General features: G+C 56.5%; 90 protein-coding genes, 1 tRNA gene and 1 pseudogene (2 of these 92 running past the window's edge). 55 read left to right on the forward strand and 37 right to left on the reverse strand.

The window, feature by feature from the left end:
• The 3 genes from RSE16_00570 to RSE16_00580 form a co-directional block, all read left to right on the forward strand.
• Positions 1 to 693, forward strand: the 3' portion of a protein-coding gene (locus RSE16_00570) for a DUF262 domain-containing protein (GenBank protein WRH76005.1). Its footprint begins 363 nt before the window's first position; the window shows 693 of its 1,056 coding nt (coding positions 364–1,056); its start codon lies off the left edge, out of view; its stop codon occupies positions 691 to 693.
• A 74-nt stretch (positions 694 to 767) separates the two neighbouring features.
• Positions 768 to 932, forward strand: coding sequence for a hypothetical protein (locus RSE16_00575; protein ID WRH76006.1), 165 nt, complete (start codon positions 768 to 770; stop codon positions 930 to 932).
• Complete coding sequence (locus RSE16_00580; protein WRH76007.1) at positions 929 to 1,246, forward strand: DUF952 domain-containing protein; 318 nt, start codon at positions 929 to 931, stop codon at positions 1,244 to 1,246. The genes RSE16_00575 and RSE16_00580 overlap by 4 nt, the downstream gene beginning before the upstream one ends.
• Positions 1,247 to 1,266: 20 nt before the next feature.
• Here the strand turns inward: RSE16_00580 and RSE16_00585 are convergent, their stop codons facing one another.
• From RSE16_00585 to RSE16_00610, 6 genes are all read right to left on the reverse strand, one after another.
• Positions 1,267 to 1,788, reverse strand: coding sequence for a thermonuclease family protein (locus tag RSE16_00585; GenBank protein ID WRH76008.1), 522 nt, complete (start codon positions 1,786 to 1,788; stop codon positions 1,267 to 1,269).
• 199 nt (positions 1,789 to 1,987) lie between these two features.
• Positions 1,988 to 2,695, reverse strand: coding sequence for an NRDE family protein (locus RSE16_00590; GenBank protein WRH76009.1), 708 nt, complete (start codon positions 2,693 to 2,695; stop codon positions 1,988 to 1,990).
• 22 nt (positions 2,696 to 2,717) lie between these two features.
• Positions 2,718 to 3,365: a hypothetical protein gene (locus tag RSE16_00595; protein WRH76010.1), complete on the reverse strand. Its 648-nt coding sequence runs from the start codon at positions 3,363 to 3,365 to the stop codon at positions 2,718 to 2,720.
• Positions 3,366 to 3,405: 40 nt separating this feature from the next.
• The gene (locus RSE16_00600; GenBank protein WRH76011.1) at positions 3,406 to 3,567 is read right to left on the reverse strand and encodes a hypothetical protein; all 162 of its coding nucleotides are present in this window, start codon (positions 3,565 to 3,567) and stop codon (positions 3,406 to 3,408) included.
• A gap of 275 nt (positions 3,568 to 3,842) precedes the next feature.
• Entirely contained in the window at positions 3,843 to 4,163 is a 321-nt protein-coding gene (locus RSE16_00605) for a DUF1905 domain-containing protein (protein ID WRH76012.1), read from the reverse strand.
• A 27-nt stretch (positions 4,164 to 4,190) separates the two neighbouring features.
• A complete protein-coding gene (locus tag RSE16_00610) occupies positions 4,191 to 5,075 on the reverse strand; it encodes a peptidylprolyl isomerase (protein WRH77381.1) in 885 nt (294 codons plus the stop codon).
• 110 nt (positions 5,076 to 5,185) lie between these two features.
• Between RSE16_00610 and RSE16_00615 the strand changes: the two genes are divergently transcribed.
• The 6 genes from RSE16_00615 to RSE16_00640 all read left to right on the forward strand — a co-directional run bounded on the left by RSE16_00615 (position 5,186) and on the right by RSE16_00640 (position 9,948).
• A tRNA-Ser gene (locus tag RSE16_00615) sits at positions 5,186 to 5,276 on the forward strand.
• A gap of 54 nt (positions 5,277 to 5,330) precedes the next feature.
• The gene (locus tag RSE16_00620) at positions 5,331 to 7,364 is read left to right on the forward strand and encodes an alpha-galactosidase (protein ID WRH76013.1); all 2,034 of its coding nucleotides are present in this window, start codon (positions 5,331 to 5,333) and stop codon (positions 7,362 to 7,364) included.
• 80 nt (positions 7,365 to 7,444) lie between these two features.
• A complete protein-coding gene (locus tag RSE16_00625; GenBank protein ID WRH76014.1) occupies positions 7,445 to 8,557 on the forward strand; it encodes an S-(hydroxymethyl)glutathione dehydrogenase/class III alcohol dehydrogenase in 1,113 nt (370 codons plus the stop codon).
• A gap of 20 nt (positions 8,558 to 8,577) precedes the next feature.
• Positions 8,578 to 8,955 carry a VOC family protein gene (locus RSE16_00630; GenBank protein ID WRH76015.1) on the forward strand — a complete coding sequence of 126 codons (378 nt, stop codon included), beginning with the start codon at positions 8,578 to 8,580 and terminating at the stop codon, positions 8,953 to 8,955.
• Between the two features lie 10 nt (positions 8,956 to 8,965).
• Positions 8,966 to 9,460 (forward strand): prolyl-tRNA synthetase associated domain-containing protein, encoded by a 495-nt coding sequence (locus tag RSE16_00635; protein ID WRH76016.1) that lies wholly within the window; start codon positions 8,966 to 8,968, stop codon positions 9,458 to 9,460.
• Between the two features lie 26 nt (positions 9,461 to 9,486).
• On the forward strand, positions 9,487 to 9,948 hold the full coding sequence (locus RSE16_00640) for an NAD(P)H-dependent oxidoreductase (GenBank protein ID WRH76017.1): 462 nt from the start codon (positions 9,487 to 9,489) through the stop codon (positions 9,946 to 9,948).
• A gap of 33 nt (positions 9,949 to 9,981) precedes the next feature.
• Here RSE16_00640 and glpX read toward each other — a convergent pair whose 3' ends face one another.
• Together glpX and RSE16_00650 are read right to left on the reverse strand one after the other, a co-directional pair.
• Complete coding sequence (glpX, locus tag RSE16_00645; GenBank protein WRH76018.1) at positions 9,982 to 10,932, reverse strand: class II fructose-bisphosphatase; 951 nt, start codon at positions 10,930 to 10,932, stop codon at positions 9,982 to 9,984.
• Positions 10,933 to 10,968: 36 nt separating this feature from the next.
• Positions 10,969 to 12,270, reverse strand: a complete 1,302-nt coding sequence (locus RSE16_00650) for a homoserine dehydrogenase (protein WRH76019.1) — start codon at positions 12,268 to 12,270, stop codon at positions 10,969 to 10,971.
• A 104-nt stretch (positions 12,271 to 12,374) separates the two neighbouring features.
• Here RSE16_00650 and RSE16_00655 point away from each other — a divergent pair, with 104 nt between their 5' ends.
• A complete protein-coding gene (locus RSE16_00655; GenBank protein ID WRH76020.1) occupies positions 12,375 to 13,178 on the forward strand; it encodes a nucleotidyltransferase family protein in 804 nt (267 codons plus the stop codon).
• An 8-nt stretch (positions 13,179 to 13,186) separates the two neighbouring features.
• Here the strand turns inward: RSE16_00655 and RSE16_00660 are convergent, their stop codons facing one another.
• Positions 13,187 to 14,242 carry a DUF1176 domain-containing protein gene (locus RSE16_00660; GenBank protein WRH76021.1) on the reverse strand — a complete coding sequence of 352 codons (1,056 nt, stop codon included), beginning with the start codon at positions 14,240 to 14,242 and terminating at the stop codon, positions 13,187 to 13,189.
• 94 nt (positions 14,243 to 14,336) lie between these two features.
• Here RSE16_00660 and RSE16_00665 point away from each other — a divergent pair, with 94 nt between their 5' ends.
• The gene (locus tag RSE16_00665; protein WRH76022.1) at positions 14,337 to 15,206 is read left to right on the forward strand and encodes a 3-hydroxyacyl-CoA dehydrogenase NAD-binding domain-containing protein; all 870 of its coding nucleotides are present in this window, start codon (positions 14,337 to 14,339) and stop codon (positions 15,204 to 15,206) included.
• A 72-nt stretch (positions 15,207 to 15,278) separates the two neighbouring features.
• Here RSE16_00665 and RSE16_00670 read toward each other — a convergent pair whose 3' ends face one another.
• Positions 15,279 to 16,097, reverse strand: a complete 819-nt coding sequence (locus RSE16_00670; GenBank protein WRH76023.1) for a cold-shock protein — start codon at positions 16,095 to 16,097, stop codon at positions 15,279 to 15,281.
• 234 nt (positions 16,098 to 16,331) lie between these two features.
• Between RSE16_00670 and RSE16_00675 the strand changes: the two genes are divergently transcribed.
• The 5 genes from RSE16_00675 (at position 16,332) to rpoN (ending at position 20,686) form a co-directional block, all read left to right on the forward strand.
• Complete coding sequence (locus RSE16_00675) at positions 16,332 to 16,952, forward strand: ribonuclease D (GenBank protein ID WRH77382.1); 621 nt, start codon at positions 16,332 to 16,334, stop codon at positions 16,950 to 16,952.
• 36 nt (positions 16,953 to 16,988) lie between these two features.
• Positions 16,989 to 17,636 carry an LPS export ABC transporter periplasmic protein LptC gene (locus RSE16_00680; protein WRH76024.1) on the forward strand — a complete coding sequence of 216 codons (648 nt, stop codon included), beginning with the start codon at positions 16,989 to 16,991 and terminating at the stop codon, positions 17,634 to 17,636.
• Positions 17,636 to 18,166 (forward strand): LptA/OstA family protein, encoded by a 531-nt coding sequence (locus RSE16_00685; protein WRH77383.1) that lies wholly within the window; start codon positions 17,636 to 17,638, stop codon positions 18,164 to 18,166. The genes RSE16_00680 and RSE16_00685 overlap by 1 nt, the downstream gene beginning before the upstream one ends.
• Positions 18,167 to 18,276: 110 nt before the next feature.
• Entirely contained in the window at positions 18,277 to 19,077 is an 801-nt protein-coding gene (lptB, locus tag RSE16_00690; GenBank protein ID WRH76025.1) for an LPS export ABC transporter ATP-binding protein, read from the forward strand.
• A gap of 106 nt (positions 19,078 to 19,183) precedes the next feature.
• Positions 19,184 to 20,686, forward strand: coding sequence for an RNA polymerase factor sigma-54 (gene rpoN / locus RSE16_00695; protein WRH76026.1), 1,503 nt, complete (start codon positions 19,184 to 19,186; stop codon positions 20,684 to 20,686).
• Here the strand turns inward: rpoN and glpK are convergent.
• On the reverse strand, positions 20,683 to 22,152 hold the full coding sequence (gene glpK / locus RSE16_00700) for a glycerol kinase GlpK (protein WRH76027.1): 1,470 nt from the start codon (positions 22,150 to 22,152) through the stop codon (positions 20,683 to 20,685). The two genes, rpoN and glpK, sit on opposite strands and share 4 nt — an antisense overlap.
• 208 nt (positions 22,153 to 22,360) lie before the next feature.
• On the opposite strand from glpK, the gene RSE16_00705 reads away from it, so the two are divergent.
• Entirely contained in the window at positions 22,361 to 24,424 is a 2,064-nt protein-coding gene (locus RSE16_00705) for a molybdopterin oxidoreductase family protein (protein WRH76028.1), read from the forward strand.
• On the opposite strand, the gene RSE16_00710 is transcribed toward RSE16_00705, so the two are convergent.
• Positions 24,421 to 25,995 carry a peptide chain release factor 3 gene (locus tag RSE16_00710; GenBank protein ID WRH76029.1) on the reverse strand — a complete coding sequence of 525 codons (1,575 nt, stop codon included), beginning with the start codon at positions 25,993 to 25,995 and terminating at the stop codon, positions 24,421 to 24,423. The genes RSE16_00705 and RSE16_00710 overlap by 4 nt on opposite strands.
• 34 nt (positions 25,996 to 26,029) lie before the next feature.
• Positions 26,030 to 26,662, reverse strand: coding sequence for a TetR/AcrR family transcriptional regulator (locus RSE16_00715; GenBank protein ID WRH76030.1), 633 nt, complete (start codon positions 26,660 to 26,662; stop codon positions 26,030 to 26,032).
• Positions 26,663 to 26,869: 207 nt separating this feature from the next.
• Here RSE16_00715 and RSE16_00720 point away from each other — a divergent pair, with 207 nt between their 5' ends.
• Entirely contained in the window at positions 26,870 to 29,110 is a 2,241-nt protein-coding gene (locus RSE16_00720; GenBank protein WRH77384.1) for a TonB-dependent receptor, read from the forward strand.
• A 111-nt stretch (positions 29,111 to 29,221) separates the two neighbouring features.
• On the opposite strand, the gene pheT is transcribed toward RSE16_00720, so the two are convergent.
• The 7 genes from pheT to RSE16_00755 form a co-directional block, all read right to left on the reverse strand.
• Positions 29,222 to 31,603 carry a phenylalanine--tRNA ligase subunit beta gene (pheT, locus tag RSE16_00725; GenBank protein WRH76031.1) on the reverse strand — a complete coding sequence of 794 codons (2,382 nt, stop codon included), beginning with the start codon at positions 31,601 to 31,603 and terminating at the stop codon, positions 29,222 to 29,224.
• The gene (pheS, locus tag RSE16_00730; GenBank protein WRH76032.1) at positions 31,600 to 32,682 is read right to left on the reverse strand and encodes a phenylalanine--tRNA ligase subunit alpha; all 1,083 of its coding nucleotides are present in this window, start codon (positions 32,680 to 32,682) and stop codon (positions 31,600 to 31,602) included. Before pheS ends, pheT begins: the two co-directional genes overlap by 4 nt.
• 80 nt (positions 32,683 to 32,762) lie before the next feature.
• A complete protein-coding gene (gene rplT / locus RSE16_00735) occupies positions 32,763 to 33,128 on the reverse strand; it encodes a 50S ribosomal protein L20 (GenBank protein WRH76033.1) in 366 nt (121 codons plus the stop codon).
• Between the two features lie 13 nt (positions 33,129 to 33,141).
• On the reverse strand, positions 33,142 to 33,345 hold the full coding sequence (gene rpmI / locus RSE16_00740; protein ID WRH76034.1) for a 50S ribosomal protein L35: 204 nt from the start codon (positions 33,343 to 33,345) through the stop codon (positions 33,142 to 33,144).
• A 110-nt stretch (positions 33,346 to 33,455) separates the two neighbouring features.
• The gene (locus tag RSE16_00745) at positions 33,456 to 34,343 is read right to left on the reverse strand and encodes a helix-turn-helix domain-containing protein (protein WRH76035.1); all 888 of its coding nucleotides are present in this window, start codon (positions 34,341 to 34,343) and stop codon (positions 33,456 to 33,458) included.
• Positions 34,331 to 35,113: an inositol monophosphatase family protein gene (locus RSE16_00750; GenBank protein ID WRH77385.1), complete on the reverse strand. Its 783-nt coding sequence runs from the start codon at positions 35,111 to 35,113 to the stop codon at positions 34,331 to 34,333. Before RSE16_00750 ends, RSE16_00745 begins: the two co-directional genes overlap by 13 nt.
• 86 nt (positions 35,114 to 35,199) lie before the next feature.
• The gene (locus tag RSE16_00755) at positions 35,200 to 36,135 is read right to left on the reverse strand and encodes a ribose-phosphate pyrophosphokinase (GenBank protein ID WRH76036.1); all 936 of its coding nucleotides are present in this window, start codon (positions 36,133 to 36,135) and stop codon (positions 35,200 to 35,202) included.
• Between the two features lie 112 nt (positions 36,136 to 36,247).
• Between RSE16_00755 and RSE16_00760 the strand changes: the two genes are divergently transcribed.
• On the forward strand, positions 36,248 to 37,912 hold the full coding sequence (locus RSE16_00760; protein WRH76037.1) for an NAD+ synthase: 1,665 nt from the start codon (positions 36,248 to 36,250) through the stop codon (positions 37,910 to 37,912).
• On the opposite strand, the gene sppA is transcribed toward RSE16_00760, so the two are convergent.
• Together sppA and RSE16_00770 are read right to left on the reverse strand one after the other, a co-directional pair.
• Positions 37,909 to 39,789, reverse strand: coding sequence for a signal peptide peptidase SppA (sppA, locus tag RSE16_00765; GenBank protein ID WRH76038.1), 1,881 nt, complete (start codon positions 39,787 to 39,789; stop codon positions 37,909 to 37,911). The genes RSE16_00760 and sppA overlap by 4 nt on opposite strands.
• 372 nt (positions 39,790 to 40,161) lie before the next feature.
• On the reverse strand, positions 40,162 to 40,698 hold the full coding sequence (locus tag RSE16_00770; protein WRH76039.1) for a hypothetical protein: 537 nt from the start codon (positions 40,696 to 40,698) through the stop codon (positions 40,162 to 40,164).
• Between the two features lie 48 nt (positions 40,699 to 40,746).
• Here RSE16_00770 and RSE16_00775 point away from each other — a divergent pair, with 48 nt between their 5' ends.
• A complete protein-coding gene (locus RSE16_00775) occupies positions 40,747 to 41,505 on the forward strand; it encodes a TlyA family RNA methyltransferase (protein WRH76040.1) in 759 nt (252 codons plus the stop codon).
• On the opposite strand, the gene RSE16_00780 is transcribed toward RSE16_00775, so the two are convergent.
• A complete protein-coding gene (locus RSE16_00780) occupies positions 41,502 to 42,176 on the reverse strand; it encodes a nitroreductase (protein ID WRH76041.1) in 675 nt (224 codons plus the stop codon). The two genes, RSE16_00775 and RSE16_00780, sit on opposite strands and share 4 nt — an antisense overlap.
• Positions 42,177 to 42,412: 236 nt before the next feature.
• Here RSE16_00780 and RSE16_00785 point away from each other — a divergent pair, with 236 nt between their 5' ends.
• Positions 42,413 to 43,225 carry a universal stress protein gene (locus RSE16_00785; protein ID WRH76042.1) on the forward strand — a complete coding sequence of 271 codons (813 nt, stop codon included), beginning with the start codon at positions 42,413 to 42,415 and terminating at the stop codon, positions 43,223 to 43,225.
• Here the strand turns inward: RSE16_00785 and RSE16_00790 are convergent.
• A complete protein-coding gene (locus RSE16_00790; protein WRH76043.1) occupies positions 43,222 to 43,923 on the reverse strand; it encodes a Crp/Fnr family transcriptional regulator in 702 nt (233 codons plus the stop codon). The genes RSE16_00785 and RSE16_00790 overlap by 4 nt on opposite strands.
• 544 nt (positions 43,924 to 44,467) lie before the next feature.
• Between RSE16_00790 and RSE16_00795 the strand changes: the two genes are divergently transcribed.
• From RSE16_00795 to RSE16_00935, 29 genes are all read left to right on the forward strand, one after another.
• Positions 44,468 to 44,983: a DUF3489 domain-containing protein gene (locus RSE16_00795; GenBank protein ID WRH76044.1), complete on the forward strand. Its 516-nt coding sequence runs from the start codon at positions 44,468 to 44,470 to the stop codon at positions 44,981 to 44,983.
• 205 nt (positions 44,984 to 45,188) lie between these two features.
• Positions 45,189 to 46,346 carry a site-specific integrase gene (locus RSE16_00800; GenBank protein ID WRH76045.1) on the forward strand — a complete coding sequence of 386 codons (1,158 nt, stop codon included), beginning with the start codon at positions 45,189 to 45,191 and terminating at the stop codon, positions 46,344 to 46,346.
• Positions 46,347 to 46,506: 160 nt separating this feature from the next.
• Positions 46,507 to 46,740 (forward strand): hypothetical protein, encoded by a 234-nt coding sequence (locus RSE16_00805; GenBank protein ID WRH76046.1) that lies wholly within the window; start codon positions 46,507 to 46,509, stop codon positions 46,738 to 46,740.
• A gap of 52 nt (positions 46,741 to 46,792) precedes the next feature.
• Entirely contained in the window at positions 46,793 to 51,160 is a 4,368-nt protein-coding gene (locus RSE16_00810; protein ID WRH76047.1) for an RHS repeat-associated core domain-containing protein, read from the forward strand.
• A gap of 2 nt (positions 51,161 to 51,162) precedes the next feature.
• A complete protein-coding gene (locus tag RSE16_00815; GenBank protein ID WRH76048.1) occupies positions 51,163 to 51,549 on the forward strand; it encodes a hypothetical protein in 387 nt (128 codons plus the stop codon).
• Between the two features lie 534 nt (positions 51,550 to 52,083).
• On the forward strand, positions 52,084 to 52,305 hold the full coding sequence (locus tag RSE16_00820) for a TrbC/VirB2 family protein (protein WRH76049.1): 222 nt from the start codon (positions 52,084 to 52,086) through the stop codon (positions 52,303 to 52,305).
• A 59-nt stretch (positions 52,306 to 52,364) separates the two neighbouring features.
• Entirely contained in the window at positions 52,365 to 52,568 is a 204-nt protein-coding gene (locus tag RSE16_00825; protein ID WRH77386.1) for a tyrosine-type recombinase/integrase, read from the forward strand.
• Between the two features lie 160 nt (positions 52,569 to 52,728).
• Positions 52,729 to 52,962 (forward strand): hypothetical protein, encoded by a 234-nt coding sequence (locus RSE16_00830; GenBank protein WRH76050.1) that lies wholly within the window; start codon positions 52,729 to 52,731, stop codon positions 52,960 to 52,962.
• A 44-nt stretch (positions 52,963 to 53,006) separates the two neighbouring features.
• Complete coding sequence (locus RSE16_00835) at positions 53,007 to 57,458, forward strand: RHS repeat-associated core domain-containing protein (protein ID WRH76051.1); 4,452 nt, start codon at positions 53,007 to 53,009, stop codon at positions 57,456 to 57,458.
• Positions 57,451 to 57,840: a hypothetical protein gene (locus RSE16_00840; protein ID WRH76052.1), complete on the forward strand. Its 390-nt coding sequence runs from the start codon at positions 57,451 to 57,453 to the stop codon at positions 57,838 to 57,840. The genes RSE16_00835 and RSE16_00840 overlap by 8 nt, the downstream gene beginning before the upstream one ends.
• Positions 57,841 to 58,046: 206 nt before the next feature.
• Positions 58,047 to 59,381, forward strand: a complete 1,335-nt coding sequence (locus RSE16_00845; GenBank protein WRH76053.1) for an RHS repeat-associated core domain-containing protein — start codon at positions 58,047 to 58,049, stop codon at positions 59,379 to 59,381.
• Positions 59,378 to 59,704, forward strand: a complete 327-nt coding sequence (locus RSE16_00850) for a hypothetical protein (protein ID WRH76054.1) — start codon at positions 59,378 to 59,380, stop codon at positions 59,702 to 59,704. The genes RSE16_00845 and RSE16_00850 overlap by 4 nt, the downstream gene beginning before the upstream one ends.
• Positions 59,705 to 60,196: 492 nt before the next feature.
• A complete protein-coding gene (locus RSE16_00855; protein WRH76055.1) occupies positions 60,197 to 60,577 on the forward strand; it encodes a S24 family peptidase in 381 nt (126 codons plus the stop codon).
• Between the two features lie 330 nt (positions 60,578 to 60,907).
• Positions 60,908 to 62,164 (forward strand): ATP-binding protein, encoded by a 1,257-nt coding sequence (locus tag RSE16_00860; protein WRH76056.1) that lies wholly within the window; start codon positions 60,908 to 60,910, stop codon positions 62,162 to 62,164.
• Entirely contained in the window at positions 62,164 to 62,811 is a 648-nt protein-coding gene (locus RSE16_00865; protein ID WRH76057.1) for an RloB family protein, read from the forward strand. Before RSE16_00860 ends, RSE16_00865 begins: the two co-directional genes overlap by 1 nt.
• A 181-nt stretch (positions 62,812 to 62,992) precedes the next feature.
• A complete protein-coding gene (locus tag RSE16_00870) occupies positions 62,993 to 63,301 on the forward strand; it encodes a hypothetical protein (GenBank protein ID WRH76058.1) in 309 nt (102 codons plus the stop codon).
• 77 nt (positions 63,302 to 63,378) lie between these two features.
• Positions 63,379 to 63,612: a hypothetical protein gene (locus RSE16_00875; GenBank protein WRH76059.1), complete on the forward strand. Its 234-nt coding sequence runs from the start codon at positions 63,379 to 63,381 to the stop codon at positions 63,610 to 63,612.
• A gap of 52 nt (positions 63,613 to 63,664) precedes the next feature.
• Positions 63,665 to 68,077: an RHS repeat-associated core domain-containing protein gene (locus RSE16_00880; GenBank protein ID WRH76060.1), complete on the forward strand. Its 4,413-nt coding sequence runs from the start codon at positions 63,665 to 63,667 to the stop codon at positions 68,075 to 68,077.
• Positions 68,068 to 68,421, forward strand: a complete 354-nt coding sequence (locus tag RSE16_00885) for a hypothetical protein (protein ID WRH76061.1) — start codon at positions 68,068 to 68,070, stop codon at positions 68,419 to 68,421. Before RSE16_00880 ends, RSE16_00885 begins: the two co-directional genes overlap by 10 nt.
• A 128-nt stretch (positions 68,422 to 68,549) precedes the next feature.
• Positions 68,550 to 69,539, forward strand: coding sequence for a hypothetical protein (locus RSE16_00890; GenBank protein ID WRH76062.1), 990 nt, complete (start codon positions 68,550 to 68,552; stop codon positions 69,537 to 69,539).
• 170 nt (positions 69,540 to 69,709) lie between these two features.
• On the forward strand, positions 69,710 to 70,039 hold the full coding sequence (locus tag RSE16_00895) for a TrbC/VirB2 family protein (GenBank protein ID WRH76063.1): 330 nt from the start codon (positions 69,710 to 69,712) through the stop codon (positions 70,037 to 70,039).
• A 4-nt stretch (positions 70,040 to 70,043) separates the two neighbouring features.
• On the forward strand, positions 70,044 to 70,328 hold the full coding sequence (locus RSE16_00900; protein WRH76064.1) for a VirB3 family type IV secretion system protein: 285 nt from the start codon (positions 70,044 to 70,046) through the stop codon (positions 70,326 to 70,328).
• Positions 70,307 to 72,676 carry a VirB4 family type IV secretion system protein gene (locus RSE16_00905; protein WRH76065.1) on the forward strand — a complete coding sequence of 790 codons (2,370 nt, stop codon included), beginning with the start codon at positions 70,307 to 70,309 and terminating at the stop codon, positions 72,674 to 72,676. The genes RSE16_00900 and RSE16_00905 overlap by 22 nt, the downstream gene beginning before the upstream one ends.
• Before the next feature lie 32 nt (positions 72,677 to 72,708).
• Complete coding sequence (locus RSE16_00910) at positions 72,709 to 73,875, forward strand: type IV secretion system protein (GenBank protein WRH76066.1); 1,167 nt, start codon at positions 72,709 to 72,711, stop codon at positions 73,873 to 73,875.
• On the forward strand, positions 73,872 to 74,660 hold the full coding sequence (locus RSE16_00915) for a type IV secretion system protein (protein ID WRH76067.1): 789 nt from the start codon (positions 73,872 to 73,874) through the stop codon (positions 74,658 to 74,660). The genes RSE16_00910 and RSE16_00915 overlap by 4 nt, the downstream gene beginning before the upstream one ends.
• Positions 74,657 to 75,355: a TrbG/VirB9 family P-type conjugative transfer protein gene (locus RSE16_00920; GenBank protein WRH76068.1), complete on the forward strand. Its 699-nt coding sequence runs from the start codon at positions 74,657 to 74,659 to the stop codon at positions 75,353 to 75,355. Before RSE16_00915 ends, RSE16_00920 begins: the two co-directional genes overlap by 4 nt.
• Positions 75,348 to 76,442: a TrbI/VirB10 family protein gene (locus tag RSE16_00925; protein ID WRH76069.1), complete on the forward strand. Its 1,095-nt coding sequence runs from the start codon at positions 75,348 to 75,350 to the stop codon at positions 76,440 to 76,442. Before RSE16_00920 ends, RSE16_00925 begins: the two co-directional genes overlap by 8 nt.
• A 5-nt stretch (positions 76,443 to 76,447) precedes the next feature.
• Entirely contained in the window at positions 76,448 to 77,419 is a 972-nt protein-coding gene (virB11, locus tag RSE16_00930) for a P-type DNA transfer ATPase VirB11 (GenBank protein ID WRH76070.1), read from the forward strand.
• Positions 77,416 to 77,817: a TrbC/VirB2 family protein gene (locus tag RSE16_00935; GenBank protein WRH76071.1), complete on the forward strand. Its 402-nt coding sequence runs from the start codon at positions 77,416 to 77,418 to the stop codon at positions 77,815 to 77,817. Before virB11 ends, RSE16_00935 begins: the two co-directional genes overlap by 4 nt.
• Positions 77,818 to 77,906: 89 nt before the next feature.
• On the opposite strand, the gene RSE16_00940 is transcribed toward RSE16_00935, so the two are convergent.
• The 5 genes from RSE16_00940 to RSE16_00960 form a co-directional block, all read right to left on the reverse strand.
• Positions 77,907 to 78,323 (reverse strand): hypothetical protein, encoded by a 417-nt coding sequence (locus RSE16_00940; protein ID WRH76072.1) that lies wholly within the window; start codon positions 78,321 to 78,323, stop codon positions 77,907 to 77,909.
• Between the two features lie 68 nt (positions 78,324 to 78,391).
• Entirely contained in the window at positions 78,392 to 78,931 is a 540-nt protein-coding gene (locus tag RSE16_00945; GenBank protein WRH76073.1) for a hypothetical protein, read from the reverse strand.
• A 2-nt stretch (positions 78,932 to 78,933) separates the two neighbouring features.
• Positions 78,934 to 81,543: an RHS repeat-associated core domain-containing protein gene (locus tag RSE16_00950; protein WRH76074.1), complete on the reverse strand. Its 2,610-nt coding sequence runs from the start codon at positions 81,541 to 81,543 to the stop codon at positions 78,934 to 78,936.
• Positions 81,540 to 83,192: a hypothetical protein gene (locus RSE16_00955; protein ID WRH76075.1), complete on the reverse strand. Its 1,653-nt coding sequence runs from the start codon at positions 83,190 to 83,192 to the stop codon at positions 81,540 to 81,542. The genes RSE16_00950 and RSE16_00955 overlap by 4 nt, the downstream gene beginning before the upstream one ends.
• Before the next feature lie 206 nt (positions 83,193 to 83,398).
• Positions 83,399 to 83,968, reverse strand: a complete 570-nt coding sequence (locus RSE16_00960) for a hypothetical protein (protein WRH76076.1) — start codon at positions 83,966 to 83,968, stop codon at positions 83,399 to 83,401.
• Positions 83,969 to 84,314: 346 nt separating this feature from the next.
• Between RSE16_00960 and RSE16_00965 the strand changes: the two genes are divergently transcribed.
• Positions 84,315 to 84,572: a hypothetical protein gene (locus RSE16_00965; protein WRH76077.1), complete on the forward strand. Its 258-nt coding sequence runs from the start codon at positions 84,315 to 84,317 to the stop codon at positions 84,570 to 84,572.
• A gap of 7 nt (positions 84,573 to 84,579) precedes the next feature.
• On the opposite strand, the gene RSE16_00970 is transcribed toward RSE16_00965, so the two are convergent.
• The 7 genes from RSE16_00970 to RSE16_01000 all read right to left on the reverse strand — a co-directional run bounded on the left by RSE16_00970 (position 84,580) and on the right by RSE16_01000 (position 90,584).
• Positions 84,580 to 86,295 (reverse strand): hypothetical protein, encoded by a 1,716-nt coding sequence (locus RSE16_00970; GenBank protein ID WRH76078.1) that lies wholly within the window; start codon positions 86,293 to 86,295, stop codon positions 84,580 to 84,582.
• A 232-nt stretch (positions 86,296 to 86,527) separates the two neighbouring features.
• Complete coding sequence (locus RSE16_00975) at positions 86,528 to 87,697, reverse strand: tail fiber domain-containing protein (protein WRH76079.1); 1,170 nt, start codon at positions 87,695 to 87,697, stop codon at positions 86,528 to 86,530.
• A complete protein-coding gene (locus RSE16_00980) occupies positions 87,697 to 89,238 on the reverse strand; it encodes a hypothetical protein (GenBank protein WRH76080.1) in 1,542 nt (513 codons plus the stop codon). The genes RSE16_00975 and RSE16_00980 overlap by 1 nt, the downstream gene beginning before the upstream one ends.
• Positions 89,238 to 89,498 carry a collagen-like protein gene (locus RSE16_00985; GenBank protein WRH76081.1) on the reverse strand — a complete coding sequence of 87 codons (261 nt, stop codon included), beginning with the start codon at positions 89,496 to 89,498 and terminating at the stop codon, positions 89,238 to 89,240. Before RSE16_00985 ends, RSE16_00980 begins: the two co-directional genes overlap by 1 nt.
• Positions 89,495 to 89,806 (reverse strand): hypothetical protein, encoded by a 312-nt coding sequence (locus RSE16_00990; GenBank protein ID WRH76082.1) that lies wholly within the window; start codon positions 89,804 to 89,806, stop codon positions 89,495 to 89,497. Before RSE16_00990 ends, RSE16_00985 begins: the two co-directional genes overlap by 4 nt.
• Before the next feature lie 68 nt (positions 89,807 to 89,874).
• Positions 89,875 to 90,069 carry a hypothetical protein gene (locus RSE16_00995; protein ID WRH76083.1) on the reverse strand — a complete coding sequence of 65 codons (195 nt, stop codon included), beginning with the start codon at positions 90,067 to 90,069 and terminating at the stop codon, positions 89,875 to 89,877.
• Positions 90,070 to 90,152: 83 nt separating this feature from the next.
• On the reverse strand, positions 90,153 to 90,584 hold the full coding sequence (locus RSE16_01000) for a TIGR02594 family protein (GenBank protein WRH76084.1): 432 nt from the start codon (positions 90,582 to 90,584) through the stop codon (positions 90,153 to 90,155).
• A 75-nt stretch (positions 90,585 to 90,659) separates the two neighbouring features.
• Here RSE16_01000 and istA point away from each other — a divergent pair, with 75 nt between their 5' ends.
• From istA to RSE16_01020, 4 genes and pseudogenes are all read left to right on the forward strand, one after another.
• Positions 90,660 to 92,198 carry an IS21 family transposase gene (istA, locus tag RSE16_01005; protein ID WRH76085.1) on the forward strand — a complete coding sequence of 513 codons (1,539 nt, stop codon included), beginning with the start codon at positions 90,660 to 90,662 and terminating at the stop codon, positions 92,196 to 92,198.
• Entirely contained in the window at positions 92,188 to 92,967 is a 780-nt protein-coding gene (istB, locus tag RSE16_01010; protein ID WRH76086.1) for an IS21-like element helper ATPase IstB, read from the forward strand. The genes istA and istB overlap by 11 nt, the downstream gene beginning before the upstream one ends.
• A 127-nt stretch (positions 92,968 to 93,094) precedes the next feature.
• Positions 93,095 to 93,382, forward strand: a pseudogene (locus RSE16_01015) (Y-family DNA polymerase).
• Positions 93,383 to 93,454: 72 nt separating this feature from the next.
• On the forward strand, positions 93,455 to 93,610 hold the full coding sequence (locus RSE16_01020) for a DUF4113 domain-containing protein (protein ID WRH77387.1): 156 nt from the start codon (positions 93,455 to 93,457) through the stop codon (positions 93,608 to 93,610).
• A 2-nt stretch (positions 93,611 to 93,612) separates the two neighbouring features.
• Here RSE16_01020 and RSE16_01025 read toward each other — a convergent pair whose 3' ends face one another.
• Positions 93,613 to 94,257 carry the 3' end of a hypothetical protein gene (locus tag RSE16_01025; GenBank protein ID WRH76087.1) on the reverse strand. 1,221 nt of this gene lie beyond the right edge of the window, so 645 of the gene's 1,866 nt are visible here — the last part of the coding sequence; its start codon lies beyond the right edge, outside the window — the gene reads right to left on this strand; it ends in the stop codon at positions 93,613 to 93,615.

Consider the following 94,257-nt stretch of genomic DNA (forward strand, 5'->3'; position numbering starts at 1 on the left):
AGAGATCTAGGAAATCTAGAAGCAAAAGAAGTAGTTGAAATATTTGAAAGAATTAATTCAACATCATACTCCCTTAATGCAATTGAAATTTCTAATGCTAGATATGACAATGAATTGAAAGATCTTGCAGAAGATATTTCTTCGTTAAAATTTTGGGACGATAGAGGAGTATTTCGGATCAATGAAATTAAGAGAATGCAAGATATAAATTTTATTCTTACAATAATTATTACAATTATTAGCGACTATTTTAATAGAGACGATAGAATTGAAGAGTTTCTTATAAGATTTAATGATACATTTGAATCTAAATCAAAAGTACAATATGAATTGCAGTCAACTATTGGATTCATCGACGATCTATCGCTATCATATTCTAGTCGAGCATGGCAGATAGCAGATCTTTTTACATTAATTGTTGAGACTCATCGAGTATTATTTAAAGAAAAGAAGAAGCTTGATCAAAAAAATTCTAAATCTCTTATTGAATCTTTTTATATTTTTGTTGATGACCAAAAAAGATCTTCTCATGATCAAGCAGCTCTCGAGCTTGATGGCATCGAAAAGCACAAGAATTTTGATCAGAGAAAGATTGAGCGATACTATTCATTAACTGTTTCGGGAACGAATAATCGAGCGAACCGCATCGAACGTGGATATATATTTCACGATTGTGCATTGGTGCCGGATTAAATCGAATCCAAAGATGCCGCGTAAATAGGACGGAGGGCTATCCCCCACCGCCATAACCGGCTAGGTCGGCGGGCATGGCCGATCTTTACCTCAAAGCACTGGAATCCGAACGCCGCAGCCTGTGGGCGACCGCCCGGCTAAAGGGGCTGCCCAAGGATTCGCCCGAACGGGTGCGGATCGCGCAGATCGACGCTGATATCGCCGCGCACAAGGCCAAGGCAAAGGCGCCCAAGCCATGACCGATATGCCTCACCCCACTACCGCCTATAAAATCCTGACTGCGTCCCAATGGGCGCATTTTCGCCGCCATGGGGTGTTTCACGGCGCGCCGGTCGATCTGGACGATGGCTACATCCATTTGTCCGCCGCCGACCAGTTGCAGGGCACGTTGGACAAGCATTTTGCCGGACAAAGCGATCTGGTTATTGCCGAGGTTGATCTGGCCGCGCTGAGCGAAAGCGTGAAGTGGGAGGTTTCGCGCGGCGGTGCGCTTTTCCCCCATATCTATGGCCCGCTGCCCATGGAGGCGGTGCGGGGCGTGCGCGGCGCCTGACCGCAAGGCCCCTTCCCCGATCAGCACCAGGGGCGGCGACCGCCTTGATACCAACGGGCCAGCCCTTCATTGACCAGCACCCCGCCCAGGCTTTGCCCGCCGCGCGTCAATATGCGCAGCTTGCGGCCGAACCGGTCTTCATCGCGGTCGATGCGGGCCAGGCTGAACGGACCATTATTGACCAGCGCGTGCAGCCGGCGGGTCGCCTGTGCGCCCAATTGTGCCTCTGCCGGGCAGCGCGGCTGGCTGACCTCGGGCGTGTCGATATCGGCGATGCGGATCTTGGTGCCGCGATAATAGATCGTATCCCCATCGACGACGCAATTGGTGCGCGGGCCCGATGCGCACAGGGTGAAGCGCGCGCTTTCCCGATCTTTGGCGACGGCGCCACGGGCCATGGCGGGGGCTTCCCCCATGGCGCCGATACTTAACGGCGCGAGGATCGCGGCCGCGATTGCCGCAATGACATAGCTTGGGATAAAGCGGTACGGCGCGCGCAAGGTCGCACGCCGCGCCCGCAAAAAGCGCGTTATTCGGTTCAATTTCCACCACCCTTGCCGCGTAGGGGCGGCAATAACGCCGGCTGGATAACCGACGGTGCCGACCTGCTATGCCGATGGTAAAGGCAGGTCAACCGCCTGCCAAAAAGGGACGGGTCCGTTTCGAACAGGGCGGGGCCAAATCCGCGCGGTTATGGAGGGAAATGCAGCGGCTGGCCTTCACAGCCGCGGGCGGGGCTGCCTAGCCGGGCCAGGAAAAGGCGAAGCGGTTCGTTCCCGAAACCGCGGCGCCGGCATCAAAGCGGCGCTCGATAATGCGGCCGCGCCCCGCGCCGTCGACCAGCACCAAGGTGCTGCACCTCGTGCCATAAACCGGCGCGTTGATGAAGATCGGCGCACCCAAATCATCGCGCAGCTGCTCGTCACGCAGCATAGCGAAAAGTGCGTCTTCGCCTTCACCGGCAGCAATCCAATCGGCCAGCGCGCGCTCGGCCGCCGTCCGCCGCGGCCAGGGCTCAGCAGGATGGCCGTTCGAAAGACCGTGGATGCCGGGCGACAATGGCGTGCATTGCGGCTCCGGCCGGTTCGACAAGAGCAGCGTGCCATCCGGCCCGTGGAGGAGGAGATTGAAGGGATTATAATGCGCCAGCCCATCCCCTTCCGGCATAATGCCATCGATCAGCCATTCGCCCACCAGCGCACCGCGCGACCGCTTTTCAGGATCGGGGCCGTCGGGATCGCGAATATTGGTCACCACGGCAAGGCGGCCAGCCTCACTAATGCCCAGCCAGCCGCCGCCCGCCTGCAGATCACGCCCGGCCAGCACATGCGGTGCGTCCGTCCAGCGATCTAGCGGCGCTGCGGGCCGCGCATGGAATTCATCGCGATTGGCGGCGAGCACCAGCTTCCAATCCGGGTGGCAATCAAGGGCGATGGCGACAACACACATGGCAAGGCGCTATGGCGAAAGCTTAGCGGCTTGGCGAGCGAAAGTCCGGACCTGCGCCGGACAGCTCCTCGACAGCAAGTTCCGTGCCTGCGATCGGCCGGATCAACTGCTGCGCCTCTTTCCAGTCCGCACAAAGCCAGCGCTCTTCACTGCCTGCGGGCAAGATTGCCGGCATGCTCACCGGCGCTTTGCCCCCTTCCACCGGGATCAGCGCCGATGACGGTTCGGTCACCAGCATCGCGAACACCGGCATGTCGGTCAGGTCACGCCAGATTCCAGCAACGGCAAAGATCGGACGGTCGGGCAGCGTGCAGTTGAGCATCGGCGCGCCGTGGCGGCGCGAGCGATAATGGAACGATGTCATCGGAATGAGGCAGCGCAGCCCCGCATGACGCAAATTGCCGATCCAAAAGGGGCTGTCGAAATTGCGCACATGGAACACCCAGCGCAAACCGCCCGGCGGGGTGAGTTCGGTCGATTGGCCGGCCGCCGGATAGCCCCAATGCATCGGCCGGATGAAGCGGCGTCCGCTGGAACCTGAACGCACCACGACAGGGCCGAAGCGCTGCTCGATCAGCGCGCCGCCTTCCCATGGATCGGGCCCGGAATCAGCGTTGAATGCAGCCGCAATAGCGGCCGAACGACTATCGAGATGGCACTGCAACGACATGGTGCCACCTCTGACAGCTTTGCACTTTCGCGCAAGCGCTTCAGGAGAGGCGGCGGCGCGGCTCCTTACGCCGTTCCTTGCCCGAACGGCGTTCGACCCCTGAGCGTTTTTCTGCGCCGTCAAAGTTGGCCGCGGCGTCCTGCCGCCGCTCTACACCGCTGCGGCGGACACCGCACCGATTGTCTTCGCCAATTTCCTGCATAAGCAACTCCTGTGCCTGCGCCATTTGAAGCGCAGAGATTATCGAGGGAAGGTCACCAAATTCCTAACTGTAAAAGAGTGACGGAAATTGATCGATATCAAGGAAAAGCCGGCGTTGCTGCCGCACAAGGACTGCACTGTTACACAATCAGGAGGCAGACATGTCCGATTTCTCAATTCTTCCCGTGGCCTTGTTCAGCGGTATGGTCGCTGCGTTCATGCTGGTGATGCTGTTCGCCGTTTTCACCGACCACGACGCGCGCCAAGGCTGAGCCCTCAAAAGCAGAGTGTCATGGTAGCGCTGTCGCCGGGGGCCAGCCCTTCGGCCTTTCGCACCGCTGCCTTAATCGGCAACAGCCATTCGGCCCCGCTTTTTTGCGGGAATACCGACGTATCCCAATGGGTGTCACCGATGGTGACACGCACCTTGATCGCGCCCCAACCGCGCCTGCGCCCGCTTTCCAGACGCCGCATCAAGGCTGTCGCCTGAAGCGCCTCAGCGGCCTCGGCTTCGATCGTCACGAAGTGCCATTGGGTGGCCGACGCGCCGCCGCTCCAAAGCCATATTGGAGCGGTGAAGGTGAGCGTTTCAGTCAAGTCCGGTCCGCCACTTTATTGACAGTCTTATCCTGCCTTCCGTCGCACTGGCACCGGGATATTGCAGATATCTGCCCCGCCGGCCGGCTTGATGAAAAAGGCGTCGCGCCGGTTGGCACGGGCATCGGCATAGGCCGAGAAACTTGCATTCTCAGTGGAGAGATATTCATAAGCCGGCAGGCCCTCGATTTCGTTGCCCAGCCGCACCGAAAGGATCGGTACCCGCTCTTCTTCCTTCTCGTAGAAACCCAACGCTCCGGTACCGCGCGGCAGGCTGGACAGATGCTCGATCCCCTCAATCACCCGCCCAACAAGCGCGATGTTACGGTCGAGGTGGCGCGGCGCATGACCGATAACGGTGTAAAGCTCCGCCCCGGTTCCGGTATCGGGCGACAGGTTGCGACCGACGCCGACCATGCCGTAGCAGTGGACAGGCCAATAACCTTCCTTGCCGAATGCGATCGGCCAGCCACGATAAAAACCCGTGTCATGTGAATAAGAGTCACGCCAACTGCCTTCAAGCGAGTAAAATGGCCTGCCGACAAAATCTTCTGTTACATACTCACTCTCCGGCACAGTCGCCAAACCCTCCGGCAGCGCTTTTTTCTCGGTCGCATCGCCCCATTGCGCGACATAATTGTCCTGCACGCGGTTGATGCTGGTGCCATCCCACCATTTGGCGGCGGCAAGCTTGCGGATATTGCCGACCCAGGCCTGACTGAACGGCGCGGGGACCAACTGGATCACCACGCGGCGGACTTTGCCGTTCAGCGACGCCAGATCCATCACCAACAGGTCAGACGGCGCGATTGCCGCCCATTCCGTGACATTTGCCTTGGCGACGATTTCCGACGGTGCCGGAAATTCGGGCTGCGCGGGCACTTGGGCAGAGAGCGGAAGCGCAGCGAGCATCGCGGCGCAGGTGAACAGGAACGGCTTTTTGATCATCACCGGCTTATGCCCCATCATCGGCGCTTGCGAAAGCGGCTTTGGCCCTATAGGGGCTTCGGCTTCCAGAGCGCGGAGACGTGGCCGAGTGGTCGAAGGCGCTCGCCTGGAAAGTGAGTATGGGTCAAAAGCTCATCGAGGGTTCGAATCCCTCCGTCTCCGCCACTATATGGGGCTGCGCAATGCGCGCCCCGTCGCCGTTTTAAGGGGAACAGGCGATTGCCCGATAACCAGTGGATCATCCTGAACGGCCGAACGACTACGGTGGTTCTGGAACATATTGCCGGAGAGGCACCGCTCTGGCGCTATTGGGGGGCGAGGTTGGCAGATGGAGCGACGCCGGCAACCCCGCTGCGGAGCACCCGGCCCGAACCCACCTTCTCCGCCGCGTTTGACCAACCCTTGTCGGTATTTCCGGGAGCAGGCATTGGGTGGTTCGGCGCCCCTGCCCTTTTGGCGCATCGCGCAGGGCGTGATTGGAGCTTTCAGGCAAATACCGTCGAAGTGGAATGCGACGGCCATTGCGCCACGATAAAATTGATCGATACTGTAGCCGCACTCCAAGTCGAAATACGGATCACGCTTGATCCGCAAAGCGATGTGCTGACCCTATCTTCGCGCCTTGAGAATCGCGGCACGGAAACGCTCGATGTGCAATGGCTCGCCTCGGGCGTGCTACCGCTGCCCTGCGGCGCACAGGCCGTGCACAGTTTTTCGGGCCGACACAATGGCGAGTTTATTGCCGTCACAGACCCGCTTACGCGCAGCATCTGGCGGCGCGAAAACAGACGCGGGCTAAGCTCGCATGATTGCTTTCCTGGCGCGACCGTCAGCGCCGATGGTACATTCTATGGCGCGCAGCTTGCCTGGTCTGGCAACCATGTGCAGATGATCGAGTGGCTCGATGACGGGCGCCATCAATGGCAAATGGGTGAGGGATTTGCGCCGGGCGAAGTGCGGCTGGCCCCAGGCGAGGCGATCGAGACCGCAGAAATGCTCGCCACCTGCGCCCCAGACGCCAATGGCGTCGCACAGAATTTCCATGGCGCAATCCGCAGCCTGATGGATTGGCCGGGCGGAGCAATGCGCCCGCGACCCGTGCATATCAATACTTGGGAAGGCTTCTATTTTGATCATGATGAGTCGGCGCTAAAGGATCTCGCCAATCATGCCGCAGCGATCGGGATAGAGCGTTTCGTGCTCGACGACGGCTGGTTCCATGGCCGCGATAACGACCGCAGTTCGCTGGGGGATTGGTGGGCCGATGCTCGCAAATACCCGCAAGGCCTGGCGCCGCTGGCCCACCATGTCACAGAATTGGGCATGGAATTCGGGCTATGGGTAGAGCCCGAAATGGTCAATCCCGACAGCGACCTTTATCGGACGCATCCCGAATGGGCTCTGGCTATTTCAGGAAGGCCGCAGATCACGGCCCGCAACCAGCTGGTGCTCGACATGCGTCGCCAAGATGTTCGCGACTATCTGTTCGATTGCATCGCCCGACTGCTAAGCGATTTGCCCATCGGCTATTTGAAATGGGATCATAACCGCGAATTGATCGCCGCCGGAAATAGGGCGGCCTTTCGCGCACAAATCCATGGCACCTACGCATTGTTGGCGCGGTTGCGGGAAGCATTTCCATCCGTCGAGATAGAGGCCTGCGCCGCTGGCGGGGGACGGATCGACGCTGGCATCATCCGTCATACCCATCGTTTCTGGACCAGCGACAATATCGATGCCGTCAGTCGCCTGTCGATTCAGCGCGGCTATCTGCAATTTCTGCCGCCCGAACTGATGGGCGCACATGTCGGCGCATCGCCTGCTCATGCAACAGGTCGAAAGCAGTCGATGGATTTCCGCGCCGGCGTCGCATTGCCCGGCCATTTCGGGGTCGAGCTTGACGTCCGCAAGCTGGACGATGGCGATCGCGAAAAGCTGGCCCAGTGGGTCGCCACATACAAGACGCATCGTGACCGGCTGCATCTTGGCAAGGTCTGGTTGGGTGACGCGGGCGATGGACTTTACTGGCAGGCACATGGCGATGGCGACGGGCTGTTGGTGTTCGTTTACCGCACGGAACCGCAAAGCTGGAAACATGCACCGCAGTTGCAGCTACCGATGCTCGATGTCGGGCGTCGTTACCGCGTTGGCGGCACCGACTATCATGGCGGCTGGCTGTCCGCTGTCGGGCTGCCCCTCGCGCCCATGAAGGCCGAGCGTTTCCAACTTGTCGAAATCGAGGCGCTGACCTGAACGCTCACCCGCGATTTCGGGTGTTGCGCCATCGGGCTGCGCGCCATAAGGCCTGACGATCAATTTGTAGAGGATCGCCGATGAAGACCCGCGCTGCTGTTGCGTTTGAAGCCAAGAAACCGCTTGAGATTGTCGAGCTTGATCTGGAAGGCCCGAAGGCGGGCGAAGTGCTGGTTGAGATCAAGGCGACCGGCATTTGCCACACCGACGCCTATACGCTGGACGGGTTTGACAGCGAAGGCATCTTCCCGAGTGTGCTTGGCCATGAAGGTGCAGGGATTGTGCGCGAGGTTGGCGCAGGCGTGACCAGTGTCGTTCCCGGCGACCATGTGATCCCGCTCTACACGCCCGAATGCGGCAAGTGCAAAACCTGCCTGTCGGGCAAGTCCAACCTGTGCACCGCGATCCGCGCGACGCAGGGCAAGGGCTTGATGCCTGATGGCACCACGCGCTTTTCCTATAAGGGCCAGCCAATCTACCATTATATGGGCTGTTCGACTTTCTCGAACTTCACCGTGCTGCCCGAAATTGCCGTTGCCAAGATCCGCACCGACGCGCCGTTCCAGACGAGCTGCTATATCGGCTGCGGTGTGACCACCGGCGTCGGCGCTGTCACCAAGACCGCCAATGTGCAACCGGGCGACAATGTCGTCGTCTTCGGCCTTGGCGGCATCGGGCTCAATGTGATCCAGGGCGCAAAGCTCGCCGGCGCAAAGATGATTGTCGGCATCGACATCAACTCCGATCGCGAAGAGTGGGGCCGCCAGTTCGGCATGACCCACTTCCTCAACACCAAGGGGATGAGCCGCGAGGATATTGTCGCCAAAATCGTTGAACTGACCGATGGCGGCGCAGATTATAGCTTTGACGCCACCGGCAATACCGAAGTGATGCGCACCGCGCTTGAATGCTGCCACCGCGGCTGGGGCACCAGCATCATCATCGGCGTTGCCGAAGCCGGCAAGGAAATCGCCACCCGCCCGTTCCAGCTCGTCACCGGACGCAACTGGCGCGGCACCGCCTTTGGCGGCGCCAAAGGCCGTACCGACGTCCCCAAAATCGTCGACATGTACATGGACGGACACATCCAGATCGATCCCATGATCACCCATGTCCTCACACTCGATGAAATCAACAAGGGTTTCGACCTGATGCATGCAGGCGAAAGCATCAGAAGCGTTGTCGTTTTCTGATAAGTAAGGAGAGAAAGCAGATGTTCAGCCATATGATGGTCGGCAGCAATGATATTGCCCGATCAAAGACATTTTACGACGCGACCTTTGCAACAATGGGCGGCAATCCCGGGATCGAAGATCCCAAGGGTCGCCTCATCTATATGCACAATGGTTCGATGTTCCTCGTAACACCGCCGATAAACGGCGAACCCGCCACGCATGGCAATGGCTGCACCATCGGTTTTGCCATGACGCCTGAACAGGCTGATGCTTGGCACGCAGCCGGCGTCGCCAATGGCGGCACGGCGATCGAAGATCCGCCGGGCGTGCGCGAAGGCGGCGGTATGAAGCTGTACCTGGCCTATCTGCGCGATCCGGATGGCAACAAGCTGTGCGCACTGCACCGCATGCCGTGATCTTTCAGCGTTGAGCGAAGAAACCAAACTCTATGCCGACCTTGATCTTCTCGGCTGCAGCTATGCAGTCGAGGAGCATCAGGCGGTATTTACCGTAGAAGAGAGCAGCGCACTGCATGACCGGCTTCCCGGCGTGCACAGCAAGAACCTTTTTCTGAAAGACAATGACGGCCGTTACTGGCTTGTCACGGTTCCCGCGGAAATCCGGGTCGACCTGAAAGCATTGCCCGCTGCAATGGGTTCGAAGCGGCTCAGCTTTGCCAAGGCTGAGGATTTGCTCCGTCTTCTGGGCCTTATCCCCGGTTCGGTGACGCCACTCGGCGCGATCAATGATAGCGATGATACGGTAACCGTGGTGCTGGACCATGAAATTGCCAATGCCATGACCGTCTGGGTACATCCGCTGCGCAATACGGCCTCATTGGGCATTGCGGGTGAGGGCCTGATCCGCGCATTGCGCCATTGGAACCATGACCCGGTGATCGCATCGGTCCCGCGGCTGTGAAACGCCTCGCCATTATCTGGCACAGCATGACAGGTGGGTCGCACGCCCTAGCACAAGCAGCAGCACAAGGTGCACATCAAGTTGGAGAGGCAGAGGTAATCCTGCGTCACGCAGAGGCGGCAGATAGCCAAACAATGCTCGATGCCGATGGCTATATCTTCGCTTTTCCGGAAAATCTGGCGGCGATCAGCGGCGTAATGAAAGCATTTTTCGACCGCGCCTATTACCCCTGTCTCGGCCGAATTGAGGGGCGCCCTTATGCTCTGCTTATATGTGCGGGTTCGGACGGAGCCAATGCCGTGCGCCAAGCAGAACGCATCGCCACCGGATGGCGGCTACGCAAAATCGCCAACAGCCAAATCATTCTCACCGCTGCGCAGACGCCCGAAGCAATATTAGCGCCAAAGACGATAGCCGAACCGGAACTTGCGCAAGCGCGCGAATTGGGGACGGCCATGGCCGAAGGATTGGCTCAGGGGATATTCTGACGTCGCTTCACAATTTGGTCGATAACGCAGGAATCAGCCGCGCCGATGCTCGCTTTTCACCCAGCGCACGGTTCCCGATGAAGCGCGCATAACAACACTTTCGGTCGTGATCTTGCCGTCGCGGGTGCGCTTCACGCCTTCGAGCAAAGAGCCGCTGGTCACGCCGGTCGCGGCAAAGATGCAGTCGCCCTTCGCCAACTCTTCCAGATCGTAAATCTTGTCCAGATCTTCGATTCCCCATTTGCGCGCGCGCAGACGTTCATCGTCGTTACGGAACAGCAGCCGCCCCTTGAACTGGCCGCCGACACAGCGCAGCGCAGCTGCCGCCAGCACACCCTCCGGCGCACCACCTGAACCCATATACAGGTCGATGGTGGTGTCGGGATTGGTCACTGCGATCACGCCGGCAACGTCGCCATCGGGAATCAGCATGATGCCGCAGCCGAGCGCACGCAGCTCTGCAATTATCTTTTCGTGGCGCGGGCGATCCAGCACGCAGACGATGATCTCTGACGGCGGGACGCCCTTTTCCTTTGCGACCGCCATCACATTTTCGCTCGGGCTTTTATTGAGGTCGATGATGCCTGGCGAATAGCCGGGGCCAACGGCAATCTTGTCCATATAGACGTCGGGGGCGTTGAGGAGATTGCCCTCTTCGGCAACCGCAAGCACGGCCAGCGCATTGGGGCCGGCCTTGGCGGTGATCGTGGTACCTTCGAGCGGATCAAGCGCAATGTCGATCTTCGGGCCAGTGCCCGGAGCCATGCCGACCTTTTCACCGATGTAGAGCATTGGCGCTTCATCGCGCTCGCCTTCACCGATAACGACAGTGCCATCCATATACAGCGAATTGAGCGCAGCACGCATTGCTTCGACCGCAGCGGCGTCGGCCGCCTTTTCATCGCCGCGCCCGATCATGCTGGCAGCGGCCATGGCGGCAGCCTCGGTAACGCGAACCATTTCGAGGACCAGGACTCGGTCCATAGCGTTGCCGCTGGCGTTAGTGGAGTGGGTCATCATTCAATCTCCCAAAATGTGCATAACCATCGGTTCGCCCTGCAGGCTGTCTGAGCCGGCAAGCGTCGCGAGTGTGTCTGTAATGGCTTGTTCGCGGGCCTCGTGCGTCACCATCGCGATCAGCGCGCTGCCATCGGCAACCTCGCGCTGGATCAGGCTTTCGATCGAGAGGCCAGCATCGCGCATTGCGGCGGCGATTTCGGCAAGTACGCCCGGCCGGTCGGCAACGAGCATGCGAAGATAGGTCTTGTTGATCCGGTGCGCGGCAGCGGCGCGGGGCAGCTCTTCAAGTTCGGCGGTCGGCACCGAAAAAGCGGGACCAGTTTCCTTGCGCGCAATATCAACAAGATCAGCAACGACCGCCGACGCCGTCGGTCGATCGCCCGCGCCGGCGCCCTGAAAGAGAAGCCGCCCCGAAAAATTGCCTTCCGCCACCACTGCATTAGTCGCGCCCATCACATTGGCGAGCGGATGGTCAAGCGAGACAAGGCAAGGCTGAACGCGCTGAAAAAGGGAGAACTCACCATTTCCGCCATCAACCTCAGCCAGCCCGATCAGACGGATGCGGTAACCCAGCGCTTTGGCCTGGGCGATATCGGCTGCGATGATCTTGCGAATACCGCGGATATCCACGCCATCAAAGTCGATCCGGCTGCCAAAGCTTAAAGATGCAAGGATGGAGAGCTTGTGCGCGGCATCGACGCCATCAATATCAAAACTGGGATCAGCCTCGGCAAAGCCCTTTGCCTGCGCATCGGCAAGGACGTCGGCAAAATCGCGCCCTTCGCGTTCCATTGCCGACAGGATGAAATTGCAGGTACCGTTGAGAATGCCATACACCCGGTCAATCCGGTTCGCCGCCGCGCCATCGCGCAGCCCCTGAATCACAGGAATGCCGCCGGCCACTGCTGCTTCAAATTTCAGCGGTGCATTTTTCGCCTCCGCCAACGCGCCAAGTTCGGCACCGTGGTGCGCGATCATTGCCTTGTTGGCGGTGACAAGCGCGCGCCCGACGCCGAGGGTTTCACGCGCCAAAGTCAGGGCGGGACCGTCTGAACCGCCCACCAGTTCGACAACAACGTCGACATCGACAGCCGTTGCCAGTTCACCCATATCGTCAACCCAGCGATAAGCTGAAAGATCGACACCACGATCTTTTGAGCGCTCGCGCGCGGTGACAGCGGTGATTTCGATGGGTCGGCCGGCGCGGCGCGCAATCAAGGCACGGTTTTCTTCGACTAACTGGATCACCCCGGTTCCGACAGTGCCGAGCCCAGCCAATCCGATACGAAGCGCCTTAGCCATAATTCCCCAAAAGTCGACTTGATGCCGCAGCGCCTAGGGCAAATAGCGTCACTTGACCAGCCTTAGCTTGCCCCAAAATGCGACCAACCCTATAGGCGCGTGGCATGACAGACCAACCCACCGTCCTCATCCTTGCCGGCAAACGCGACGGCACGCTCGATCCACTCGCTGAACGCGCCGGCGTCAGCCACAAATGCCGCGTGCCGATCAACGGCAAACCGCTGCTCGAATGGGTGGTCGAGGCAGTCGGCCCGGCCTTCCCCGATGCAAAGGTGCTGATTTCGATCCATGATCCCGAAGTGATCGCTGATCTGCCGTCAGTTGTAGCGTTGAAAGCAGCAGGTCGGTTGACGCTGTGCGCGGCACAAGCGGGAATCGTCGAAAGTGTCGAACATGCAATCGAGCAGGCGGGCGGCGACAGTGCGTTTCCGCTTCTGATCACCACGGCCGACAATGTCCTCGCAGAGAGCGACTATCTGCGCGATGTGCATCAGGCGGCACTGGCAGGCGATGGCGATGCTGTGGTCGTTCTTTCAACGCGCGAAGCAATTCGAGCGGCCCACCCGGATGGCCAGCGCCGATTTTATGAATTTAGCGATGCAGCGATTTCGAACTGCAATGTCTTCTGGCTGCGCAGCCCCAAGGCGCTTCGTGCGACTGAGGCATTTCGCGAAGGCGGCCAATTTGCAAAGAACCGCGCACGCATTGCCAAGGCGTTCGGAATCATCAACCTGCTGCGCTTCCGGCTCGGCTGGTGGACGCTGGAAAGCGCCTTCAAGGCGATCTCGCGCCGCTTTGGCGTCAAGGTGACACCGCATATCACCACCAATGGTGCGTTCGCGATCGATGTCGACAATGAACGTACCTATGGCGTTGCAGAGTTATTGCTAAAGGCGCGAAAGGGCTAACGTCCGCCTCAATCGCGAAACTCGACCCGCGCGCGCCAGACCACCGGCCATTCGGCAACCCCTCGGCATTCGTCCATCGCCCGGGCTTCGATGAGGCGAAACATCGCGCCATCCCAGACATAGCTTTGCGCTTGCCCGCAATCGCCGAGCCCACGCCCCTTGTGAAAGGCGTCAAGCTGTTGACGCGATGCGTCCCAAGCGACATTCGACAAAAGTGTCGCGCCATCCATCCCCTCGTCGGGCTTTTCCGGATAGTCAAAGCGGGCGGGAACAAAATCCCATCTCTTGCCGTCGACGGATGTTCCGAAATAAATGGCGGACGCAGCATTATAGGCACCCGAACCGCAACTGACGAGAAGCAAAGCCCTTCGCTGGCCATCGGCCCGGCCCAGGCTAACCGCGCTGTTCTCGGTCACTGCAGAAGGTTCCGTTGCGCATTTCGATCCTTCAACCACGCCCACGATCGTTGCGGCATCGGGCAGCGGGCCCTGTTTGCCAATGCGCTTGGCCTCAACTACCGGCAATGGGACTAGCTTTAAAGGCTTCACGCGACGGCCCATTGCAGACAATGCCTGCCGCGTACCGGCGCGATTCTGTATTGCATCAATGCGGTTTAAGGCGGCAGCCGACCCGGCAAGCTCACGCTTTCCAAGCAGCACTCCATTGCCATCCTCGATCGATAGCGTGCGTCCCCGCGCGATTGCACGCACCAGTTTGAGCGCAGCATCGCCATCGACCATGATTGGCCAGTCGCCTGCCGCTTGCGTTCCATTTGCCGCCACACGTCCGCCGACAAGCACACGGTACCGTCCGCCCGTCGGTTCGGCGAATTGGATGCGCACGCTGACTCCCGCGTCGCCACTGCCGCGACGGATGATAATTTGCGGACCTTCCCCGCCGTCACCATCGGGCATCAGCGAAATGGCCTCGCAGGCAAGGCTGTTGTCGCACACGGCCGACCAGTCCTTGTGAAAAAACTGCTCCCCCAGCTTGACTGGCGATGCAGCGAGGGGGACGGAAATCACCATGGCTGCCAATGCGGCGCGTACGAAGGACAGGCTCATGGCAAACAGTCTATCCTCATCCGTTCTGCTCCGCTAGGGGCCTGACATGCTTTGCCCCCAAAGGGCGTGGGTTATTCGAAAAGGTACAACGGAAATGCGCACAGTTGCAGTTATCGGTGCAGGTCAAATGGGGTCCGGAATCGCCCAAGTGAGTGCTGCCGCCGGCTATCAGGTGCTTCTGTCGGACATCGATCTCGGCCGTGCCAGCGCCGGCAAGGATGTGATTGCGGCGGCGCTGCGCAAATTGGTCGACCGCGAAAAAATCGGCGCGAGCGAGGCCGAACAGACGCTCGCACGGATCACCCCTGTCGCCGATTACGCGCCGATGGCTGAAGCCGGACTGGTCATCGAGGCCGCGACAGAACGTGAAGAAATCAAGCGCCGTATTTTTGACGAGGTTGGCAAGGTGCTTGGTTCGACGGCAATCCTTGCCACCAACACCTCTTCAATCCCGATCACTCGCATGGCACAAAATTCGCCTGATCCGAGTCGCTTCATCGGCGTCCATTTCTTTAACCCCGTGCCGATCATGGGATTGATTGAGGTGATTCGCGGACTCGCCACATCGCAGGAGACGGTCGAGAAGGTGAAGCTGTTCGGCGAGACATTGGGCAAGTCGCTGGTATTCGCCGAAGACGTACCCGGGTTCATCGTCAACCGCATCCTTATGCCGATGCTGAACGAAGCCTGCTTCTCGCTGGGTGAAGGCGTCGCATCGATCAGGGATATCGACATGGCCTGCCAGATCGGTCTCAATCATCCAATGGGGCCTTTGACGCTTGCCGATTTTGTCGGGCTGGATACCTGTTTCGAAATCATCAAGGTGCTGCACGAAACGACCGGTGACCCGAAATATCGCCCGGCACCGCTGCTCGTGAAATATGTCGAGGCCGGCTGGCTTGGCCGCAAGACCAAGCGCGGCTTTTACGACTATAGCGGCGCCGTGCCCGTGCCGACGCGATAAAAAGCCGCAGCATGACACAAATAAAAAAGGGCCCCGCAAGAGGCCCTTTTTTCTTATCGTACAGAAGCGATGTTACTCGCTGATGCGCTGAACATTCGTTGCCGAATATTTGCCACGACGATCGACTTCAATGTCGAAAGCCAGACGGTCATTCTGGGTTACGGTACCAACGCCCGAACGCTCAAGCGCGGAAATGTGAACGAACACATCTTCACCGCCATCATCGCGCTGAACGAAACCGAATCCCTTCATGTCGTTGAAGAACTTCACCGTGCCATTGGCGCGTTCGCCGGTCGATTCGCGCATCGGGGCACGATCAAAACCACCACGCTCACCGCCACGCTCACCGCCACGCTGGAAACCACCGCGGTCACCGCGATCACCACGGTCAAAACCAGGGCGCTCCGGACGGGGTGCGCGCTCGGGAACCGGCATCGGTTCACCGTCGATCACAAGATCGGTCGCCGACACCTTGCCGCCACGATCAACCAGCGTAAATTCCAGTGGCTGACCCTCGGCCAGACCGGTGAGGCCAGCCTGTTCGACAGCGCTGATATGAACGAACACATCGTCGGGACGGTCATCAACCTGGATGAAGCCGAAGCCCTTCTGATTGTTGAAGAATTTAACGACACCCTTGCCGTTTCCAACGACCTGAGCAGGCATTGCGGGGCCACGCGGAGCGCCACCACCGAAGCCGCCACCACCGCCGCCGCCGCCGCGCGGGCCGCCGAAGCCGCCTCCACGTGGACCGCCGCTGTTATAGCCGCCAGAGCGTTCTCCGCCTCTCAATTCACCCGGAAATGAGGGGGCCTCGAAGCCAAAATTATCGTCGCCGAAACGATCGCGCTTGTCACGGCCACGGCCACGACGCTTGTCATTAAAACTCATGTTCGAACAGTTACTTTCTCGTCGCCCGTCAAGCTAATTCCATGCGAAACAGGGCGAATATCCCGCATTTGCCGCGTTTGGGCACAGCCGCCACGCCTTTCAACTATACTCCATACGCGGCAACCGCGATAGCAAATAATGCAGGAGCCTTTACGGGTGGTAAAACTTGCCTTGCGCCGCCTGCTGGGGCAGAGGAAGGCTCATTCAATTGCCGCACAGAAAGTCATGACGCGCATGAGCGTATTCCTGCACGAAGAAGATTTACCCGATGGCGTCCTGCAAGGCAGCACTATTGTCGCCGTGGACACCGAAACAATGGGTTTGCATACCCTACGGGATCGACTGTGCCTGTTGCAGATTTCCGACGGCAATGGCGATGAACATCTGGTGCGTTTCGCACCCGGCAGCAATTATGCCGCGCCCAATCTGCGCGCGATCCTGGCGGATCCCGCACGGTTGAAGCTTTTCCATTTCGCCCGCTTCGATCTCGCAGCGATCGAACATTATCTTAAGGTGACAGCCGCGCCGCTGTTCTGCACGAAAATTGCCTCGCGGCTGACGCGCACCTTCACCGATCGCCACGGCCTGAAAGAATTGGTGAAGGAACTGCTCGGCGCGGATATCTCCAAGCAGCAGCAATCGAGCGACTGGGGCGGTCCGGTTCTGAGCGAGGCGCAAAAGGATTATGCCGCCAGCGACGTTCGCTTTCTGCACCGGCTCCATGCCGAATTCCTTATCCGTCTAGAACGGGAAGGCCGGATGGACATGGCCCAGGCCTGTTTCGATTTCCTGCCCCACCGGGCGCGACTCGATCTGATGGGTTGGCCTGACGACGACATTTTCGCGCACAGCTAAGCGCGCATTCATCAGCAGGAGCGCAGGAAAGAGCGCATGTCAGAACAGGCAGACAAGGAACGCACATCGCGGCAGCAACTCGCCGCGCCAGGCGGCCGGCGTGACCGGCTCGTGCGCCTGCTTCGCGTCGTACTGCCCAGCATCATCGGAGTGCTGCTGGCGCTGCTGGTCGTTGCGCCCTTTTCCAACCGCGAGGAACTGAGCTTCGTTCTGGCCAAGGATGAGGTCAACATGGCCACCGAGCGCATGCGGCTGACCAACGCAATGTACCGCGGTGAAGACAGCAAGGGCAGGCCGTTTGTGCTGCGCGGCGGCAGCGCCGTTCAGAAAAGCAGCGCCGAGCCCATCATCCGCCTTTCCGACCTGTCGGCCCAGATGCTGATGGATAATGGGCCCGCCCGACTCGTCGCCGGTCAGGGCTGGTATAATCTGGACACCGAAAAAGTCCGGGTGGAAGGGCCATTGTCCTACACCGCCGGCGACGGTTTCAGCCTGACGGCGAACAATGTCGAATTTGCAATGAAGACGCGTCAGCTGGAAAGTTTCGGCCCAGTCAGCGGCACAACGCGCGTCGGCACCTTCCGCGCGACAAAATTGCGGGCAGACATTGACGCACGAATCGTCCGCCTTGAAGGCGGCGCGCATTTGCGCATCGACCAGAATGCCATTAGAGGAGGCCGATGATGTCCAAATCCTTCTTTGCGATCATGCTGACCAGCGCCATTGGCACTGCAGCCCTGCTTTCGGTTGCAGCGCCGGCACAGGTATTGCGTAACCATGATAGCAATGCACCCGTCGATTTTGACGCAGGCGCTATCGAATTGCAGGATCGTGCCGACCGCGTGATATTGACCGGCGGGGTTACCGCCACTCAGGCAGGGCTGACCATGCGAGCTGCGCGACTGACGGCCGCCTATACCAGCAATGGCGGTATCGACGTCGATCGGCTTGATGCGGTTGGCGGCGTGGTAATTTCGAAGGATGATCTGCGCGCAACAAGCGATGCTGCAATCTATGATCTGAACGCAAATCTGATCACACTGCTCGGCAATGTGCACCTCACTCAGGGTGCGAACAAACTTAACGGCGCGCGGATCGTGATCGATCTCCAGGCCGGCCGATCAACGATCACCGGCGGAGCATCCGCACCGGGCACGACGGGCAGCAATGGCCGCGTCACCGGCACCTTTACCGTTCCGCAGCGCAAAAACTGACCCGTTTCGGACAAGTCGCGCGGAGCTTCCATGCACAAATCCTGCCAATCGGCTTTTCTTGGCCCGGATTGCGCGGTAAGCAGGCTCGAACTTGAAAGGACTTTGAGGGCATGAGCCTTGAACAGCCATTGGCCGATGATGCACAGCGCCCCGAAACTAAGGGTAGCGCGGTAACGGAGGAAGGGCTCACCTCCGGCCTGGCAGTGGTGTCGATCGCCAAAAGCTATGACAAGCGGGCAGTGCTGACCGATGTGTCGCTGTCGGTGGCAAAGGGCGAAGTCGTTGGGCTTTTGGGTCCCAATGGCGCGGGCAAGACCACCTGCTTTTATTCGGTCATGGGCCTTGTAAAGCCCGATTCGGGCCGGATCATGCTCAATGGAGAGGATATCACAAGGCTGCCCATGTATCGCCGGGCGATCCTTGGCCTGGGTTACCTTCCGCAGGAAACCTCGATCTTTCGCGGGCTGTCGGTCGAGCAGAACATCATGGCCGTCCTCGAACTTGCCGAACCAGACACCGCGACGCGCGAAGCCCGACTTGAACAATTGCTCGATGAATTCGGGCTGGCCCGATTGCGCAGCGCATCGGCAATGGCTTTGTCGGGCGGCGAACGGCGGCGTTGCGAGATTGCGCGCGCGCTTGCCGCCAACCCGTCGATCATCCTGCTTGATGAACCCTTTGCCGGCATCGATCCAATTTCGATCAACGATATTCGCGACCTTGTCAGAGACCTGAAGAAACGCGGTATCGGCGTGTTGATCACCGACCATAATGTTCGCGAAACGCTCGACATCGTTGACCGGGCCTGCATCATTTATGGTGGGCAGGTGCTGTTCGCAGGTTCGCCGGAAGATTTGGTAAAGGATGCCAATGTGCGCCGCCTTTACCTTGGCGAAGGGTTTGAAATGTGAGGATCGACGGATGGCCATTTATCCGTTCGCTTCGAGCCTAGGCCAAACACCAACCGGCATTGCGCGTCTCGACCTCGATCGAAACGAGAAGTCGTAAAATCCAAGCATGGCCCTCACCCCGCGCCTTGATCTTCGGCAGACCCAATCACTGGTGATGACGCCGCAGCTTCAGCAGGCAATCAAGCTGCTGGCGCTCTCCTCGCTCGAAATCGAAAGCTTCGTTGCCGAAGAGCTGGAACGCAATCCCCTGCTGGATATTGCACCGGCGGACAGTGGCGGAGAAAGCGACAGCCCCGAAACCGCTGACGCTCCGCCGCAGCCTGAAAATCTCGGCAGTGACGAACTGATGAATGACGGCGATTTTGCCACAGGAAGCGCGGCGCTCGATACGGATTTCGCAGCGGAGGCTTTCGGATCTGACGCGGAGGGCGGCGGTGCGGGCGCGGACGGGATGCTGGGCATGAACGGCATCGATATGCGCGGCGGCGATTTTGCCGATGGCCCGGATTTTGACAGTTTTGCCGCGCATCCCGTGTCATTGCGCGATCATCTGCTCGGACAGGCAGGCTCGGCAGCATCGGGGCGTAAACTGCTTCTGATCGAAAAACTGATCGATCATGTCGAGCCATCGGGCTGGCTCGGCGTCGATCTTTCTGCGCTCGCCTATCGGCTGGGCGTGCCGCAGTCTGAAATGGAGGAAGCACTGAAAACGCTGCAAAGCTTTGACCCGACCGGGGTCGGCGCGCGCGATCTTGCCGAATGCATCGCGCTGCAGGCGATCGAAGCCGACCGTTATGACCCCTGCATGGCCAGACTGATCGACAATCTCGATCTTGTGGCGCGCGGCAGCTTTGACCAGTTGATGCGGCTATGCCGGGTCGATGAAGAAGATATGCGCGACATGCTGTCCGAACTGCGCAGCTATGATCCGAAACCGGGTTTGCGTTTCGATAGCGCGGACGCCGCCATTGCCGTCACTCCGGATATCTTCGTCACGCCGCAGGGCAAGGGCTGGGCGATCGAGTTGAACAGCGCCAATCTTCCCCGCCTGCTCGTCAATCGCAGCTATTATCTCGAAATGGGCGGCGGTGGCAGTAACAAGGCCACGAATGCCTGGCTGAATGAAGCGCTGGCCGATGCCAATTGGTTGATCAAAGCAATGGACCAGCGGCAGCGCACGATCATGAAGGTCGCGACCGAATTGGTAAAGCAGCAGGAAGCATTTTTCCGCGAAGGCGTATCACGATTGAAGCCACTGACGCTGCGGCAGGTGGCAGAGGCAATCGACATGCATGAATCGACCGTCAGCCGCGTGACCAGCAACAAATATCTCCATTGTTCGCGTGGACTGTTCGATCTGAAATATTTCTTCTCTAGCGGGGTCGGCTCCGCAGACGGCGACGGCGCCTCAGCCGAAGCGGTGAAAGCCGCGATCAAGGCGCTAATCGACGCCGAAGCAGCGAACGACATTCTATCGGACGACACTTTGGTCGATCTGCTGAAAGCCAAAGGCTTCGATATCGCCCGCCGCACCGTCGCCAAATATCGCGAGGCAATGGGGATAGGTTCAAGCGTGCAGAGAAGGCGCGCAAAGAAGATGGGGCGTTAGGCGAGCACCCGCCCCAACGCATCCTTCCATCCGGCAAGTCGCGCGTCCCGCGCCGATGCCTCCATGGCAGGAGTGAAGCGACCAACATTTCCGCGCATCACCGCCGCTTCGGCCAGTGAACCGTAAAGCCCCGCGCCGACTGCTGCGAGCATTGCTGCGCCCAGCGCTGTGGTTTCGGCAAAGTCGGGACGCTCCACCTCAATCGCCAATATGTCGGCCAGATCCTGCACCATCCAACCGTTCGAAACCATGCCGCCGTCAACGCGCAACTCTGCCCAGTCGGCACCGTCGGCGGCAAAAGCGGTTTTCAGGTCATGGGTCTGGTGCGCCATTGCTTCCAATGCGGCGCGCGCGACATGGGCTTTCTTTGCCGCGAAGGTCAGGCCGTGGATCGCAGCGCGGGCGTGCGGCTGCCAGTGCGGCGCGCCGAGGCCCGACAAGGCAGGAACAAGATAGACGCCGCCATTATCATCAACGCTGCGCGCCAGCGGCTCGGTATCGGGCGATGCATCAATAAGGCCGAGATCGTCACGAAGCCATTGGATCAGGCTGCCTGCGACAAAAACCGATCCTTCAAGCGCATAATGCCGTTCCCCGCCCAATTGCCACGCCACCGTGGCCAACAGCCTGTTCGTCGATTTGGGTAGCGTTCGCCCCGTTTGCGTCAGCACAAATGCGCCGGTGCCGAAGGTCGCCTTGGTCTGACCGGGTTCGAGACAGCCCTGCCCGATCAACGCCGCCTGCTGGTCACCCGCCATGCCGGTAATCGCGATCGGCGCACCGAAAAGGTCGGGATCAGTCATGCCCAATTGCCCGGCGCTGTCGCAAATCTCTGGAAGGATAGCGCCCGGAACATTGAAGAGGGCAAGCAGGCCATCATCCCAATCGCCGCTGCCGATCGCCATCAAGGCGGTGCGGCTGGCGTTGCTGGCATCGGAGACATGCACCTTGCCTCCGGTCAGGCGATAGACAAGATAGCTTTCAACCGTTCCGACCGCGAGATGCTCACCCGCCGCATTCAATTGCGGCCAGTTTTCAAGCGCCCAGCCGATTTTCGATCCCGAAAAATAGGGATCAAGCAAAAGGCCTGTCTTAGCCTGCAAATCGCTTTCGCTACCGGCCGCCTTCAACGCCTCGCACATCTCCGCCGTGCGCCGGTCCTGCCAGACGATCGCGCGTGCCAGTGGTTCACCCGTGCGGCGATCCCAGAAGACCACCGTTTCGCGCTGATTGGTGATACCAATGCCGGCAATGGCCTGCGCGCCGCCCGCTTGCTGCACCATTTCGCGTACGCATTCGAGTGTCAGCGTCCAGATTTCCCCCGCATCATGTTCGACAAGGCCCGGCGCCGGATAATATTGCGTCAGCGGCCGCTGCGCGCTGCCAAGGCAGCTGCCATCCTTGGCAAACAGCATGGCGCGCGTCGATGTGGTGCCTTCGTCGATGACGAGGATATGGTCGGTCATTTGGTTCTCTCCTCCCGCGTGCGGCAGGGGCCGGGGGAGAGCCAGACATCGGCGCTCCTTCTCAGGCCCTTCCCTAACCCCTCCCGCATGCGGGAGGGGGACGGTATATTCTGCACTGGAAATGCTGCAACCCAAGCGGCTGGTCAAGCTGCCAAAACCTTGCATCCCCCCACAAACCCTATAGCCTGCCAGCTAAGGAGAGTCGCACATGCCCATTCAGCACCATCGCACCTGCAGTATCTGCGAGGCCAATTGCGGGATCATCGTTACCGCCGAGGGGCGCGATATCCTCTCAATCAAGGGCGATCCCGACAATGCGCTGTCGCGCGGGCATATCTGCCCCAAGGCAACCGCGCTCGCCGACCTGCAAAATGATCCGGACCGGTTGCGCAAACCGCTAAAACGCAATGGCGAGAACTGGGAAGAGATTGGTTGGGAACAGGCCTTTACCGAAATCGGCGAACGCACCCGCGACATATTGGCGCGCGATGGCGACGGCGCGGCGATGTATGTCGGCAACCCCAATGCGCACAGTTATTCCAATTCATTTGTGTCGGGCGAACTCAAAAAAGCACTCGGCCTCAAGAACATCTATTCGGCGAGCACCGTTGACCAGATGCCGCACATGGTCGCCAATCTGGCGCTGTTTGGACATTCGGGACTTTGGAGCGTGCCCGATATCGACCGCACCGAAACGATGATTATCTTGGGCGGCAACCCGATGGCATCGAACGGGAGCGTCTGGACGGTTCCCGATTTCCGCAACCGGACAAAGGCCTTGCAAAAACGGGGCGGGCAATTGGTGGTGATCGATCCACGGCGGACCGAGACCGCAAAAATCGCCGACCGGCACCTGTTTATTCGTCCGGCCACTGACGGGATGCTGTTGGTCGCCTTGTTGCAGGCTGTGCTCGCGCATCCGGAGCGGCCAACTCTGCCCGATTATGTCGACGATCTGGAAGCGGTCGCATCCGCCCTCGCCAAGTTCGACAGCGCCGACTGTGCAGCGCAATGCGGCGTGGCCCTGTCTGATATCGAATGGCTTGCGCACCGGATGGTGACGGGGCCGGCCGCGCTGTACGGACGTATGGGGGCCGCGACACAAAGTTTCGGTACATTGAACGCTTGGCTGATCGCGCTGATCAACATTGCGGCGGGCCAATTGGACCGCGAAGGTGGGCTGCTCTTCCCGACTCCTCTGGTCGATACGGTCGCGATGGCGGGGCCGGGGTCGATCGGCCGCAGCCGTTCCCGGGTTTCGGGCCATCCGCTGGTAATGGGCGAATATCCTGCAGCGGCCTTGGCCGAGGAAATTGAGACGCGGGGCGATGGCCAGATAAAGGCACTGTTCGTGGTCGCGGGCAATCCGGTGCTGTCGACGCCCAATGGCCGCCGGCTTGACGCTGCGCTGGAAAGCCTCGAACTCATGGTCTCGGTCGACATGTACCGCAACGCAACCAGCCGCCGCGCGCATTACATCCTGCCGCCTGTCGGGCCGCTGGAACGCGAGCATTATGGGCTTTTCCTGCTGCCCATCGCAATTCGCAATTTTGGCAAATTCTCCAAACCGCTGTTCGAGGCAGAAGAGGGATCACTGCAGGACTGGCAGATTTTGCGCAAACTGGCTGAGGCGATTTCCGGCAGGCCGATCGAACGGGCGACGCCGCGCGAGGCGCTCGATAATCTGCTTAAGGCTGGGCCCTATGGCATTTCGCTGGCGGAGGTGGAGGCTGAGCCGAGCGGCAAGGATTTCGGGCCGTTGCAGGCTGGACGGCTGCCCGAGCGGCTGCGGACACCCACAAAGCGGATCGACTGCGCACCTGCCAACCTGATCGCTGATCTCGAACGGCTGCATGCGACTCTGGCGCAAGATGTAGACGGCCGATTGCGTCTAATCGGGAGGCGGCATGTCCGTTCGAACAACAGCTGGCTGCACAACAGTCCACGCCTCGTAAAGGGACCCGAACGCTGCACGCTGATGATCCACCCAGACGATGCCCGTGCGCGCAATCTGGGTGACGGCTCGGTAGCGGAAGTTTCCTCAAAAAGTGGGGCCATCCGGTTACCTGTCGAGGTGACCGACGACATGATGCCCGGTACGGTTTCAATCCCGCATGGCTGGGGTCACAACCTGCCCGGCGTGTCGATGGCCGTGGCGCAAGCGCATGCCGGGGCTAGCATTAACGACCTGACCGAGGAGGACGCTCTAGACCCGTTGTCCGGCAATGCCGCCTTTTCGGGCGTGCCGGTGGAAGTTCGGCCGGCGGCCTAACGCTCCTTGGTCGCGCTGAACACGATATCGGGATTTTTTTCCTGCTGATAACCGACGTCCCAAGACGAGCGCGCCATGAAGACAGGATTTCCGTCGCGGTCCTTCGCCATATTGCCGCCGTTGAACTGAGCGAATGTTTTTAGCGCGGCGTCGTTGCCGTTGAGCCAGCGCGCAGTATCATAGGGCGCCGGTTCCAGGAAGGCATCGACCTTATACTCGGCCTCAAGCCGGGAGATCAGCACGTCCAGCTGCAACTGGCCGACCACGCCGACCACCCAGTTGGAACCAATTTCAGGGTAGAAAACCTGAATAACGCCTTCTTCCGAGAGATCGTCGAGCGCCTTTCGCAGTTGCTTGGTCTTGGTGGGATCGCGCAGCACCACACGGCGCAGGATTTCCGGCGCGAAATTGGGGAGGCCGGTGAAACGAACGCTATTCTTTTCAGATAGCGTATCGCCGACGCGAAGCGTGCCATGGTTCGGAATGCCGATGATGTCACCGGGCTCGGCGCTGTCTGCAATCTCGCGATCCTGCGCAAAAAACAGGATTGGCGAGTGGATGGCCACGGGCTTGCCCAAACCCGACGGCGTCAGTTTCATGCCGCGTTTGAATGTCCCCGAACAGAGCCGCATGAAGGCGATCCGGTCCCGGTGCTGCGGGTCCATATTGGCCTGGACTTTGAAAATGAAACCGGTCACCTCTTTGTTATCAGGGGTGATTGTGCCCTCGCTCGACGGCTGCGGTCGCGGCGGCGGAGCATAAGCGGCAAGCGCCGTTATCATTTCGACGATGCCGAATTCTTTGAGCGCGGAACCGAAATAAACAGGCGTCAAGTCGCCGTGGCGGTAAGCCTCAAGATCGAAACTCGCATAGCCAGCTTGCGCCAGCTCGGCCTCTTCGCGGAATTTTGCAAGGCCGCGTTCGGACAGCAATTCGGCCAGTTTGGGGTCAGCCAACCCGCTATACTGGCTGACTTGTCCTTCAAATTCCTTCGACGCGCCGGACGGCTGCATCAACTGGTTTGATGCAAAATCATAAATGCCTTCAAACTCGCCGCCCATGCCGACAGGCCAGCTCATCGGGCAAACGTCGAGCGCCAGCTTGTCAGCCACCTCGTCCAAAATTTCGAAACATTCACGGCCTTCACGGTCGACCTTGTTCACAAAGGTGATGATCGGCACGCTGCGCAAACGGCAGACCTCAAACAGCTTCAGTGTCTGCGGCTCGATACCCTTTGCAGCGTCGATCACCATGATCGCCGAATCGACAGCGGTCAGCGTACGATAGGTATCCTCGCTGAAATCCTCGTGCCCCGGCGTATCCAGCAGGTTGAAGACGATACCATTCTTCTCGAACGTCATGACCGAGCTGGTCACCGAAATGCCGCGCTGCTGTTCGATCTTCATCCAGTCGGACCGCGCACGCCGCGCCGCGCCGCGCGCCTTGACCTCGCCGGCAAGATGGATCGCGCCGCCCTGCAACAGCAGTTTTTCGGTCAGTGTGGTCTTACCCGCGTCAGGGTGCGAAATGATCGCAAAGGTGCGGCGGGAGGCCCAGGGTGCATTGCTCATGGGCGCGGCGCATAGCCGCTCTGCGCGAACGGGTCTAGCCCGACGCCTTCCCCAATCCGGTACGGAGCATCTGATTGACGATGTCAGCAACCTCGTTGACATCGCGGGCTTCGTCATTGACGCCGTAACGCAGGCCCAAAAACACATTCATCCCCATGATCGCCCATGCATGTGCCTCATCGACCGGGCCGTTGATTTCGCCTCGAGCTTCGGCCAATTTCAGGCGTTCAAGGATGCGGTTGGCGGTGGTGCCATAATGGGCATTCCAGGCATCGGGGGCGACAAATTCAGCCTCATCGATGATCCGGTAGATTTCCTTATGCTTGCGGGCAAAGCCCAGAAACGCAGATAGGGCGCGGCCTTCGGCATCAATCTGGTCGCCCTGACCGGGCAGCACAGGCGCCACATGATCGCGAACCTTGCCAGACATGTCCTTTACAAGCGCGCGGAACAGCGATTCCTTTGAATCGAAATAGGTATAAAAACTGCCGAGCGCGACACCGGCACGCCCAGTGATGCTGACGACGGAGCTTTCATGAAAGCCCTTTTCGCCAAACTCCGCAGCCGCTGCGTCGAGCAATGCGCGCAGCGTTCGTCGGCCGCGCTCGGTGCGCGGCGCCTTGTCTTCCCCCGTCATTGTTGCAGCCATGCCACGCCCGGCAACCATTTGCAAAATCCCTATTCCTTAAGTTGAAAGATGGTTCAACTTTCATTATACGGCAAGCAGAAAATAGCGGTAAGTCCGCAATTTCGCTGGGATGGAAGAGAGGATATCATGAAATTCAAGGCACTTACGCGTAGCGTTCTGCTGTCCGGGATCGCATTGGGAAGCATTGCAACCCTTCCGGTGGCCGCCTTTGCCCAAGATCAGGCAATGGTCGATGAGGGCGAAGAGGGTGAAATCATTGTCACTGCGCGCCGCCGCGAGGAAAGCCTGCAGGATGTTCCCGTCGCCGTTACCGCCTATTCGGGCGCTGCACTCGAGGCGCAGGGCGCGCTCGACATCACTGACATCGGCGACACCACACCCAATGTCACCCTCGAAAACTCGCGCGGCACCAATTCGACGCTGACCGCATTCATCCGCGGCGTGGGCCAGCAAGATCCGGTTTCCGGCTTTGAAGCCGGCGTCGGCATCTATCTCGACGATGTCTATCTCAACCGCCCTCAGGGGGCAGTTCTGGACATTTACGATGTCGAGCGGATCGAAGTGCTGCGTGGTCCGCAGGGCACACTTTATGGCCGCAACACCATCGGCGGTGCCGTCAAATATGTCACAAAACGTTTGCCGGAGGAATTCGCCCTCAAGGCGCGCGCCACATACGGCACGTACAATCAAGCCGAGGGCGTGGTGACGGCGTCGGCGCCGATCCATGATATCGTCCGCATAGGCGGCTCGGTCGCGCGGCTCTCGCGCGGTGGATTTGGTGACAATCTGACACTGCCGGGCGTCGAAAACTATAACAAAGATGTCTGGGCTGGACGCGCCAGTCTCGAACTGGGCGGTTATGGCGAACCCGTGTTCATCCGCATTTCGGGGGACTATACCCGTGACAAATCGGATCCACGCAACGGCCACCGCCTGGTCCCCAGCCTGCTCACCGCCGCGCCGGTATTGGCGGATGAATTCGACACCCGCGCCGGCCTTGCCAATCCGAAACAGGATGTGAAGGCTTATGGATTTGCGATCAACGCCAGTGCGCAACTGAGCGATACAATCACGCTGAAATCAATCAGTGCATGGCGCAAGGACCGCAGCTTCACGCCGATCGATTTCGACTCGCTTGTCTCGGTCGATGTCGACGTCCCCGCTTTATATCGTAACCAGCAAACCAGCCAGGAATTCCAACTGCTCTATGAGGGTGAAAAGCTGAACGGACTTGTCGGTTTCTATTATCTTGACGCGAAAAGCTCGACGCAGTTCGACGTGATCCTTGGCACCACGGGCCCGCTGCTCGGCCTGCCGGGCCTGAATGCCTATACAGAGGGGGATGTCCGCACCAAAACCTGGTCGGTGTTCGGCGACTTTACCTATGATCTGACCGATCAGTTCGCAGTGTCGGTTGGCGGTCGCTACACAAAGGACATCCGTCGTTCGCGTATCTTGCGCCAGACGAAAATTGGCGGCGCATCGCCAATCTTTGGAGGCACAGCGATCCCGATTGCCACGGCAACCGATTTCACTGGCAAAGCTAGCTTTAGCGATTTCAACCCGCGCGCCTCACTCAGCTTCAAGCCCAATGACGACCATCTGCTTTATGCAAGCTATGCACAGGGCTTCAAGGGCGGCAGCTTCGATCCACGCGGCGACGCGCGGATTGCGCCCGATACCGACCGCAACGGCGTACGCAGCTATCAGGAAATCTATGATTTCTTCCTGTTCGATCCGGAAACCGTCGATAGTTATGAACTGGGCTGGAAGGGTAATCTGGGCGGTGCGCGCTTTGCTGTCACGGGCTTCTATGGCGATTACAAGAATGTCCAGATCCCCGGCTCGGTCGGCGTCGATGCCAATAATGACGGCATCTTCGAAAGCTTTGCAGGCGTAACCACCAACGCCGCCAAGGCGACCTTTAAGGGCGTCGAGGTCGAAACCTTCGCCCGCTTTGCCCGCGACTTTGCGGGCAATGGCAGCGCGATGACCTTTACCGGAACGCTGGGCTATATCGACGGCCAATATGACCGCTTCATCGTCAACAATGTCGATGTATCAAACCTGCGCCGTATCCAGAACACCCCGAAATGGACGGCATCGGCGACCTTGGGCCTTGAACTTGGCAATATGGGTGCGCAGGCGACCTACAGCTATCGCAGCAAGACCAACCAGTTCGAAGTGCCAAGCCCGTTCCTCGACCAGAAGGGCTATGGTCTGCTTGATGCCAGCCTGACCTGGTCAAGCGACGACGATCGCGTCTCGATTGGCCTGCATGGCAAGAATTTGTTCGACAAGCGGTACATCACCTCGGGCTATCAGTTCCTGTCAGTTGCCCCCAATGGCACCCCACTGCGGACCGCAGGCGGCGCCCTGATCCCGTCACTGGGCCGTGAAGGCGTGGTCACCGCATTCTATGGCAATCCGCGCCAGGTCTTCCTGACCGCTGGGTATAAATTCTGACACCCTCCCGCCCCTCATTTTCTGAGGGCAGGCAAAAAGACAAAGGCCGGGGCGCAAACCCCGGCCTTTTTTGTTCATGACCATAGAGAGACGGCACTCCCACCGTCCCCGTTAGCCGCGTAGCGTAGCGCCCAGCTTGCCTGCAGCCGCAACCACCCGGTCGCTGATCGCTTTCAGCTCTTCGTCCGTATAGCTTTTCTCGTCCGGCTGCAGCGTCACTTCGACGGCCAGGCTCACTTGGCCTTCGGGTACGCCCGTTCCGGAGAAGCGGTCAAACAAACGCGCCACCAAAATATTGGTCTTGTCGCTGCCCCTGATCGTCCGCACCAGATCCCCAGCGGCAAGACTTTCGGGGACGAGGAAGGCAAAATCGCGGGTGACCGCCTGCAAGGCGGGCGGCGTATAGGCTGGGCGCATGAACCCCGTTCCCTTCTTCGCCGGGATCGCATCAAGGTAGATTTCGGCCGCAATCACCGATCCATCCAGATCGAACGCCTTCGCCGTTGCCGGGTGAAGGGTGCCAAAAGCAGCGAGGATGTTCTTGGGGCCCATGCGCAGCGTGGCCGACTGGCCGGGGTGATAATGCGGGCCTGCTTCGTCCATCACCATCAAGTTATCAGTGGCAACGCCCGCCGCCGCCAGCAATGCGAGCACTTCTGCCTTGGCATCATAGGCGTCGAACTTTGCTGCCTTTCCGGAAACCCAGCCGCGCGGAGTCTTTTCGCCCGCCAGCACGATACCGCAAGTCAAGCGCTCGTCACTGCGGCCGTCCTGCGCACAGAGATAGCGCCGACCGATCTCGAATAGCCGCACAGACGATGCACCACGATCCATATTGCGCTGCGCTGCCGACAACAGGCCGGGAAGCAGCGAGGGCCGCATCACCTTCATGTCTTCGGAAATCGGATTGGCAAGGCTCCATGCCCCACCGCCAAAAGCGGTCGCTTCCTTTTCGGGCAGGAAAGACCAGTTGATCGCTTCATTGAGGCTGCGCGCAGCCGCCGAACGGCGCACCTTACGCTCAAGGCTTTGCAACGGCGTTGCCGTTGGCTTGGCGACGCCATCCGCGCGCGGCAATGGCACCGAAACGACATGGTCGAGACCAACAATCCGCACGACTTCCTCAACGAGGTCCGCAGGGCCATCCACGTCGCGCCGCCAAGTGGGAACAGTAACGCTCCAGTCCGCCGCCACGTCAAAACCCAGCGATTCAAGGATCGCTTTCTGCCTGTCGGCAGGAACGTCGATGCCGCCTAGCGCGGCGCAAAGTGCAGTATCATAGCTCAGCTTCTTGCGCTCTGTGGGTGCCATACCTGCACGCACGATTTCGCTCGCTTCGCCGCCGCAGATATCGACGATAAGTCCTGAAATGATTTCGACTGCCTCATCGAGGAAGGCAGGATCGACACCCCGTTCGAAACGGCTGCGCGCGTCCGACGTCAGCGCCAATGCCTGACCGGTCTTTGCTATCCGCTCCGGCGTGAAATAAGCGATTTCAAGGAGCACGTCGGTCGTCGTTTCCGAACAACCCGAATGTTCGCCGCCCATGATCCCGGCGATATCGTGAACGCCGGCATCGTCGGCAATCACTGTCATGTCAGACGTCAGTGCATATTCCTTGCCGTTCAGCGCGGTCACCATCTCACCATTGTTCGCCCGGCGCGCAAAGACTGCGCCGGTCAGCTTGGCAAGGTCATAGGCGTGGCTTGGGCGGCCATGGTCGAGCATCACATAGTTGGTGATATCGACCAGCGCCGAAATCGGCCGTTGTCCTGCGGCTTTGAGGCGCGCCTGCATCCAGTCGGGCGATACGCCGTTTTTCGTTCCGCGAATGACACGGCCGAAAAAGGCAGGGCAGCCATCCGCGTCATACGTGCGGATCTCGGTCGGGCACGCGAAAGTGCCGGACACTGCGGGAACTTCCAGTGGCTTCAATGTGCCAAGGCCGGCCGCTGCAAGATCGCGCGCGATACCGCGCACGCCCATGCAATCCTGCCGGTTAGGGGTAATCGCTACTTCGATCACTGGATCATCGAGGCCGGCCCAATCGGCATAGACCTGCCCTACCGGCGCGTCGGCGGGAAGTTCGATGATGCCATCATGATCGTCGCCCAGTTCGAGTTCAGCGACTGAGCACATCATGCCGTTCGATTCGACCCCGCGGATCGCCGCAACCTTCAGTACCATGCCATTGGCAGGCACGACAGCGCCCGGCATGCCAAAGACGCCCACCAACCCGGCACGGGCATTGGGCGCACCGCAAACAACCTGCATCGGGCCGGCACCGGCGTCGACGGACAGCACCTGCAACTTATCAGCCTGCGGGTGCGGAGCCGCGCTCAAAACACGCGCAATCCGAAAAGCCGACAGGCTCTCTGCGGGATTTTCAATGCCTTCAACTTCCAACCCGATACGGTTGAGGCAATCGGCGACTGCGTGAATATCAGCATCGGTATCGAGATGGCTTTTCAGCCAGCTGAGCGAAAATTTCATGCGCCTACTCCTCCCGACAATGTGGGCACATCGAGCGCGTTGAACCCGTAATGCTGGAGCCAGCGTTTATCGCCGTCGAAGAAGGCGCGCAGATCGTCCATTCCATATTTCAACATGGCAAGGCGATCGACACCGGTACCAAAGGCAAAGCCCTGCCAGACATCAGGATCGAGCCCACACGCCTCGATCACCCGCCGATGGACCATGCCGCTGCCCAATACTTCCATCCAGCCTTCGCTGCCGCCGATCACGCGCTTGCCGTTGACGAGCGTATAGCCGACATCGACCTCGACCGAGGGTTCGGTGAAGGGGAAATAGCTGGGGCGCAGGCGCAGCACGACATCCTCACGCTCGAAAAAGGCCTTGAGGAATGTCTCGAGTGTCCATTTCAGATGGCCCAGATGAATGCCCTTATCGATCACAAGACCTTCAATCTGGTGGAACATCGGCGTGTGCGTCGCGTCGCTATCGCTGCGATAGACCCGGCCCGGCGCGATGATCCGGATCGGCGGCTCCTGGCTGGTCATCGTGCGGATCTGCACCGGCGATGTATGCGTGCGCAGCAACATCTTCTTGCCGTCGACAGCCATCTCTTCCGGAAAATAGAAGGTGTCGTGCATCGCACGCGCGGGATGGGTTTCAGGAATGTTGAGCGCGCTGAAATTATGCCAGTCATCCTCGATCTCGGGCCCTTCGGCAACGGCAAAGCCCATATCGGCGAAGATCTCTGCGAGTTCATCCATCACCTGACTGACGGGATGCACCGTGCCGCGCGCAGCCTCGGGCGCGGGAAGCGTCATATCGAGCCGCTCCGTCGCGAGGCGTTGGTTGAGGATCGCGGTCTCCAGCGCGGTCTTTTTCGCCGCAATGCCATTGGTCACAGCCTCGCGCAGTCCGTTGATCACGGGCCCCTGCACCTGTCGCTCTTCCGGAGACATTTGGCCAAGCGTCTTGAGGAGCGCAGATACGCTGCCTTGCTTGCCTAGCGCATCGATGCGGACAGCCTCAAGCGCGTCCGGCGTGGTCGCCGCGTCAATAGCGGACAGGATCTGGTTCTGGAGTGTGGCTATATCGGTCATTTCGGTTCGCCTGATAAGCAAATGGGCGCGAACGGCAAGTGCCGCCCACGCCCATTTGCGCATTTATCGAAGGTAAAGTCTTACGCTGCTTTCGCGAGCGCGCCCTTCGCCTGCGCGATGATGGCGCTAAACACGGCGCCTTCGTTCATCGCAAGATCAGCGAGCGTCTTGCGGTCGAGTTCGACACCAGCAAGCTTCAGACCATGCATGAACACGCCATAGGTCAAGCCTTCGGCACGGACAGCGGCGTTGATGCGTTGGATCCACAGAGCGCGGAAGTTGCGCTTGTTTACCTTGCGGTCGCGATACGCATATTGGCCGGCCTTTTCGACAGCCTGACGCGCAATGCGAATGGTATTTTTGCGGCGGCCATAATAGCCTTTTGCCTGCTCCAAGATGTTCTTGTGCTTGGCGCGGGTGGTTACACCCCTTTTGACGCGTGCCATGGTTCAGCGCTCCTTATTTCAGGCCATAGGGCGCCCACAGGCGCACATGGGCTACATCGGAATCGCTCAGCACGTCGGTGCCGCGGTTCTGGCGAATATATTTACCGGAGTGGCTGATGAGGCGGTGGCGCTTGCCGGCCACGCCGCACTTTACCTTGCCGGTTGCGGTGAATTTGAAGCGTTTCTTCACACCGCTCTTGGTCTTCATCTTGGGCATTTTGGTCTCCTTTTGGAAATCCGTATCAGACCCGCATGGCAGCCCTTTTGGCCAGCACGTCTCTTCGGAAGGCGCGCGACTAGCGGGATTCGCCCGCAAATGCAAGCACCTTAGCCGTGATTGGGGGCAGGCCCTTGCAACACTTGCAGCGGTTGGCCGAGCGCCTGCTGCCGGGCGCGGATCGCCGCTTTGCTGATCGGACGCGGCATTTTCAGATAATCGCGCGCCGACAGCCCCATGAAATCGCTAAAATCGCGGCTGAAATGCGCCTGATCATGATAGCTGCCATCGAGCACATTTGCCCATTTGAGGCTGGCGTCGAGCAAGCGAGGCGCGAGCGAACGCAAGAAACGCTGCCGCCGCAACAATCGCTTGGGCGGGAAACCAAAAACCCGCCGGCACAGGCGCTCAAGCGATTGGACGCTCAGTTCCGTGCGCCCTGAAAGTTGCGCGACATCGATGATTTCCGGGTCAGTCAGCGCGCTATGCACGCGTTCGATTTCAATCTCGCGATCATTTTGCGGTGTTAGCGCCGCCAGCAGGTGGCGATCCATAATCGCTGCGATAGCCGACGGATCGTCGAGGCCGGCTATCTCGCGCCCGATTTCAGCAAAGACCCGAAAGGCAGGATCAAGCGACAATTCGACATTCCTGTTCGCGAAGCGCGCGGCATCGACGGCGGCGAATTTATACCAACCCAGCGGGAGAATACCGATTCCGGCCAGTCGCACCCGCTGGCAAAGGATGTGCGTTGCCCGGCCAGTCGGTCCCGTCATCGACGCCGTCGGCACGGGAATATGCACCCCGGGCGCGAAACAGGCCTGAGCCGCACCCTCCATAACATAGCGTGAGCTAGCCCATTCGGGGTGCAGGAAATCGTCCAATACGCTGCCATCAGGCGTTTCGATTTCGAAAAAATAGTAGCTTGAAAGATATCGACGCAATTCGGGCGCCGGGAGAATGAACCTATACTCGCCGACCGGGTTCAGTGTGCGCACGCCAGCGCCTCGACAACATCTTCAAGCCGCGCCGGATCACCCAGCGCAATCACATGCCCAGCGGAACCGGCATGGAGCATGTCTCCATTCCAATCGCACATCATGCCCCCGGCCCCTTCGACCACGGGCACCAGTGCCGCGAAATCATGCAGCTTCAATCCGGCCTCGACGACCAGGTCGATATGGCCCGATGCCAGCAAGCCATAATTGTAGCAATCACCGCCAAACAACATCCGTTTGTGCGCGGTCTGCGCGGCAAGCGCCATAAAATGTTCGCCGTCATGCTGACTGAAATATTGCGGTCCGCTGGTGGCAAGTGCGGCTTGGGCGAGCTCCCGGCAAGCGCGCGTCGACGCAGCTTTGCCATTCAATGTCGTAACGAGGCCGGTTGCACCGATCCACCGCTCCTTGTTGATGCACTGGTCGATTAAGCCCAAAACCGGCCAGCCGTCTTCCAACAGCGCAATCAATGTTCCGAAGATTGGCCGTCCGGCCATGAAACTGATCGTCCCGTCAATGGGATCGATAACCCAGGTGCGCCCGGACGTTCCCGGCTTTTCACCATATTCTTCGCCAATGATGGCATCTGTCGGGCATTCACTGTCAAGGATCGCGCGGATCGCGGCTTCAGCGGCACGATCAGCCTCGGTCACCGGCGAATGATCGTCTTTCGACTCATGGTCGAAACGGGCCCGGAAAAAAGGACGGATGACGCCGCCAGCCACATCGGCCAGCCTGCCTGCCAGCTCTATCTCTCTTGCCCCGACCATGATCCAATCCTGCCCTGCTTTGGGTGAAAGGGCAACATGGCCTTCACCATTATCTTTGGCGAATATTGGGTGGCTTGCCGCCAGCCTCAATCAAACAGGCTGGAAACACTGCTTTCATCAGCAATACGCTTGATCGCTTCTCCCAAAAGCGGCGCGATCGGCAAGTAACGGATTTTGTCACTATTCTGCGCGGCCTCTGAAGCGATAATCGAATCGGTTATCACCATCTTGCGCAAGCAGGATGCATTGATGCGGTTCACAGCCTCACCTGACAATACGCCGTGGGTGATATAGGCAACGACATCGGATGCACCAGCAGCCTTAAGAGCCTCGGCTGCATTGCAAAGCGTGCCGGCACTGTCGGCGATGTCATCTATCAGGATGCAGAAACGGTCCTTCACATCACCGATGATATTCATGACCTCGGATACGCCTGCACGTTCGCGGCGCTTATCGACAATGGCAAGCGGGGCATCGTTGATTCGTTTGGAAAGGCCGCGCGCACGAACCACACCGCCGACGTCCGGAGACACCACGGTAATGGGCTTGTCGCCATGCCGCTCCAACAGGTCGAGGCTCATCACAGGACCCGCGAACAGATTGTCGGTCGGAATATCGAAGAAACCCTGGATCTGCCCAGCGTGCAGATCAACCGTTAGCACGCGGTCGGCACCTGCCTCGGTAATCAGATTGGCAACCAGCTTGGCCGAGATCGGCGTGCGCGGGCCGGGTTTCCGATCTTGGCGGGCATAGCCAAAATAGGGCAGGACAGCTGTGATCCGCTTGGCCGAGGCGCGGCGAAGCGCATCGATCATGATCAGCAATTCCATCAGATTGTCGTTCGCCGGGTGGCTGGTCGACTGGATGACGAACATGTCTTCACCGCGGACATTTTCGTGAATCTCGACAAAAATTTCATTGTCGGCGAACCGGCGGACGCTCGCATCGGTTAAAGGCAGGCCAAGATAATCCGCAATGCCTTTGGCCAGAGGAAGATTCGAATTGCCGGTAATCAGTTTCATGCGCAGCCCACCCCTATTTGCCCCGTTGCAGAATCGTGGGCTTGCCCTAGCGAACGGCCCGCAAGCTGACAATCGCCTTGCTCCTGCCAGTTGTGGACAATAGACGGATAAAATGACCGATCGCCTCATCATCGCCATGGCCCAGCTGAACCAGCGCGTGGGCGACCTTGCCGGCAATGCCGATACCATGCTCGCGTGGCGTGCCAAGGCGATGGAGGCAGGCGCAGTGGATCTGGTGCTGTTTCCCGAACAGCAACTCATCGGTTATCCGGCCGAAGACCTTGTTCTGAAACCCGCCTTTCAAAAAGCGGCTGCACAGGAACTTGAACGGTTGGCCGCCGCAACGGCCGATGGTGGCCCGGCAATATTGGTTGGCTCCATCCTCAAGGAAGCGGACGGGCTCTACAATATCGTGGCGCTGCTCGACGGCGGACGGATCGCGGCGATCCGCAAAAAGCATGAGCTTCCCAATTACGGCACCTTTGACGAAAAGCGTATTTTCACCCCCGGCCCTCTGCCTGAGCCAGTCGAATTTCGCGGCGTAAAATTGGGGTTGCCGATCTGCGAGGATGGATGGCTGCCCACGGTCTGCACCCATTTGAAGCAATGCGGCGCCGAACTGCTGATATCAGTCAATGGCAGCCCTTATGAAATCGACAAGGACGACCGGCGGCTTGAACAGGTTTTCGCCGCACGGGTAAATGAAACCGCGCTTCCAATCATCTTCCTCAATCGCATTGGGGGGCAGGATGAACTGGTTTTCGACGGCAGCTCCTTCGTACTCAATGCCAATGGGGGGGCGGCACACCGCCTGCCGGATTGGGAAGAACATCTTCGCCTCACCGAGTGGACGCGTCAGGATGGCATATGGAATTGCGCCCCCGGCGAACTTGCACAGTGGGAGGATCACCCGGCCGATATCTATTCGGCGATGGTGCTTTCGCTGCGTGACTATGTTGATCGCAACCGTTTTCCGGGGGTTGTTCTGGGCCTTTCAGGCGGGATCGACAGCGCGATCTGCGCGGCGATCGCCGCCGATGCGCTGGGCCCAGACCGCGTCTGGTGCGTAATGATGCCCAGCCGTTTCACATCACAGGAAAGCCTTGATCTTGCCAGTGAATGTGCGCGGATGATAGGTTGCAAACTCGATACGATCGCGATCAACCCTGCCGTCATGGCCTTTGACGAGATGTTGAGCGATAGCTTCGCAGACCGCAACATCGACATTACCGAAGAGAATATCCAATCGCGTATCCGCGGAGTCACCTTGATGGCTCTATCCAACAAATTCGGCCACATGCTGCTGACAACCGGAAATAAGAGCGAGATGAGCGTTGGCTATGCCACAATCTACGGCGACATGGCGGGCGGCTATAACCCTCTGAAAGACGCCTATAAGATGACGGTGTTCGCGATCTCGCGCTGGCGCAATGCCCATCATTGCCGCATTGGCCTTGGCCCCGTCGGGCCCGTCATGCCCGACGCGATCATCACCCGACCACCCAGTGCCGAGCTGCGCCCTGACCAGAAAGACAGCGACAGCCTGCCGGAATATCCGGTGCTGGACGATATATTGCTCGGACTGGTCGAACAGGAATTGTCGGTCGATGAGGTCGCCGCACGCGGCCATCCGCGCGAAGTGGTGCAGCGGATCGAACGGCTACTCTACATCGCCGAATATAAACGGCGCCAGGCACCCCCGGGGGTCAAGCTTGGCACACGCAATTTCGGCCGCGACCGTCGCTATCCGATCACCAACGCCTTTCGGAGTGGCTAGAACGACAGGGCGATCAGCCGTTCCAGCCAGTTCGTTCCGGCCGAACCGGCACGCACCGGCATCCCGGCAACTGCGCCACATTCCAGACAGCGCACTTGCGCGCCGCGCACGCCGGCCAGCATTTGCAAATCGGCCGCGATGCGGTCGAACGTCATTTGCTGCTCAAATGCTGCCCTGCCGAACAAATCGCCGGGGATCTGCGCATGTTCCGGTTCAGGCATCATGCCCCCGAAAATCGTGCTGGCAAAGCTGGTCTCGGGCTCGATGAACAGCGGGTGCCATTCGTCCTTGCCGAGCTTCGCCAGCAGCGCAGCCTCGGCAAGCGCATCGTCAAGATCGCCCAGCCGGTCGACCAACCCCAATTGCCGCGCAGTGCCGCCGGCCCAGACACGGCCCTGACCGATGCGATCAACCTGTTCGACCGTCATCTTGCGGGATTGGGCAACACGGGTCAGGAAATCGCGATAGCCCTTTTCGATCGTCGCCTGACCAATCCGGTCGAATTCGGGGCTGATCCCGCCGAGCAGGTCGGGCTCGCCAGACAAAGGCGTTGTGCGCACACCATCGGTGGTGATGCCCCATTTCGCCAGCGCCTCACGGCCCGACGGAAGCACGCCGAAGATTCCGATCGAACCGGTGATGGTTTCGGGTTCTGCAAAGATACGATCAGCCGGCGTCGAGATCCAGTAACCACCACTGGCCGCAAGATTTGCCATCGAAACGACAATTGGCAACTTGCGTTTCTTTGCTTCGACTAGCGCGAGGCGGATCTGTTCAGATGCGGTGACCGACCCACCCGGGCTGTCGACGCGCAGAACCAGCGCCTTTACGTCGTCTTTTTCGGCAGCATCATGGATCAACTGGGCGATGCTTTCGCCAGCCGCAACGCCTGACCCGCCTTCGCCGTCAACAATTTCGCCGGCCACGGTCACCACAGCGATCGCGCTGCCATCGCGTGAAGGGTTGTGCGCGGCAAGCAATGCGTCGGGGCGGGTATGGGCAAAACTGCCAAACACATCGTCCTCACCCTCACCCACCTTGGCAGCGACATGTTTGCCAAAAGCCGTCCGGTCGCCAAGCCGGTCTGCCAGACCGCTGCTGATCGCAAGTTTCGCCAGATCGCCTTGCGCCGTCTCAACTGCGGAAGGCGCATCGGCAAGGATGGCATCAAGGCGCGCCTTGGGGCGTGCCTTTGCGACATCGTTGCGCCATTCGCCCCAAACCTCGTCATAAATCGCCTTGGTCGCCGACTTGGCCTCGGGCGACTGGTCGGCGCGCAGGAAAGGCTCAACCGCGCTTTTGAAGGTGCCGACGCGATAGATATGCGCCTTGATTCCCAATTGGTTGAACAGTCCCTTATAATAGGTTCGCGATCCGCCCGGGCCGGTGGGGATTACGCCACCAAGGGGATCAAGCCAGATTTCGCTGGCATGGGCAGCGAGTTGATAGCCATCATCGCTATAGCCGGTGGCGAAGGCATAAACAGGCTTGCCTGCCTTGCGGACCGCGTCGATCCGTTCGCCGATGGCAGCAAGACTCGCTTGCCCTCCGCCCATGAAGCGATCGAGATCGAGAACCACTGCCTTGATGCGATGATCCTTGACGGCCAGTTCGAGCGCGCGGCTGATGTCGCGCTGGCGATATTCGTGCACCGGTGCCCGCTGCGACAAAAGCGCCTCAATCGGATCAACCGCCGCCGGCTGTTCAGATACAAAGCCATCCAATTCGATCAGCAGAGCGCCGTCGCGTACGGCGCCCGGATTAGGTCCTGAATTCAGAAGGGCATAGATCAGCGCGAAGAAGAGAATCAGGAAAAGCAGCGCGAGCGCATCCTTGATCGCAACCAGAAACCGCCATGCGCCTTTAAGGAATGTCATTTTATGCCCTCTTCTTTCACCGTCGGATGTAGGTGCTGGCGCTGCCTTTTCCAACCACAGATGCGAAAAGGGCCGCCCCCGTGGGAGCGACCCCTTTCTTGCATGGGTCAGCAGCCGGTGCAGCCGCTGCCGGGAGTGGAAGTTATGCTGAAATCAGCAGCCTATCCCCCGAACGGAAATGCCCGACCCCTTAACTGAACCATGAGACATCGGATCACCTCCTTTCGACTGTTGAAACAAGATTGCGTATTGCATCAAATTGCCCTCCGCGATTCAAATTTGAATCAAGCATGAGGGCGAAACAAGTCTTGTTTTCGGATTTTTTTATGGCAAGTATACTGCCTCTCGCGCGGTGCCATCGGGCGCTTTTTTTTATGTGCGACAGTCTTCCACTATCCGGGCAACCTCACCCCAATTGGGCACTGCCATCGCGCGCGTACCCCCGATTTCGATCGCGAAACGCCCACGACTGAACGCCATTGCGTCCAGCAATTGGTCAGCCGGCATGATTTCCGCGGCCACATAAGGCGGCGGCACAGAGCTTGGAATGGCGGCAAAAGTCTTGAGCGTCGAGCTAGTACGCACGGTCAGACTGCCCTCCGCAGTACCAGCGACTGACAGATAGACCCGCCCCCGTCCCTTGTCGCAGCGCAACGTCAGGACGGCATCACCGCCTGCAGGGCCGAAAAGCGCAACGGATCCGCGTGTATCGGTACGATAAACCCATGTTCCAGCTTCGATAGGCCAATCAATCCAGTCAGCTGCTTGCTGCACGGGGGCAACCAGTGGCGGCGCAGCCAAAGGCGCGGATGGCGGCGGCACCGGTTGCGGCGCTGGCGCAGGGGGCGTCGGCACCGAACAGGCGGCCAGTGCCAATGCCGTGATCAAGATCGAAAATCGAAGCTGCATCGATGCACTTATGGCCAAAAGCGATCGGGCGCGCTAGGCCCCTTGGCGATGAAAGCACCCAAAATCCGGATCGATCAACTGCTTGTCGAACGCGGGCTCGCCGAGAGCCGGACGCGGGCGCAAGCCCTGGTGATGGCCGGACAGGTGATGATCGGCGATAAAAAGGCCGATAAGCCGGGGTTGCAGATCGCATCCGATGCCGCAGTCAGCGTCAAGGGACAGGACCATCCCTGGGTGTCGCGTGGCGGTGTAAAACTGGCACATGCGCTCGATCATTTCACCATCGATGTCGACGGGATGACAGCGATTGACGTTGGCTCTTCTACCGGCGGCTTTACCGACGTCATGCTGAGCAAGGGCGCGCTGCGTGTCTATGCCGTCGACAGCGGCACCAATCAGCTTGCATGGAAATTGCGGCAGGACCCGCGTGTTATCGTCCACGAGCAGACCAGCGCACGCATCTTGAACGAAACGCATATCCCCGAAGCGGTCGACCTGATCGTCTGCGACGCAAGCTTCATCAGCCTTGCCAAGGTGCTGGAACGGCCAATGTCCTTTGCCAAACCCGGTGCGCAGTTGGTTGCACTGATCAAGCCGCAATTCGAGGCTGGGCGCGGCGAGGTCGGCAAAGGCGGCGTAGTTCGCGATGGTGCAGTCCACGACCGCGTGTGCGCCGAAGTGCAGGACTGGCTGCACAGCGTTGGGTGGAACGTCAATGGCTTGACAGAGAGCCCGATTACCGGGCCCAAGGGCAATGTCGAGTTTCTCGTTTGGGCGCATCGCCCGGCACTAATCGCCGACGCCTAATCGAAACCCACAAAGGTCGCTGCCTCCGCCACACTTTTGCGCTCGGAAACCACGGCATTGGCGGGAAAGCTCTCATCGGGCCAACCCAGTGCAATGCTTTTCATGATCACCTGATCATCAGCAATGCCGGCATGTTCGCGAACCACCGGCGACTGCATGATGCCTTGGCTGTTAATCACTGCACCCAGACCGCGCGACCATGCCGCATTGACCAGCGCAGTTGCGACCGCACCGCAATCAAAAGGGGTGTCGTCGCTGCCATCAACGACGCGGTCATAAGTGATGATCACGCAGACCGGCGCATCAAACTGACGAAAACCGCGGAGCACCCAGTCCTGCCGTTTTTCGGCATCATCGCGCGCGATTCCCATCGCGCCGAACAATTGTTTGGCGACACCAACCTGCCGTTCCCGGTGCACACCGTCAAAGGCATTTCCGGTTCGAAACTCGCGTGATTGCGGGACGCCCGCCAACGTACGCTCGGTATTGCCTTTGCGGATGCGATCGAGCGGTTCGCCAGTGATCACGTAGAAGTTCCACGGCTGGGTATTCATCGACGAAGGCGCCCGCATCGCAAGCTGCAATATTTCCTCGATCAATTTCTGCGGCACGGGATCAGGCTTGTACCCGCGAATGCTGCGCCGCCCCATGACCACCGAATCGAAATCCATATCGCTCTTCCCCCGTTTTTGGCCGTTAATTGTAAAGCCGCTATTCTCGATCCGACATAACGCAAATTCGGTCGGGCAAAAGCCTTGATTTACGATGCGACGGGAACCGTCCGGCAAGGGGGCCGTTACCCCTATCGTATGACAGCCTAAGCCATGCGAGCGATTTGATTTCCATCAATGCGCGTTCATTTGTCGTTGTTAGTTTCATTCCGATGGTTTCGAAGGAAAGAAAGACGATGAAATCTATAATTTTGCATGTGCATGGTGACGAAGGTTTTTCAAACCGCATGGATGTCGCGCTTGATCTGTGCCGTGCGCATGACGCCCATCTGACCTGCATCCATGTAACGCCCTACGCCGCCTATGCGTCGTTCGATGCAGCCGGCGGCATGTTTGCCAGCGGCGTTTTGATCGAGGAACTGAACAAGCAGCAAGCGACGATGCAGGCCGACGTAGAAAAGCGGTTAGCGCATGAAGATGTGCGTTGGGATTGGCAAAGCTATGATGGCGATGTGGCGCAAACGCTTGTGTCTGCATCTGCACTTGCCGATCTTGTCGTGCTCGGTCAGGCGAGTGCGGCACCCCGTTCGGGCAACGCCGCCTTGCCGATCGTTGATGATGTTTCAGTAAATGCGGGTTGTGCAGTGCTGGTTGTTCCCGAAGGATGCAACCGTTTCCAGTCGACGGCACCGGCAGTTATTGGGTGGAATGCTTCCGAACAATCGGCGCGCGCCATCAGGCAGACATTGCCGATGCTAAAACTCGCCTCGTCGGTTCATTTGGTATCGATCAGTGTTGAGGATGACGATTTTCCTCAATTGGGGGCATCCACCTATCTCTCACGCCATGGTATTTCTTCGGAACTGCACATCATTGACGCCAAAGGGCGCAATGCCGAAGAGGAATTGCATCGTTTCGCTGTCAATCAGGGTGCTGGCATGCTGTTGATCGGGGCATATGGTCATTCGCGCCTACGCGAAACGCTTTTAGGCGGCGTGACCCGTTTTCTTACATTACGCGCCAAATTACCTCTGGTGCTCGGACGTTAAGCGGCAACAGACAGATCTTCCAGTCGGCGCCGGTCCTTGATGATGACACTGCGCCTGTCGGGTAGTTCGATGATATCCGCATCCTTCAGCTTGGTCAGCTGACGGCTGACCGTTTCGATGGTGAGGCCCAAGACATCGCCCATTTGCTGGCGATCCATCGGCAGTTCGAAACGGTCGAGAAACGGCTCAATTGCGCTGCAGCCGGTTGCACCCAAACGGTTCGATACCTCAATCAGCAAGGTGGCGATCCGCTCACTTGCGGTCTTGCGACCTAGAAGCATCATCCATTGCCGCGCCCGATCCAATTCATCGAGCGTGCGCTGCAACAATTTATGCTGCAGATTGGGGTGATCCTTTGCGAAACTGTCAAAGGCAGATCGCGTAAAAATGCACACCTCGGCCTCGGTTAAGGCGGTAATCCCGTAGGGGCTTTCCTTGCCAAAAGGACGACCGATGAAATCGGAGGGAAAAACCACACCGACAATCTGTTCGCGTCCGTCGGCCGTGGACACTGATAATTTCAAGACGCCGCGAATAACGTTGGCGACGACCAGCGATTCATCGCCCTCCCAGACAAGAGTTTGACCCCGGGCGACCTGCTGTTTGCGGCCCAACTTGCCAAGCATAGCCAATTCATCGGGTTCCAGCGCCGAACAGATCGCACGATTGCGGACGAGGCATTCATCACAATCAAACATTGTCCTTGGCTATCGGACAACAGCACCAAGTGCAATCCGTAATGGCCGCGCTGATACTTAATCGGCCTACAGCCGGAAGGGGCGCGTCTTGACGAGACAGATTGGCGCTCAATTGCCTCGGTTACGGCGATCGCATAAACCAGTTCCACGACCTGAATTTGTAGCAGACAACAAAAAAGCCGCCCGAAGGCGGCTGCTTTGTGTTGGTTGCGGGAGTAGGATTTGAACCTACGACCTTCAGGTTATGAGCGGTGTTTTTCCACTTTAGATCAATCACTTATTTTTACGATAACCTTCGCTATCACCCGACTATATGGGCGTCAATCGTATATTTCGATTTAGCAAATTTGCGATGATTTTAGCTGCGGTTTTCTCCCTCTTGCTTCCTATGTGATTCCGAAACTCTGCAGAATGATTGCCCGTAAGCTGCGACAATCATCCGAATCATGTCGCAAAGGCATGGTCAAGGGAGCTGGGCTCATTAGAGTCGTTGACTGTCTAAAACCTCTATCGCACGCGTCACCTACGCGATGGAGTGTCCGGAATGACAAGATTCCAATTATCTGAACCCCAGCAACTCATCCTCAGATCTGCCTGTGAGCGACCTGATGGCTACATCTTTCCGGTTGAGCACTCATTCAAAGGCGGAGCCATTGGCAATGTTTGCAAAAGCCTTCTTGCCCGCGGCCTGATAGAAGAGATTTGCTGCGCTGCACCCGATGTCATCTGGCGCTATGATGAAGCCCTTGGGCCTTTGACGTTAAAGGCCACTCCCCTCGCCTACTCAGCCTTAGGTTTACGCAATGATGAAGCGCAGCTTCTCAGGACGACCGTAGCTTCTCCCTACCCCCTTCCAAAGGCGAACAGGACGGAACAGCTTATCGAACTGCTGCGTCAGCCCAGCGGTGCATCAGTGGCAGAAATTCATAGTATGACGGGTTGGCAACCGCATTCCATTCGCGGTCTGATTTCAGGCACTTTGAAAAAGAGGATGAAGCTGTCTGTGCGGACAATTCGGCAGGATGGCGCTGGATGCCGATACCAGTTAACGGACCTCTGATTCGGCACACCGGCTAGAAATCGAACCTGGAGATCCACGCCAAATTACGCGTCTTTTCGAATTACTATTATATTTCTGTAAGTTAGTTGACTTAACCAAGAGTGCTGAGCACCTATGATTTTGCGGGTTTGCTCCCTTATCGTTCGGCCGCCAACGAACACCTAGGCCCCAACCCCGCGAAGCAAAATTCAACTATGGGGCTTCTATGTCCAAACTTACTAAACGCATAATCGAAGCTGCAGAGCCAAGTTCAAAGGAGCTCTACATTTGGGATAAGGCTTTGCCAGGATTTGGCCTGCGCGTGATGCCGTCAGGTCGAAAAAGCTTCGTTGTACAATATCGAGCCGGACGGCGATCTAGGAGGATAACGCTTGGCTCTGCGGCAGTCATCACGCCGGAACAGGCGAGGACCAGAGCGATCGCAATTATTTCAGAAGCACGCTCAGGCAAAGATCCAGCAGCCGACCGGGATACTGAGCGCAAAGCCATGCTTGTCATCGAGCTCGCTCAACGGTTTGATGAGCAACATATTGCCATTCGGATAAAGGAAAGCACGGCGCGGGAATACCGCCGCAATCTTCGCCGGTTTATTCTACCCGCCATAGGTCGCATGAAGGTTACAGAGGTCACACGCGCTGACGTTGCAAAGTTCCATCACGACCTCAGGCACATCCCCTATCAGGCGAATCGCTGCCTCGAGATCATATCCAAGATGTTCAATCTCGCAGAGGTCTGGGGATTGAGGGCAGATGGCAGCAACCCGAGGCGCCACCTCCAGAAATACCCCGAAAAGAAACGCGAGCGCTACTTAAGCCCAGCAGAATTAAAACGGGTTGGAGAGGTTTTGCGGGAAGTGGAAGATGAGGGCCGCGAATTGACCTCGGCGGTGCTGGCTATCCGTTTGCTGATCTACACCGGCTGCAGGTTGAGCGAGGTCACTAAGCTAAAATGGGAATATGTAGACCTAGAGGGTTCAGCCCTTCACCTGCCTGATTCAAAAACCGGAGCCAAGACTGTTCATATTGGACGGCCGGCAGTCGAGTTGCTTGAGAACGCACCCGTGATCGTTGGCAACCCTTGGGTGATTACTGGCAAGATTGAAGGCGGACGCCTGACCGATCTTCAGCCTTTTTGGCAGCGGATCCGCGCGCGCGCCGGCCTGCACGATGTGCGCATCCATGATTTACGCCACACATTTGCATCAACAGCCGTCGGCGCGGGACAAAGCCTACCAATGATAGGAGCACTTTTGGGACACACGCAGGTTCAAACGACTGCGAGATATGCCCACCTTGCTTCCGCCCCAGTCAAAGGAGCTGCTGAAATTATTAGCGATCTGTTGGAACGGGCTCTGACAGATTGATGCAATCTGAGATTCATTTTTCACATGACGTGATTTATGCTTCTGAAAAACTTATGAATATCTGGCCAAATAACATCGATTAAATGATTTTTTATTTGAATGTTGACGGTTGATTGCGATTGAGATTGTTTCCCTTCCCGGGTGGTAGGGGGATCTCGCTATGACATTTTCAACCTTGGGCAGGCTTGCACTCACATTTGGCATGGTTGCCAGCGCGACCGTTGCTGATGCGGCCGAAACAATCACTTATAAATATGACGCCAAGGGACGCCTGATCGAGGTCAAACGAACAGGCACGGTCAACAACAACGTCACCACAACATACAGCCATGACAAGGCTGACAATCGCAAGAATCTAACGACCACCGGATCGCCCAACGCACCGCCGCCCTGATCGGCTATCAGCCAAACTCAATTCAATATCTCGAAATCGACGGAGAAAAACGATGCTGAATTCGCGGCAGGGGACTTTTTGCACGCGTGATATGTTGCGTCTGGTGATGCTATCGAGCACTGTTATTGCTAGCGGTTTGGTGACGCCTGCCTTTGCGCAAAGCGGGCCCGGGTCAATCGCGCCGCCTCCCGTCCGCCGCGTCGTCGACGACAATGGCGTCGACGTCATTCGCGGTACGTTCAATGTGCGCACGCCAGCGATCGCAATCGGCAACGGCGATACCGGCCTTTCGTTCCAATCCGAAAACATGGGCGAAGGCTATTACAGTCTGATGCGTGCGGGGATCGTGCAGAATGGATCTACCTATATCGTCACTGTAGGGGGCGTGAGCGATAGCTTCACCCTGTCCGGCGGCATCTTTACGCCGACCGAAACCAATGGCGCGACGCTGACGCAGAGCAGCGTCAATCTGACCTATACCTCGCGCAACGGGACCGTGGTCAACCTTCTCCAAAATACCAGCGGTTCGTCCTATTGGGATGCGGGCTATGCCCGCGTCACCTCAATAGTGGCGCCGAACGGAACAAAAACCGACTTTACTTATAAAGTTGTGACTTATTGTCCAGGCGGACTCGAAAGTGGGATCTGTCCTTCAGGCAACAAAAATGCGCTTCGGTTGCAATCAGTTACCAACACCAACGGATACCAACTGAAATTCACTTACCAGTCGAACACGCTCAACGATCTCGTAGTAGGACAATCCTATGATGAATGGTCGAAAGTCACCAATGTCCGAACGATCAACAATGCGGTCGAATATTGCAATCCGGCGGCGGATAGCTGCACTTTCACCAACAGCTGGTCGTCGCTGACATATGGAAGCAATGCTGCGGGTGCCACCGTCACCGACCCGCTCAATCGAGTTACCACTTACACACAGGCGGTGAACGGAGCGGGGATCGTCACCAGTCGCGGCGTACGCAGGCCCGGCGCGTCGAGCGACAATGTCACCGCGACATTCGCGCTGTTTGGCATGTTCTATCGTGTCTCTTCCGTCACCAATGAAGGCGTAACCTTTAACTACAACTACAGCGATGTAGGCTCGCAGCGCACCACCACCGTTACCGATCCCAATGGTGGGGTGCGGACCTATGTGGGCGATATCAACACCTTCCGCCTGCTATCCTATAAGGACGAACTCAACCGGACTACAAGCTACACCTATGATGCCAGCAACCGGCTGAGCCGTATCTCCGCGCCCGAGGGCAATTATGTCGAATACAACTATGATGCGCGCGGCAATGTGACGACCACGACCAATGTCGCAAAGGTAGGATCGGGCTTTGCCAACATCGTTACATCAGCTGCTTTCCCGGCGAGCTGTACCAACCAGAAGATCTGCAATCAGCCGACGAGCACAACCGATGCGAAGGGGTTTGTTACCGATTATACCTATGACGCGACTCATGGCGGTGTGTTGACGGTCACTGCGCCTGCAGCCACCGCTGGCGGAACGCGTCCGCAGACGCGGTATACATATGGCACAAGGCAGGCCTATTACCGCAATAGCGCGAATTCAATCGTTGCTTCTGGCCAGAACCACAATCTCGTCACTCAAGTGTCAGCATGCCAGACCGGCACGAGTTGCCCCAGCACGGCCGATGAGGTCCGCACGACGGTCAATTGGGGGCCGCAGGCCACGGGCACCCCCAATAACCTCAATCCCGCCTCGGTCGGTTCGGGTTCGGGCAACGGATTCCTCACGGCAACAAATGCATATACATTTGACAATGTCGGAAACCTGTTGACGATCGATGGGCCGCTCAGCGGAACAACCGATACAACGCGCGCTCGTTACGATGCCGCCCGCCAGGTTGTCGGCGTAGTTGGCCCCGATCCCGATGGCGCGGGCGCACGCAAGCATCTCGCTAAACGCCTGACCTACAATCTCGATGGTCAGGTGACCAATCAGGAACTGGGCAACGTGAACAGCCAGTCAGATGCCGATTGGAACGCAATGACCGTATCGCAAAATGTGGTTACTTCCTATAACAGCAACGCCCGCCCCGTGAAATCGGAACTCAAATCGGGCGCGACTACCTATGCCGTCAGGCAAAGCGATTATGACGGCCTTGGCCGCGTCAAGTGCACTGTCACCCGCACGGACAGCGCACAATGGGCCAGCCAGACCGACGCCTGCACGCCGCAAACGAGCAATGTGACAACAGGCCCTGACCGGGTGGCCAAGCGCATCTACAATGCCGCAAGCGAAGTGACCCAAGTGCAAACCGCAGTCGGCACCGCCGATCAGGCGAATGAGGCAAGCAGCACCTATAGCAATAACGGCAAGCTACTTACGCTGACTGATGCCGAAAACAACCGCACCACATATGAGTATGACGGGTTCGACAGGACGACGAAAATCCGCTACCCCAATGGCGCACAAGGATCGCAGGTAAGTTCGAACGCCGATTTTGAGCAGATGGTCTACGATGCCAACAGCAATGTCACCCAGCGACGCCTGCGCGACGGTCAGCTGCACAATTTCACCTATGACAATCTCAACCGCGTGACGCTGAAGGATTTGCCCGGCAGCGAACCCGATGTCAGCTATAACTACGATCTGATGAGCCGCGTGATCCATATCAGCCAGACGGGCAATACGCTCGGCTTTGCCTATGACGCATTAAGCCGCAATACCCAGCAATCGGGTCCGCTCGGCAATTTGAATTACAGCTATGATGTCGCAGGGCGCCGGCTCAGCACGCAATATCCTGGCAGCACGGCGCTGACGGTGAATTACGATTATGATGTAACCGGTAAGATAACCACGATCCGAGAAAATGGCGCCACCTCGGGCGTCGGCGTGCTTGCAAGCTATGCCTATGACAATCTCGGCCGACGCACTTCGGTGACGCGCGGCAATGGGACAGTGACGAGCTATACATTCGATCCGGTCTCGCGGCTGTCCGCGTTGACGCAGGATTTGGCAGGCACGGCGCACGATCTGACCGTGAATGGGATCGGCTACAATGCCGCAAGCCAGATCACCTCGCAGACACGATCGAACGACAGCTATGCCTGGAATGGCCATTATAATGTGAACCGAAACTATGCGGTGAACGGTCTCAACCAGATGACGGCGGCAGGCGCGACGGCGTTGGGCTATGATGGCAGAGGCAATCTGACCACTTCAGGTGCGAACAGCTACACATACTCATCGGAGAATCTGTTGAAGACCGGCCCTTCGAGTGCGACGCTGGATTATGATCCGGCGAAGCGTCTGTATCAAACGGTGGGGTCCGGGGTGACGACGCGGTTCCAATATGACGGGCAGAGCCTGGTTGCCGAATATAACGGTTCGAACACGCTGCTGCGCCGCTATGTGCACGGCCCCGGTGTTGACGAACCGGTTGTCTGGTATGAAGGCAGCGTGCTGAACGACCGGCGGTGGCTGCACGCCGATGAGCGTGGGACGATCGTGGCGCTGAGCAACGGCAGCGGCACGTCCATCGCCATCAATAAATATGACGAATATGGCATTCCGGCCTCGACCAATGTGGGCAGGTTCAGCTATACGGGACAGACTTGGCTGCCGGAGATCGGCATGTATCATTACAAGGCACGTATCTACTCACCGACGCTTGGCCGATTGCTGCAGACCGACCCCATCGGCTATGGTGACGGGATGAACCTGTATAATTATGTTGGGTCTGACCCGGTCAATGCCGCGGATCCGACCGGCCTTTGTTCCCCTCGGACCGGAACTTTGATCTGCAGGAAGAACCGAGAGGGCGGGGGCGGCAATAGCGGTGGTTCTGGGGGAGGTGGCGCGACCGCAGGTGGCTCGAGCAGCGGCGCAAGCGCGGGCGGCGCAGCTGGGACTAACGCACTGATCACAGTAACGGCAAGCAGGCAGCCGAACAGCGCGTCTTTGGTCAGTACAAATCTCAACACCCTATCTCTTGTCGGTGCAATCGGCTCGGCCACCGAGCCTCCCATTGTGGTTACCGCATCGCGAGCTAGAAATGTTGCCATTAATGCGCCCTATGTCGATCACTATTATTTTGGCGGCGGCGCGCCGCTTGATCTGAGTGATATTGGCCAAGGAACTATATTTGAAAAAGATGGCAGTGTAGTTAGAGCACTGAGGACACTGAAGAATAAGTTGATAGCAAAAGCTAATGGAAAAGATGGTATTTTTGAAGATACTTCCCCGGCAGATCTGACAAATAACATATTTTCCATTGGAAACACGACAATACTAGGAAAAATGTTCTGTCAATCTGGATGCAGTTTCCAATTCAGACTTATTGATCGATTTGAAGATGTTTTAGATATATATGATAGTTTTCCAGGAAATCAGGAAGCTGGCGGAACACCATATAATATTACTTATACGTTTTATAGAGAAAACTAGAAATGACCAATGTTTATCAAATCAAACGTTTATCATTTGTAATATTTTGCTTCTTTCTATCTTCATGTAGTAAAGATTATATTAGCAATGACATAAAAATAGTAAATCTTCATGGAGATAACAAAGCTATTTTAGTCAGAAAAGACGGGAAGAATTTCGATGATTTTTTGGTTCAAGACAATGTGACTTTACATTGTAAAATTGGCAATAGTGTTTTTGGATTCCGTGAAATACCAGATAACATTAAAAATTCAGAGTCTATATTTCATGATGAAATAGAATATTATAAAAATAATACTGGAGCATTTAAAATAAATATCAAGGAAAAAAAAGTTTATTTTGAATCTGAAAAGACTAAAAATGATATTCACGACATATGCGAACGGTGATATGTTGACCTTTGCATTAGGGTAAATTATTTTAGGGAACGTGGCGCTCATGATTCCTTCCAGGCTCTCAGTCTGGTGGTGCGGCGCCATCTGGTTTGTGATACCAACAATCAAAACAAGTAAACGCGCCCCATGACAACAAGCGTTAGCTATGGCGGCAAGGGCAATTAAAAACCTCGATCGCGCTGCGAGCGGCGCCACGCAAAGCGAACACCGCCTAGCTATAGCAAGCTGCTCAGCGGGCGGTTGTGACAGATTCTAGTATTATCAGAAATCAATGTGATTTTCACGAAAATAGAGTGCGTGCCAGCACCATAAGATCGCCATTTATACTATATTCTTCCGACAATTCATTTAATATTTCTGTATTTTTTTAAATTGTTTATATGAAATAATTGCCTAGAAGTTATATCGACAGGAGTCGGAATGGGATCTGTACGTCCATCTATACGAACGAGTTTGGCGCTTTGCTTTGTGCCCATCTCCACCAGTACCTTCGCCCAGGATCTGTAGACCGATCCGCAAGGTTCTGGTGTGATTGTGAACGCGATGCGCTGGATGCAAGGAACCTTGCTGGGAACGGTGGCGACCGTGGTTGCGGTGATCGCGATTGCCTCGGTCGGTTTGCTGATGCTGACCGGGCGGATCAACTGGCGGCATGGCGGCGTGGTAATATTGGGCTGTTCCATCCTATTTGGTGCTGCGAGCATTGTGGCGGGTATCCAGTCTGCGGCGACGCTGTCGGGCGGCGGCTGAGGCGGTGGCGCGACTGGAGCAGGATCGGCTGTTCGTGGCGCTGACGCGCGCGCGCCGGCCTGCACGATGTGCGCATCCATGATTTACGCCACACATTTGCATCAACAGCCGTCGGCGCGGGACAAAGCCTACCAATGATAGGAGCACTTTTGGGACACACGCAGGTTCAAACGACTGCGAGATATGCCCACCTTGCTTCCGCCCCAGTCAAAGGAGCTGCTGAAATTATTAGCGATCTGTTGGAACGGGCTCTGACAGATTGATGCAATCTGAGATTCATTTTTCACATGACGTGATTTATGCTTCTGAAAAACTTATGAATATCTGGCCAAATAACATCGATTAAATGATTTTTTATTTGAATGTTGACGGTTGATTGCGATTGAGATTGTTTCCCTTCCCGGGTGGTAGGGGGATCTCGCTATGACATTTTCAACCTTGGGCAGGCTTGCACTCACATTTGGCATGGTTGCCAGCGCGACCGTTGCTGATGCGGCCGAAACAATCACTTATAAATATGACGCCAAGGGACGCCTGATCGAGGTCAAACGAACAGGCACAGTCAACAACAACGTCACCACAACATACAGCCATGACAAGGCTGACAATCGCAAGAATCTAACGACCACCGGATCGCCCAACGCACCGCCGCCCTGACATCTTTTTCGCAGGAAACGGTTCGCAATTGGGGAGGGTTGGTCATGCAGCGGTATCTTGGAATAGTTTTTGGCGCGGCAATTGCATTTTTGTCGCTCGCTCCGCAGCAGGTTAAGGCACAACAGGCCGCTGTCCTGAACGCGCCATCGTCCGAAAAGATCGCCGTAACCTCCGGCGGGGTCGATATCCGCACCGGACGCTATGCTTATGAGAAGACCGATGTATCTATTGGTGGCGGTGGCGCGACGGTGTCTGTTGAACGAACCATGCCGACGCCGGTTCTGGGTCACGTCGCGCCAATGGGCAATTTTTCCCACAATTGGGATATATTCCTGTCGATCAAATCATCGTTGGCCGAGCAGTATAATGCGTTCGACTATCTCGCCAATGTGAGCTTTGGCGGACGTTCGCAGACCTTTGAAAAACTTTACCTGCAAGACTCCAGCTTTCGCCAGAAATCGCAAAACGACTTCACTAGGCTGGTGGAGACCCCAGCAGGCGGCGGTAATTCGACTTTTACCTACACAGCGACCGATGGGACCGTGGCAGTGTTTTTGCCAATCTTTGTTCCCAATAGCCCTGGTGGTTATAGCAATGCGCAGGTCTCTTATGTGATTGAACCGGACGGGACCCGATACGATTTCGAATATGACAGTTCAGGTCTTCGAAGCGTAACCAGTTCACGCGGCTATGCGGCATTATTCGAATATGCAGGTGGCAGCCAAGTCACTAAAACCTGCCTCATTAATCTGGGCACAACCGCCAAACCGGCCAACAATATTTGCCCCGCGTCGCCACCACAGGCTGCGACCTATGGCTATTCGGGTAGCTTCATGACCAGTGCGACTGGACCCGACAACCAAATAGACGTTTTTGCTTACACAAATGTGCAGCCCGGTGTCAGTTTCCAAATGGCTTTCACCAAGCCGGGGCAATCGACGCCTTGGCTGACGAATAACAACATATATGACTTTACGACTGATGGCCTGACCTATCCGATTGTGACGGCGCAGAATTTTGCTGATGGTTCCAGTTTTTCCTATTTTTATGACTATACGCCTCAAACCGATAACGGGAGCGGCGGCTTTGCAGGCTACCAGTCGGTTGCTGGGGGGGCCTACATTAACGCCCTTAATCAAACGACCGAGGTTAGATATGATTTTCCCGCAACGCCCAATTCATTCAAACCTCCGCGCGTCGTTATCGGTGCAAATGGAGAGCCTTCGTTTCCGCCAGTCAACCTGGGCGACATTGTTTATCAGGTAACGCCAGGGCCGGCACGCATTGTCGATGCTCTTGGGCGGACAACGACGCAAGATTACTGTGATGCTAATGCGATGGCGAATCTGCCATCGAACGAGTTTAACCGCTGCCTCGTTCGGGACCTTCAATTCTCCATCGATCCCGAAGGCAACAAGGTCCAACTCAAATATGGCGTCAATAACAATGTCACTGAAATTCGGCGCATTGCAAAGGCCGGCTCGGGTCTTGCCGATACGGTCGAGACGGCGACATATGACACTACGGCGTGTATCAACTACCAACTGAAAATTTGTGGCAAACCCCTGACGGTCACCGACGCCAAGGGCATCGTCACCGATTACACTTGGTCAGCCACCCATGGTGGCATGTTGACTGAAACCCGCGCTGCTCCATCCGCTGGTGCGGACCGCCCGCAGAAACGCTACACTTATACCCAGCTTTACGCCTGGTATCGCAACAGCGCAGGAACGGTTATCCAATCACCCTATCCGGTCTGGCTGCTTACGCAGATATCGGAGTGCAAGAGCGGGGTAGCCCCGGCTTGCGTTGGCACCGCGAATGAAACCCGCACGACCATAGCCTATCAAACGGGCAATGCGACCACGCCAAGCAACCTGCTCCCCATATCGCGCACCGTGGCGTCGGGCGATGGGTCGCTATCAGCGGTAACCACATGGACCTATGACACGCTGGGCAACAAGCTGACCGAGGATGGCCCGCTGTCTGGCACAGCCGATACTACGCGCTGGGTATATGACACCCGCCGCCGTGTAATCGGCATAATCGCGCCAGACCCTGATGGCGCAGGAGCTCTGTTGTTCCGCGCAACGCGCAACACTTATGATGCTGCAGGGCGGATGACCAAGGTTGAGCAGGGCACGACAACCAACAACAGCGCCACCGCACTTTCCACCTTTGCCCCGATCCAGACGGTTGAGACCGCATATGACCAGCTCGATCGCAAAATCCGCGAATGGACCTATGGCACCACGGGCGGCACGCAAACGATGACGCAGATGAGCTATGATCTGGCGGGCCGCCTGGAATGCACAGCGGTGCGGATGAACCCGGCTATCTATACCAGCCTGCCCGCTAGCGCCTGCACTTTGGGCACCGTCGGTGCATCGGGAGAGCAAGACCGGATTACCAAGCTGACCTATGATGCTGCAGGCCAGTTGATCAAAACCACCCTCGCCTTTGGTACTGCCGATCAGGCCGATGACCAGAGCAACACTTATACGAATAACGGCAAGCTCGCCACGGTCACCGATGGTGAGAACAACACCACCACTTTTGAATATGACGGTCATGACCGTTTGCTGAAGACCCGCTATCCCGTGGCAGCGCTGGGTGCGCTGGCCAGCTCGACGACCGATTATGAGCAGCTGACTTACGACAGCAATGACAATGTGACGCAACGCCGCTTGCGCGACGGACAGTCGGTCAACTTCACTTATGATGCGCTGAACCGACAGACGGCAAAGGACGTGCCCAATATCGTTGCTGGCGAATATGATACCACCGCGACCTACGACAATTTCGACCGCCCTTTGGTGGTGAACGATACGGCTTCGAACAGCGTGGGCCACCTCTATGATGCGCTGGGGCGGATGACGCGTCAGTCGAGCCCCAATGGCAATATCGATCTGCAATATGACATTATCGGCCGTCTGACGCGGGTGACTCATCCGGATGCGGTGTTCTTCACTTATGTCTACAACACCAGCGACCTGACGACGATCCAGCAGGGGACGGCTAGCAACCTTGTTGCCTACACTTACGACAATCTGGGCCGCCGCACCAATCTGGCACGGGGCGCCAGCGTGAGCAGTACGCCAATCGGTTATGATCCGGTGGGGCGTCTGGCAAGCTATACGCAGAACCTGAACGGCACGGCGAACGACCTGACGGTGAGTGGCATCACCTATAACGCCGCAAGCCAGCTGACGGGGATCACGCGGACCAATGCGACCGATCTTTATGCCTGGACGGGGCATTACAACATCAACCGCGCTTATGGCACCAACGGTCTCAACCAGCTCACCAGTGCGGGTGCGACCGCGCTGGGCTATGATGGTCGGGGCAATCTGACCAGCTCTGGCAGCAGCGCTTATAGCTACACCTCGGAAAACCGGCTTGCGACCGCGCCGGGTGGCGTGACGCTTTATTATGACCCCACAGGCCGCCTCTCCCGGCTGACGCAGGGGGCGAACACAACGAAGTTCGAACACCTGGGCCCAAGGCTGGTGATCGAGCGCAATGCGGCAGGGACGATCCTGCGGCGCTATGTCCATGGTCCGGGCGACGATGAGCCGGTGGTGTGGTATGAAGGCGCTGGCACTGCTGCTGCCAATCTGCGCTATCTGCACACCGACGAACGCGGTTCTGTGATCGCGGTCACCAACAGCAGCGGCACGAGCATCGCGACGATCAAATATGATGAATATGGCATCCCGCAAGCCAATGCCGCGCTGACCTCTGCGGCGGCGGGGCGGTTCCTCTACACCGGCCAGGCCTATATCCCCGAACTGGGGCTCTATTATTACAAGGCCCGCTTCTACTCCCCCACCCTCGGCCGGTTCATGCAGACTGATCCTATTGGTTACAAGGATGGGGTTAACTGGTATAACTATGTCGATAGTGATCCGATTAATCAGCGGGATCCGACTGGCTTATGGACCTGTGCAAAAGGTTCCGAGGCGCAGTGTAAATTTTTCTCGGAAACACTCAAAAAAGCTAAAGTAACGGCCAAAAATATTAAGAACGCAGCGAAGAGAGCTAGGGTGCTACGAGCCCTTGCTGCGTATGGCACCGAAGGCGTTGCAAATAATGTCGTAGTGAAATCTGGGTCAGCACGACTTATGTCTGTTGACCTTGTAAAAGGTAAATCCTTGGTAACTGTAAACTCTGCTCTCGTAGGCGGTGCGACGAATTGTGGCGGAAAATCATGCGAGTCTGCTGTGGCGCATGAAGGTGCTCATGTTTATGACCATAAAAGAGGTGCGGCCGCTGGAAGTGCGAGCACTCCGCAGCAAAGATATGATACCGAATACAGAGGCGCTCGTGCCGAACAGGCTATGGACCAAGTTCAAGGGCAATCCGCAGGAAATCGCCCACTCTGGAAGCCGGGCATGTCCGAGAACGCTCAAGTTGAGGCCGCACGATACGATGCTTATAATAAAGTTGACCCCGAAGACAGAAGCAAAATTAACGCGGGAAGCCCTGATGACTAAAAGCTTTATTGCCTTAATTATTTCATTTGCAGCGGTTGGCTGCCATGAAAGAGACATCTCATCAATATGCAAATACCAAGGCAAAAAAGCAAATTTCACTGCTGCAGCTTATTTATATCAGATTGGGCCCGACTACTTAGCTGCTTTCGATCCGAAATGCCCTGATTTTCAGTTAGAGGTTACGGATGTTAGCTCGAAAAGCCTTCAAGAGTTGAATATGATTGAGGCGCAAGGGTATTCTGGGAACTCTAAGAGATTTAATGTAAAAGTCACTTATGAAGATGCGAACGGAAAGATCATTCAAAAAGTACAGCTTAAGGAAGAGGTTAGAGGGCTAATCGGTGTAAAGTTTGTTGGTGAGGAGCCGCCCCCATTGCGCTGATCGCTTTTCGAATTACGGCGTGTTGCAACGCCACCTTCCACCCGCTCCCTATAGCTCTTTGACACCATGAATATCCCAGCGACCTGACGACGATCCAGCAGGGGACGGCTAGCAACCTTGTTGCCTACACTTACGACAATCTGGGCCGCCGCACCAATCTGGCACGGGGCGCCAGCGTGAGCAGTACGCCAATCGGTTATGATCCGGTGGGGCGTCTGGCAAGCTATACGCAGAACCTGAACGGCACGGCGAACGACCTGACGGTGAGTGGCATCACCTATAACGCCGCAAGCCAGCTGACGGGGATCACGCGGACCAATGCGACCGATCTTTATGCCTGGACGGGGCATTACAACATCAACCGCGCTTATGGCACCAACGGTCTCAACCAGCTCACCAGTGCGGGTGCGACCGCGCTGGGCTACGATGGTCGGGGCAATCTGACCAGCTCTGGCAGCAGCGCTTATAGCTACACCTCGGAAAACCGGCTTGCGACCGCGCCAGGCGGGGTGTCGCTTTATTATGATCCCACAGGCCGCCTCTCCCGGCTGACGCAGGGGGCGAACACCACGAAGTTCGAACATCTGGGCCCAAGGCTGGTGATCGAGCGCAATTCGGCAGGGACGATCCTGCGGCGCTATGTCCATGGCCCGGGCGATGATGAGCCTGTGGCATGGTATGAGGGATCGGGCACCGCCGCCGCTGCGCTGCGTTACCTGCATACCGATGAGCGCGGCAGCGTGATCGCGGTGACCAACTCGACCGGTGCGAGCATCGCAACCAACAGATATGACGAATATGGCATCCCGCAATCGAGCGTGGGCACACTCGCGCCCGGCACCAGCGGACGGTTTATGTATACCGGTCAGGCATGGATCCCGGAGGTGGGGCTCTATTATTACAAAGCGCGGTTCTACTCCCCCACGCTAGGACGGTTCATGCAGACCGATCCCATCGGTTACAAGGATGGCATTAACTGGTATGCTTATGTGGATAATGATCCGGTCAACAAGACTGATCCGGATGGACAAGAGGCGGCAAATTATTCGCTCACCGGTAAAGGGCCTGAGCTAGACTATGAAGGTGGTGAGAGCGCTATAAAAGCCGTTGGAGATTTTTTTGTTGGTGACCTTGTCGCGGCTGTGCAGAATCCCACAGCAGCAAACTTAGCCGTCGCAGGCATGTCTTTGATCCCTGCGGGGAAAGGTTTCACAATTGCTAATGGTATCTTCAAGGGAGTAAAGCTTTCAGAAGCGAAAAGGCTAGTGGGGCTTTGGGACAAAGGCAGCTTTCCAAGCTTGAGAGCGAGCTTCCAGCATCATTTCGGCAAGCATGGCGCGGGAATGAACTTTGCGAAATATCTTCGAAAGGCGGAGAATTTCAACAAAAACGGCACTCGGAAGTACGCCGACTACGATGGGAGTGGGTCAACAAAATGGATTCGAAGCAATGGCGAGACCTTGTACGAAAACAAAGATGGGAAAATAGTGAGTTATATTCCTGTAAAAGAACCTCCAACAGGTAGCAGGATTTCAAGATGATGGATGTGAATTCCAAATTACAAGAAATTGAAAATCTTTTGAATAAAATTCAAATAAACTATACTAACTCCATGAGTGAAAGTGAAGAAATTTTATTTCATCTAGCAACAATTAGGATTGAAATAGATCTTCCTGGAATTATATATAGATTTGTGAGAAATTTTGATAAAAAAGATTTGCTCATAGATTTAAAAAAATGCAAAAATCATCTTGATAATTCTTTGAAAGAGGACAAATTAAGAAGCAAAAATAAAGAAATAATTAGACTATATAAAGATATAGATTTATTAATTCAATATATGATATTGAAATCAATTCCGTAAATATCAACATTATTTTATTTTCATATAAACAAATCCCCAAATGCAAGACGATTTGAGCAATATTAATCTCTTGGATTTTCAATGGCCGGGAGGAAATCTTGCGCGGAATTTTCAGCGAACTTCGCGAAGCCATGGGGAAAAGTAACAATGACATCACCCGGGATATGGTCAGCGCGGCGGAACTAGTAATGATAATTGGCAGTATCTAACAGCAGAACCCGGCAGGCTCTCCGGATTGTCACACCACAGTCTGACAGCATCCAATCGATCTGCTCGCGCTTCCGATCCGGCCTCAGAGCTTTCGGCGGATGCCAACCTGCGCGGTCGATCGGAGAACCCCAACCTCGAAAAGCTCGATCGGATTGCCGAAGTGCTGAAGGTTGGACGGGACTGGCTGCGCGATGGCGTGGGCGATGTCGAAGGGGTGAACCCGCCCTCACCAACCCTGACGACGTCTACGTTGCCGTCCCCTATGCAACGGCGAAGCCGGCAATGGGCGGCGGGGCGACCGTCGAGATCGAGCCTGACCACGGCAAGCCCTATCACTTCCAGAAGAGCTGGATCACGCACGGCCTTCGGGCTGATCCCGCCAAGCTGCGGATTATGCACGTCGTAGGCGACAGCATGGAGCCGACGCTGCGGGATGGTGACATCGTCCTGGTCGACATGGGCCGCGCAGTCCCAACCCCTCCGGGCGTATTCGTGCTGCATGACGGGATTGGTCTCGTCGCCAAGCGGCTAGAGCACATCCCCAACAGCGATCCGCCGGTCATGCACGTCATCTCCGACAACAAGACTTACTCGGCCTACCAGCGCACCGCCGACGAGGTGAACATCATTGGAAGGGTTCGATGGTTCGCTCGGGAGATTTGATGGTGGAGGGTTGAAGGGTTGAAGCCTCGTAACTGCAGTAGCGGTGGTGAGCTACATTCGCGACAATCCGACTGAAACTCTTCAGCATTGTACCCGCCATGTCGGTAGACCGGGTTCGCCTGCCCCTAATGGCGGATGGAGACCAACCGCTCGTTATACCGATGGCTTCAGGTTCAAATGGGAGCCCCACGAGAACGGAGCGGGTAGCGGAGAGGTTGATTGACGGCCCGACACGATGGGTTCATACGCATAAAATCGGTGGACAAATTATTTTATATTCACTTTAAGCGGTTATTGCGCGAATTTTGCAGATTAAATGAGGGGCAGGCTATGCTTGTGGAGTTCAGGGTCAAAAATTTCCGATCCCTGCGGGACGAGGCCGTCCTCAACCTTGTCGCATCCCGGGATAAGGCTAACGAAACAAGCAACGTCAAGGCAACGGGGAATAAGTCCCTGCCTCGCCTCCTTCGTACTGCTGCAATCTACGGGGCTAATGCTGGCGGCAAATCCAACCTCGTCCGCGCAATCCAGTTGCTGCGCGGCATCGTGAATGACTCAGCAATATTGCAGGCAGGCCAGACGTTCAACGTTCAGCCGTTCCGCCTCGATCCTGTGACGTCTGAACAACCAATCGAATACGAAATCACGTTCTTGCTGGATAATGTTCGGTATCAGTTCGGTTTCACGCTCACGCCAACCAGAATTCTGAGCGAATGGCTTATCGCCTACAAATCGACACAACCCGCCACGTGGTATGAGCGTAACTTTGACGAGAGCACTCAGAAATACCAATACAAGTTCAGCGCTCAACTTCTTGGCGCCAAAGCGGTATGGAGCGAGGCCACGCGCGAGAACTCGCTCTTCCTGTCGACAGCCGTTCAACTAAACAGCGAGCAGCTGCTTCCTATATTCAGCTTTATAACTAAAGACTTGGTTATATTTGAGAATGGAAGTGGACCCATTCCTGAATATACCATTTCACACATTGCACGACACAAGGCTGATGGCGTACGTGAACTTTTGTCTGCTGCAGATATTAGCATTGCGGACATCCAGCTAAAGACGCAACAAGGCTTTATGGGCGGCATGAAGCTCGATCTCGCGACAGGTCAATTTGAGCCCGTTTCCTCGGAACAGAGAGAGATTACAGTCCCGACATTCGAGCATCGAACAGGCGCTGGTTCGGCAGTATTCGACTTCCATGATGAATCTGAAGGCACGCAGAAACTCTTTGCTCTTGCCGGCCCGATTTTTGAAATTCTCGAGCGCGGTCAGGTGCTGATTGTTGATGAACTCGACCGAAGCTTGCACGCATTGCTAGTGCGGCAACTGATCGGTATGTTTCAAAACCCAGGCCTAAATCAAAAAGGCGCGCAGTTGATTTTCACGACGCACGACACGTCATTGTTGGACGGAGACCTGTTGCGCCGAGATCAAATCTGGTTCGCTGAAAAGGACCGGGATCAAGCGTCGCATTTGTATCCGCTGTCAGACTTCTCGCCGCGCAAGGGCGAGGCACTTGAGCGCGGTTATCTTACGGGACGATATGGTGGAGTGCCCATCCTTCGAGCTTCGAGGTTCCAGTAATGGTAAGGCACTCTCGCGCACGGAGCGGTCGCGACCTAAAACGCAAAACCCCGAACCGTCCTCCCTATGATCGGATACTGATCGTCTGCGAAGGAGCCAAGACCGAAGTAAACTACTTCGAGGAGATCCGGCAAGAAGCTCGGCTGCCGATGATGAACGTACGGGTCATTCACAGTCCACTTGGCACAGAGCCACAGCAGATTGTGCAAGGTGCTGAAGAAGAGTTCTCTAAGTCGCATGGCTTTGAAAAAATCTATGTCGTGTTCGACCGTGACGAGCATCGCACCTATGCCAATGCCATTGCTATGGCGGAATCGCGAAACGGCAAACTGAAGAATGCTGAGAAGCAGAGCGTTTCTTTTGAGGCGATTGTTAGTGTTCCTTGTTTCGAGCTTTGGTTGCTCCTTCACTTTGCGAACATCATGGCACCAATGCACCAGAGTGATGCATTGACCCAGTTGAAAAAGCACCTCGCCGGATACGAAAAGGGCAACGACGGTGTTTACGCCGATACGCAAGCGAACCTCGCGGTTGCGACGCAGCGTGCGACTGCTCTCAAGCAGCAGTTTAGTCGCCTGCCCGGGACGGACGCCTATACCGACGTTCACGAGCTTGTGGACGTCCTGCGAAACCTGAGAAGCAGATAATCGGCCACTCGATCGAACATATTATCGATAGTAGGGTGATCAGTCGCGGCAACAGCCTGCATTGCGTCAAATTTCCTCTGAACCTTAATCGGCATCTCCAACGAAGCATGTCGCGGGATGAATTGACGAATCATAGCAACAATGTTCTATATATGTTCTAGCCCTCCTGGGGCGTTGAACAGTGCTGCGCCTCGTCGATCACCCCACCCCTCTCGAGCTACCGCTGCTCGGCGCACCGGTCGAGGCCGTCTTCCCCAGCCTGGCCGATGATCACATCGAGGGGAAGCTCGATCTCAACCAGCATCTGGTGCGACGGCCAGACCAACCAACGCACTCAAGCTGGCATGCTAACGATAATTCCCGTCCAATTGCTCAGCTCGATTTTCAAATCGCGGTGCTTGCAGCCTATAAATCTGAGATGCATTTTTCACATAAATTGATTTATGCTTCTGAAAAACTTATTAATATTAGGCCAAATAACATCGATTAAATGATTTTTTATTTGAATGTTGACGGTTGATTGCGATTGAGATTGTTTCTTTCCCCGGGTGGTAGGGGAATTTCGCTATGATACTTTCAACCTTGGGAAGGCTTGCACTCACATTCGGCATGGTTGCCAGTGCGACCGCTGCTGATGCGGCCGAGACAATCACTTATAAATATGACGCCAAGGGACGCCTGGTTGAGGTCAAACGAACAGGCACGGTCAACAACAACGTCACCACAACATACAGCCATGACAAGGCTGACAATCGCAAGAATGTAACGACCACCGGATCGCCCAACGCACCGCCGCCCTGATCGGTTCTGATCAAAACTTAATTCAATATCTCAAAAGTGACGGAGAATAACGATGCTGAACTTGCGGCAGGAGACTCTTTATGCGCGCCATATGTTGCGCTTGATGATGTTATCCAGCACTGTGATCGCCAGCGGTCTGGTTGCGCCTGCTTTTGCGCAAACCGCGGCCGCGCCGGAGCCCTATCGCAACAACGACGAGCATGGCGTCGACCTTGTCACCGGCACTTTCAACATAGAAATGAAGGAAGGCGACATCGGCCCGGCAAATAGCGGCGTTACGATGGTACGCTATTACGGCCAATCGGGCTATCGCGACAATTGGTCGGGCGATTTGCGGATAACGCTGGAGGGCTCAACCCAGGTTGCAACCATTACCTTCGGAAAGATTTCAGAGCGCTTTACGAAACAGGGTAGCGTCTGGGTCGCAGCAAAGGCGAACGGAGCGACTTTGGCGGAAAGTACGTTCTTCACGTACCGGGACGCGGACGGTACCCAAATCACCTTTACGCCACCCACCATGCTTGGGTCGGGCAATCCTGCCACCATCTCGATGCCATCCGGTTACTGTAATAGCAGCAATGCCATCAACTGCGGCGTTCCCACCGAAAAAACGGATCCGGACGGCAGCAAATATACGTTGACGTGGGGCATTGCCGAGCAATGTATTCTCGGCGATGAAACAACTTGCAACCTGCAATATCGCCTGTCCGATGTGCGCAGCAATTCGGGCTATGCGATGAAGGTCAAATATCAGTCCGACCAAGGCTTTTCGGGAAGTCCCTCTAATCCCGGACCACCGCCTACAGGCTGGTTTGTGCGTTCGACGCTACGCTTTTTCGATCTCAGTCAGGCGTTTTGCGATCCCAATGCGAACAACTGCAATTCGACGCCCGGCACATGGCCGACGGTGACCTACTCAACACCGTCGACGGGCGTATTCCAGATAACAAACGACGTTGCCGGAACGTGGAGGCTGGACAGCAGTGTTGCAAACCAGTTTCGCATCCGCCGTCCTAGCCAGGCGACCGATACCACGATCGTGAATTATTCTGGCGGGCGGGTAAGCTCGATCACCAACAACGGCGAGACCAAGACCTATAACTGGACGATCGGGGCCACGACTACGGTAGCCACAAGCACCGGCGGGGGTGAAACCAGCACTACTGTTTCAAACCCAGCAGTAGGCCAACCGAGCGCCAAGATAAACGGTACCTCGAACAGCACAACCTATCTTTATGATGCCAACAACCGCGTCACCCGCGAAACCCGGCCGGAAGGTGACTATACAAATTTCACCTACGACGCCCGCGGTAACGTCACCGAGGTCCGCAACGTCGCGAAACCAGGCAGTGGCATTGCCCAAATCGTTACCACCGCCGGTTTCGATGCCAGCTGTACCAACGTAGCGAAGTGCAACAAACCGAACTTCACTATCGACGCCAATGGCAACCGCACCGATTACACCTATGATGCAACAACAGGCGAGCTGACCCGGGTGCAACTCCCCGCACCGACGAACGGCGGCACACGGCCGGAGGTCAATTATGTTTATTCGATGCTCTCAGCGCAGCAATCAAATGGCACTGGCGGTTTTACCAGCCTTCCTGCACAAGCCAAGCTGACACAGGTGACCAGCTGTTCGGTTGCCGCGACCTGCCCTGGCAGCGCGAACGAGACCAAAATCACCATCGCCTATAACAACCCCAATTTGCTGCCCACCAGCGTAACGACAGCGGCGGGCGACGGATCAATCAGCTCGACGGTTGCCTATGCTTATGACGCACGCGACAACCTGACCAGCGTCGATGGCCCGCTTCCCGGCAGCGACGATACCACGACTTACATCTATGATGCGCAGGACCGACGGCGCGGCGTCATTGGTCCCGATCCCGATGGAGCAGGAGCCCGCCCGCGTCTTGCCGAGCGCTATACTTTTGATACCGAAAGCCGCTTTACCAAAGCGGAAACCGGCACTGTAACGGCAGCGACCGAGGCGGCGCTGAATGCGATGACGGTCGCGCAGACGATCGACTATCTGTATGATGCAAATGGCAATCTGATCCGGGAGACTGTTTCGGGAACAGCCGGCGCACACCAGATCACCCAGATGACCTATGACAGCGACAACCGCCTGAGTTGCATCGCGCAGCGGATGAACCCTGCGGTGTTCGCTTCGCTACCGACCAGCGCCTGCACGCTCGGTACGCCTGGCACCGGCGGCAATGATTTTGGCGCCGACCGGATTACCCAGAACAGCTATGACGCTGCGGGTCGTGTCACCCAGGTCAAGACCGCGCTCGGCACGCTCGATCAGGCGAATGAGGTAACCACCGCCTATACGGCAAATGGGCAGGTTGCCCATGTGATCGACGCCGAGAATAACCGCACCGGTTATATCTATGATGGCCATGATCGCCTGTCGCAAACCCGCTATCCCTTGCCGACCAAGGGATCGAACGCGGCTTCAACCGCTGATTATGAGCAACTGAGCTATGATGCCAACAGCAACGTTACGCAGCGCCGCCTGCGCGATGGCCAGCTGATCGGTTTCAATTATGACAATCTCAACCGGCTGACGCTCAAGGACGAACCCAATATCGTCACAGGTGAATTCGATGTCACTTATGGCTATGACCTGCTCAGTCGCCTGACCTCGATGACAAATGCATCTTCGGTACCGACCAGCCTGACCTACGACGCGCTGGGCCGGACGAAGACTGAGAGCACCAATGGCCTGACCAAGACGATGGGCTATGACGCGGCGGGCCGTTTGACCAGTCTGGCCTATCCCGGTGGCACGCTGACGGTGAACTACGGCTATGACGTAACCGGTAACGTCACCGCAATCCGTGAAAATGGCGCGACGTCTGGCATCGGGGTACTGGCAAGCTATGGATATGACAATCTGGGTCGCCGTTCCTCGGTGACCTATGGCAATGGTGTGTTGCAAAGCTATGCTTTCAACGCCAATCAGCGGCTGCAAACGCTGAGCAGCAATCTCGCCGGTACCGCGCAGGACCAGACTGCAACATTGGCCTATAACCCAGCTGGCCAGATCGACAGTCTGACAAAGAGCAACGATGCCTATGCCTGGAATGGCCATTATAATGTCGACCGACCCTATACGGCAAACGGCCTCAACCAGCTGACAAGTGCTGGTGCGACGGCGCTGGCCTATGATGCGCGCGGCAATCTGAATGCGAGCGGCAGCACGACCTATACCTATACCAGCGAAAACAGGCTTGCGACGGTCACGCCGACAGGTGCTGGTACGACACTGCGCTACGATCTGGGCGGGCGACTGTGGCAGGTGGTGCAGGGGGCGAACACAACGCGGTTCGACTATAGCGGCAGTGCGCTGCTTTCCGAGTTGGACGGCAGCAACACGGTGCTGCGCCGCTATGTGCATGGTCCCGGTGTGGACGAGCCGATCGTCTGGTATGAAGGCAGTGGCCTTGGCACTCGCCGCTTCCTGACCAGCGACGAACGGGGCAGCGTGATCGCGGTGACCGACAATGCTGGCAGCGCAATCGCGACCAACCGCTATGACGAATATGGCATCCCGCAATCCACCAACATCGGCCGGTTCCAATACACGGGGCAGACTTGGTTACCGGAAATCGGCATGTACAATTACAAGGCGCGCATCTACTCGCCTACACTCGGCCGGTTCCTGCAGACTGATCCCATCGGTTATGGCGATGGTGTTAACTGGTACAATTATGTTGGGTCTGATCCAATAAACTCCAACGACCCTAGTGGTCTTTCCGAGGACTGTGGCGCTGGCCCGGGCGATATGCCCTGTGGATGGGAGCATTGGCCTCAATGGCTGAAGCAAAGCTATTGTGACCAAGCCAAGGCGGTGGGATGCGGAATAATCGATCCGACCGTTGAATGGAATGGGAAACTTTACCATTCGAATATTCTAACATCATACTCAGAAGAAGAGCGGATTGCTATTTGGGCTCTTTATTTCGTTCAGGACATTATTGTAACTGGTTCGAAAAATCCGTTCAATCCTAGAGACTATATTAGTTTTATACCAAAAAATGACCCTGAATTTTTCTCTGCATTGTTCAAAAATGGCGTCAGGATCAGTGGAAAATTAAAAAAATTGTCCTCGACAAATTGTGGCAACGGAACCACACAGAATGCTTTTGGATTTCCTGCTTCTGTCACAAATGGAATTCAATCGGGTGATGTCAGCGGAATTGCTCATGCGCATCCATCATCTTACGGAAGTCAAGGATTGATTCCTGGCGGGAAAGATGACAGTATTCCAATGCGCGGCGTTCCAAATATTGGCATGACAAAATCGAATATCTGGGTTGTTTGGAAGAATGGTGGCGGCTTAAATCTGACATTAGTGGCAGGTAAGTGGCCTGCCGGGTTCAATCCTTCTGCTTGGATCGCTGCGCAGAAATCGTCAAGCAGTGGCAAAAAAGGTGGAAGTATATGCAACTAAAACCGGTGTTTTCAATTGCCACCCTTTTTCTTTTAGGTTGCACCACATTGCCTAATCCAAGCATGCAGGCAAAAGGATATATTAAAAAGTTAAACTTAGAATATGTTTTCTATTTTGAAAATAAATATTCAAAAGAAAATCCAGAAAAATGTAATACTTTGCTTTTGAGAAAAGAATTTGAGAAATATGAAGGACAGATAGTAACAATATTGTATAATTCAGTTTCATTTAGTGATAATGATAATATATCTGTTGTATATGTTAATAAATGGAAAGGAAGATTTTTCAACAACGTATGTGAAAGTAATGATATTTACGTTGTAAAGCGGATATGGGATAAGTAGTTTATTTTACAATAAGGGCAATCTATTTATGATTGTTTGTGCTAATATCGACATGAGCGTTTCGCAAAATGTAGCAAACAGCGTTTTGTGCGTATGGCAATTGCCATCAGTTTTACCCGTTCAGTCGGTTGACGAAAGCGACAACAAGCCCGGGGCATGCCAACAACTTCACTTATGATGCTTTGGGGCGTCTTACCGTTCAGGCAATGTGCAATACGACCACATTGCATGGCTATGATGCAGCAGGTCGCCGCACACGCATGTCATGGGCTGATGGCAACTATATTGACTATGTTTACGATGTAACCAACCGGGTCACCGCCATCCACGAGAATTGCACAACCTCTGGCATCGGGGTTCTGGCAAGCTATGGATATGACAATCTGGGTCGCCGTTCTTCGGTGACCTATGGCAATGGCGTGGTACAGTCCTACGGGTTCAACGCCAACCAGCGGCTGCAAACGCTGACCAGCAATCTTGCCGGCACCGCGCAGGATCAGACGGCCAGCCTTGCCTATAACCCCGCAGGCCAGATCGATACATTAAGCAAGAGCAATGACAGCTATGCCTGGGTTGGCCATTACAATGTCGATCGGCCCTATACGGCGAATGGCCTCAACCAGCTGAGGGCGGCAGGTTCTGCGACGCTTGGCTATGATGGGCGCGGCAATCTGAATGCCAGCGGCAGCACGGCCTATGCCTATACTACCGAAAACAGACTTGCGACGGTCACGCCGACAGGTGCCGGCACGACGCTGCGCTATGATCTGGGCGGGCGGCTTTGGCAGGTAGTGCAGGGGGCGAACACAACGCGGTTCGACTATAGCGGCAGCGCGCTGCTTTCCGAGATGGACGGCAGCAACACGGTGCTGCGCCGCTATGTGCATGATCCCGGTGTGGACGAGCCGATCGTCTGGTATGAAGGCAGTGGCCTTGGCACTCGCCGCTTCCTGACCAGCGACGAACGGGGCAGCGTGATCGCGGTGACCGACAATGCTGGCAGCGCAATCGCGACCAACCGCTATAACGAATATGGCATCCCGCAATCCACCAATGCCAGTTTAGCCAATGGCGGGCGGCTCCAATATACTGAGCAAGCCTGGCTGCCGGCGAAATAAATAAATTTATTATTTTAAACAATTTTATTTTTGTTTTTTTAAAAAACTAATGTTTTTTATTTTAAATATATATCAAAAAATATATTGGCACGAGCCAATGTATTTTTATTATATTGATCCGCTGAGATGGCATGTGGCCGGAATTTATTTGTTCAACAAGAGGAATTGCGATGCGGATCTTTACAGGTCTTGTCTTAGTGCTCGCGGGCTTTTTTGTCGCTACAATGCCTGTCGCAGCCTTTGCGCAAGAACTCTCCACCGACCCCCAAGGTTCGGCCGTGGTCGTAAACGCTATGCGCTGGATGCAGGGGACTTTGCTGGGGACGGTAGCAACGGCCGCAGCGGTGATTGCGATTGCTTGCGTGGGCTTCCTGATGCTGAGTGGGCGGATCAACTGGCGTCATGGGGCGGTTGTGATTTTGGGCTGTTTCATCATGTTCGGTGCTGCAAGTATAGTAGCGGGGATCCAGTCGGCGGCGACGCTTTCGGGCGGCGGCTGAACCGGTGGCGCGGTTGGAGCAGGACCGGCTTTTCGTGGCACTGACGCGCCCGCAGATGTTTGCAGGCGTTACCTATAGTTTTTTCGTGATTAACGCGGTGCTGGCAGCTGAACTGTTCCTGATCTTTAAATCGCTCTGGGTGCTCATACCTACGATTGTGCTGCACGGGATTGCTGCGCTCTATTGCCTCAAGGAACCTCGGATCATCGACATATCGCTCACCCGTTTGCGCTTTTGCGGGCGGGTGCGTAACCATGATTACTGGCGATGCAACTCGTATCGCCCCTGAGCCGCGCCGAGATCGCAGCGCGTGAGAAGCCGGCGGGCGCGCATTTGCCTTATGCGGCGCAGCGTGACGACCATACGATAGAGACCCGCGACGGGATGCTGATGCAATGCATCACGCTACGCGGAATGCTGTTCGAAACCGCTGACAACGAAGAACTTAACTACCGCAAGGGCTTACGCGATGCGATGCTGCAATCCATAGGCTCGTCGCGTTTTGCGCTCTATCATCACATCATCCGGCGGCGGGTTGATATGAAGCTAGAGGCACGTTTTCCCGATTGCTTCTCGCAAACCCTTGACGACAAATGGCGCCAGCGACTGGGTGAGCGTAAGCTCTATGTGAATGAGCTTTACCTGACATTAGTGCGCCGCCCGTTGCAGGGTGGGCTGGGCGTGGCGGACCGACTGCGCGCGTGGCTTGGCGCTGCGGACAATAGTAAGGCCGCGAGCTTTGCTACCGAGGTGCACCAACTGAATGCAGCGCGCGAAGCATTGATGGCAGCCCTTGGCCATTACAGCCCGCGATTGCTTTCGGTTTATGAAAGCGAGGGCGGATTATACTCAGAACCGATTGAGTTCTTGGGCGCGCTGTTCAACGGCGAACTGGCGCCTATGCAATTGCCTTATGAAGATTTGGGGATGCATATCCCTGCGCGTCGGATAAGCTTCGGCCGCAATGCGATCGAACTTTCCGCGAATGGCCACCTGCCGCGCAAGTTCAGCGCTATCGTCTCAGTAAAAGATTATGCCGCGCAAACCACTCCCGGCATGTTCGACGCAATTATGCGGCTGCCGTGCGAGATGACCGTCAGCCAGTCCTTCGCCTTTGTCGACCGGGCGGCGACGCTTGGCAAAATGAACCTCGCGCTGCGCCGGATGCGCTCGGCCGAGGATGAAGCCATATCTTTACGCGCAGAACTGTCAGAGGCAAAGGATCAGGTCGCGGCCGGGCGCGCTGGCTTTGGCGAACATCATATGACTGTCGCAGTGCATGGCGAGACATTGCACGAGATCGACCGCCATGTCGCCGATATCACCGCCAGCCTCTCCGATCTGGGTATCAACGCAGTGCGCGAGGATATCGGACTTGAGCCTGCCTTTTGGGCACAGTTCCCGGCAAACTTCAAATACATCGCCCGCCGCGCGCTGATCTCGACTGGCAACTTTGCTGGACTTGCGAGCGGGCATAATTTTGCCGTGGGTTCGGCTAAGGGCAATCATTGGGGCGAAGCTGTGAGCTTGCTCGAAACAACGGCTGCCGGGCCTTATTTCTTTAACTTCCATAACGGCGATTTGGGCAATTTTACGGTTATTGGGCCGTCGGGGTCGGGCAAAACCGTAGTCCTAAATTTCCTGCTCGCGCAGGCGCGCAAATATGATCCGCGGATCATCTTCTTCGACAAGGATCGAGGAGGCGACCTGTTTATCCGCGCGGTTGGCGGCAGTTACGACCGGCTGCATCCCGATGTACCTTCGGGCCTCAATCCGTTGCAGCTGGAGGATAGTCCCACCAACCGGCAGTTTCTGATCGATTGGGTGGCCTTGCTGGCTGGCGGGGTCAACGTCGAAGAGCAGGCGCAGATCAAAGATGCGATTGACGCCAATTTCGTTCAGCCTCTGCCGCACCGTCGATTGAAACATCTGGTCGAGCTGTTCCGCGGCGGCGCGCGTCCACACGGGGCCGATCTCTGGTCGCGGCTCAAACCCTGGTGGGGCAATGGCGAGCGCGCCTGGCTGTTTGATAACAGCAAGGATGCAACTGATCTGAACGCACGCGTAGTCGGCTTTGATATGACTGCGATCCTCGATGATCCGGCGCTGCGCACGCCCGCGATGATGTACCTGTTCCACCGCGTCGAGCAGCGATTGGATGGTAGCCCGGCCATCATCGTCGTTGATGAAGGTTGGAAGGCGCTCGACGACGACGTCTTTGTCCGGCGTATCAAGGATTGGGAAAAAACGATCCGCAAGCGAAACGGCATTGTCGGCTTTGCGACGCAAAGCGCGCGCGACGCTCTAGATTCCAAGATTGCCAGCGCGATTATTGAACAGGCGGCAACCCAGATCTTCATGGTAAACCCAAAGGCCAACGCTGAAGATTATTGTGCCGGTTTTGGCCTTACCGGCCATGAGCTTGATCTAATCCGCACTCTGCCTGACAGCGCGCACTGCTTCCTTGTTAAACATGGTGGAGAGAGCGCAGTGGTGCGGCTCGATCTGAGCAGCGAGCCTGACATTCTCACCATCCTTTCTGGCCGTGAGAAAACTGTGCGGCTGGCCGATGAGCTGCGCGCAAAACCGGGCGGCAAGGATGACTGGATGCAGAAGCTGCTGGAGCAAGCGCGGTGAGCTGTGCAGCGCCTCCAACCGGTTCCGGGTTTTTGGCAGCAACGCTTGCCAATTTCGACTGCCAGGCACAGAGCATCGGTGAAGCTGGCTACCAGACTTTGGCGAGCACCGGTTCGCCAGTCGCGCTCGCGCTCACCTCATTACTTGCGATTTTCATAGCGATCATCGGTATCCGCTTCCTGACCGCTAAACCCTTGACGATCGATGAATGGATCGCAACCGCTCTCAAAGTCGGTTTCGTAATGGCGCTTGCCACAAGCTGGCCTGCCTATCGAACCGTTGTTTACGATGTGGTTCTCAAAGGTCCTGCCGAAATAAGTGCGTCAATCGGCAAAGCATCGGCGCTGCCCGGATCAGCAGGAGGCCTTGCTGCTAGGTTGTCAGCCGTCGACAGCGGCATCATGGCGCTTGTGGAGGTCGGCAGCGGCAGGACTGATGTTTCTTCAAGGCGGCTCGATAGTACGATTGCGCCTCCATTAAGTGAGGATGCCTCGCTTGGCTGGGGCAAGACGCTGTTTGTCGGCAGCATCATCGGCAGCTTCGGTCTACTGCGGCTTGCAGGCGGGATATTTATCGCGCTCGCTCCGCTGTTTGCTGGGTTTCTGCTTTTCGAAGCGACGCGCTTTCTCTTTTTTGGATGGCTAAGATCACTGATCGCGATTTCAATCGGATCGATCGGGACAGCCATTGTCATTGGTGTTGAGCTCGCCGTCATTGAGCCTTGGCTTGCCCAAGTGCTCGCACTACGGGCTGCGCGAGTAGCAACGCTTGCCGCGCCGTTTGAATTGCTGGCACTGACCATAGCATTTTCGGTCGCGATGGTAGGCATGTTAGTGTTGGCGCTAAAGATCGCCTATGCATCGGCCGCAGCAGTTAAAGTACAGGCGCTGATCGAACATGCAACGCACGGCTTGCATAGTCAAAACGCGACCTGGCATCCCAACTTTCCAGAAAATCCACACAGGCTTGCCGAGCAAGGCCGTGCACAACTGTTAGCGCAATCGGTCCGTCAGACACTTGATCGCGAAGGCGGCCAAGCCAGCCGATCGAGCAACATAGTGCCGGCAAATCGCACACTCTTGCCAAATGGCACGGCCAGCACCTTGGATCGAGTTACGAACACGCCGCTTGGCCGCAGTTATCATGCGCCTTCACGCCGAGTTGGAAGCCAAGCCCTCAAAAGAAGATCAACAACATGAATATGGAGACCCGTGAGAAGCTTGATGCTTATTATACCCAGGCCGGCAGCTGGGCCGATGAGCGCACTCAATCTATCCATGCATCGCGCAAGGTCGCATGGATAGTCGCGCTCGTTGCAAGCGTGATCGCCTTCCTACTAGCGCTTACAATTGTTTTCATGCTGCCTCTAAAGACAATCGTTCCACAAACGCTTCTCGTCGACAAGCAAACAGGCTTTGTTCAGGCCATCGATCCGAGGCGCCCGCAAAAGATTAGCGCCGATGAAGCACTTACCCGATCCTTCTTGGCACAATATGTGGTTGCGCGCGAAGGTTTCGATATTGCGACCGTCCAAGGCCAGTTTAAGAAGGTCGCTCTCTGGTCGGCAGGTGCTGCCCGCAATCGCTATATCAGCATGATGCAGGCGGGGCATCCTGACAGCCCCTTGACCCGCTTTCCAAGGAACACTGTGATCGATGTTGAGATCCGCTCAGTCTCTAAGCTCTCGAACGATAGCGCATTGGTGCGTTTTGCTACCTCACGAAATGATCCTGGCGCTGCAGCCCAGCCTGAAGAGAATTGGGTCGCAGTCATCCGCTATCGCTACTCGAATGCACCCATGACTTTTGAAGATCGGCTCGTAAACCCTCTGGGCTTTGAGGTAACCAGCTATCACAAGGATGCAGAATCGCTTCCCGTTCAGCTGCAGGAAAATAATGCGACTGGGCCTAATCCCGCTATCCAGCCGCCGATGCCGGAATCGCAGCCCCTGCAACCTGCAACGCCTAGAGCTTCTGGCCGGTGAGAAAGACACTCCCATCTTTGGCGTTGCTTTTTGTCGCCGCGCCGGCAGTCGACGCACAGATCTATCCGCAACCGAGCGGCGGTGATCCGCGTATTCAGAGCGTAGAATATGATCCAGCGCAGATTATTCGGCTGTCGGTACCTGCCGGCATCCAGACCATGGTTGAGCTCGGAGCCGGTGAGATAATCCAGACTATCGCCGTAGGTGACAGCGTTGCATGGACGGTTTCTGCAGGCAAGCGCGGTGACTTCTTCTTCGTTAAAAACGCCAATGCAACCGAAGCCACCAATATGACGGTCGTAACCGCAGGGCGGGTGTATAATTTCGAGCTCAACGCAACGGGTAGCTACGGCAATATTGGTGCCTATCATGTGAAAGTCATCTATCCGGGCCGCTCAACGTTGACCGCAGCAGTCGAGGTTGAACGCCAATTTGTCTATCGCATTTCGGGCTCGAAAATGTTGCGCCCGGCGAGTGTCTATCAGGACGGAACACGCACTATCATTGAGTGGCAGGCCGACGCTCCGATCCCTGCAATTTTCACTTTCGAAAATGGCGTTGAGGCGCTGGTCAATGGAGAGATGGAGAATGGGCGCTTCGTAATTGCGGGCGCGCCGCAAAAGCTTATTTTTCGGATCGACCGCCAAATAGCGACCGCAACGCGCCGCAAGCTCAAAGGTTCCTCAGGTGAGTAAAGGTGATCCGATCCATGATGCGGCGGATAATGGCTTGCCGCTGGTCGGGGAGGATCGCGGCAATCGCACGCTGTGGCTCGGCCTTGGTGGAATTGGGCTCGCGGGCGTCCTGCTCTTCTTTGCGCTTGAGAGCAACCGCAAGTCCAATGCATTTCCTGAGATTGCGCCGCCGCGAGATTTTGCAGTGGCTAACCGGCCTGGCCCGACATTACCCATACCCCAAGCATATTCGCTGGGCCCCCTCACATTTGCGCCCCCGGCATTGGACCGGAAGCTATATGACGATCGACAAAACTCGCGTGAGCGATTGCCGCCTGTGAGGCTAACCACTGTCCCAAGTTCGGCATCAGTCATACAGGTACAACCATCGCCTGCCTATCTGCCTCCACCGGCCCTGCCTAGTCCACAGACACCTGATCCGGGACGCTCGGCACCTCTCATTGTTTATGATATCGCCTCAGCGGCTGCCGCAGCGCTCGCGCCGGGAAGCGAACGGTCACTGTCATCGACGCGCACTACCTCGGTCGCAGCTCCAGCGGTTGATCGCAGTCGGATCGTGACGCAAGGTACGCTGATATATGCGGTACTTGAGACCGCGCTTGATTCCACCCGGGCGGGTCAAGTCCGTGCGATTCTGTCGAACGATGTGTATAACTCCTCTGGCACATTAATTCTCATTCCCAGAGGGAGTCGGGTGTTCGGAGAGTATAAGGGCGATATTGCTAGCGGTCAGAGCCGAGCGGAGATCGCTTGGGGGCGGCTTATTCGTCCCGATGGGGTTACAATTGCGCTCGATTCGCCAGCTTCCGACACATTGGGCCGAGCCGGTGTCAAAGGAGAAGTCGACACACATTTTGGAGAACGACTTTTGGGCGCACTCCTTCAATCAACGATCGATTTTGGCGCTCTAGCAGCGTCCCGCGCAGCCACAAATGATAGCGGCATAATTGTAACCTTTCCGCAAGCAGCGCAGCAAGCTGGGTCTAAGTTGATCAGCGAGCCTCCCAAACCAACGCTTCGCGTCAAGCATGGCACGCGCATAGCGGTGTTTGTCGCACGCGACCTCGATTTTTCTGGAGTTGACTAACCGCCATGGGCGAGACGGTCTACCTTGACCATTATCTGGAGGCGCTCGGCCCATATCTTGAGGCTTCTGATATCACAGATATTTATATCAATAAGCCCAATGAGCTCTGGATTGAGCGGCTGGGAGGAGCAGTAGAATTTGCACCAGTGACCGGACTTGATGCGCCGGTGCTTGAACGGTTAGCGCGCCAAATTGCGGCGCAATCCTCTCAGGGCATTAGCCGCGAGCATCCTTTGCTTTCAGCCAGCCTTCCCGGCGGTTCGCGCGTGCAGATCGCAATGCCACCAGCAACACGCGGCGATGTCGCTATAGCAATCCGCAAATATGTCGCTACCGATATGGGACTGGACGATTATGCAGCAGCAGGGGCGTTCGATCATCTGCGTCATGGGCAAGAACGCGCGCCGGTTCAATCGCGCTTAGAAACTCTGAAAAAAGCAGGTGATTATCGCGGACTGCTCAAGCTCGCGGTACGCGAGCGGTGCAACATCTTCATCTCGGGCGGTACTTCCAGCGGCAAGACAACGTTCCTAAATGCCCTACTCCGCGAGGTTGACGCGAATGAACGACTTATCCTCATTGAGGATACGCCGGAGCTCAAAGCCCCCCATCAAAATATGGTTGGCCTACTCGCAGCACGCAGCGCGCTTGGAGAGGCGGTTGTATCGATGGAGGATCTACTAAATGCCTCGTTGCGCATGCGCCCTGACCGCATCATCCTTGGCGAGCTGCGCGGACCTGAGGCTTTCACCTTCCTTCGCGCGGTCAATACGGGGCACCCTGGATCGATGACCACAATCCATGCAGACAGTCCCGCACGCGCAATCGAGCAGCTGGTTTTATTGGTGCTAGAATCGGGCACTCATCTCGACCGACAAAGCATTACGCATTACATACGCGCCAGCATCGACGTGTATGTCCAATTGGGCCGGGTACAAGGTCAGCGGACGGTGACCGCGCTGGAACTGCGCCAATGATTTTGTCTGCGATTGCTTTTGCGACGGTGCAGACAATCCTTACTGATGCTCCAGCGTCCAGCGCAATAGCCGCTTCGGCGGCTTGGGTCAGCGACTTGATTGTCGGCCCACTTGCCACCTTTATCGCTGCCATTGGTATTGCATGGATGGGTTTTGCCATGCTCTCGGGACGCCTCGCGGTACGGCGGGGTTTGGCTGCGGTATTGGGGTGCTTCCTGCTGTTTGGTGCGAAAGGAATAGCAGACGGTCTCCGTGAGGCAACTGCGGTGGACGTTTCTTCTCGAACCGCAATTGTTCCGCCGCCACCGCATTTTGCCAAAACGCCAAAGCGTTCAATCGATACGAACAATTATGATCCGTATGCAGGAGCGGCGGTCATGCGCCCTGATGGAGGCTGATTTTAAGATGGGCGATCTATATCCGCAACGGATGTAGCGCTTACGCGCAGTTGATTGCAATGCAGGTCAACGCCAGATATTACGCTGATTTAAATGGTTTCATTCGGCACACGACGGTCGAAATACAGCCGCCCAAGCGGATCATAGCGCAGGTTCGCCGTTGCTGCGCCTGTCCGGCTCACCAGCCTGTTTTCCACGTCATAGACAAAGCTGCTCGCTCCATCGCTTGTGAGATTGCCATTGGCATCATAACCGAACGTCGCAGGACCTGCACTGATATATTGATTGCGCCCGTTCACCGCATAGTTGCGGTTTACATTGACATCGCCCGTGTAGACATAAGCATCGTTGCTCGTGCTGCGCTGCGTCACTTGGCTGGCGGGGTTGTATCCATAGCCATAGTTCAAGCCGAGCGATGTGTGCGCCAGCGCATTGAGGCGGCCGGCAGGGTTGTACTGGCCGAGGCTATGGGAAAGGATAAGAGAGCGGTTGTGCGGGGGGGGCAAGTGTTGATAATTTAGGGGACATCGCACATGTAATCGTAGTTTTAATTGAATTCAAGTGCATTCCTAAACTAATCATTCAGTTTCCGATTATTTGCTCGATTACTTTTTGATTGAAAAAACCTATATCGATCCTTAGCATCAAATTTTCCAAATTCTAATTCTGAAATTTTGGCATCGAATAGGTAAAATATATCAGATATTTCATACACGCTTTGTCTATTTTCTAAGGAGTATATTTTTTTTAAATTTCCTGAAAAAAGATATATCGATTTTTTATCAGATATAATATCTGATTTTATGTTAGACGATATAGGCTTTTTGATAAAAGAATTTAGCTTTGCTAGGCCATTGTCTCCAGAAACTTTAAGAGAGGGCGATCCACCTATCGTAAAATCAACTCCTTTCTTTTCAACTTTACAAAATGGAGAAATAAAAAAGGGACTATATGATTCATCTAATTCTGATAGAACAATAAAAGCCGAAATTCTTCCTTCTTTATTTTTCCAGCATTTATCAATATTCAAATATTGTTCTTCAGTTACGATTTTTGGGTAAGCATCACTACGAACGCAGCTAGACAGAAGAAAAACAAAAGCGAGAAACCTCATTGCTAAAATTCCTTGTCTAATTCTTGTTTCATCGATAAATTAACAAGTCTATTGCATATTTCTCCGCCAATCGGACAATATGCTCTCAATCTATTATTAATGTATTTCTCCGAATTATAATTATTCGTGTACCCAAGAGAAACATCAACTAAGTACTGAATAGCAATTGGTCTAACCTCTGCCGGAACGTCACCTAATTCTTCATGCCTTTGCCGATAGTGCTGAACTTCATGTGCTAAAACTCCTCCTACCGATACTTTAGTCAATTTTATATCAGCAACGTCTAGAGTTATTGTGCTGTTGCTTGGATCGAACTTCCCCCTCGCATGCCCATCAACTTTTCCGACTTCGATAGTTGGGCCCTTTCCATCATTCTCCTTCCCAAGAGATGATAGAGTTTTTCCCAGCGCTCGACCGGCCGCAGGCGCAATGAGTGATCCTGTTTTTGGCGACAAATAGCGATCCTTCGCTTGTTTTATCTCTTTGATTGCCCCTCGTGCGGCATCACATGCTTCCTTAGATTTACATGTATATTGCCCACTGGGATCAACTTTATTGACCGGATCATTCCCCACATAGGCGTAAAGATTGATCTGATCCTTATACCCGATCGGATCGGTCTGCATGAACCTGCCGAGCGTAGGTGAGTAGATGCGGGCCTTGTAATAGTACATGCCAAGCTCTGGGACCCACGCCTGGCCCGTGTAACTGAACCTGCCGCCCTGGGCGATGCTCGCATTGGTGCTGCCTGGTATGCCCCAGTCGTCATAGCTGTTTTTCGAGAGCAAATTGCCGTTCCAGTCAGTTAAGGCAACGACACTGCCCTGATGGTTGGTCTTGACGAGCCGCGCCGCGCTATCGGCCACGCCGCTGCCTTCGAACACCGCCATCGGATCGTCGACGCCGCTGCCATGGACATAGCGGCGCAGCATCGTGCCAGCGCCGTTATATTCAGCAACCAGCTCATCGCCATCATAGAGGAACCGCGTAATCCCTGCAGCGCCGCCCGATGTCTCATACAGCCGCCCAAGCGGATCATAGCGCAGGTTCGCCGTCGCTGGGCCCGTCCTGCTCACCAGCCTGTTCTCCACATCATAGACAAAGCTGTTCGCTCCATCGCTCGTCAGATTGCCATTGGCATCATAACCGAACGTCGCAGGACCTGCACTGGTATATTGATTGAGCCCGTTCACCGCATAATTGCGATTCACATTCACATCGCCCGTGTAGACATAAGCATCGTTGCTCGTGCTGCGCTGCGTCACTTGGCTGGCGGGGTTGTAGGCATCGAGGCCATAGGTCACGTCGTTCACCGTGCCGGTCATGTCCTGCGCTATGCTCGTCAGCCGTCCCGCATTGTCATACCCGTAATTGGTGTAGCTGCCGCTCGCCACCTGCAAGCGGCCACCGCGATTGTTGTAAGTGAACCCCGCTATGCCATTGTCGGCATTGCGCTGCATCAAAGTCATCCGGTTGAGCCCGTCATAGGCAAACTGGAAGTAATTGCTGTCAGGGTAGGTGACACGGGTGCGGTTGCCGTTCTTGTCGCGAGCGTAGCTCAAGGTTCGAGTTGCACCGTCCATCACCAAGCTGGTGCTGGTCAGACGCCCAAAGCCGTCATAGCTTGATCCAACACCTTCGCCCGAGGCACTGTCGAACCGGGCGTAAAGCTGAAGCCCTCGATTGTCATAGCCATAATAGACATCTCGCGTATGTGTCGCTGCAAGCCCTGCGCGTTCGGGCACGATCTTTACCGTCATCCGGTTCAGATTGTCATATTGGTAGGTAAGCACGCTGCCGTCGCGCTTGCGCAAGGATGTGCGGTTGCCATTGGCATCGTAGCCATATTCTTCATAGTCAGCGGTGTTGACCTGTCCCGCCGTAGTTTTCGACGGGAAGGTCCAGCGGGCCTGCCGATCATGTCCGTCATAGCTCATGCTGGCCAGATTGCCGTTGGCATCCTTCACCGTCGCCTGCTTGCCATTCAACGTGTAGGTGTAGGTCACATAATCCTGCGCGCGGGGCGTGCCTACGGCCCTCTTGATCACCAGCAATTGACCAGCGACGTCGTAGATATTCTGCGTAATGCGGTCGTTGCCAAAACTTCCAGCAGTACCAAGCGTACAGGCATTGCTGCCCAGCGCGGGAATGGCCGACAGGTTCATCCGCGTTGCCGTGCAATCGAGCCGCCCTCTTGCATCATAGCTGATCTGCTGTGCCGAGACGATGGCGCCGGTCGCATCCTTGCCGAGCGTCTGGATCTTTCGGTCCAAAACATCATAGGCAGTCTCGACGCTCGACAGCACCGTAAAGCCCGACCAGTTGGCCGGCGCTATCGATTCGGATTGCCAACTCGCAAGCTCGCCGGTCTCGACTTTCGTCATTCGGCCCGACGCATCATAGGTGGTGCGCGTGGCGGCATATTTAAGCGGACCTGCGCCATCCGGATCGGGCGCGATCGTGCCGGTAGGGCGATTAGCCGCGTCATAACGCATTGCCGACATATAGGGCGCTGGCGAGGCTTGTGCATATGCGAGCGACGGGACAATAAGCCCTGTTGCGACGGCGATCGCGCCTGCAGACAAGCGAAGTCGAGCAAAAGTGCGGCTCATGGGCAGGTGCTCCCCGTGCCCAGAGGCTGAGTCTCGGATATCTTGTTCCCCCGCGCATCATAAGTAAAACAAGTGCGAAGGGTCTCCAAAACACCCGATGAATTTGTGGCGGTTACCGCGATACCGCGCAGCAAAAGATAATTGGGTCCGCTATCGGGGCCATAATCATAGTCGGTCACAACCTCATCATTGGCACCGCCTGCACAGCTGTTTCCCGACGCTGCGCTCGTTTTACAAAATCGTTCGCGTGACTTAAGCCAAATGCCGGTCGGCGAGCGCACGAAAGTGCCACTACCATTATTGTACCAGGCAAAGCGTTGAACATATTCAATCCGCTTTTGCGGACGGTTGCCATTCGGTTGGGTTGGGCTGGTTACCTTTGCCAACGCACCAAAGCTGGTCCATTCATAGTCGGTGATATTACCCTTGCCGTCCTTCACCGTCAGCGGGCGATAGCAATAGGCATAGGCATTGTCTGGACATAACGGGTCCGTCGGGAAGGTCGCTTCCTCTATTATGTCTACAAGACCGCTGCCAATTTTAGCCTTGGCCGTCTTCTTTGTGATATTGCCCATAAGGTCATAGGTGAGCTCGACCGCATTGCCCTCGGGCATTTGTACTCGCGTAATGCGACCAAAGCTATCGGTCGTATAGAATGTCGTGCGGTTGAGCGCGTCTTGCTCCTGCGTGATCCGAGCGTTTGATTTACGCCCCTCGGTTATCCAGACCTTGCGGAAGTAACTTGCTGGACCTGTGATCGTGACCGTGCGGTTTGCTACATAGGGATTGTTCGTTCCGCTATTGGTTGTAGCGTGCGAATAGGCATAGCTCCAACTCTGCGTTGCACCCTTCACAATGGAAGTGAGAAGCGGCCCCCGCTCGTCGCTAACCGTACTCGTCGCGACAATTTGATCTGCAGCATTGGTTGGCGGCCGATAGCCTCCATTGGCGACGCTGCCGTTCACGCCGAGACTGTTTTGGAAATTGCCGGTCCAAACAGCGCCTGCCATGTCGCTGGCACTGCCCGCCGGATAGGCCACACTGGCAATAGGCGCCCCGAACTCGCCCTCGCGGTAAATCGCGGCTACCGACGGGACGGCCCATGCTACATTATAGGGATCATTGCTTGCATAGGTAATGCGCAGCTGAAATCCGCGGTTCGATTTGACTTTGATCGGACGAAGATTGCGCGTGTTGGCAGAAAAAGTGAAAATATCATATTCGAAGTCCAACACAACGCCATCGGGAGATGTGACTTGCGATGCCCAATAGGTGAAGACATTGCTTCCCTGTCCTGGCTGCGTCCCGCCGGTAATCGACTGAGATGCTGTCTGATCGTACCGAAACTGTCGGCCGCTTCCGCCTTCCGTATATGTAAACAACCCCGGAGCACCAATCGTTAGTCCAGGGCCACCAGCGAGAGCACCATGCCGTCCCGATTTTGAAACACACAACGCATTGGGGCATTCAAACCGCTCCGACGTGCCAGCGCCTACCCTAAGATCAGCATTTATCTGCGGATCACCATTAGCGTCGATAAATCTTGTTCCGCTGATGTAGTTTACAATATCTTGAATACGGGTGATCGACAATTCCGGCGCAACAGCCACAGATAATGGCGGCACCGGAAAGGTCATTTTACCTGACAACAGGTCTACGCCATTTATATCTGCCACAACATTCATAGGCTCAAAACCGGCTGGACGTTCTTGTGCCAATGCCGGCGCGGCTAAAACAAAAGTCAGCCCGATTGCGCTGATAACATATTTAGACTGCAATGCCCTATTTTGGCTTATCCCACTCATTCCAGCCCCCATAACTGATATCGCCCGAGCTCGTTTCTTAAACCTCAGCTTCACTGCGAGCATTGTGCAAATGTTCCTGTGGTAATGATGGTCAAAGTCCCCGATGAGGCCGCTCCCAATGAGTCTTTGACCGAGTAACTTGCCTGCACCGTCTCGGCGAACGCTGCTCCCCACACTTGGATTGAACTGGCGGAAACCACCGTTGCCGAAGCAGTGCTCAATGGAGGCAGCGTCACAGACAACACAGTGAGCGGCAAATTGCCCTCAGGATCCGTGTCATTAGCGGTCACGTTGACAGTCGTTGTAGCGTTGCACATCACAGAAACAGCATCAGCATTAGCAATTGGCGGTTGATTGCCCGTTGGAGGCGGTGGAGGCGTTCCGCCACCCCCGCCGGCTACGCCGGTCGTTGTTTGGTTCGATCGATTACCTGCTGGATCATAAGCGGTCGTCGTCTGCGATCCCGCGGCAGGGCCGCCCGACTTGCTGCTCGATATTAACCGACCAAGCTCGTCGTAAGTATGCGTAACTGTTTCTGCTGCCTGTGCGGCTGGACTTGCCAGCAAATAGACAAAAGTTGCCAAGTTTGCAGATATACGTGCGGCCGCATTGATGTTCACAATTTTAAGCCCTCTTAAAATACATTTGAAATAAATAAATATTTAAAATGAATAATTTTAAATTGCTTTTAATTTTTAGAATTTACTCCTTATAAATATAAATAATATTTTTCACATAATCACAATCAAAAAAATTTTACGTCGAACCTTTTGCCGTTTCTTCAGAAAATTGATCTCTGGCATCGAAATTATCGGAAAAAACGTAGCGCAAAGGAGAGACGATCCTGCGGGGAACAGTTTTTCCACCCACTGGATCAAGCCAAAAAGTCGCCCCGGTTGAAGACCAGCAGCGCCGGGTGGATATTTCAGAGCAGACTTTTTATCGCTGCAACAGCTATGTGGGGGTTTGGCCGACGTTCAACTATTTGAGTTTAGGCAACTGGATGTCGGGCAGGGCGTATTCAAAAGCGTTGATGACATCGCGGCGAAGGAGAAAATCGACCGCTCCTATCTTAGCCGGCTTTTGCGGATGACCTTGCTAGCTCCTGACATTGTGGAAATGTTGCTTGCTGGACGTCAACCGCGGGGCATCAACTTGCAGATGCTCAAGCGGCCTATCCCCGATTGCTGGCAGGAGCAGCGGGATTTGCTGTTGCAGCTGTAGGCGCGTTTCAGCCCGGTGGCTCGGTGTTCTCTGGCTCCGGGACCGTAACCCCACGTTGTATCACGCGTCGCCGGTTTATGATGGACTCTTGGCCTATCCGCCGCAAAGCTGATTCGGCATTTGTGGTGACAGTCGCCATTGGCTCAACAGCGTTGCTGATGTTTCGGAAAATCAAAGAACCCGCAATCGCCCGCCGAAGTTCGGTGTCTCGCAGGCGTTTGAATATGTTGTAGAAGTCTTCAGACGAAAGGGTGGCAAGGAATGTGACATCATCGGGGCTCCACCCGTGCTTCTGCCCAATCTCCATTAGAACTTGCACAGGGTCGCGGCGCTCATTGTAGGTGGCGAGTTTGGCCGCGAACGCTTCGCGAACATCAGGATCCTTCACATCTCCGCCAAAAGCAGCCTGCGACAGATCCCAAAAATCCTGGTTTTCGTCCTGCCGCGCCTTCACATATCCAGTGACGAGTTCTCGGATGTCGCCATCCCATCCGAGATCCTTAAGAAGACCAATCGTTGAGGAGAGGTTCATCGGGGAGATTGCCGATGGGGTCTTTCGAACTGCCTCGACCATCGCATTGGTAACGTCATAAGCATTGTCGTCGAAGGACCCGTGATAAGCATCCCACGCCATCTGAAAGGACTGGTCTTGGTCGGCTGCTTCCAAGCGTTTCTGCAGTCCAACTGCTTGTTCACGCAGAGTGTCTGGATTGAAGTGACCTTGATTCACGGCTCTTAGGATGACTGAGTCGAATTCGTCCATCATCGTAAATTCATAAGAGCTCAGTAGCGCTTGCCAGTGTGCGTGTTCAGGCGGACGATCTTCGTGACTTGCAAGCTTGTCGAAGGCAGCGTGGAAGTCGCTCATGCCTTCTATGAAGTCGAGCGTGGGCGCGTCGTGCGGCTGTAGCCTGGAGAAGCACAGGAGCGTGAGCGTATGAAGCCCTTGGTTAAATACCCTCTCGTCGAACCCTTTAAGTTCCTCGAGCAACCGACAGCCAAGTCGCTCGATCTTCTTGATGGTTCTGATATTGACGATACCCAAGGCCTCGCAGTTCGCGCGCAGCTTATCGCCGAACGGTGTGTTCGCATCTACGCCTATTGCTGCGGCTTCGGCCGGAGTGGGCTCAAACCGCAAGGTTACGTCAGCTATTTTTTCCAGGCTGGTTTTAAACTCTTCCCCGTCCTCACCTTCCATCCTCTCATCGTTGAGCAGCAGGATAATTTTACATCCTCTCTGCTCTTTAAGGTGCGAGATGAGACCAAGCACATCGCGGACGTCGAGGGACTTACTCCTTCGCTCCAAGTCGTCTATGCAAACAACCTGGTTTTTCACCCAGAAGAAGCCGACCTTTTCAAACATTGATAGGTATTTGTCGCCCCCCGGAAACAGCCTCCCGACGGTTCCAGCTTTGCGCCAGAGTCCGGGTGCCGAGCGCACCATGCCGTCGAGCGTTTCCAAGTCTGCCGGTCTACCGATGTCAGCTCTGCGGATGGTATTCTGAAAAACCGAAGCCTTGAGCTCATCAAGGTTACCGAGGCCAAATAGCGACACGTAAGCATAGTGTTCGGCTGAGAACTGGCCCTTTTCCGCAGCTCGTTTCAGGTAGCTATTCCAAGCATAAGTCTTGCCGACACCCCACTTGCCGGCAATGACCAAGACGCCTGCTTGCGAGTCTGCCAGAAAACGTTCGATCTCCAGTTGAACCACTTTGATGCTCATTGATCGAGAATGATCCAGTCTTTCGTGCCATGCAAGCGGCAGCTGTCAGATAAGTTTGCTCTGCCACCTGAATTTTGGATCATTTGCAGTTAGAGTTTATGGCCTTATGCATCCTTGGCTGGACGAGGAGTTATGGAACAAACTCATAGATCAGCCTTGGCGCATTACGACCATCGGTCATCGTAAATGGGCCAGTGAGTTGTGATCAATGCAGGTTGGTATAACACATAAGTCAGCCAGTGCCGATCGGATGCCTCTGGTCATATGAGAGCTGCTCAACCTTGCAGCTGAGCTCCTTAACCGCCTCAATCAACAATGCAGCAAGGTTGCCGTAGGCAACGGACATGAGCCCATCTCCATGGGTCATGACCACCTCCGGCACGATGGGAGCCAATTCCTGGGCAATTAAGCCAATGCCGCGATTGCCCGTGTCAAGACGAGTGAAGGTCACCCCACGAAGCTTGCGGACGCGATCTAAGGCCTCAGAAACCGTCTCCACGTCGGTCTTAAGCCTAGCATCGGAAAACGCCGTCACATCGCCAGTTGCGGTGATTGTCCCCGACACTGAGATGCTGCCAGTGAAGCTTTCGCCTGCCTTGTTGGCCGGCGTAAAGCCCAGTGCGCCGGTCACTTCGCCCGACGTCATCGAAGAACCCGCTGTCACCCGCCCTTTGGCGTCTACGGTGACCTTGAGGTAGGTCCCTGCAGTCACGCCGCTGTTAGCGAGCGAGGAGGCGAACGAAAGATTGCCAGAGCCATCGAAGCTGCCGCTCGTCCCGGTCACATCGCCGGTCAGCGAAATGGTGCGCCCGGTGGCCCACCTAGTCGCTGTCGCGGCATTGCCGGCGCAGGATCCTGAGGAACCGGTGATCGAGATCCCCCAGGTGCCAGACGCATTGGATCCGTCAGCATAGCCAAGTGTCTTTACCGTCCAGGACGTCGCACCAGCGGCAGCATATTTGTGCAGAATCGTCTGGGAGCTCTTTCCGAAGTAGAGAGCATTGTACCCGCCGCCCGTGCCATCAATGTACGTCGATAGATCGATCACATCAGCGTAGGGCGCGGCGCTGTCGTCGTTGAGCGACGAAAACCTAAATCGGACCCCCGCACCGTATCCGAGACCCGTTAACGGGTTTGCAAGATTGCGGATGTCCGCAGCACTCACCGATGCCTGGGCGTTGGCGGCAAAATTGCTGCGCGAAGGCGGAGTGAAGCCGAGCGCGGTCGTGACCATGCCAGATGTCAGATTGCCAAAGCCCACCTGCACGACGGTTCCAGCTGCTGTCTTCGAATAGAGCTTCTGGTCGACGAGATTGACGGCGAGTTCGCCCGCCTGCAGCGATCCCGCTACCGGCACGCTCGAAGCGGTCGAAGACCTCTTGAGCAGGATAGTGCTCGGCATCAAAAGGTTCCACCATCCAGCGTGATCCCGTCAATCAAGCCGCCGGTAATCGCGACATTGCTCGCCGCCTGGGTCGACATGGTGCCGAGGCCGGAGATATCAGTGTTGGGAATGGTTGCAGACGCTGTGAATGCCGAAGTTCCATTGCCCTTGAGGTAGCCGGTAAGCGCGATCGCACCCGAGCCGCCCTTCGCCACGCCTAGCGTGCCGCCAATATTGCCCAGCGTGAGGTTGGCTTCATTTACGTCGATCGTCGGATTGCCGCCAACGCCATCTCCATTGGTGACAACGATTTTGTTGGAACCAGCGGTTAGCGTCCGTCCAGTAACTGTGTCCGCAGCCGTCCGAACGACGAGGCCGTTCGTCGCCAGGTTATGGAGCGCAAGGGCCTGCCCCGTCAGAGCGATGCTGTCAGCTGCAACCGAGATACCAGTCCCCGCCCCCACATCGATGGTATTGCCGGTCTTTGTGAGACCGGCCCCTGCAACAATCTGGCCTGCGCCATTGAACTGGACGAAGACAATCGCTGTTGTGCCGAGCGTGCCGCCGGCATCGACAGTACAAAGATATCCGATGTCCGCGTTTACAGTCCCCTGTTCGACAAACAGATAAGCCGAGACATGCTCAATCCAGGTCGACAGATCATCCGCGCGAGCCCAAGCGCCTGCCGCCACGACATAGACGCCGTTAGCCGAAGTGGTCGTCTGGTCTTTCACCAGCACACGGTCGCCGGCAACAAGGGCCACTCCATCGATGGTCATGGTACCTGACAGAGACGCGATGTTAGCGGTCGACGCAGCCTTCACTGACGCTTTGGGATCGAGGCCCTGAACCGTAAGATCAACATAGTTTTTGGTGGCGGCATCCTGCGCTGCAGTCGGGTCGGCTAGACCCGTGATACGCTGACTGTTCAGCGCCACAGCGGCTGTGGGTGCTGCCAACTGATCAAGGCGGTTCGCACGGACCCGAACGTCAGTATAGTAGAGGTTGGTGCCTTCCGAGACGTCTGTCGTGGTAAGGGTGATGGCACCGGTGCGCCCTGCAACCGAAGTTACCGGGAACGTGATCGCGACGTTGCTGGCGGCCGTGACCCGGCCCTTGGCATCGACCGTGACCTGGCCGACCTGTGTCGCCGAACCATAGGAGCCAGCGGTGACGCCACTATTCGCGAGCGTCGCAGCAATGGTCGCATTGGCGGTGCCATTAAACGAGGCCGTGCCGCTTACATCGCCGGACAGGCCAAGCGAACGCGCCGTTGCCAGCGCGGTTGCAGTCCCGGCATTGCCGGAGATCGAACCCGCAATCGTGCTCGAGAAGGTCTTGATCCCGGCGATCGTCTGATCGCCTGAAATCCCGACAAATGCGCCCGGGCCGCCGATGGCGATGACCGACGTAGCCGTGCCGCCAGCGCCTCCCGTGCCGGTGCCGTAGTAGAGTGTGTTGTCCTGCTCGTTGAATGCGAGCTCGGCATTGGCGAGCGATGCCGGAGCCCCGGCCGCACCACCTGCAGCACGGCGCTTGATACGAAGAGTATTGGCCATCAGAAATTACCTCCATCGACCAGCCTGGCCGAATTCGTGTTGGTCCACCGGTTGTCGGGGGATGAAAAAATCAGGACATCGCCGCCTTCGGGCTGCGTGAGGTCGACGTCAGACAGATCATTGAGTGTGCTAAGCGGGCCCGGCGGTCCCTGAGGACCTTGGGCACCGGTGGCGCCGGTTTCACCGCGCGGGCCAGCAATGCCCTGGGGTTCGATGACGATGGTCTGCACCGTCTCGAGGATCTGGATGGTGCTGGTCATTCGACATCGAACGTCAAGACCGGCAAGACCTCACGCTCCCCTGCCCCGTTTTCGAGGCCAATGATCAGCCAAACCCGGCCAGCGCCTGGCTTGAGATTGGCTGTCTGCTCGTCAGTCCAGAGCACTTCGATTTCGCCCGAAGTTGGCGGCGAGCGAATGGTAATAACTGGCAGAGCGATGTTGGGGCTCTGATCGACGACCAGCGCCGAAAGACCGGTCAGATCTCGTCGATCGCCCGCAGCGAGATCGGCATAGAGCGTCGCGCGCAGCCGCCTGGTGCCGCCCCGGCGGAGTGTCAGTCTGGTCATGCCTGCACCTGTTCGTAAAAGGGCGAGCGGAGGTCGAAACCTCCGCCTGCCGGGTGAATGTCTTGGGATCAGCCGATCCGGGTAGTCGCCGTCTTGCGGAACAGGACGCCGCCAATGCCGGTGAGCGCCAGGACCACGGTCAGAACGTCGGCCTGGCTGAGCCCTTCCGGCAAGATGCCGATAGCGCCTGCAACACCCCAGATGCTGCCGATGATCCCGGTCCAGATGGCCTTCGAGGTCCACCAAGGCTTCAAGTTTTCCATGTCACTTCTCCAAAGAAAAACCCGCCAGAAGCGGCGGGCGGTTGATCTTGCTTACGCGGGTAAGCAATCGGGCGGCCGAGCGCTCAGGCTTCGTTGGTCGAGAGAGTGCCGGTGGCGGCAAGCTGCACGGGCTTCGCGCTCGCAGGCGCTTTGCGATAGGCCGGCCTGCGCACGGCAATGCAGCGGTCTTTGGCAATCCGGGTGATGGTCACGCCATCAGACTGGTTGCCGCCAAGCACATGGTAAGCGCCATAATCTTCACCGATATAAAGCCCGACGTGACCTGATCCTTGACCGCGGCGGAACACCAGCACATCGCCTAGCTGGGCCTTGTCAGCGGCCTTGCCGAACTTTGCCCAGTTGCGCGCCCAGAGCGGTTGATTAGGCAGCGCTTTACCAGCGCGCTTGGCGACAATGGCTACAAAGAGCCCGCACCACGGGATCTCGTCATGGTTGTAAACCTTGGCGAGCCCGAGCTTGTTGATTGTCGTTGAGAAGTGACCCGTTAGGGGCATAAGTTTTCACTGAGATTTGACCCATGTTTGAACCACACCCTGACCGACCGGTTGGGGGGATGAGGAGTGATCAACATGGATTTATTGAGTGTGATACGTCGCTGGCGTTTTCGGCAAGGGATGCCGATCCGTGAGATTGTACGGCGGACAGGATTGTCGCGGAACACGATCCGCAAGTATTTACGTGCAGACACGTTAGAACCGGTATTCAGGGCCTCTGTTCGGCCGAGCAAGCTTGATCCGTTTGCAGAGAAGCTGTCGGGGTGGCTGCGGATTGAGGTTGGCAAGTCGCGAAAGCAGAAGCGCACAGCCAAGCAGATGCACGCTGATCTTGTGGTATTGGGCTATGACGGTTCCTACGAGCGGGTTGCAGCCTTTGTGCGCGCTTGGAAGGCTGAACGCCAACGCGAGCAGCAGACCAGCGGACGCGGCACTTTTGTGCCCTTGGTGTTTGCGGCGGGTGAAGCCTTCCAGTTCGACTGGAGCGAAGACTGGGCCATTATAGGTGGCAGGCAGACCAAGTTGCAGGTAGCGCATACCAAGCTATCATACAGCCGAGCGTTCATTGTTCGGGCATATCCACTTCAGACCCACGAGATGCTGTTCGACGCGCTTGCTGAGGCGTTCAGGGTGCTGGGCGGTGTTCCCCAGCGGGGTATTTTTGATAATATGAGGACGGCGGTCGATCGCATTGGCCGGGGCAAAGTCAGACAGGTCAATGCGCGCTTTGCCGCTATGGCGAGCCATTACCTGTTCGAAGCAGACTTCTGTAACCCGGCCTCGGGGTGGGAGAAAGGACAGGTCGAGAAGAACGTGCAGGATGCGCGGCGGCGGCTGTGGCAGCCCCTTAGTGCCTCTGGGCCCAGCTTCCCCGATATCGATGCCCTGAACGCTTGGCTGGAGGAACATTGCATTGCGCAATGGGGGCATATCAAGCACGGTAGCCTGCCTGGTACCGTGGCTGATGTGCATGCCGAGGAAGTCGCCAGCTTGATGCCGCAGGGCCGTATCTTCGACGGCTTTGTCGAACACAGCAAGCGGGTATCCCCGACCTGCCTCGTGAACTTTGACCGTAACCGTTATAGCGTGCCGGCATCGTTTGCGAACCAGCGGGTGAGCCTGCGGATATACCCGAACCGGGTCGTTGTTGTTGCCGAAGGGCAGATCGTGTGCGAGCATGTTCGGATTATTGAGCGCTCGCACCATATGCCCGGCCAAACGGTGTATGACTGGCGCCACTATCTGGCAGTAATCCAACGCAAGCCCGGTGCCTTGCGTAACGGGGCACCCTTCACCGAACTGCCGCAAGCGTTCCGGCAGTTGCAAGGGCTGATCCTCAAGCGGCCTGGCGGCGACAGGGAGATGGCCGAGATACTGGCGCTTGTGCTGCATCATGATGAGCAGGCAGTGCTATGCGCGGTCGAGCTTGCCCTTGATGCTGGGGTGGCGACCAAGACCCATGTTCTCAATATCCTGCATCGTTTGACCGATGGCAAAGCTATCCCGCCAACCCCTATAGATGCACCACAGGCTTTGCGCCTTGCGCGCGAGCCTCTAGCCAATGTCGGGCGCTACGATGCCCTCCGGAACAAGGAGGCGCGTCATGCGTCATGATCCCGCCAGCGCCGCGATCGTGGTCATGCTACGCGGCCTCAAGATGTACGGCATGGCTGGCGCCGTCAGCGACCTGATCGAACAGGGTGCCCCTGCGTTCGAAGCGGCTGTGCCGATCCTCTCGCAGCTGCTCAAGGCGGAGATGACCGAACGTGAGGTCAGATCCATCGCTTACCACATTAAGGCAGCCCGGTTCCCGGCCTACAAGGATCTGGCCGGGTTCGACTTTGCAGCCAGCGAGGTGAATGAAGCCCTCATCCGTCAACTCCATCGTGGAGATTTTATAGACGGTGCCGACAATATCGTACTGATCGGCGGTCCCGGGACAGGTAAAAGCCACATGGCTACAGCGCTTGGCGTGCAGGCTGTTGAGCATCACCGCAAAAAGGTCCGCTTCTTCTCCACGGTTGATCTGGTCAATGCGCTGGAACAGGAAAAGGCTATGAATAAAGCTGGCCAGGTTGCCGAGCGCCTGCTGCGCCTTGATCTCGTCATTCTCGACGAGTTAGGCTATCTGCCGTTCAGTCCATCAGGCGGCGCGCTGCTGTTCCATCTGCTCTCCAAGCTTTATGAGCAGACCAGCGTCATCATCACCACCAATCTATCGTTCAGCGAATGGGGCGGTGTGTTCGGTGATGCCAAGATGACGACCGCTTTGCTCGATCGACTTACGCACCACTGCCACATCCTTGAGACCGGGAATGACAGCTTCCGCTTCCGCGCCAGTGCCGCAGCGCCCAAAAACAGAAAGGAAAAACCAACCTCTTGACCCAAAACCCGCAACGCGGGATATACCAACCACCCGGGTCACTTCTCAGTGAAAATAACGGGTCACTTCTCAACGACAATCAACACTCGATGACCAACCAGCTCCAAAACAAACCACCTGCTGTTCACGCACCTTCGGGGAGGCGATCCGAGACAAGCAGCAGGTTCACGATGCCGTGATGAGCTTTGCGGAACGGGTCTCAGAGAAGGTTCGTCATGCTGGCCAGGTGGCTGGCGCGGTGCAACTGTTCATCCGCACTGACCCGTTCGATCAGAATGCTAACCAGAAGTCAGTGTCGGGCTCGGCCACGTTTCAGCGACCAACCAGCGACACGCGGCAGATCACAGATGCAGTCTTGCGGATCTTCGAGCGGATCTGGCGTGATGGTTATGGCTGGCGCAAGGCTGGGGTTCTTCTGCTCGATCTTGCCGCGCCCAGTGCCGTGCCCGCATCTCTGTTCGATGTGCCCGAACCGCTCGATGGGCTGATGGAGGCATTAGACCAGATCAATGCCCGTTTTGGGCGAGGCAAAGCCCGTCTGGGCCTGACAGGTAAGAATGCCGAATGGCGGATGAGGCAGGAGAACCTGTCTCCCAATTTCACCACGCGCTGGGATGATATCCCAACAGCGGTAATGGCATGATGTTAGTTAGGATCAGGGTACAACTGCTCATCCCTCAAAAACTCATCCACATCCCCGGCGAACAGAAATTTCCGCTTCCCTGCGCAAGTGGGACACCAAGATCCCCGCTTCACGCTGTTGGCACTTGCAAGCCATTTATGTGCAGGATCGAAACCACACTGCCACAGATACTTGGTGGAGGACCTGACATAGCGCCGCGACAGAAGGCTACCACCTCGCCCCTCCGCAATCCGCTGGAGCTGGCCTATCGTCAATTTGAGCTCCTGACCTCTCTTAAGACTACTGCATTTTTGACACCAATAGCCTGCCCGAAGCCTTACCGGTTCTGTCACCCATTCGTGCCCCGCGGAGCACGAGACGCGCATCTTCCATTTGAGGCCTTCCACTTCGCCCAGGAATTTCCCGCCGTGCTGCTCAATGATGTGTAAATACGGGTTGATGTCTCGCTTGGCACGGCGCGTAGCTGAAGTCCGTTGCCCCATACATTCCTTGCACCAAGCACCCATAAAAATAGATGATGGGACAGCATCCCAGACATGGCCCGCCGCGCAACGAAATGAGAGTTTTCGACTGTTAGTAATATACTGTGCAGAGAGGCACTCTCCGCCGTGAGCGTGTGCGATTTCTTGGATACGCTTAAGCTCCTG

Source organism: Sphingobium sp. (assembly GCA_035196065.1).
GTDB classification, from domain to species: Bacteria; Pseudomonadota; Alphaproteobacteria; order Sphingomonadales; family Sphingomonadaceae; genus Sphingorhabdus_B; species Sphingorhabdus_B rara.

Bases quoted from the DNA above. Each gene is read 5' to 3' on its own strand.
- RSE16_00950 (WRH76074.1), bottom strand. From the start codon at position 81,543: ATGAGCCGCACTTTTGCTCGACTTCGCTTGTCTGCAGGCGCGATCGCC.
- RSE16_00840 (WRH76052.1), top strand. From the start codon at position 57,451: ATGACTAAAAGCTTTATTGCCTTAATTATTTCATTTGCAGCGGTTGGC.
- RSE16_00880 (WRH76060.1), top strand. From the start codon at position 63,665: ATGCTGAACTTGCGGCAGGAGACTCTTTATGCGCGCCATATGTTGCGC.
- lptB (WRH76025.1), top strand. From the start codon at position 18,277: ATGAGCCTTGAACAGCCATTGGCCGATGATGCACAGCGCCCCGAAACT.
- RSE16_01000 (WRH76084.1), bottom strand. From the start codon at position 90,584: ATGCCCCTAACGGGTCACTTCTCAACGACAATCAACAAGCTCGGGCTC.
- RSE16_00945 (WRH76073.1), bottom strand. From the start codon at position 78,931: ATGAGGTTTCTCGCTTTTGTTTTTCTTCTGTCTAGCTGCGTTCGTAGT.
- RSE16_00785 (WRH76042.1), top strand. From the start codon at position 42,413: ATGAAATCTATAATTTTGCATGTGCATGGTGACGAAGGTTTTTCAAAC.
- RSE16_00995 (WRH76083.1), bottom strand. From the start codon at position 90,069: ATGGAAAACTTGAAGCCTTGGTGGACCTCGAAGGCCATCTGGACCGGG.
- RSE16_00795 (WRH76044.1), top strand. From the start codon at position 44,468: ATGACAAGATTCCAATTATCTGAACCCCAGCAACTCATCCTCAGATCT.
- RSE16_00895 (WRH76063.1), top strand. From the start codon at position 69,710: ATGCGGATCTTTACAGGTCTTGTCTTAGTGCTCGCGGGCTTTTTTGTC.
- RSE16_01020 (WRH77387.1), top strand. From the start codon at position 93,455: ATGGAGGCATTAGACCAGATCAATGCCCGTTTTGGGCGAGGCAAAGCC.
- RSE16_00990 (WRH76082.1), bottom strand. From the start codon at position 89,806: ATGACCAGACTGACACTCCGCCGGGGCGGCACCAGGCGGCTGCGCGCG.
- RSE16_00670 (WRH76023.1), bottom strand. From the start codon at position 16,097: ATGAGTTTTAATGACAAGCGTCGTGGCCGTGGCCGTGACAAGCGCGAT.
- RSE16_00915 (WRH76067.1), top strand. From the start codon at position 73,872: ATGAATATGGAGACCCGTGAGAAGCTTGATGCTTATTATACCCAGGCC.
- RSE16_00750 (WRH77385.1), bottom strand. From the start codon at position 35,113: ATGGTCGGGGCAAGAGAGATAGAGCTGGCAGGCAGGCTGGCCGATGTG.
- pheT (WRH76031.1), bottom strand. From the start codon at position 31,603: ATGAAATTTTCGCTCAGCTGGCTGAAAAGCCATCTCGATACCGATGCT.
- RSE16_00685 (WRH77383.1), top strand. From the start codon at position 17,636: ATGTCCAAATCCTTCTTTGCGATCATGCTGACCAGCGCCATTGGCACT.
- RSE16_00760 (WRH76037.1), top strand. From the start codon at position 36,248: ATGACCGATCGCCTCATCATCGCCATGGCCCAGCTGAACCAGCGCGTG.
- RSE16_00675 (WRH77382.1), top strand. From the start codon at position 16,332: ATGAGCGTATTCCTGCACGAAGAAGATTTACCCGATGGCGTCCTGCAA.
- RSE16_00595 (WRH76010.1), bottom strand. From the start codon at position 3,365: ATGTCGTTGCAGTGCCATCTCGATAGTCGTTCGGCCGCTATTGCGGCT.
- pheS (WRH76032.1), bottom strand. From the start codon at position 32,682: ATGACCGATATAGCCACACTCCAGAACCAGATCCTGTCCGCTATTGAC.
- RSE16_00815 (WRH76048.1), top strand. From the start codon at position 51,163: ATGACCAATGTTTATCAAATCAAACGTTTATCATTTGTAATATTTTGC.
- RSE16_00865 (WRH76057.1), top strand. From the start codon at position 62,164: ATGGTAAGGCACTCTCGCGCACGGAGCGGTCGCGACCTAAAACGCAAA.
- RSE16_00715 (WRH76030.1), bottom strand. From the start codon at position 26,662: ATGGTTGCCGGGCGTGGCATGGCTGCAACAATGACGGGGGAAGACAAG.
- RSE16_00780 (WRH76041.1), bottom strand. From the start codon at position 42,176: ATGGATTTCGATTCGGTGGTCATGGGGCGGCGCAGCATTCGCGGGTAC.
- RSE16_00975 (WRH76079.1), bottom strand. From the start codon at position 87,697: ATGCCGAGCACTATCCTGCTCAAGAGGTCTTCGACCGCTTCGAGCGTG.
- RSE16_00705 (WRH76028.1), top strand. From the start codon at position 22,361: ATGCCCATTCAGCACCATCGCACCTGCAGTATCTGCGAGGCCAATTGC.
- RSE16_00630 (WRH76015.1), top strand. From the start codon at position 8,578: ATGTTCAGCCATATGATGGTCGGCAGCAATGATATTGCCCGATCAAAG.
- RSE16_00660 (WRH76021.1), bottom strand. From the start codon at position 14,242: ATGAGCCTGTCCTTCGTACGCGCCGCATTGGCAGCCATGGTGATTTCC.
- RSE16_00835 (WRH76051.1), top strand. From the start codon at position 53,007: ATGCAGCGGTATCTTGGAATAGTTTTTGGCGCGGCAATTGCATTTTTG.
- RSE16_00610 (WRH77381.1), bottom strand. From the start codon at position 5,075: ATGCTCGCTGCGCTTCCGCTCTCTGCCCAAGTGCCCGCGCAGCCCGAA.
- RSE16_00875 (WRH76059.1), top strand. From the start codon at position 63,379: ATGATACTTTCAACCTTGGGAAGGCTTGCACTCACATTCGGCATGGTT.
- RSE16_00680 (WRH76024.1), top strand. From the start codon at position 16,989: ATGTCAGAACAGGCAGACAAGGAACGCACATCGCGGCAGCAACTCGCC.
- RSE16_00775 (WRH76040.1), top strand. From the start codon at position 40,747: ATGAAAGCACCCAAAATCCGGATCGATCAACTGCTTGTCGAACGCGGG.
- glpK (WRH76027.1), bottom strand. From the start codon at position 22,152: ATGACCGACCATATCCTCGTCATCGACGAAGGCACCACATCGACGCGC.
- RSE16_00800 (WRH76045.1), top strand. From the start codon at position 45,189: ATGTCCAAACTTACTAAACGCATAATCGAAGCTGCAGAGCCAAGTTCA.
- RSE16_00985 (WRH76081.1), bottom strand. From the start codon at position 89,498: ATGACCAGCACCATCCAGATCCTCGAGACGGTGCAGACCATCGTCATC.
- RSE16_00830 (WRH76050.1), top strand. From the start codon at position 52,729: ATGACATTTTCAACCTTGGGCAGGCTTGCACTCACATTTGGCATGGTT.
- RSE16_00665 (WRH76022.1), top strand. From the start codon at position 14,337: ATGCGCACAGTTGCAGTTATCGGTGCAGGTCAAATGGGGTCCGGAATC.
- RSE16_00600 (WRH76011.1), bottom strand. From the start codon at position 3,567: ATGCAGGAAATTGGCGAAGACAATCGGTGCGGTGTCCGCCGCAGCGGT.
- RSE16_00625 (WRH76014.1), top strand. From the start codon at position 7,445: ATGAAGACCCGCGCTGCTGTTGCGTTTGAAGCCAAGAAACCGCTTGAG.
- RSE16_00640 (WRH76017.1), top strand. From the start codon at position 9,487: ATGACAGGTGGGTCGCACGCCCTAGCACAAGCAGCAGCACAAGGTGCA.
- RSE16_00905 (WRH76065.1), top strand. From the start codon at position 70,307: ATGCAACTCGTATCGCCCCTGAGCCGCGCCGAGATCGCAGCGCGTGAG.
- RSE16_00755 (WRH76036.1), bottom strand. From the start codon at position 36,135: ATGAAACTGATTACCGGCAATTCGAATCTTCCTCTGGCCAAAGGCATT.
- RSE16_00850 (WRH76054.1), top strand. From the start codon at position 59,378: ATGATGGATGTGAATTCCAAATTACAAGAAATTGAAAATCTTTTGAAT.
- RSE16_00590 (WRH76009.1), bottom strand. From the start codon at position 2,695: ATGTGTGTTGTCGCCATCGCCCTTGATTGCCACCCGGATTGGAAGCTG.
- rpoN (WRH76026.1), top strand. From the start codon at position 19,184: ATGGCCCTCACCCCGCGCCTTGATCTTCGGCAGACCCAATCACTGGTG.
- RSE16_00720 (WRH77384.1), top strand. From the start codon at position 26,870: ATGGTCGATGAGGGCGAAGAGGGTGAAATCATTGTCACTGCGCGCCGC.
- RSE16_00655 (WRH76020.1), top strand. From the start codon at position 12,375: ATGACAGACCAACCCACCGTCCTCATCCTTGCCGGCAAACGCGACGGC.
- RSE16_00970 (WRH76078.1), bottom strand. From the start codon at position 86,295: ATGAGCATCAAAGTGGTTCAACTGGAGATCGAACGTTTTCTGGCAGAC.
- glpX (WRH76018.1), bottom strand. From the start codon at position 10,932: ATGGACCGAGTCCTGGTCCTCGAAATGGTTCGCGTTACCGAGGCTGCC.
- istA (WRH76085.1), top strand. From the start codon at position 90,660: ATGGATTTATTGAGTGTGATACGTCGCTGGCGTTTTCGGCAAGGGATG.
- RSE16_00805 (WRH76046.1), top strand. From the start codon at position 46,507: ATGACATTTTCAACCTTGGGCAGGCTTGCACTCACATTTGGCATGGTT.
- RSE16_00580 (WRH76007.1), top strand. From the start codon at position 929: ATGACCGATATGCCTCACCCCACTACCGCCTATAAAATCCTGACTGCG.
- RSE16_00885 (WRH76061.1), top strand. From the start codon at position 68,068: ATGCAACTAAAACCGGTGTTTTCAATTGCCACCCTTTTTCTTTTAGGT.
- sppA (WRH76038.1), bottom strand. From the start codon at position 39,789: ATGACATTCCTTAAAGGCGCATGGCGGTTTCTGGTTGCGATCAAGGAT.
- RSE16_00855 (WRH76055.1), top strand. From the start codon at position 60,197: ATGGGCGGCGGGGCGACCGTCGAGATCGAGCCTGACCACGGCAAGCCC.
- RSE16_00770 (WRH76039.1), bottom strand. From the start codon at position 40,698: ATGCAGCTTCGATTTTCGATCTTGATCACGGCATTGGCACTGGCCGCC.
- rplT (WRH76033.1), bottom strand. From the start codon at position 33,128: ATGGCACGCGTCAAAAGGGGTGTAACCACCCGCGCCAAGCACAAGAAC.
- RSE16_00650 (WRH76019.1), bottom strand. From the start codon at position 12,270: ATGGCTAAGGCGCTTCGTATCGGATTGGCTGGGCTCGGCACTGTCGGA.
- RSE16_00860 (WRH76056.1), top strand. From the start codon at position 60,908: ATGCTTGTGGAGTTCAGGGTCAAAAATTTCCGATCCCTGCGGGACGAG.
- RSE16_00790 (WRH76043.1), bottom strand. From the start codon at position 43,923: ATGTTTGATTGTGATGAATGCCTCGTCCGCAATCGTGCGATCTGTTCG.
- RSE16_00935 (WRH76071.1), top strand. From the start codon at position 77,416: ATGATTTTGTCTGCGATTGCTTTTGCGACGGTGCAGACAATCCTTACT.
- RSE16_00980 (WRH76080.1), bottom strand. From the start codon at position 89,238: ATGGCCAATACTCTTCGTATCAAGCGCCGTGCTGCAGGTGGTGCGGCC.
- virB11 (WRH76070.1), top strand. From the start codon at position 76,448: ATGGGCGAGACGGTCTACCTTGACCATTATCTGGAGGCGCTCGGCCCA.
- RSE16_00575 (WRH76006.1), top strand. From the start codon at position 768: ATGGCCGATCTTTACCTCAAAGCACTGGAATCCGAACGCCGCAGCCTG.
- RSE16_00710 (WRH76029.1), bottom strand. From the start codon at position 25,995: ATGAGCAATGCACCCTGGGCCTCCCGCCGCACCTTTGCGATCATTTCG.
- istB (WRH76086.1), top strand. From the start codon at position 92,188: ATGCGTCATGATCCCGCCAGCGCCGCGATCGTGGTCATGCTACGCGGC.
- RSE16_00810 (WRH76047.1), top strand. From the start codon at position 46,793: ATGCTGAATTCGCGGCAGGGGACTTTTTGCACGCGTGATATGTTGCGT.
- rpmI (WRH76034.1), bottom strand. From the start codon at position 33,345: ATGCCCAAGATGAAGACCAAGAGCGGTGTGAAGAAACGCTTCAAATTC.